Raw genomic sequence first — 115,343 nt, 5'->3', positions numbered from 1 at the left:
TGCGGAACCAGCTCTCCTCGGTCTCGCCCTCCGGGACGGGGAACTTCGGGCTCAGGTCGCGGAACTCGAACATGCCGGTCGGGTCGACCCGCTCGGCGATCAGGAGGGTGTTGCGGCAGCCCTCCTGCCAGGCGTCGGAGGTGTCGATCGACCGCATCTCGTCGGCCGACTTGATGTAGTAGCCGCTGCCGTCGAAGCGGAACCGGTCCGGGTCGGCGAGCTGCTTGCCGACCTGCACGCACAGCAGCGCGTCGTGCGCGGTCGCCTCGGACTCGTGCGTGTAGTGCGAGTCGTTGGTCACGACCGGCTTGATGTTCAGCCGCTTGCCGATCTCCAGCAGGCCGTCGCGGACGCGGTGCTCGATGCTGAGCCCGTGGTCCATCAGCTCCAGGAAGTAGTTCTCCTTGCCGAAGATGTCCTGGAAGGTGGCCGCCGCCTTCAGCGCCTCGTCGAACTGGCCGAGCCGCAGCCGCGTCTGGATCTTGCCGGACGGGCAGCCCGTGGTCGCCATGAGCCCCTCGGAGTGCTCGGCGAGCAGCTCCTCGTCCATGCGCGCGTACTTGAAGACGAACCCCTCCATGTACGCGCGGGAACTCAGCTTGAACAGGTTGTGCAGCCCCTGCTTGTTCCGCGCCCAGATCGTCTTGTGGTTGATCAGCCCGCCGCCCGAGACGTCGTCCCGCTTCTGGGACGGATCACCCCAGGTCACCTTCTTCTTGTGGAACCGGGACTCGGGCGCCATATAGGACTCGATACCGATGACGGGCGTCACGCCGACGGACTGGGCGTGCTTCCAGAAGTCGTAGGCGCCGTGCATGTTGCCGTGGTCGGTCATCGCGATCGCGGGCATCTTCTGCCGCTCGACCTCGGCGAACATCTGCTTCAGGCGCGCGGCGCCGTCCAGCATGGAGTACTCCGTATGGACATGCAGATGCACAAACGAGTCACCCACGACTGACGCGCCTCCTGAGTTGTCGCATGCGACCGCCCGCGTGCGGGGCGGCACGCGTCGGTTCGGTCCTGGCCCGGGGAAGATCGTCGCTCCGGAGACCCTCCGGGACGAAGTGGCTCCAAGAGCCTAACCCCGCCCGCCGACACTCCGGACCCCGACACGCAGACGCCCGGCTCGTCCCGAAGTCGGGTGATCGTCACACCCGTTCGGGGGCCGCGCCCGGCCGGATGCGGTCAGTTCGGGTCCCGGACGCGTCCGGTTCGGTTCCGGCCTCGGGCACGGGTCGGTTCGGTTCCGGGTCAGTTCGGTCCGGAGTCGGGCGAGGGAGGGTCGGTGGCCGTCAGGGTGGCGGTGCGGGGGACGTCCGGGTCGTCGTCGCGCGGGCCGCCGCCGGGGTCCTCGGCCGGGGTCGGCTCCGGTTCGCCCCGCAGAGCGGGCCAGGCGCGGTAGACGACGGCGACGATGGGGACGGCCACGGCCGCGCCCGGGATGCCCGCCAGGACGCCGCCGACGGTGATCGCGATGATCACGGCGAGCGGGTGCAGGCGGACCCAGCGGCCCACCACCATCGGCTGCAGCAGGTGGGACTCCAGCTGGTGCTCGACCAGCAGGATGCCCAGGAAGATCAGGGCCGCCACGCCGCCCTTCGCGCCGAAGGTGACCGCGACCGCCAGGCCGCCGCCGACGAAGATGCCGACGATCGGGATGAAGCTGCCCAGGAAGATCACCACGGCGAGCGGGGCGACCAGCGGGACGCCCATGATGGCGAGGACGATCGCCAGCACGACCGCGTGGATCGCGGCCACCAGGCAGGTGCCGTGGACGTACTGGGACAGCGTCTCCCAGGCGGCGCGGCCCGCGCGGTCGATCCGGTCGCGGTAGCCGCCGGTGCCGCTGATCGTCCAGCGCCAGATGTTCGGGCCGTCCTTGAGCAGGAAGAACGTCACGAAGAGCAGGAACACGATCGCGGCGAGCGCCTCGATCGTCGCGGTGCCCCAGTCCAGCGCGGTGCTGGCGAGCTTGCCGCGCCGCGCCTCGACCCACTTGCTGCCCTGGTCGACGGCGTCGTTCAGCTTGGAGTGCTGGACGTGCAGCGGACCGTTCTCCAGCCAGTGCTGGACGGACTTGGCGGTGTCCTGCACCTCCGAGACGAGCTTGGGGAACTCGTCGTTGGCCTGGATGCCCACGTAGGTGCCGATGCCGCCGAGGACGGCGAGCGCGAACAGCAGCGTCAGCCAGGTCGCGGCCAGCGGCCCCATGCCGATCCGCTGGAACCGGATGGTCAGCGGGCGCAGCAGCGCGGTCAGGAACAGCGCGACCGCGCACGGCAGGAAGACGATCTTGAGGGTGCCGACCACCCAGGTCAGGCCGTAGACGACGATGCCGATCGCGATGAGCCGCCAGGCCCACGCCGCCGCCGAGCTGAGCAGCGGCGGCACCAGTTGCGATCCGCGTCCGCCCGTCGTCCGATCGTTGGCCACTGCGCGCCCCGTCCGTGCATGGTCCCGAAACCGTCAGGCCCAAGGTTATGCGCCTTCGCGGCGCCGTGCGCGTTCGCGCAGGCCGCCGAGGGGACGTCTCAGGAGGTGAGACGTTCGTCCGGGTGATTGGCGCGCGGCCACGGCGTCCCCTAGCATCGCGGTCATGGCACGTCGCTATTTCGGGTTTACGCAGCCGGCTCCGGGTGAGCCGGTCGGCGCGACCTGAGCGACGACCCCGGAGCCGGCGAGAAGGCGGAGCCCGCTGGGCTTCGCCTTCTTTCGTGGAAGCGCGCGGCCCCGGGCGAGCATCACGCGGGGGCCGCCCATCGTGGAGAGGGACCCTGCATGAGCGAGGAGCTGCGGATCGGCCTGCCCGACCCGGCGGAGATCACCGACCTGGCCGAGGCGCGCACCGCGATCGACGCGATCGACGCCGCGCTCGCCGACCTGCTCGCGCGCCGCGCCGAGGTCGCGGCGGTCGTGCAGCGCCTCAAGCCGGTCGGCGGCTTCGCCGGGCGCAACCCCGAGCGCGAGCGGGAGATCGTCGCGGCGATGGCCGAGCGCGCGCCCGCGCTCGGCCCGCGGCGCCTGGCCCGCATCATGAACGCCGTGATCGAGGCGGGCCTGGAGGTCGCCGAGGAGTCGTCCGCCCCGGCGTCCTGACGGCGCGGCTGCCTGACGGCGGCGTCGTGACGGCGCGGCGTCCTGCCAGCGCGGCGTCGTGACGGCGCGGCGGGCGGGAGCGCGGTCAGACCTCGGAGCTCAGCACGCCGCCCGCGCGCCGACGGTTGATCAACTTCCAGCCGGCGAGCAGGAACACCACCAGGAACGGGATCGCCGCGACCGCCCACTTCTGCTCGCCGTCGAAGACCATCAGCACCAGCACGAGCAGGAGGAAGCCCAGGGTCGCCCAGTTGGTGTAGGGCGAGCCGGGCATCCGGTAGTCGGGCCGCCGTACTTCGCCGCGCTCGGCCGCCCGTCGGAACCGGATCTGCGCGTACAGCAGCGTCGCCCAGGTCGTCAGGACGCCGAGGGACGCGACGGACGTGGCGATCTCGAACGCCTTGTGCGGCAGGAACGCGTTCAGCGCCACCCCGGCGACGTAGACCACCGAGGTGAACAGGATCCCGCCGTACGGGACGTGGTGGGAGCTCATCCGTCCGGTGAACGCCGGCGCCTCGCCGCGCTGCGACAGCGACCGCAGGATCCGTCCGGTCGAGTACAGGCCCGAGTTGCACGACGACAGCGCGGCGGTGAGCACGACCAGGTTCATGATGCCGCCGATGCCCGGCACGTTGAGGTAGGTGAACACCGTCACGAACGGGCTCTCCTCGGGCGTGTACACCACCCACGGCAGGACGACGACCAGCAGGAACACCGCGCCGACGTAGAACAGCGCGATCCGCCACACCACGCCGTTGATGGCGCGCGGCATGACCGTGCGCGGCTCCTGCGCCTCCCCGGCCGAGATGCCGACCATCTCGATCGCCGCGTAGGCGAAGATCACGCTCTGCAGGCTGAGCAGCACCGCCCACAGGCCGCGGGGCAGGAACCCGCCGTGGTCCATCAGGTTCGGCAGCTCGGCGTGGTAGGTCGGGCCGACCCCGGCGTGCGTGGCGACCAGCACGATCCCGACGACCAGGAAGGCGAGGATCGCGGCGACCTTGAGCAGCGCGAACCAGAACTCCAGCTCGCCGAACAGCCGCACCGAGACCAGGTTGACGCTCAGCAGGACCGCCAGCGCGAGCAGCGCCGACAGCCACTGCGGGAAGCGCGGCGCCCAGTAGTGCACGTAGATCCCGACGGCGGTGATCTCCGCGACGCCGGTCATGGCCCAGTTCAGCCAGTACATCCAGCCGCTGGCGAACCCGGCCCAGTCGCCGATGAAGTCGCGGGCGTAGGCGACGAAGCTGCCCGCCGTCGGCTTGTAGAGGACGAGCTCGCCGAGCGCCCGCATCACGAAGAACGCGGCGACGCCGGCGACCGCGTACGCCACCACCAGCGCGGGCCCCGCGTTGTGCAGCCGCTGCGAGGTGCCGAGGAACAGGCCGACGCCGATCGCCCCGCCCATGGCGATCATCTGGACGTGCCGGGGCTTCAGCGACTTGTGGTAGCCCTCGTCCTCGTCCTCGAACTCGTCCGGCGGCTCGCGCGGCATGCCGAGCGGCGGGCGGACGGCCCGGGCCGCGTCGAGCGCGAGCCCGGCCTCCTCGCGCGCCGCCTGCGCGATCTCCACGGCCATCTCCCGGGCCGCGTCGGTGGCCCGGTTGAGGCCCCGCCCGCGGTCCCGTTCCCGTTGCCGGTCCCGTTCCTGATCCCGTCGCCGGTCCCGTTCCTGGTACCGGTCCCGTTCCCGGTCCGGCGCGGGCGGAGCGGCGTCCCCGCCCCCACCGGCGCCCCCGCCCCCTCCGGCGTCCGCGCCCCGCCTGATGTCCCGGCCCCGGCCGGCGTCCCGCCCGCTCCCGCTGTCGTCGGTCACGCACTCCCCCGTCGTCTCGTCCGGTATCGGTACTGTGACGCCGGACCTGGAGGAGCGATACCCGACCGCGCCGGGCGGACGGTCAAATCAAGATCAAGACTCGGCGGCGACGATCTCCAGCGCGCGGGCGAGGTCGTCCGGGTAGGGGCTCTCGAACTCGACCCACTCGCCGTGCACGGGGTGCTCGAACCCCAGCCGGACGGCGTGCAGCCACTGCCGCTTCAGCCCGAGCCGCGCGGCCAGCGTCGGGTCGGCGCCGTAGGCCATGTCCCCGACGATGGGGTGCCGGATCGCGGACATGTGCACCCGGATCTGGTGCGTCCGGCCCGTCTCCAGGTCGACGTCCAGCAGCGACGCCGCGCGGAACGCCTCGACGGTGTCGTAGTGCGTCACCGACGGCTTGCCGCCCGCCACGACCGCGAACCGGCCGTCGTGCGAGGGGTGCCGGTCGATCGGGGCGTCCACGGTGCCGCGGAACGGGTCCGGATGGCCCTGGACGAGCGCCTGGTAGCGCTTGTCGATGCGGCGCTCCTTGAACGCGCGCTTCAGCCGCGAGTAGGCGGCCTCGCTCTTCGCGACGACCATCGCGCCGGTGGTGTTGGCGTCCAGCCGGTGCACGATGCCCTGCCGCTCGGACGCGCCGGACGTCGCGACGGTGTGCCCGGCCCCGAGCAGCCCGCCGAGCACGGTCGGGCCCGTCCAGCCGGTCGTCGGGTGCGCGGCGACGCCGACCGGCTTGTTCACCACGACGATGTCGTCGTCCTCGTAGAGGATGCCCATGCCCGGCACCGGCTCGGCGACCGGGGCGGGCGCGGCGGGCGGCGGCGGGAGGGTGACCTCCAGCCACGAGCCGCCGGTCACGCGGTCGGACTTGGCGACCTCCCTGCCGTCGAGCAGGACGTCCCCGGCGGCGATGATGTCGGCGGCGCGCCCGCGCGACAGCCCGAACAGCCGGGCGAGGGCCGCGTCGACGCGCTCGCCCTCCAGGCCGTCCGGCACCGGGAGGCTCCGCACGTCGCTCACGCGGCGCCCTCCTTCTCGTCCGAACCGTCCCGCTTCCCGTCGCTCACGCGCGTGCCGTCCACCTGGAGGCCGCGCGCCGCCAGCAGGACGGCCAGCACGCCGCCGCAGCAGATCGCCGAGTCGGCCAGGTTGAACACCGGCCAGTGCGGCAGCTCGATCCAGTCGACGACGTGCCCCTTGAACAGCCCGGGCGCGCGGAGCACCCGGTCGACCAGGTTGCCCAGCGCCCCGCCGAGCAGCAGCCCGAGGCACAGCGCCCACGGGACGCTGCGCAGGTTCCGCGCCGTCCGGACGATCGCCACGACCACGCCGAGCGCGATGATCGTGAAGATGAAGGTGTAGCCCGTCCCGATCGAGAACGCGGCCCCGCTGTTGCGCGTCTGCCGCAGCGTCAGCAGCCCGCCGAGCATCCGGACGGTGTCGCCGTCGGTCAGCGTCGCCACCACGACGATCTTGGACACGATGTCGGCGGCCAGCGCCGCCGCGGCGACCGCGACGAGCACGCCGATCCGGCGCGGCCGTACGCGCCCGCCGTCCTCCGGGGGGGTGGGGCCGTCGCCCCGCTCGTCACTCAGTGGGGCTCCTCGCGTCTCCGGCGCACCGGCCGGCGGCCTGGCTGGGGTCATTCGGCCATCCTCTCAGGATTCTCCCCCGACCGTTCCGGGGAGCGGCTCCTGGCCCCAGGGGACGCGGACGTTCGGGTACGTGCGCAGGGTATACAACCCCGCGCCCCGCCCGCGCAGGCTCGCGGCCCGCGTCACGGTGCCGTCCGCGCCGGCTCGCGTCTCCTCCCTCATCCGGCCTCGCGGACGGCGATCAGCGCCGCTCCTCGCGTTGCTTGCAGGTCACGCACAGGGTCGCGCGGGGATACGCCTGGAGGCGGGCCTTGCCGATCGGCTTGCCGCAGAACTCGCACACCCCGTACGTGCCGGCGTCCATGCGCTGGATGGCCCGCTCGTTCTGCGCCAGCAGGTCGCGGGAGTTGTAGGTCAGGGAGAGGTCGTGCTCGCGCTCGTAGGTCTTGGCGCCCGCGTCGGCCTGGTCGTCGCCCGCGCCCTCGCCGCCCTCGTCCGCGATGTGCGAGGACAGCTCGGCGATCTCCGCCTCCAGCGCGGCGATGTCGGCGCGCAGGACGGCGCGGACGTCGGCGAGCTCGGCCTCGGTCCAGTTCTCCTCGCCTTGGCGGACGGGGAGTTCCGCGGCCTTCGCCTTGGGTACGGCCGGGGCCTTGACCTTGGCCTTCACCGCCTTCGCAGCGACCTTCGCGGGGGCTTTCGCAGGGATCTTCGCCTTGGCCGCGGGTTTGGCCGCGGGCTTGGGGGCGGGCTTGGCCGGGCGCTTGGCCGGGGCCTTCACCTTGGCGGCGGTCTTCGCCGGGGTCTTCGCCTTGGCGGCGGCCTCGCGCTTGGCCGCGGGACGCTTGGTGGTGCTCCTGGAGGCCGTCCGGGTGGGGCGGGACGCGGCCTCGCCGGTCCCTCTCGCAGCGGTCTTCTCGACGGACGGTGCGGGCAGCATGAGGTCCCCTTTTCCCCTGGTGGTGATGGGTCCGGACGGCGCCGTCCGGCCCGAGTACGACCCGCATATGCCCCGTCCGCCCGCGCGGAGAAACCCCCGGCCCGGCAGCGATGCCCAAGCTTTGCCCGTGTGAGGCGGCTCACATCGACCGCCCGCGGGCGCGGTGGCCGGGAAGAGTTCGGCCCCGCCGTGCGTTACCCTCGGATCCAGCAAGTCACGTCGGCAGGCGGAGATGGGGACACCTGCCGCCGCAGGCAGTCAGGAGCGACCCGGGGACGGTGCGAGCCCGGGGACGAGCGCGGCGGTCTGATCACCCCGGAGCCGCCGGAGGAACGGCCCGCGAGGGCCCAGTAGAACCGGCAGCCGAGCGGCTCAACGAAGCGGACCGCGCTCTCGCGCGCGGTCAAGGAGGGTGGTACCGCGGGGCTCGCGCCTCGTCCCTCCGGAAACGTCTGACACGTCGATCCGGAGGTCCGCCGACCGTGAGCCGTCAGTTCCGGCCCCTGCCCGCGCAGGTCGATCTGCCCGCCCTGGAGCGGGACATGCTCCGCCGCTGGCAGGAGAACAAGATCTTCGAGCGGTCGCTGGAGCGCACCGCCGGCGGCCCCCGCTGGGGCTTCTACGAGGGCCCGCCCACCGCGAACGGCATGCCCGGCGTGCACCACGTCGAGGCCCGCGTCTTCAAGGACGTCTTCCCGCGGTTCAAGACCATGAAGGGCTACCACGTCCCGCGCAAGGCGGGCTGGGACTGCCACGGCCTGCCCGTCGAGGTCGCCGTCGAGAAGGAGCTCGGCCTCACCGGCAAGAAGGACATCGAGGAGTACGGCGTCGCGGCGTTCAACGACCGCTGCCGCGAGTCGGTCCTGCGCCACGTGGACGCCTTCGAGGAGATGACCGAGCGGATGGGCTACTGGGTCGACATGTCCCAGGCCTACCGCACGATGGACCCGTCCTACGTCGAGGCCGTCTGGTGGTCGCTGAAGCAGGTCTTCGACAAGGACCTGCTGTTCCGCGACTTCCGCATCACGCCGTACTGCCCGCGCTGCGGCACCGGCCTGTCCGACCACGAGCTCGGCCAGCCCGGCGGCTACGAGACGATCACCAGCCCCTCGGTCTACGTGCGGATGCCGGTCACCGGCGGACCGCTCGCCGACCTGGACGCCACGCTGCTCATCTGGACGACCACCCCGTGGACGCTGGTGTCGAACACCGCCGTCGCCGTCCACCCGGACGTCACCTACGTCGCCGCCCGTCCGGCCGGCTCCGACGAGGTGCTGGTGGTGGCCGAGCCGCTGCTCGCGCAGGTCCTCGGCGAGGACGCGGAGGTCCTGGCGTCCTTCCGGGGCCGCGAGCTGGAGCGCACGCCGTACAGGCGCCCGTTCGACCTGGTCGAGATCCCGGGCGCGCACTACGTCGTGCTCGGCGACTACGTCACCGTCGAGGACGGCACGGGCCTCGTCCACCAGGCCCCCGCGTTCGGCGCGGACGACATGACCGTCTGCAAGAACTACGGCATGCCGATCGTCAACCCCATCGGCCCCGACGGCCGGTTCCTCGCCGACGTCCCGATGGTCGGCGGGAGGTTCTTCAAGGACGCCGACGAGGAGCTGACCGAGGACCTGCGGATCCGCGGCCTGCTGTTCAAGGGCGGCCACTTCGACCACAGCTACCCGCACTGCTGGCGCTGCCACACGCCGCTGCTGTACTACGCGCTCCCCGCCTGGTACATCCGCACCACCGCCGTCAAGGACCGCCTGCTGGAGGAGAACCAGAAGACCAGCTGGTTCCCCGAGACGGTCAAGGAGGGCCGGTACGGCGAGTGGCTGCGCAACAACGTCGACTGGTCGCTGTCGCGCAGCCGCTACTGGGGCACGCCGCTCCCCCTGTGGATCTGCGAGGACGACGAGGACCACGTCACCTGCGTCGGCTCCCTCAAGGAGCTCGGCGAGCTCGCCGGGCGCGACCTGACCACGCTCGAACCGCACCGCCCGTACGTGGACGACGTCACCTTCGCCTGCCCGGCCTGCGGCGGGACGGCCCGGCGCGTCCCGGACGTGATCGACGCCTGGTACGACTCCGGCTCGATGCCGTTCGCCCAGTGGGGCGCGCCGCACGTCAACCTGGACGAGTTCGAGAAGTCCTACCCGGCGCAGTTCATCTGCGAGGCGCAGGACCAGACGCGCGGCTGGTTCTACTCGATGATGGCCGTCGGCACGCTCGTGTTCGACCGGTCGTCCTACGAGAACGTCCTCTGCCTCGGCCTGATCCTCGCCGAGGACGGCCGCAAGATGAGCAAGCACCTCGGCAACGTGCTCCAGCCGCTCCCGCTGATGGACGACCACGGCGCGGACGCGCTCCGCTGGTTCATGGCGGCCAGCGGCCTGCCGTGGGCGGCCCGCCGGGTCGGCCACAACGCGCTGGAGGAGATCGTCCGCAAGGTGCTCCTCACCTACTGGAACACCGCGTCGTTCTTCGTCCTGTACGCGAACGCGGCGGGCGAGGGCGAGGGCAAGCGCGCCTGGACGCCGGACCGCGCCGCCGAGGCGCCCGCCCCGGCGGACCGTCCGCTGCTGGACCGGTGGGCGCTCGCCGAGCTGCACCGCACGGTCCGGGAGGTGGACGACGCGCTGGAGCAGTTCGACACCGCGCGCGCCGGACGCCGCCTCGCCGAGTTCGTCGACGACCTGTCCAACTGGTACGTGCGCCGGTCCCGGCGGCGGTTCTGGGCGGGCCCGGAGACGGCCGAGGGCGCCTCGGCGTTCGCGACCCTCTACGAGTGCCTGGAGACCCTGACCCGGCTCATGGCCCCGATGGTCCCGTTCATCACCGACCACGTGTGGGACGTGATCCGGCCCGAGGACGCGCCGGAGTCGGTGCACCTGGCCTCCTGGCCCGAGGTCCGCGAGGACCTGCTCGACCCGGCGCTCACCGAGCGGATGGCGCTCGTCCGGCGGCTGGTCGAGCTCGGCCGCGCCGCGCGCGTCGCGTCCGGCGTCCGGACCCGGCAGCCGCTCGGCCGCGCCCTCGCCGGCGCGTCCGGCTGGGCCGACCTGCCGGACGAGCTGCGCGCGCAGATCGCCGACGAGCTGAACGTGCAGTCCGTGCAGGACCTGGCGTCCATCGGCGGCGACCTGGTCGAGTACGAGGTCAAGCCGAACTTCCGCTCGCTCGGCGGCCGGTTCAAGAAGGACGCGCCGAAGGTCGCCAAGGCGGTCACCTCCGCCGACCCGGCCGCGCTGGTCGGCGCGCTGCGCGGGCCGTCCGGCACGGCGAGCGTGGACGCCGAGGGCGTCGGGACGGTCGAGCTGACCGCCGGCGACGTGATCGTCACCGAGCGGCCGAAGTCCGGCTGGGCGGTCGAGTCCGGGCAGGGCGAGACCGTGGCGCTCGACCTGACCGTCACGCCGGAGCTGCGCCGCGCCGGGCTCGTGCGCGAGGTCGTCCGGCTCGTCCAGGACAGCCGCAAGGCCATCGGCCTGGACGTGAGCGACCGCATCGACCTGTGGTGGGACGCCCCCGGCGGCGACCTCGCCGAGGCGCTGCGCGAGCACGCCGACGTCCTGGCGGGCGAGGTGCTCGCGGCCTCGGTCACCGAGGGACGCCCCGACGAGGACCTCCAGGTCTTCAACGACCCCGAGCTCGGCCTCACCTACCGCCTCCGCCGCGCCTGACCCGCCCCTGACCCGCCCCCGGCCCCGCGCGTCGCGAAAGCCGCGCGGGGCCGGGGCGGGCCATCGCTGAGGCGGGACATGGCGACGCCGGGCGTCCCTTTACGGGGGCGCCCGGCGTTCCGCGTGGCCACTTCCGACCGTGTCCGGGTGTTTTCGGTGGCGGGTTTAGACACGACGTATCGCGTTTGCCATGATGTCGGGGTGAACCTTCCCGACTCCCCACCTCCCGCCGAGCCGGAGCGGACCCCGGACGCGGCGCAGGGACCGGAACCGGCCCCGGCGGCACGCCCGGGGGCCGGCGGCATGCGCGCCTCCGACGCGGACCGCGACCGGGTCGCCGACCGGCTCCGCGAGGCGCTCGCCGACGGCCGGATCACCGCGGAGGAGCACGCCGAGCGGATCGACGCCGTCTACAAGGCCAAGACCTACGCCGACCTCGAACCGGTGCTGGCCGACCTGCCCGGCGGAGGCGGCTCGGCGCCGTCCGCGCCGGTGGACCCGGCGGGCCGGAACCCGGCCGCGCCGCCGCGCACCGAGCCCGGCACCGTCGTCGCGATCCTCACCGAGTCCAAGCGCGGCGGTCGCTGGCTCGTCGAGCCGCAGACCCATGCCAACGCCCTGCTCGGCAAGGTGATGCTCGACCTGCGGCAGGCCGTGCTGTCCCAGCGCGAGGTCACGATCAACTGCTCGTGCGTGCTGGGCGAGGTCGAGATCATCGTCCCGCCGGGGGTGCGCGTGCTGAGCTCCGCCACCGCCGTCCTCGGCCAGGTGGACGTCCCGTTCGACGACCCCGAGGACCCCGACCCGCCGACCGTGCGGATCACCGGGTTCACCCTGCTCGGCCAGATCGGCGTGCGGCGCCGGGCGGTCGGGGAGGCCACCCTCTCCGAGCGGGTCAAGCAGCTCACCGAGGAGCACGTGAACGCCCGGCTGCTCGGCCACCAGCGGCACCGGGAGGTCGTCCGCGAGGCGCGGGACCAGCACCGACGCGCGGTCGAGGAGGCCCGCGAGGAGCGGATGCGGATCCGCGACCAGCGCCGCGCGCACCTGCGGGAACTGCGCGACGAACGCCGTCGGCACCGCTACTGAGCCCCGGCCCTCACGCCGCCGAGAACACCTCGAATACGCCGAAACGGCCGTGCCCCTGACGGGGACGGCCGTTTCGGCGGTTCCGGCGGATCAGTCGCGGGCGTGCTCGCGGTCGGGCTGGCAGACCAGGCACGGCGTGCAGCCGCGCTCCTTGGCCTCGCTGCGAGGCAGGGTCTCCAGGTCCTCGGCGTCGTCGCCGATGTCCTCGATCAGCGCGCAGTCGGGACGGTGGTAGCGCTTGGTGCCGCTGAGGATGCGCACCTGCGGCTCGGCTCCACCCTCGGCCTTGCTGGCGGCCTCGGCCTTCGTGGCGGCTTCGCCCACGCCCGTGGACTCGGGGCCAGCGGCCGGCTCGGGCTCGGCGGCGGGTTCGGCGTCCGGCGTCGCCTCCGTTGTCTCGTCGGCCGTCTCGGCGTCCTCGGACGCGGCGGTCGTGTCCTCGACCTCGTCGGTCTTCGCGGGCGCGTCGGGCTCGGCCGCGGGCAGCTCCGCCTCGGCCTCGGCGACCTCGTCCGTCTCGGACGGCTCGTCCCGGTCGGACGACTCGCGCGGGCGCGGCGGGGCGGCGGCCACGGCGGCGGGCTCGGAAGCGGGCTCCTCGGCCGGTTCGGCCGGCGCGGCCTTCGCCTCGGGCTCCTCGCGCTCCCTCGCGGTCTCCTCGACGGGGGCCGCAGCGGCCTTCTCGGCGATCGTGGCGGCTGGAGCCGACTTCTGTTCCGGTTCGGGCGTCTCGTCCGCACTGGAGAGATCTGAGGGCTTCTCGGGGGCTTCGTCCTGCGCCGGGGCGGCGGCCTCGGGATCCGGAGCGGCCTCGGGTTCGGGCTTCGGCTCGGGCGGGCTGACGACCGGGATGTCGGTGAGGGTCGGCGACACCGGCGGCGGGTCGGCGACCGGAATGTCCGGCAGCGTGACGTCGCCGCGCCCAGCAGCGCTCGACGGCGCGGGCGGCGGCGTGGCCGGCGTGCTCGGGGGGCCGCTCGGAACCGGCGTCGGCCAGGCGGACGGCACGGACGGAGAGGCCGCCGGAGAGTCGGACCTCGGGGGCGCGGGCGGCGCGGACGGGGACGCGGCGGACGCCACGGGGCCGGACGAACCGGCGCCGGACGGCGCGTCCTCGCGCTTCGCGGTCTCGGCCGAGGAGCCGCCGCCGACCGACACGGCCGCGCGCGCGGCGAGCGCCGTGTCCGGGAGGCAGGCGGTGCAGGGGCTGAAGCCCTCCTCGCGCGCCTCGGCGTAGGTCAACTCGTCCTTCTCGCGCCCGGCGAGCTGGCGGCAGGTGTCCAGGTGGTAGCGCTTGCGGCCGCGCACGACGTAGACGAGCGCGTCCTCGGGGACGTCCACGGGCTGGGGCGGGATCGCGACCTCGTCGTCCGGGTCGCCGTCACCGCCCGCGGCACCGGGCTGCGCGGCTCCCGCCGCGGCCGGACGGCCCGCGTTCGCGGCCTGCTTGCCCTTCTTGCCCTTGGCGGCCTTGCGGTCGCGGCGGGGCGAGGCCGCGGTACCGCTCCCGAAGATCTCCTTGCGCCGCAGGAACACCCCGATGAGCAGGCAGAGCGCCGACACCAGGCTGACCGCGATGGAGGTGTAGATCACGACGATGGCGTCCACGCCGAAGACCTGCGCGCTGTCGCCGTTGCCCGCGACGATGCCCGCCACCAGCAGGGCGATCGCCACCACCACGAGTACGCCACTCAGGATGATCACAGGGTCTCTCTCTCCCTACTCGCCGCGCTCCGGGCCGGGTCAGGTCCGGTGAGCACCGCCGATGTGCCCGTACGCCGACGCCGCCGGGATGGCCCGTGGCCATCCGCGGCGCGGCGATCGACAAGACACTATCGCCTGCGGACCGGGCGTCAGCGCCTCTCGTGCGGCGGGTTGTCGCCGCCGGAGTGGAACGCCCCGGTCGCCGAGTGCTGCACCTGCTGGGTGTGCTGGGGGGCGTCGGGGGCGCCGAAGGGGGAGGTACCGGTCGGGGAGCCGGCGCCGGACGGCGCGCCGTTGCGCTGGTCGCCGGGGGTGGCGATGGGCTGCGGGCCGGTCTGCGCCGCGCCGGCGGACGGGTTCGGGAACGCGCCGTTCTCGGCGGACCCGGCCTCCAGGTCGCGGAGCTGGCCCTCCAGGTAGACCTTCAGGCGGCTGCGGTACTCGCGCTCGAAGGCGCGCAGGTTGTCCACCTCGCGCTCGAGCTCCTCGCGCTGCTGGACGAGCGAGCCCATGACCTGGCGGTGCCGCTCCTGGGCGTCGCGGTCGAGGGCCTCGGCGCGGGAGCGCGCCTCGGAGACGATCTGGTCGGCCTGGCGGCGCGCCTTGCCGAGGATCTCCTCGGCCTCGCGGCGGGCCCGGCCCAGCGTCTCGTCCGCCTCCCGGCGGGCGTCGGCGATGGCCTGGTCCGCGGTCTGCTGCGCGAGCGCCAGCACGCGGGCCGCGGTGTCCATGTTGTCCTCACCGGACGGCTGCCCCATGCCGAGGCCGCCGAGCTGGCCGCCCAGCTGCCCCCCGCCGAGCTGCGCCGGCTCGGGCTCGGGCTGCTGCTGTACCGGCTCGGGGCGCGGCGGCTCGGGGATCTTGGTGACGTCCGGCTTGGGCTCGACGATGGGCGCGGCCATGGCGGGAACCTTGCCGCGCAGGCACTCGGCCAGCTTGGCGCGCAGTTCCTCGTTCTCCTGGATGAGGCGGTCCAGCTCGGCCTCGACCTCGTCGAGGAAGGCGTCCACCTCCTCCTCGTCGTACCCCGGCCTGAGCCTGGTGGTACTGAACTGCTTGTTCCGCACGTCGGCGGGTGTCAGCGGCATGTTCGTCTCCTTGGCGCGCTTGGAGTCTGTCCGGTAAGGACGGTATCTGATCAGAGCATCTGCACGAAGATGATCAAGACCCAGACCACAAGGAAGAGGAATGTGAAGCTGAGGTCCAATGCCACGTTACCCAGCCGTACGGGTGGGATGAAACGCCGGAGAAGTTTCAGTGGCGGATCGGTGACGGTGTAGACGGTCTCGGCGATGACCAGGACCACCCCCGTCGGCCGCCACTCCCGGGCGAACGACCGCAGGACTTCGAGGACCAGCCTCCCGATGAGGAACAGGAGGAACAGGTACAGGACGTATTGCAGGATCAGTCCAACGATATGCACGGACGCTCTCTCGGTCTCGGCTGCTCAGCTCTGGTTGAAGAACCCTCGTTCCGCCATCCGGGCCTTGTCCTCCGCCGTCACCTCCACGTTGGCGGGCGACAGGAGGAACACCTTGTTCGTAACACGCTCGATGCTCCCGTGCAGGCCGAACACCAGACCTGCCGCGAAGTCGACCAGCCGTTTGGCGTCACTGTCGACCATCTCGGTCAGGTTCATGATGACGGGCGTGCCCTCACGGAAGTGCTCCCCGATGGTCCTGGCTTCGTTATAGGTCCTGGGGTGCAGCGTAGTGATGCGCGCAAGGTCGGCGGTAGCGGAGGACTCGTAGAGCGCCACCGAGCGCCGGTCCGGGGCCGCCGGGACGAGATCGCGTTCCCGGTCCGCCACGTCGTCGGCTCGGGTAGGCTGACCGCCGGGCTCGTCCTCGCGGAGGCCGCCGCGCCGGCCGGGGGCCGGGTCGGTCTCGTCGTCGTAGACCTCGTACTCGTCGTAGTCGTCGTACTTGTCGTACTTGCTGAACTTCTCGTCGTAGCGGTCGTCCTCCACAAGGCCGAGGTAGACCGCCATCTTGCGCATCGCGCTGGCCATACGCCCCTCCGTCGTCCTGTGGCCGCGGCGCCGGCGCCCCCTGCCGGGCCTGACGCCGCCGTCGGACTCTTCCGCCTGCCTGTGGAAACCGCCGTCCTGACGGCCGCCACTGGGGGGACATTACCTGACGATTGCGCTCCGGCCTCCGAGCAACGCCGTACCGACTCGCACGTGTGTCGCGCCACACGCGATCGCGGCCTCCAGGTCGCCGCTCATCCCCGCCGACACGATCGTGGCAGCCGGATGGGCCTCCCGCACCTCATTTGCGAGCCGGGCCAGCCGCTCGAACGCGGGCCGCGGCTCCTCGCCGAGCGGCGCGACGGCCATCACCCCGCCCAGTTCGAGGCCGTCCGCCGCGGCGATCTGGTCGGCGAGGGCGGGCACGTCGGCCGGGGCCGCGCCGCCCCGGCCCTCCTTGTCGTCCAGGGAGACCTGGACCAGGCAGCGCAGCGTGCGGCCCTCGTTCGCGGCGGCCTTCGAGAGCGCCCGCACGAGGCGGGAACGGTCCACCGACTGGACGACGCCGGCGTAGGACGCCACCGACTTGACCTTGTTCGTCTGCAACTGGCCCACGAAATGCCAGGTCAGGCCGAGATCGGCGCACTCGGCCGCCTTCGGGGCGGCCTCCTGGTCGCGGTTCTCGGCGACCTGGCGGAGGCCGAGTCCGGCCAGCAGCCGCACGTCGGACGCCGGGAACGTCTTGGTGACCGCGACGAGCGTCACGTCCCCGGGGTCGCGGCCCGCGGCGGCGCAGGCGGCGGCGATCCGCTCCCGGACCTCCGCGAGGTTGGCCGCCAGCTCGTCCCGGCGGCCCGCCGGCGCGTCAGAGATCCTCGGGGTCATCGCTCTCGTCGTCCTTCAGCCATACGAACCCGGCGAAGCGGCCGGTGGTGCCGTCGCGCCGGTAAGAGAAGAGGTCGGGGGTCTCGATGGTGCAGCGGGGGTCGACCCGGACGCCGGTGACACCGCAGGCGGCGAGCTGCTCGACGATGCCGGCGCGGAGGTCGAGGCCGGGCGTCCCGGCGCGGGTGGTCGCGTGGGCGGCGGGGACCTTGGCGGCGACCTCGGCGCGCATCTCGGCGGGCACCTCGTAGCAGGAGCCGCAGGCGGCCGGGCCGATCGCGGCGGTGACGCGCTCGGGCTCGGCGCCGTGCTCGCGCATCCGCTCGACCAGCGCGGGGACGACCCCGGCGAGGGTTCCGGGGCGTCCGGAATGGGCGCCACCGACGACGCCCGCGACCGGGTCGGCGAGCAGGACGGGCGCGCAGTCGGCGACCAGCACGGCCAGCACCAGGCCGGGGACGGTGGTGACGATGCCGTCGACGGCGCCGTCCGGGCCGGCGGGGGAGCTGACGAACGCGACGTCGGCGCCGTGCACCTGCCGCATCCACACGGTGCGGCCGGGCTCGACGCCGAGTTCGGCGGCGGCGCGCTCGCGGTTGGCGCGCACCGCGGCGGGGTCGTCGCCGACCGCGCCGCCGAGGTTCAGGCCGGCGTACGGCGCGCGGCTCACCCCGCCGGTCCGGCCGGTGAACGCCGCGCCCACCCCGTCGCCGAGGGCGACGCTGGTGATCACTCGGGGGGAGGCGGTCACGGTCACTTCAGGAAGTCGGGCACGTCGAGGTCGTCCTCGTCCTCCTCGAACACGACCCGGCGGTTGCGGGTCGGCGCGGGGGCGTTGCCGGACTCGCCGGCGTGGACGCGGGAGGGGGCGGGCTCGGGCCGGGGCGCGGGCGTGCGCGCGGAGTCGGCCGCGGGGGCGGCCTCGGCGCGGCGGTCGGCGCGGACGGCGGCGTGTGCCCCCGGCCCGGACGGCGCGGGCGCGGGGGGCACCGGCGCGGCCTGCGGCTGGACGGGGGCCGGAGCGGGCCGCTCGGTCTGCGGCGGCACCGGCGCGGGGGCGGGGGCCGGGGCCGGCGCGGCGGCGGCCTGCACCACGGGGGTGTGCGCGTGCGGCTGGCCGGACGGCTGGTGCCGCTCGGCCCGGTCGTGCTGCGGCGCGCCGCCGGACGGCTGCCCGGCGCCGGACGCCGGCTCGGCGGAGCGCCCGACCCGGCTCGGGATCGGGTTCGCGGCCGGCGCCGGGGCGGGCGCGGGCTGCGAGGCGGTCGGGTTGGGGGTGTTCTGCCGGGCCGGAGGAACCCGCCGCGCGTCAGCCTCCGGCGCCGGCCTGGTAGGGCGGCCCTCGTCGAACCCCGCGGCGATCACGGTGACCCGGACCTCGTCGCCCAGCGCGTCGTCGATCACCGCGCCGAAGATGATGTTGGCGTCCGGCGCGGCGGCGTTGGACACCAGCTGCGCGGCCTCGTTGATCTCGAACAGGCCGAGGTCGGAGCCGCCGGAGATGGACAGCAGCACGCCGTGCGCGCCGTCGATGCTGGCCTCCAGCAGCGGGCTGGAGATCGCCATCTCGGCGGCGGCCACGCTGCGGTCGTCGCCGCGCGCCGAGCCGATGCCCATCAGCGCCGAGCCCGCGCCGGACATGACCGACTTGACGTCGGCGAAGTCCAGGTTGATCAGGCCGGGCGTGGTGATCAGGTCGGTGATGCCCTGGACACCGGAGAGCAGCACCTGGTCGGCCGCCTTGAACGCGTCCAGCACGCTGACCTGCCGATCGCTGATCGACAGCAGCCGGTCGTTCGGGATCACGATGAGGGTGTCGACCTCGTCGCGCAGGGTCTCTATACCCGCCTCGGCCTGCATCGCGCGGCGCTTGCCCTCGAACGAGAACGGCCGGGTGACCACGCCGATGGTGAGCGCGCCGAGGGAGCGGGCGATGTTCGCCACGACCGGCGCGCCGCCGGTGCCGGTGCCGCCGCCCTCCCCCGCGGTGACGAAGACCATGTCGGCGCCCTTGAGCACCTCCTCGATCTCCTCGCGGTGGTCCTCGGCGGCCTTGCGGCCGACGTCGGGGTTGGCGCCCGCGCCGAGGCCGCGGGTGAGCTCGCGGCCCACGTCCAGCTTGACGTCGGCGTCACTCATCAGCAGCGCCTGGGCGTCCGTGTTGATCGCGATGAACTCGACGCCCTTGAGTCCCTCCTCGATCATCCGGTTGACGGCGTTGACGCCGCCGCCGCCGATGCCGACGACCTTGATGACCGCGAGGTAGTTCTGCGGTGCTGCCACGACGAGGGGCCTTTCCGCTCGCTATCTAATCGAGTCGCGGGCGGGACCGGGCCGGGCGCAGAGCCCGGCACAAACCCTCACCCTCAACTTGAGGCTTACAGTTATGTCAACCTGATGACTGATACGGACAGTAGGGCGGGCCAACGGCCAGGGTCAACTAACCTCCCGCCCAACCGCCCCGGCGTGTCGCGGTGCGCGGACTTGGCGAGACTTGCCCTGGTTGGTACGGCCGGTCCTGAAGCCCGTCCCCGGTCCGCTCCAAGCTTCCCCCATCGCGCCGTCCGAAGCGCTCCGACACACGGGAACTGTGCGTTCCGGAAGAACGACCCAGCGTGACGGCGGCGAGCGCTCAGTGCGTGGTGACCACTTCGGGCGAGCTGACGTCGATCGTGTTCGCGGCGCGCCCGGCGGCCGAACGGCGCAGCGCGTCCACCAGCCGCAGCTTTTCGGACGTCCGCTCGGCCGAGCCCCAGACGAGGGTCAGGCCGTCCGAAAGGCGCAGGGTGACCGCCTCCGGGGACGCCGCCGACACCTCGGCCAGCTTCTGCCGCAGCGACGCCGGCAGCGCCTCCACCACCCGCAGCGCGGCCAGGCTGGACGGATCGGACGGCCCCGGCGCGGCCACCGTGAGCAGCGGCAGCCCGGCCGGACGCGCCGGGCCGTCGGTCACCGTCACCCCGGACGCGTCGAGCTGGTAGAACCGGCCGTCCCGGCTCACCACCGCGCGTGGCGTCCGCTCGGTGACCTCGATCCGGACGGTCCCGGGCCAGCGGCGCTCGACCTTCGCCGACGCCACCTCCCGCAGCCGCTCCACCCGGCCCCGGATCACGCCGAGGTCGAGCCGCGCCATCGGCGACCCGAGCGAGATCCCCGCCGCCGCCTCGACCCGGTCCCGCGGCGCGAGCCTGCTCCCGCTCACCTCCACGTGCCGGACGACCAGGAGCTTCGACCCGAGCAGGACCCATCCGGCCGTCCCCAGCAGCCCCACGACCAGCAACGCGACGAAAACGACCTTCCACCGATCCGGCCGCCGCCGTCCGGCCGGCCCGTCCCCCGCCCCCCGAGGACGCCGCCGCCCCCGCACCGCCGCAGACTCCGGGCCCGCGCCACGCCCCCGCGCACTCCTCGACTCGCGCACCATCCCGGCCCCCCAATTCCCGCTCGACTCCCCCGCGGCCCTGCCGGGGACACCGTCCCCCCGCGCACGCTCCCGCGCCGCACCGGCCTCACGGCCAGTGCCGCCCCGCGGGCCACTGGAATCGCGCGCCCCGCTGACCTCGCGCGCCGCCCTCAACTTCCCCGCGTCACCGCGCTGCCGCCTAACGCTCGGCTCCTCCACGCTTCCGCGCTGACACCCGGCGCTCAACTTCCCCACGTCACCGCGCTGCCGCCTAACGCTCGGCTCCTCCACGCTTCCGCGCTGACACCCGGCGCTCAACTTCCCCACGTCACCGCGCTGCCGCCTAACGCTCGGCTCCTCCACGCTTCCGCGCTGGCGCCCGGCGCTCGACTTCCCCGCGTCGCCGCGCTGACGCCCGGCGCTCGGCTCTTCCGCGCTTCCGCGCTGACGCCCGGCGCTCGACTTCCCCGCGTTCCCGCGCTGACGCCCGGCGCTCGGCTCCTCCGCGCTTCCGCGCTGACGCCCGGGGCTCGACTTCCCCGCGTTGCCGCGCTGACGCCTAACGCTCGGCTCCTTGGCGGGGGCGGGGTGGTGCGGAGGGTGCGGGGCGCGGTCTCGCGTGGGGGGTGGGGGGCGCCGTTGGCCGGTGCGTGCCGTGGGCCGCCTCGCCCGGGGGTCGGTCATGGTTCCAAGGATGGCCGCCGGACGGGCCGAAGCCACGTCTCCACGCCGCGCCGGCCGCCGGAGCGTTCCCGCGTCCGGGGCCGGCGTGCGGGTCAGCGGGCGGCCAGGCGGTCCAGGATGCGCGGGCCGAGGCGGGTGACGTCGCCCGCGCCGAGCGTGATCACGATGTCGCCGGGGCGGACGAGGCCCGCCACGACGTCCGGGACCTCGTCGAACACCGGGGCGTACACGGTCTCGGTGCCGGACGGGACGCGGGCGGAGATCAGCTCGCCGGTGACGCCGGGCTCCGGGTCCTCCCGCGCGCCGTAGACGTCCAGGACGACCGCGACGTCGGCGAGGCCGAGGGCCGCGCCGAACTCGGCGGCGAAGAACCGGGTGCGGCTGTACAGGTGCGGCTGGAAGACCGCGACGATGCGGCCGTCTCCGTCGCGTCCGTCCAGGTAGTCGCGGGTGGCGGACAGGTCGGCGGTCAGCTCGGTCGGGTGGTGGGCGTAGCTGTCGAACACCTCGGCGCCCGCCGCCTCACCCTTGCGCTCCAGCCGCCGCATCGCGCCGCCGAACCCGCGCAGGCCCTCGCGGACGGCCGCCAGGTCGAGGCCGAGCGCGTGCGCGACGGCGACGACGGCGGCGGCGTTGAGGGAGTTGTGCCGTCCGGGGACGCTGAGCACCACTTCGCCGAGCCCCTCGGCCGCGCCTTCCAGGACGAACCGGGACCCGAGCCCCTGCGGCGTGAAGCCGGTCACGCACAGGTCCGCGTCGGCGGCCTCGCCGTAGGTCAGGACGCGGAGCCCGCGCGAGCGGGCCAGGGCCGCGAGCTCGCGCGCGACCGGGTCGTCCGCCCCGGCGACGACCGCGCCGCCGTCCTCGACCCGGCCCACGAACTTCGCGAACAGCTCCTTGACCTGCTCGAACCCGCCGTAGTTGTCCAGGTGGTCGGCCTCGACGTTGGTGATCACCGCGACGTGCGGGGTGTACATCAGGAACGAGCCGTCGCTCTCGTCGGCCTCGGCGACGAAGACCTCGCCGGTGCCCTCGTCCGCGCCGAGGCCGGTCGTGACGAGCTGCCCGCCGATGCAGTAGGACGGGTCGGCCCCCGCGTGCTGGAGCGCGACCGTCAGCATCGAGGTGGTGGTGGTCTTGCCGTGCGTCCCGGCGACGGCGACCGCGCGGCGGCCGGCCATCAGCGACGCGAGCGCCGCCGACCGGTGCAGGACCCGCAGGCCCCGCGCGCGGGCGGCGGCGAGCTCGGGGTTGCTCTCCCGGATCGCCGAGGACACCACGACGGTCTCGGCGTCCCCCAGATGGGACGCGTCGTGCCCGACGAACACCTTCGCGCCGAGCCCGGCGAGCTGGCCGAGCAGTTCGGAGTCCTTGGCGTCGCTGCCGGACACGGTGATCCCGCGCTTCAGCATGATCCGCGCGATGCCGGACATCCCGGCCCCGCCGATCGCGACGAAGTGGACCCGGCCGAGCTCGTCCGCCGGGACCACGGCGGCCGGGTCGACCAGGCTCATCGGGCCTGTCCCTGCTGGTGCGCGGCCCGGACGACGTCGTAGACCATGCGCGCGAGCGCCACGTCGGCGTCGCGGCGGCCCATCCGCCCGGCCGCCTCGGACATGTGCGCCACCCGCGCGGGGTCGCGCAGGATCGGGATGAGCTGCCCGGCGATCCACTCGGGCGACAGCTCCGCGTCGTCCACGACCAGGCCGCCGCCGTTCTGGACGATCGGGTCGGCGTTGAGGCGCTGCTCGCCGTTGCCGTGCGGGAGCGGTACATACGCGGCGGGCAGCGCGACGGCGGTCAGCTCGGCGCAGGTCATCGCGCCCGCGCGGCACATGGCCATGTCGGCGGCGGCGTAGGCGAGGTCCATCCGGTCGCAGTAGGGGATGGTGACGTACTGCGGGCCGCCGCCGGGCGCCGGGTCGGGGACCTCCTGGTTCTTCGGCCCGACGATGTGCAGGACCTGGATCCCGGCCGCGCGGAACGCGGGCGCGGCGGCGACCGCGGCCCGGTTCAGCGACCGCGCGCCCTGCGACCCGCCGAAGATCAGCAGGGTCGGCAGCTCGGGCAGCAGCCCGAAGTAGGAGCGGGCCTTGTCGCCCATCGCCATCCGGTCCAGGTTGGCGATGTCGCGGCGCAGCGGGATGCCGACGAACCGGGCGTTCGGCAGCGGCGAGTCGTGGTGCGAGACGGCGACGTGGTCGGTGAACCGGGCGCCGAGCTTGTTGGCCAGGCCCGGCTTCGGGTTCGCCTCGTGCACGATGATCGGCACCTTGCGCTTGCGCGCGGCCAGGTAGCCGGGGGTGGCCACGTAGCCGCCGAAGCCGACCAGCACGTCCGCGTGCGCCTGGTCCAGCACGTTCGCCGCCGCGTTGATCGCGCCGCGCAGCCGGCCGGGGACGGTCAGCAGCTGCGGGGTCAGCGCGCGGGGCAGCGGCACCGGGGGGATCAGGGCGAGCTCGTAGCCGCGCTGCGGGACCAGCCGGGTCTCCAGGCCGCGCTCGGTGCCGAGGCAGACGATCCCGGTGTTCGGATCGTGGCGGCGCAGCGCGTCGGCGAGGGCCAGGGCGGGCTCGATGTGTCCGGCGGTGCCGCCGCCGGCCAGGACAACCCTCATGCTCGTTGACAACTCCTCAGCGTGTCCTCAGCGTGTTCGTCCGCGGGTGCGAGCGCCAGTGCGGACGGTTCGACCCCCGGCTCCGTCCGGTCAGGATCCCCGCGGTCCGATTCCCAGCCAGCTTAGGGCCCGTGACAGCGGTCCGGGGCCGCGCGCCGCCAGCGCCTGCCGGGCGCCGGGCTCGCGCTTGGCGAAAGCGAGCAGCATCCCGAGCGCGATCAGCGTCGGGATGAGCGCCGATCCACCATAGGAGACCAGGGGCAGCGGGATGCCTGTGATGGGAAGCACACCGATCACCGCGCCGATGTTCACGATGGCCTGGACGACCAGCCAGGCGGTCGCGCCCGCCGCGGCGAGCCGGGTGAACGGGTCCTTGACGCGGCGGGCGATGCGCAGCCCGGCGTAGGCGAGCAGCCCGAACAGGCCGAGCACGACCAGCGTCCCGACCAGCCCGAACTCCTCGCCGATGATGGCGAAGATGAAGTCGGTCTCGGCGTGCGGGAGGAAGTCCCACTTGGCCCGTCCCTCCCCCAGCCCGGCGCCGAACAGGCCGCCGGACGCCAGCGCCTGCAGGCCCTGGGTGCCCTGGTAGTTGAAGGTGAGCTGGTTGCCGGACTGGTCCAGGAAGCCGGTGAGCCGCTGCATCCGGTACGGCTCGACGAGGATCAGGATCGACACCAGCAGGCCGACGAGCCCGGCGATGCCGACGAACAGCCGGCCGGGCGCGCCGACCACCCACAGCAGCGCCAGGAAGATCGTGAGCAGCACCAGCGTGGTGCCGAGGTCGTTGCCGAGCATGACCAGCAGCACCAGCAGGCCCGCGCCGGGCAGCAGCGGCATCAGCAGCGGCCGCCACTCGGTGAGCTGGCCGAGCCTCTCCTTGCGGGCGAGCAGGTCCGCGCCCCACAGCACCAGGCCGAGCTTGGCGGGCTCGGACGGCTGGATCTGGATCGGTCCGAGGCTGATCCAGCGGGTCGCGCCGCCCGCCGCGCGGCCGAGGCCCGGCACCAGCACCAGGGCGAGCGCCGCGACCGACAGCAGCAGCATCGGGAACGCCAGCGCCCGGAACCCCTTCAGCGGCAGTCGGGACGCCGCCCACATGCCGGGCAGGCCGATCGCCATCCAGATCGCCTGCTTCTGGACCAGCGTGTACGCCGACCCGGTCTCCTGAAGCTGCTTCACGCTGGACGCCGACAGCACCATGGTCAGGCCGAGCGCGAGCAGCATCACCGAGCAGCCGAGCACCAGGTAATACGAGGTGAGCGGGCGGTCCAGCAGCCCGACGGCGGCGGCGACCTGCTCGCGCGGACGGGCCCGCGCGGCGCGCCCGCCGCCGGTCTTCGCCTGGTCCCGCTCCGCCGCGGGGGCCGCGCTCATGCGCGCGCGGACGCCTGCGCTGACGCCTGGGGGAAGAGCCGCCGGACCGCGTCGGCGAACGCGTCGCCGCGCGCCCCGTAGCCGGTGAACATGTCGAAGGAGGCCCCCGCCGGGGCGAGCAGCACGGTGTCGCCGTCCTCGGCGAGTGCGGCGGCGTGCGTCACGACTCGGTCCATCGCCCCAGTGTCGGTGTCCGGAACGTCCACGACGGGGACATCCGGCGCGTGTCGCGCGAGCGCTTCGGCGATCCGGGCCCGGTCGCGGCCGATCAGGATGACCGCGCGGAGCCGGTCCGCGCAGGACGCGACGAGGTCGTCGACGTCCGCGCCCTTCAGCAGGCCGCCCGCGATCCACACCGCGGACCGGCAGGCCGCCAGCGAGGACGCGGCGGCGTGCGGGTTGGTGGCCTTCGAGTCGTCCACGTAGTCGACGCCGTCCACGGTCGCGACGTGCGCGATGCGGTGCGGGTCGGGCACGAACGCCCGCAGGCCCTCCCGGACGGCCTCGGGCGGCACGCCGAAGGCGCGGGCCAGGGCCGCCGCCGCGAGGGCGTTGGCGACGTTGTGCGGCGCGAACGGCTTCACGTCGCGCAGCTCGGCGAGTTCGGCGGCGGACGTCTCCGGGTCGTCCACGAAGGCCCGGTCGACGAGCAGCTCCTCGACGACGCCGAGCTGTCCGGGGGCGGGGACGCCGAGGGTGAACGCCTTGGCGTCCGCCGGGCCGAGGCCGGCCGAGACCGGGTCGTCGGCGTTCACGACCGCCACCGACCCCGGCGCGAAGATCTTGCCCTTGTCGGCGGCGTACGCCTCGAACGAGCCGTGCCAGTCGATGTGGTCGGGCGTGACGTTCAGCACCGCCGAGGCGAGCGGCCGGAGCGTGGACGACCAGTGCAGCTGGTAGCTGGACAGCTCCACGGCCAGCACGTCGTGCTTCTCCAGCACCGCCTCGACGATCGGCGTGCCCACGTTCCCGACCGCGACCGCGTCGTGCCCGGCCGCGACCAGGATCTGCGTCAGCATCCGCACGCAGGTGGTCTTGCCGTTGGTGCCGGTGAGGGCGAGCCAGGGCGCCGCGCCGGCGGGGCGCAGCCGCCACGCGAGCTCGACCTCGCCGTAGATCTCGATCCCGGCGGACGCGGCGGCGGCGAGCAGCGGCACGTCCGGCTTCCAGCCGGGCGAGGTGACGACCAGCTCCGTCCCGGCGGGGAGGGTGTCGCCGTCCCCGAGCCGGACGGCCACGCCGCGGCGTTCGAGATCGGCGGCCTGCTCGCGGGACGCGTCGTCGTCGCGGGCGTCCACGATCGTCACGTGCGCGCCGCGCTCGGCCAGGACCCGCGCGGCGGCCCGTCCCGAGACCCCGAGCCCGGCGACGACGACCCGCCGCCCCTCGTACGACTCACCTTCCGTGGAGGACGGCCCGCCTTCTGCGGAGGGACGCTCCTGCCCGGCTGCGTCGGTCACTTCTTGGGCATCCATTCCAGGTAGAACAGGCCGAGGCCGATCGCGGTGAACAGCGCCGACATCAGCCAGAACCGCACGACGATCGTGGTCTCCGCCCACCCCGACAGCTCGAAGTGGTGCTGGAGCGGGGCCATCTTGAAGACGCGTTTCTTGGTCAGCTTGAACCCGCCGACCTGGATGATCACCGACAGCGTGATCATCACGATCAGGCCGCACAGCACGCCGAGCAGGAACTGGGTGCGGGTCAGGATCGCCAGGCCCACCAGGACGCCGCCGAGGGCGAGCGAGCCGGTGTCGCCCATGAAGACCTTCGCCGGCGGGGCGTTCCACCACAGGAAGCCGAACACGCCGCCGAGCACCGCCGCCGCGACGACCGCGAGGTCGAGCGGGTCGCGCACGTTGTAGCAGTTCGGCGCGAGCGCGAACTCGCAGGAGTTGCGCAGCTGCCAGTTGCCGATCAGCACGTAGGCGGCCAGCACCATCGCGCAGGGGCCGGCGGCGAGGCCGTCCAGCCCGTCGGTGAGGTTCACGCCGTTGGACGTCGCCGCGATCAGCAGCAGCGCCCAGATCACGAACGGGATCGCGCCGATCGCCGGCCCGAAGTCGCGCAGGAACGACAGGTGCGCGTCGGCGGGCGTGACGTCCAGGTGGTTCGGGAAGTTCAGCGACCCGACCGCGAACACCACCCCGACCAGGATGATGCCGATCATCTTGGCGCCGGAGCGCAGGCCGAGGCTGCGCTGCTTGAAGACCTTGATGTAGTCGTCCACGAAGCCGACCGCGCCGAGCCCGGTCATCAGGAACAGCACGAGGCCGCCCGAGACGGTCGGGCTGGTGCCGGTCAGCAGGTGCGCCGCGCCGTACCCGACGAGCGACCCGAGGACGAAGACCGTGCCGCCCATGGTCGGCGTGCCGCGCTTCTTCAGGTGGGCCTCCGGGCCCTCCTGGCGGATCATCTGGCCGTAGCCGAGCCGGTTCACGATCCGGATCCAGACCGGCGTGCCGACCATGCCGAACAGCAGGGCCACCCCGGCGGCGATGATGATGTTGGTCATGCCCGGGCACCCCCCGCCGCGCCGTCCTGCGACCTCGCCGGACCGTCCTGCAGCAGCGCCGCGGCGACCCGCTCCAGGCCCGTGACGCGGGAGCCCTTCACCAGTACGACGTCCCGCGGCCGGAGCCGCCCGCTGAGCGCGGTCACCGCCGCGCCGACGTCATCCACCTGTACCAACTCTCCCGTCCATGCCGCCACCTGCGCGGCCCCTTCGGCCACCGGCGCGGCGGCGCCGCCCACGACCACGAGGCCGGCGACGCCGCTCCGCGCGACATGCTGCCCGATCTTGGCGTGTTCCGCGACCGAGGCGTCACCGAGCTCGGCCATCTCGCCCAGCACCGCGAACGCCCGGCGGCCCCGGGCGACGTGCGCGAGCACGTCCACCGCGGCGCGGGTCGACTCGGGGTTGGCGTTGTACGCGTCGTTGATCACCGTCACGCCGTCCGGGCGCTCGGTGATCTCCATCCGCCACCGGCTGCGCGGCCCGGCCGCCGAGAGCGCCTCGGCGATGTCCGCGACGGGCATGCCCGCGGCGCGCGCCACGGCGGCGGCGGCGAGCGCGTTCGGGACCATGTGCGCGCCCATCAGGCGCAGCGCCACCGGCGCCGAGCCCTCGGGCGTGACCAGGGTGAACCGGCCGCGCCCGGCGTCGTCGAGCGACTCGTCCACGGCCCGGACGGTCGCGTCCGCGCTCCGGCCGAACGTGACGACCCGCGCCACGGTGCGGCTCGCCATCGCCGCGACGATCGGGTCGTCGGCGTTCAGGACGGCCGTGCCGGACGCGTCCAGCGCCTCGACCATCTCGCCCTTCGCCTGCGCGACCGCCTCGCGGCTGCCGAACTCGCCGAGGTGCGCGGACCCGACGTTCAGCACCACGCCGATCGACGGCCGCGCGATGCCGCACAGGTAGGCGATGTGGCCGATGCCGCGGGCGCCCATCTCCAGCACCAGGTTCCGGGTCGCGCCGTCCGCGCGCAGCACGGTCAGCGGCAGCCCGATCTCGTTGTTGAACGACCCGACCGGCGCGATCGTCGGCCCGCACCGCTCGACCACCTGGGCGATCAGGTCCTTGGTGGACGTCTTGCCCGCCGAACCGGTGATCCCGGTCACGGCGACGTCCGGGAGCCGCTCCAGCAGGCCGCGCGCGAGCAGGCCGAGGGCCTCCCGCACGTCCGGCACCACCACGGCGGGCCCGTCCACCGGACGGGCCGCTAGGACCGCGCTCGCGCCTCCGGCGAACGCCGCCGGGGCGAAGTCGTGCCCGTCGGCGCGCTCGCCCGGCAGCGCCGCGAACAGCGCGCCCGGCCCGGCCTCCCGGGAGTCGATCACAACGGGCCCCCGCACCACCGGCTCGGGGCCGTCCGGCGGAAGGCCGGTCACGACGCCGCGGGTCAGCTCGGCGACCGTCGACAGCGGAAGTGGGATCACGCCTGCGTCCCGTCCCCTCTCACGTCCTGCCCGTTCGACGCCCCGGAGGCCGCCGGGGTTCGCCCGGACGCCTCGCCCGGGTCCGCGGTCCGGTCGCGATCGCGCGCGCGGTCCCGCTGGGCCCGGATCGCCGCGCGGACGACCCGCCGGTCGTCGAACGGATGTACCTCACCGGCCACGTACTGGCCCTGCTCGTGGCCCTTGCCCGCGACGACGACCACGTCGCCGCGCCGGGCCCGGCCGATCGCCAGCGCGATGGCGGCCGCGCGGTCGGGCTCGACCACGATGTGCGCGCGCTCGGACTGCGGGACCTTGAGCCCGCCCTCGACCATAGCGGCGAGGATCGCCAGGGGATCCTCCGACCTCGGGTTGTCGTTGGTGAAATACGCCATGTCGGCCAGCCGCGCGGCGGCCTCGCCCATGAGCGGCCGCTTGCCGCGGTCCCGATCGCCGCCGCAGCCGAGCACGATCGTCAGCCGGCCCTCGGTGACCTTCCGCAGCGAGGTCAGGACGGCCTCGACCGCGCCGGGCTTGTGCGAGTAGTCCACCAGCGCGACGTACTCCTGGCCCTCGTCCACGCGCTCCAGGCGGCCGGGGACGCCGGTCAGCGACCCGACGCCGCGCACCGCCACCGGCAGCGTGATCCCGGCCTCCACGAGCGCCACGATCGCGCCGAGCGCGTTCGCCACGTTGAACGGGCCGGGGAGCTGGACGGCCGCGTCGGCCTCGATCCCGCCCGGGCCGAGCACGCGGAACACGCTGCCGTCCGCGCCGATCCGCACGTCCACCGCGCGCCAGTCGGCCGCCGGGTCGCCGGTCGCGGAGAACGTCGTGGTCGGGACGGTCGCGATGCCGAGCAGCTCGCGGCCGTACTCGTCGTCCAGGTTCACCACGCCGACCCGGCTGTAGCCGGGCGTGAACAGCCTCGCCTTGGCGAGGAAGTAGTCCCGCATGGTCGGGTGGTAGTCCAGGTGGTCCTGGGACAGGTTGTTGAAGATCGAGACGTCGTAGCGGGCGCCGCCGACCCGGTGCTGCTCCAGCGCGTGGCTGGACACCTCCATCGCCGCCGCGCCCACCCCGCGCTCGCGCATCATCGCGAACAGCGCGTGCAGGTCGGTCGACTCGGGCGTGGTCAGCTCGCCGGGGACGGTGTCGTCCCCGATCCGGATCTCCACGCCGCCGACCAGGCCGGTCGTGTACCCGGCCGCGCGCAGGCCCGCGTCCAGCAGGAACGTCGTGGTGGTCTTGCCGCTGGTGCCGGTCACGCCGATCAGCGTCAGGTCGCGGACCGGGTCGCCGTACACCCACGAGGCGGCCCGGCCGAGCACGGCGCGCGGGTCGTCCACCACCAGGACGGGCAGCCCGGCCTCCGCGGCCTGCTCCCGCCCGGCCGGATCCGTCAGGATCGCCGTGGCGCCCTTCTCGGCCGCCTGGACGGCGAACCGGGCGCCGTGCACGCGCGCGCCCGGCAGCGCCGCGTACACGTCCCCGGGGAGCACCGCCCGCGAGTCGTGCGTGATCCCCGAGACGGTCACCCCGGACCACTCGTCCGCGGCCGGGAGCCCCAGCGTCGACGCGAGGCCCGTCAGCGGACGGGCCGGGTTGGAGGTCGGGCGCATGGCGTGTCTTTCGGTGCGGGCCGGAGCCGGGTCCTGGCGGATGTGCGGGGTCAACGGTGCGGAGTTCACGGCGGGTTAGGGTACCGGCTGCGCTCAGTCGTCGGCGTAGATCTTGACGGACGGGGCCTTGCTCCCGCTCGGCGGGATCTTCCGCGTCTGGAGCGCGAAGCCCATCACGTCCCGGAACACCGGGGCCGCGACGTCGCCGCCGAAGTAGCTGCCCCGGGTCGGATGCTGCAACACGACCTGCACCACGAGCTGCGGCGCCTCCGCCGGGGCGAACCCGGCGAACGACGCGGTGTAGCCGCCGTCCTCGTAGGTGCCGGTGCTCGGGTTGATGATCTGCGCGGTGCCGGTCTTGCCCGCCACCCGGTAGCCGGGGATCTGCGCCTTCGGCGCGGTGCCGTCCTTGGTGGTGACGCCCTCCAGCATGTCCCGGATCTCCTGCGCGGTCCGCGCGCTGATCACGCGCTTCTGCGCGGGCGCGGCGGCCGGGGTGAACGAGCCGTCCTCGCCGGTGGTCCCCGCGATCAGGTTCGGCGCGACCCGCACCCCGCCGTTGGCGATCGTCGAGTACACGCTCGCCATCTGCAGCGCGTTGACCGACAGCGACTGGCCGAACGCCAGCGGGTACCGGTCGGTGCCCGACCACTGCTTCGGCGGCCTGAGCTGCCCGGCCGTCTCGGCGGGCAGGCCGATGTTCGTCTTCTGCCCGAACCCGAAGTCGCGCAGGAACCCGTACAGCGTGTCCTGGTCGATGTGCTCGCTGGCCAGGATCGTCCCGACGTTGCTGGACTTGGCCAGCACCCCCGCGAACGTCAGCCGCTCGGTCCCGTGCTGCTCGGAGTCGTGGAACGTCCGGTCGTACCGGCGCACGCTGTAGGGCACCTTGAACACCGTCTCGGGCGTGATCCCGCCGCGCTCCAGCACCGCCGCCGCCGTGACGACCTTGCCGGTGCTGCCCGGCTCGTACGCCTGCTGGACGAGCGGACTCCCCCACAGCCGGTGGTCCGACTTGCCGTACTCGTTCGGGTCGTACCCGGGCGCGGACGCCATCGCGAGCAGCTGCCCGTTGCGCGGATCCATCACGATCACGCTGCCGCTGCGCGCGCCGGTCGCCTTCACCTGCGCCTCGATCGCCTGCTGCGCCTTGTACTGGACGTCCCGCATCAGCGTCAGCCGGACGCCCTTGCCCGGCACCGGCGGGCGCTTCTGGTCCTCGCCCATCGGGATGTGCTGGCCGTCCGGGCTGATCTCGATGCGCTGCCAGCCGGCCCGTCCGGCGAGCTGCTTGTTCAGCGCGTACTCCAGGCCCGCCCCGCCGCGTCCCTCGGCGTTCACGAACCCGATCACCCCCGCGCCGAGCGAGTCGTTCGGGTACTCGCGCCGGTACTCGGGGTAGGTGCCGATGCCGAGGAACTTCATCCCCAGCACGAGCCGCGCCTGGTCCGGGCGGACGCCGTGCGCGAGCACCTCGTACCTGCTGCCCGGCTTGGACAGCTGCTTCATGAGCGTGCCGGGATCGAGGCCGAGCATCGGCGCGAGCGCGTTGACGATCTGCTGCCGCTTCGCCGGCTTGATCACCCCGGGGTCGGCGTAGACGAGCCGCGCCTCCACCGTCATCGCGAGCGGGTTGCCCTGCGCGTCGGTGATGTCCCCGCGCACGGCGGGCAGGTCGATCTTGCGCAGCCGCTGCTCCAGCGCCCGCGCCGTGTAGTGCCCCGACTCGATCGTCTGGAGCTGGACGAGCCGTCCGGCGAACAGCGACAGCACGAACGCCACGGCGAGCAGGCCCGCGTTCAGCCGCTTCATCGGATCGCGCCGCCGGAACGGCACCCGGATCCGCCGCCGGGGCGGCCTCCGGGGCGGCCCGCCCCGCCCGCCGGGACGGGGCCGCCGCGCGCCTGCCGGCCGGGTACTGCCTCGTCCCCCGTCCGCCGGCCGCGTCCGGCCGCCTACCTGGCTCCGGCCCCGACCACCTTCCGCCCGACGCCCCTGCGCCCCCGCGCGCGCGTCACTCCGGCGAGCCGCGTCCCCACGCCCTCGCGTGTCACCTCGTCCAGCCCCGTCACCACGCCCCCGCGCGGCACCCCGGCCAGACGCGTCTCCACGCCTGTTCGCGGCGTCCTCACGCCTCTCGCGCGCATCGCTCCGCCCCTGCACGTCACCACGCCTTCGCGCATCGCGACGCCCGGGCGTGTCGCCGCCCGCAAAACCCCCACGCCCCTCAGCCCCACCGCGCCCCATGAAGCCGAGGCGCCCGGTGGAATCGCCGCGTCCTTCGGAGCTGCCGCGTCCCGCGGAGTCGCCGCGTCCGGCTGAGCTGCCGCGGGCCGTGGAATCGCCGCGTCCTGCGGAGTCGCCGCGGCGCTGGGAGCCACCGCGCTCTGTGGCGTCGCCGTGTCCTCGGCCCTTTCCGCGCCGCTGGACGTCACCGCCGCCGTGGCCGTTTCCGCGTCCGGGCGCTTCGGCGCGTCCTTCGGAGTGGTCGCGCCCCTGGGCGTCCCGGGCGTCGGCGCGGGAGTCGGCGGGGTCGGCGCCCTTCTTCGGACGCGGCGGGGGGATCATCCCGTTACGGGACGATCGCCGGGCGGGTGAGCCGCCCGGCGACCGGGGTGGTGTGCTGCCGGTGGGCGGAGTGCCCGAACCGCGTCCCGACGCGCGCGCCCCGCCCGGACCGTTCTTCTCGTCCCGCCCGGCCGAGCCGCGCGGTCCCCGTCCCTGGGGTCCCCGCCCGCGCCCGGACGGCGGACCGGCCGGACGCCTGCTCACCGTGCCTCCCGAGCCGTCCTCACGGCGTCCCCCGACCGCCGGCGCCCGTGCCGGACGCGCTCGGCACGCCCTCACCCGGAATGATCGCGCCCGGCACGCCGAGCACGCCCACCGCTCCAGCCGTGGCGGCGGCGGCGTTCGGCACCGGACGGAAGCCGCGGGTCCCGGTGACCGTGCCGTCCGGCGAGATCCACGCGGGCTGCGTCGGCGGCTTCATGCCGAGCTCCCGGGCCTTCTCGTCCAGCGACGCCGGCGACTCCTCGCGGGCGATGTCGCCCTGCATCTGCTGCCGCTGCTGGTCGAGCAGCTTGTTGTTCTGCTGCAGCCGGGACAGCGTGAACGCGTCCTCGGCGAGCACGGTGTTGAGCAGCAGCAGGCTGGCGAGCGCGCCACCCAGCAAACCCACGATCAGCAGCACGAACGGCGCGCGCGGCGGCGCGGACTGCCGCACCACCCGTCCGGCCCGCCGAGCCGCGCCCTGCGCGACGTCCCGAGACTTCCCGGCCCGGCCGCCGACCGCGGCCTTCCTGCGCGTGGCCACCCGACCACGCGCAACGTCCTCATCCCGCGTAGCCACGCGCCCCCGAGCGGAGCCCGCCTCGCCCCCAGCCACGCGGCCCCGCCCGCCCGCGCCCTCGCGCGCAGGCCCGTTGTCCCGCGTGGACGCGCGTCCACGCCTCGGCGTTTCGCCCGCAGACGCACGCCTCCGCCCAGACACACGCCCACCCGCAGACGCCTCCTCGCGCGCGGTACCGCGCCCACCCGGAGACGCCTCGCTCACGGATGCACGCCCACGCGCGGCTGCGCCCTCGCGCCCACGCGCGTCCTCACGCGAGGCCGCACTCTCACGCGCAGACGCACTCTCACGCGCGGATATGCGTTCACGAGCGGACGCACTCTCACGCGCGGATGTGCGTTTACGTGCGGACGCACTCTCACGTGCGGATGTGCTTCCGCGCGTGGATGTGCGTTTACGTGCGGACGTACTCTCGCGCGTGGATGTGCGTTCGCGCGTGGATGTGCGTTCACGTACGGACGCACTCTCGCGCGCGGATGTGCTTTCGCGCGTGGGTGTGCTTTCGCGCGTGGGTGTGCTTCCGCGCGTGGGTGTGCGTTCGCGTGTGGGTGTGCTTTCGTCCGTGGGAGGGGCTTCGGGCGCGTCCGGGGTACGTCCGGGGGCGGAAGGTGCCGCGCCTCGCGCGGCGGCGCCCTTGCCGCGCCTGGCGGCCTTCGCCCCGCGCCTCTCGGCCTCGCGGCCGCGGGCGGAGGTCTTCACCCCACCTGGTGTCTCGCGCACGTCAGCGTCCCTCCCCGCGCTCGGAAGCCCTCTCCCCGCGCCCCTCAAAGTCACCGTCCCGCGCCGCGCCCCCAAGCACCCGCGCGCCCGCCACCTGCCGCGTATCGGCATTGCCGAAGGGCGGGGAAGTTCCCGCGGCCCGCGCGCCGCCGGCCCGCTGGGCGAACGCCGCCTCGGACGCGTCGGCCTCGCAGGCGGAGGCTCTCCCGTCTCGCGCGGCCTTGGCCCGCTGCGCGGGCGTCACCTCTCGGGCGTCCCGGCGAACCTTCGCGAACAGCGCCTTTCGCGCGTCGCTGCGAGGCGCAACGAGATGCGTCTTACTTGAGCCCTTGTGCGCCTTCGCGACGTGGATGCGCGGGGGTGTCGGGACGCGCGGGGCCGTGCTCATGGCGTGCGGACGGGATTGCGCGTCCGCGGGGGGATCGCTCGGGGGAACGAAGTCGCGGGGGCGGAGGGGCCCGAGGACGTGGGGGGGCGGGTGGGCGGACGTGGTGGGTTGGTCGGGCCGGGGTCGGCGCTCGCGGCCCTGCCTCGCCGCGGACGCGGGCGGGGTCGCGGACACGGGCGGGGTCGCCGACGCGGGCGAGGTCGCGGATGCGGAGGGGGCCGCGGGCGCGGACGAGGTCCCGGACGCGGGCGGGGTCGCGGGCCGGAGCGCGGGGTGGGGCGGGGGCGCGGGGTGCGGGTGGCGGGTCCGTGTGCTCATGTGGCCTCCCGGACCCGCTCGGCGGCGCGCAGCCGCACCGACCCGGCCCGTGGGTTGGTCTCGGTCTCGGACGCGGACGCCACCTCGGCGCCCCGGGTCAGCAGCCGGAAGCGCGGCTGGTGCTCGGGCAGCGGGACGGGCAGGTCCGGCGGGGTGTGGTCGGCGGCGGCCGCGGCGAGGACCTGCTTGGTGATGCGGTCCTCCAGCGACTGGTAGCTGAGCACGGCGACCCGGCCGCCGACCGGGACGGCGTCCAGCGCCGCGGGCAGGGCCCGCCGCCAGATCTCCAGCTCGCCGTTCACCTCGATGCGGAGCGCCTGGAAGGTGCGCTTGGCCGGGTTGCCGCCGGTGCGGCGGGTCGCGGCCGGGATCGCGGCGCGGACGAGTTCGGTGAGCCGCGCGGTCGAGTCGAGCGGCTGCTTGGCCCGTTCCCGGACGATGGCGGACGCGATGCGCTGGGCGAACCGCTCCTCGCCGTACTCGCGCAGGATGCGCGTGAGCTCGCCGGGCGGGTAGGTGTTGACGACCTCGGCGGCGGTGAGGTCCTGGGTGCGGTCCATCCGCATGTCGAGGGGCGCGTCGTAGGAGTAGGCGAAGCCGCGGTCGGCCTCGTCCAGTTGCGGGGAGGAGACGCCGAGGTCGAACAGGAACGCGTCCACCACCGGGACGCCGAGCCGGTCGAGCACCGCGGGGATGTCGTCGTAGACGGCGTGTTCGAGCGAGACCCGGTCGCCGAAGCGCTCCAGCCTGGCGGCGGAGCGCTCCAGCGCGTAGGTGTCCCGGTCGAGGCCGATCAGGCGGAGCGTCGGGTGGGCGGCGAGCATGGCCTCGGCGTGCCCGCCCATGCCGAGCGTCCCGTCCAGGTAGACGGGCGTGCGCCCGGCGTCGGCGGCCGCGCGGACGGCGGGCGCCAGGATCTCGAGAACGCGGTCGAGCAGTACCGGAATGTGACCGGCCTGCGCCGCGTGGTCGCCCACGTCCATGCTCAACCCCCCATGTCAGTGCCACCTCGCTCGCGGAGTCCGTGGCATCGTCCGCCCGGCCCGCCCACGGGCCGTGCGGCCGGTTCGCGTCGGCGCCGGTGCCCTGTGAAACCCCCTGGCGGGCACCCCGGCGGCCTCGCCCGGCCAGGTCCCCATCCGCTGCCCTTGAGGAAGATCACCGCGTCACCGCGGGGGGTCGCCTTCTGGCGCCGGGGAAGCTGCGCCAGAGGGCCTGGAGAGCGGCTGGAGACCTGGCCGAACGCGGGCCAGTGCCGGTCGTCGCGACCGACGCTCAGCAGATCGTCAGAGAATCCCGGGCAACACCTCCTCGGAGATGTCGGCGAACGCCTGCTCCTCCTGCTCGAGGTAGGACTCCCAGGCGCCGCTGTCCCAGATCTCCAGGCGCGAGTTCGCGCCGATGACGGTGCAGTCGCGGGTGAGCCCGGCGTACTTCCGCAGCGGGGGCGGGATCGTGATCCGGCCCTGCTTGTCGGGGACCTCGTCGGAGGCGCTCGCGAAGAAGACCCGGCTGTAGGCCCGCACGGAGCGCTCGGTGACCGGCGCGGCACGAAGCGCCTCGGTGATGCGCTGGAACTCCGCCATGGGGAAGACGTACAGGCAGCGTTCCTGGCCCTTCGTGATCACCAATCCCCCCGACAGCTCCTCGCGGTACTTCGCCGGCAGGAACAGTCGTCCCTTGTCGTCGAGGCGCGGCGTGTGGGTGCCGAGGAACACCGGCCCCACCTCCCGCGCCGCATGGGGCGCTACTGCTCCCCACGGCGCCCCACTCTACTCCACTCTTCCCCACCGTCAACTACGAAAACACCGGCCGCGCGCAGATTTCGCGAACGATTCCGCAGGTCAGGCGGGGTGGTGCGGGGAGGGGGGCGCGGTGGGGCGGGGCGGGCGGCCACTCGTCCGGGGGGACTTGACAGCGCGTCCTGACGCAGCCCGGAGCCCTCCCGGCCGTGCCGCGCCGGCGTCCCGCGGGCACCGGAGGCCCGCCGGATGGGGGAAAGTGGAACGTCCGGCGGGCTGTGGCGCCCGCTCGGGTGGAGCACAATGGGCTCCCGTTCCCCATGACCATCGCGGCCGTCGGCCGGGAGACGTACTGTCGGTGGAGCACCGGCGCTGTCGGTGGAGCACCGGCGCCGTCGGTGGAGCACCGGCGGCCCGCCGGTGCCGGACACCGGCGGCGGCTCCCGCCGAGGGGCGCGGCCGGTGGAGCGGCGGCGGCTCGGCGCGTCCGGAGGCGGACGGGCCGCGCGGTCCGCTGGCGGGGGGCGCACCGCGGCGCCGTCGGGGCGGCGGGACGGCTGAGGAGGGTTGTTGGTGTCAGTAGGGATGCACGGGGATCGTTCGACCGGGGCCGGACGCGCGGCGTCGGTGCCCCGTCCCGCGGGCGGTTCCCGGGGCGGGTTCTCCGGCGGGCTGGACGACCTGGCCCGGGTCAGCGGGCGCATCCGGGACGCCGTGGAGACGGTGGTCGAGGGCAAGCCCCGGGCGGTGCGGCTCGCGCTGACCGTCCTGCTGGCCGAGGGCCACCTGCTGATCGAGGACGTGCCCGGCGTCGGCAAGACGATGCTCGCCAAGGCGCTGGCCCGGTCGGTCGACTGCTCGGTGCGGCGCGTCCAGTTCACGCCCGACCTGCTGCCCAGCGACATCACCGGGGTCAGCGCGTACAACCAGGAGCTGCGCGAGTTCGAGTTCAAGCCGGGACCGGTGTTCGCGAACATCGTCGTCGGCGACGAGATCAACCGCGCCTCCCCCAAGACGCAGTCGGCGCTGCTGGAGTGCATGGAGGAGCGCCAGGTCACGGTGGACGGCACGACGTACCCGCTGGAGCGGCCGTTCATGGTGATCGCCACCCAGAACCCGGTGGAGATGGAGGGCACCTACCCCCTCCCCGAGGCCCAGCGCGACCGGTTCACCGCGCGGATCTCGATGGGGTACCCCGACCCGTCCGCCGAGCTGGAGATGCTCGACGCGCACGGCGAGGCGAACCCCCTGGACGACCTGGAGCCGGTCGCGCACGCGTCCGACGTGCGGGACCTGATCGAGGTCGTCCGGCGGCAGCACGTCGCCGAGTCCGTCCGGCAGTACGCGATCGATCTGGTGACCGCGACCCGCAACCATCCGGAGCTGCGGCTCGGCGCGTCGCCGCGCGCGACGCTCCACCTCGTGCGCGCGGCGCGCGCGTACGCGGCGCTGGACGACCGCGACTACGTCCTGCCCGACGACATCCAGGAGCTGGCCGTCCCGGTGCTGGCGCACCGGCTCCTGCCGACCGCCGAGGCGCAGGTCGAGCGGCGGCGGCCCGAGCACGTGCTGACCGAGCTGGTGCACCGGCTGCCCGTCCCGTCCCCTCGGGGGTGACGCGGTGCGACGGGCCCTGGCGGGGCTGACGACGCGGGGCCGGTCGTTCGTGGCGGCCGGCGCGACCGCGATCGTCTGCGCGTTCGTGCTCGGCGAGCGGGACCTGCTGCGCGCCGGGGTGCTCGTGCTGGCGCTCCCGCTGATCTGCACGTGGGTCGTCTCGCGGACCCGGTACCGGCTGGCGTGCGCGCGCCGCCTCGACCCGCCCAGGCTGCCGGTGGGGCACGAGTCGCGCGCGGAGCTGCGGCTGGAGAACGTGTCCCGGCTGCCGAGCGGGCTGCTGATGATCGAGGACAGGGTGCCCTTCGCGCTCGGCGGGCGGCCCCGGTTCGTCATCGACCGGATCGAGCCGCGCGGGACGCGGGAGCTGAGCTACCGCATCCGGTCGGACGTGCGCGGACGCTTCCGGGTCGGGCCGCTGACCGTCCGGCTCGCCGACCCGTTCGGGATGGTCGAGCTGGTCCGCTCGTTCAGCCTCACCGACACCCTGACCGTGACCCCGGCGATCGTGCCGCTGCCGTCGGGGCGGCTCGCCGGGGCGTGGGCCGGGGGCGGCGACAGCCTCGCCCGGACGGTCTCGACCGCCGGCGAGGACGACATCGCGCCCCGCGAGTACCGGCACGGCGACGATCTGCGGCGCGTCCACTGGCGGTCCACCGCGCGGCGCGGCGAGCTGATGGTGCGGCGCGAGGAGCAGCACTGGCAGAGCCGCGGCGCGCTGTTCCTGGACACCCGGCGGCTGGCGCACCGGGGCGAGGGTCCCGGCGCGACGTTCGAGCAGGCGGTGTCGTCGGTCGCGTCGATCGGGGTCCACCTCGGCCGGATGGGCATGGCGCTTCGGCTGGTCACCGACGCCGGGGAGAGGCTCGCGCCGTCCGCCGACTACGCGGGCGAGTTCGAGGGCCTGCTGCTGGACGCCCTGGCGGTCGCGCGGCCCGGCGACGGCAGCGTCCTGGACGCGGGCCTCGCCGCCCTGCTCGGCGGTTCCGGACGGGACGGCGACGGCCTCGTCGTCGCGGTGTTCGGCCTGCTCACCCCGGACGAGGCGCGCGCGGTCGCGTCCGTCCGGCGGGGCACCACGGCGTGCGTCGCGGTGCTCGTGGACCCGGAGGCGTCGTCCGCCTCGTCCACGGCGCACGTCCCCTCGCCACGACGCTCCGGCGACCACGCGACCGTCGGCTCCGCCGGGACGGCGACGCCCGGCGGCGGCGCTGGGGCCGGCGGAGGCGCGGCGGTGCCGGGAGGCGGCGGGGCGGCGGCGGTGCCCGGGGTGGGGGCGGCGCGGGTGCTGCGGGCTGCGGGGTGGCGCGTGGTCATCGTCCGGACGGCCGCGGAGCTGGCGGCGGCGTGGGCCGTCGCGTCCGAGCCGTCCGACTCCGGCTTCGGCCACCTGGACGGGAACGGCGGCGGAGGCGCGGCATGAGGATTCGCATGACGGTCATGGCCGCGCTGGCCACGCTGGCCGGGTCGGTCGGGCTGTACCCGCTGTTCATGGGCGGGCAGTGGTTCTTCCACGCGCTCGGCGCGGTGGTCGCGGCGGCCGTCGGCGCGGTCGCGGTCCGGCGGCTGCGCGTCCCGGCGGTGTTCGACCCGCTCGGCCCGGCGCTCGCGCTGCTGCTCTACTGCACGCTGGTGTTCGCGCCCGGCACGGCGCTGCTGGGCTTCCTGCCGACGCCGTCGTCCCTGCGCGCGCTGGGGCAGCTCGTCCAGGACGGCTGGTCCGCGGCGAACAAGTACGCGGCGCCCGTCCCGGACGGCCGCGGCCTCCACCTGCTCGTCACGATCGGCGTCGGCGCGGTCGCGACGATCGTGGACCTGCTCGCCGTCCGGCTGCGCCGTGCCGCGCCCGCCGGGCTGCCGCTGCTGGCCATGTACAGCGTCCCCGCCGCGATCCGCGAGCACGGCGTGAACTGGATCGCGTTCGGGCTCGGCGCGGCCGGCTACCTCGCCCTGCTCATGACGGACGCGCGGGAGAGCGTCGGCGGCTGGGGACGGATGGTCTTCTCGCCCCGCTGGCACGAGGAGACGCCCGCCGAACGGGAGCGTCCGGACGTCACGGCGCTCGCCAGCAGCGGACGCCGCATCGGCCTCGCCGCCGTCGCCGTCGCCGTCCTGCTGCCGATGGCGGTTCCGGGCATCCATCCGCGCGGCGTGTTCGGCGGCAAGGGCTCCGGCGGGACCGGGGAGGGCACCCGGACCGTCACCACGCCCGACCCCATGGTCAGCCTCTCCAAGCAGCTCACCAACCCCGACGACGGCGTCGTGCTGACGTACCGCTCCGACGACACCGACCGTCCCGACTACCTGCGGTTGTACGCGCTCGACAAGTTCGACGGCGACCGGTGGACCTACAGCGTCCCCAGCACCGCCAAGGACCGGCTGACCGACGCGCCGCTGCCCGCCCCGCCCGGCCTCACCGTGGTGGCGACCCGCACCGTCAACACCCGGATCAGGTTCAGCAAGGACCTGCGCGACCTCCAGTTCCTGCCGCTCCCCTACGCGCCCGTGCAGGTGCGGATCAAGGGCGACTGGCGGGTCCACGCGCCGTCCCTGATGGTCTACTCGCTGCGGGACGGCGCGGGCGGCAGGACCGTCGACGTCACCAGCCGCCGCGTGCTGCCGACGGCGTCCGACCTGGCGGCGGGCGGCTCCTACACCGACGACCAGCTGACGGAGTTCGCCAGCGTGCCCAAGACCGTCCCGCGGAAGGTGCACGACCTCGCCGTCGAGGTGACCAAGGGCTCGCGCAACGCCTACGAGTCGGCCGTGAAGCTCCAGACCTGGTTCACCGACACCGGCGGCTTCCGCTACGACCTCAGCGTCGGCACGCCCGAGCACGGCTCGGACCTCCTGCACTTCCTCACCGACCGCAAGCGCGGCTACTGCGAGCAGTTCGCCGCCGCGATGGCGGTCATGGCCCGCGAGCTCGGCATCCCGGCGCGCGTCTCGGTCGGGTACACGCCGGGACGCGAGATCCGTCCGGGCGAGTGGGAGGTGCGCGGACGCGACGCGCACGCCTGGCCCGAGCTGTACTTCGACGGCGCCGGCTGGGTCCGGTTCGAGCCGACCCCGACCGGCGACCCGGGCCAGGGCACGGCGAACGAGCCGGGCTACTCGGTGCCGCCCGGCGGCCCCGGATCCAACGGGAACGGCGCGTCCTCGCCGCTGCCGCAGTCGTCCTCCTCGGCGGGCCCGAACGCCCGCACGACGTCCGGGCCGCGCCACCGTAACGACCTGCCGGGCGTCGGCGGCACGCCGACCCCGAGCGCCAAGAAGCACCACGGGGGGCCGGGCTACGCGCCGTGGATCGCGGGCGGCGTCCTGGTGCTCCTGCTGCTGGCCGCCGCCCCGGCCGTCCGGATCCTGACCCGGCGCCGCCGCTGGTCCACGGCCCTCGAACCGCCGCCGGGCCCCGAGACGTCCCGTCCGGGCGGACCGCGCGGCCCGCGCCCCCGGCCGAAGGGCCAGTCCGACGCGGCGCACGCGGCGTGGCGCGAACTCCGCGCGGACGCGATCGACCACGGCGTCTCCTGGCCGTCCAGCGAGACGCCGCGCGCCACGGCCCGCCGCCTGGACGACCTCCTCGCCCTGGACGACACCGCCGCGGGCGCCCTGCGCCGCATCGCCCGCGCCGAGGAACTCGCCCGCTACGCCCCGTCCGACCGCACCCCGCCGTCCGCCGACGTCCTGCGCGCCGACGTCCGGACGATGCGTTCCGCCTTCGCCTCGTCCGCCACGACGACCACCCGCTGGCGCGCCCGCCTCCTGCCCGCCTCCACCGTCGCCGAAGCCCGCGACGCCGCCCGCGCCGCCGGCGAACGCACCGCCCGCGCGACCGGCCGAGCCGAACACGCCCTGTCCCGCGTCCTCGCCCGCCTCCGCGCCCTCCTCCCCACCAAACCCCACTGACCCGCGCCGGCCCCACAGCAGGACGCAGTTGGACGGGCGCGGAGGGAGCACGGACGCAGCGCCCGGCTCGCCTGATGCCGGACGGGCAGACCCGGCGCGAACCGCAGCCGGTCGCGCGCTGAACGGGCGCGGGCCAGGGCATGGCTCGCCTCATGACGCGAGCGAGGGCGCGGCGGCCTCGTGTCGACTGACTCGCACGGGGCCCCGGTTCATCACGCGCGGAACGGACGCAGCGACAGGATGCGACTCGGCTGATACAGCCGCGATTCAAGCGCAGGACGGGGCTTCGCCCCGCGTGGAGCGGAGCCAGGCCGCGAGGCGGCCCCAGCACGGCGGCGGCGCGGGCAGCGGCGGGGCACGACGGGGCACGACGGGCTGGGCAGGGGGCGCGACGGGGGTCGGCGCGGGTGAGGCGGGTCAGGGGCAGGGGGCGGCGTCGGCTCCGGGCGTGTAGGGACGGCTGGGCCGGTTGCGGCGGGACGAGGTGTCCGGAGGCGGGTCAGGGGCAGGGGGCGGCGTCGGCTCCGGGCGTGTAGGGACGGCTGGGCCGGTTGCGGCGGGACGAGGTGACCGGAGGCGGACAGCGGTCGGCCCGCCTCGCGCGGGTGGGGGGACGCGCGGGCGGGCTCGGTGGCGTTGTCAGCGTTCTTCGGTGCGGCGGCGCCAGCGCTCTTCCATGCGCTCCATGAAACCGGCGCGGGCGGGGCGTCCACCGACGGTGCGGCGCCTGCCGCGGGCCGGTTCGGCGACGCCGGTCATGCGCTTCCAGCTGGTGAGCGCCCAGACGCAGCAGGCGACCATGAGCAGGAACCCGGCCACGCTGACCGCGATGGTGACCGCTCCCGCGTTGGCCACCAGTCCGGCCATCAGGGCGCACACGCCGACGGCGAAGCCCAGCGCGGCCTTGATCATTTGGCGCTTGTAGTGCACCTGAGGACTCGTGGAGCGCACCGCATGGGCGAACTTCGGATCCTCGGCGTACAACGCCTGCTCGATCTGGTCGAGCATGCGCTGCTCGTGATCAGAGAGCGGCACGGCGCCTCCCAACGACTGCCCCGCGACGGGCTATCCGATGCAGGACGAGAACCTCAACGGTGATATGCCCAGAATACGAGCCCGGACAGGTCAACGAAAGCGAACGGCCCACCGCGGACCCTTCACCGTTCATCTCCGCATCCGCCTCATCCCCTCCCGTCACCGCTCTCCCGTCCGTCCCGGGCGGCGGGCCGGCCCTCGCCCCGCCGGACCAGCGCGGCCGGACGGACCGCGCCACGCCCGAACCGGTGCGCCACCTGGTCGATCACGCGCTCCGCCTCGCGCCAGCCGGTCTCCGGTTCGTCCAGCGCGAGCTGCCGCGGAGCGTCGTCGGCGGACGTGAGGTTCTCCACACGCACGCCCACCAGCCGGAGTCGTACCCGCTCCCAGCCGGACGCCTCATACAGCTCGCAGGCTGTGACATAGATCACTCTCGCTAGATCGGTGGGCTCGCGCAGGGTCCGGGCGCGGGTGATCGTTTTGAAGTCTCCGTCGCGCAGCTTGACGCTCACCGTCCGCCCCGCGTGACCGCCCGCCCGGAGCCGCGCCCCGACCTTCTCGGAGAGCCGCAGCAGCTCGCGGCGGATCTCGTCCGGGTCGTCCAGGTCGGTGTCGAAGGTCTCCTCCGCGCCGATGCTCTTGTCCACGCTCTCCGGGACGACCGGACGCGGATCGCGTCCCCACGCCAGCTCGTGCAGGTGGCCGCCGAGCGCGTTGCCCAGCTCCCGCTGGAGCGTCGCGAGCGGCACCCGGGCCAGCTGCCCGACCGTCCGCAGACCGAGCCGGGCCAGATGCTGCTCGGTACGCTCCCCCACGCCCCACAGCGCCGCGACGGGCAGCGCGTGCAGGAACTCCTCCACGCCATCCGCCGGGACGACCAGGAGCCCGTTCGGCTTGCACCGCGTGGACGCCAGCTTCGCCACGAACTTGGTCGGCGCGACCCCGACCGAGCAGGTCACCCCCTGCTGCTCGAACACCTTCTCCCGGACGAGCCGCGCGATCTCCGCGGGCCGCCCGTAGAGCTTGCGCGCCCCGGCGACGTCGAGGAACGCCTCGTCCACCGACAGCGGCTCCACCAAGGGCGTCACCGACCGGAAGATCTCGAACACGGCCTTGGACACCGCCGAGTACCGCTCATGCCGCGGCGGCAGCACCACCGCGTGCGGACACAACCGCCGCGCCCGCGTCATGGGCATCGCCGAGTGCACGCCGTACTCCCGCGCCTCGTACGACGCCGCCGACACGACCCCGCGTCCGCCGAGCCCCCCGACGACCACCGGCCGCCCCCGCAGCTCGGGCCGATCGAGCAACTCGACACTCACGAAGAACGCGTCCATGTCGACGTGCAGGATCGAACAGCCCGTGTCGTCCGCGGGCGGACCGGGCTGCGGCCCCGGACGATGCAGCTGCTGCTTGCGGCTCATGCCCCCAACCTAGATCCCCGTTCGGACATTCTCACCAGCCACTCCCGACTGCTCGCAAGAGCGCCGCACGTCCGCGCATTCCTGCGGAGTCGTTGCGGCCTCGCGCGCACGACCGCCCCGCGCGCACGACCGCCCCGCGCGCACGACGATCCCGCACGCACGACGGTCTCGTGCGCACGGCGGCCCCGCGCGCACGGCGGCCCCGCACGCACGACGATCCCGCGCGCACGACGGTCCCGCACGCACGGCGATCCCGCACGCACGGCGATCCCGCACGCACGGCGGTCCCGCGCGCACGCGGGCGCTGGGGCAGGCGGGCGGTCAGGGACGTTCGGCGACCAGGTGGAGCTGGGTGGCCAGCTCGCGGAGGACGGGGTGGACGGAAGCGGCGCGTTCCAAAGCCAGGAGGTCGTCGGTGGCGCCGGTCTCGTCCAGCAGGGCGCTCGGGACGAGATCGGCGAAGATCCGGACGCCGTGCAGCTCGCGCGCGGTGAGGCCCGCGCGGCCCGCCAGCTCGGCGAGGGTCTCGCGGGTGAACCGGCGCGGGACGCGGTCGTGCTCGCCCCAGCGACCGTCCGGGTCGGCGAGGACGCGGCGGGCGTCGTCGAAGCGTCCGGCGGCGGCCCGGTGCAGGGCAGCGGCGATCTGCCCGGAGACCAGGACGCTGACCGCCCCGCCCGGCCGGACGACGCGGGTCAGCGCGGCCATCGCCGCGTCCGGGTCGTCCACGTACTCCAGGACGCTGTGGCAGAGCACCAGGTCGGCGGCGGACTCGCCGAGCAGGGCGGGCAGATCGTTCGCGTCCCCCTGAAGGGCGCGGACGCTCACCCCGGCCTCGGCAGCGCGCCGTTCGAGCGCGGCGAGTGCGTCGGGGCTGGCGTCCACCACGGTCACCCGGTGGCCGAGTTCGGCGAGCGGCACGGCGAACCCGCCGGTCCCCCCGCCGACGTCCACGACGTCACACGGGCCCTGCGGCGCCACGCGGGCGAGCACCTCGCGCAGCACGTCCCAAAGGACGGCGCCGCGCACCCGGCCGCCGCCCCGGTTCCGCCACGTCTGCTGGGCGGGCGCGCCCGCCCCCAACTCACCGCTCATGTCCCCCCACCCTAGGCCCCGGCTCCCGCTCCACGCCGCACCTGACACTCGAACGCGCCCGCGCTCGCATCATCCCGCCGTCCCGCGCCCGGGCCACCTCGCCCGCGACACGCCACCCGCACCCTCCCACGCGCGAACGCGTCCGTCCGCGTCAGACGAAAGCATCACCATCCGAACGCGCCACTGCACCGCACAGCACGGCCACGACACCGCCACGCGCGAACGCGTCACCACGACGGACGCACCCGCTACCAACGCGCTGGCTCCCGATTGGGAGCGTTGCCGTGTCGTGGACGGGCCGTCGCAGAGCAGCGCCGTGAGGCGTGGACGGGACGCCGCACCGGCAAGAGGCGTTGTCGCCGTCTGCCGAGCGGGTCGGCGTGCCGCAAGCGTCGTTCCTGGCGCCGCGAGAAGTCGAAGCCTCACAGCGACGCGTGGCGGGCCAGTGCAACGTCGGCGTCGCCACGCGGCGGACGGGTCATACCGACAGGGACGGTTTGAGTTGCTGGATGCGGGCGAGCAGGCCGTTGACGAAGCGCGGGGACTCGTCGGTGGACAGCTCGGTGGCGAGGGAGACGGCCTCGCTGACCGCGACGCCGTCCGGGACGTCGTCCACCCAGAGCAGTTCGAACAGACCCATCCGGAGGATGTTGCGGTCGACGACCGGCATGCGGTCGAGGGTCCAGCCGGTCGCGTAGGTGGAGATCAGCTCGTCGATGCGCTCGGCGTTGCGCTCGACGCCCTCGATGATCCGCACGGCGTGCGGGTACTCGGCGAGCTCGCCCTGGTTCGGCCGGCCGCGCTGCGCGAGGACCTCGGAGGGCTTCTCCTCGCGCAGCTCGGCGGCGAACAGGACGTCCAGGGCGAGCTTGCGCGCCTTGGTGCGAGCGGCCATCAGGCGCGGCCGAGGTACTCGCCGGAGCGGGTGTCGACCTTGATCTTCTCGCCCGTGGTGATGAACAGCGGGACCTGGACCTGGGCGCCGGTCTCCAGGGTGGCGGGCTTGGAGCCGCCGGTGGAGCGGTCGCCCTGCAGGCCGGGCTCGGTCTCGGAGATCTCCAGCACGACGGCGGCGGGCAGCTCGACGTAGAGGGGGTTCTCCTCGTTGAAGGCGATCACCGCGGTCTGCTCGGGGAGCATGTACTTGGCGGCGTCGCCGACCACGGCGGCGGGGATGCGCGGCTGGTCGTAGGTCTCGGTGTCCATGAAGATGAAGTCCTCACCCTCGCGGTACAGGTACTGCATGTCCCGCTTGTCGACCGAGGCGACCTCCACCTTGCTGCCGGCGTTGAAGGTCTTGTCGATGATCTTGCCCGTGAGCACGTTCTTGATCTTCGTGCGGACGAACGCGGGGCCCTTGCCGGGCTTGACGTGCTGGAACTCCAGAACGGTCCAGAGGTTGCCCTCCAGCCGGAGGGTCATACCGTTCTTCAGGTCGTTCGTCGTCGCCACAGATGCTCTCCCGGTCGCGGACCTCTTCCCGTCCGCCGGTCGGCTAGAGGACGAGCAGGTCCTTGGTGGTCTTGGTGAGGAGTTCCGGCCCGCCCGTCCGCGCCACGAGCGTGTCCTCGATGCGGACACCGCCCCGGCCGGCGAGGTAGACCCCCGGCTCGGCGGTGATCGGAACTCGATCCACCAGCTTACCGGTCGCGCGGGGGCTCATGAGCGGGGCCTCGTGGATCTCCAGGCCGACGCCGTGCCCGAGCCCGTGGGTGAAGTCGTCCGCGAACCCGGCCTCGGCGATGAGGTCGCGCGCGGCGGCGTCGACGTCCCGGTGGTCCGCGCCCGGACGCGCCGCCTCCACGGCGGCGGCCTGCGCGCGTCTGACCAGCTCGTACAGGTCGCGCTGCCAGTCGGCGGGCGGGCCGACCGCGACGGTGCGGGTCATGTCGGCGTGGTAGCCGCCGACGAGCGCGCCGAAGTCGAAGGTCACCAGGTCGCCGGACGCGAGCTCGCGCGCGCCGGGTGAGTGGTGCGGGATCGCGCCGTTCGGCCCGGACGCCACGATGGTGTCGAACGCCAGTCCGTCCGCGCCGAAGTCGATCATGTGCCGGTCCAGCTCGACCGCGAGCGCGCGCTCGGTGACCCCCGGCCGGACGGACGGCAGCAGCGCCTCGAACGCCTCGTCGGTGATCTCGCACGCCCGCCGCAGCAGGTCGATCTCGGCCTCGTCCTTGACCACGCGCAGCTCCTCGACCGGGTGGCCGAGCGGCTTGAACGCGATGCCGCCGTCGAGCGCGACGAGCTCGGCGTGGCGCTCGACGGTCAGGTCGTGCGCCTCGAAGCCGAGCGTCCCGGCGCCGGCGTCGGCGGCGAGTCCGACGAGCGCGCCGTCCGGGTTCCGGTCGATCACGATCTTCAAGTCGGACGCGACCTTTTCGGCCGTCCCGGCGTACCGGCCGTCCGTGCACAGCAGGTCCGGGCCGTCCACGCGGATGAGCGCGGCGGCGTTCGAGCTGTCCAGCCCGGTCAGGTAGCGGACGTTGACCAGCCGGGTGACCAGCAGCGCGTCCGCGCCGGCGGCCTCGACCAGCGCGGCCAGCGCCCGGCGGCGTTCCCGTTGTCTCTCCCCCATGATCGGACTGTAGTTCATCGCGGAACATGAACAACTCTCGACTTCGCTCCGGCGGTGCCCTACGGTGTCCCGCGCACCTGATCATTTCCCCTCTCCGCCGCGTGGCACGGCCGGCCGGACGCGCCGGATCGCGTTCGCCCGGGCCTCCGCCGCCCGGACGGGCGCGGCCCGGCGCGTCCGATGGGACATGTGGCGCGGCCCGTCCCCCCACAGGAGATGCTCATGTCCGCCCTCAGCCGCCGCAGGCTGCTCGGAACCGGCGCGCTCACCGCCGCCGGAGCCGCCGTCGCCACGGCCACCGCCTCCCCCGCGCGCGCAGCCGTCCCCACCGGCGCGACCTCCCCTTCCGGACTTCCGGCGCGCGAGGCGTCCGCTTCGGTGGACGTCGTGGTGGTCGGTGGGGGCCTGTCCGGCCTCACCGCCGCCCGCGACCTGATCGCCGCCGGACGGTCCGTCCTCGTCCTGGAGGCCCGGGACCGTCCCGGCGGACGCGTCTACGGGATGCCCCTCGGCGACGGCACGACCAGCGAAGGCGGCGCCGAGTTCATCGGCCCGACCCAGAACCGGATCGCCGCCCTCGCCAAGGACATGGGCGTCGCGACCTTCCCGACCTATAACTCCGGCAAGAACGTTTACTACCGCGAAGGCAAGCGCTCTCTGTACGCGACGGACGGCCTGCTCGGCGCCGTCCCGCCGGACTGGGGCGTGCTGGACCTGGAACCCGCCCTGCTCTCGCTCGGCGGCATGGCGAAGAAGGTCCCGGTCGGCGAGCCCTGGAAGGCCCCGGACGCCGAGGACTGGGACAGCCAGACCTTCCACACCTGGTCGCGGTCGCATTCGCTGAGCGCCGGCGCGCGCTTCCTTCTCGACGAGTTCGTGTCGAGCACGCTTTCGGTGCGGTCGAAGGAGGTGTCGCTGCTGTACGTCCTCAACTACATCGCGTCGGCGGGCGACGAGTCGAACCCCGGCACCGTGGACCGCCTGATCAACACCAAGGGCGGCGGCCAGGAGACGCGCTTCGTGGGCGGATCGCAGGAAGTGCCGCTCCGGCTGGCCGCCAGGCTCGGCGACCGGATCCGGTACAACGCGCCCGTCCGCTCCATCACCGTGGACGGCTCGACGGTCACGGTCGCCGCCGACGGGATCACGGTCTCCTGCAAGCGCGTCGTGGTCGCGATGTCCCCGGCGATCGCGAACAAGATCGACTACTCCCCGGCGCTGCCCGCCGCCCGCGCCCAGCTCATGCAGCGCTACCCGATGGGCTCGATCGCCAAGTTCGTCGCCGTCTACGACACGCCGTTCTGGCGCGCGGACGGCCTGACCGGCCAGGCCGTCGCCGACAGCGGCGCGATCGACGCGACCTTCGACAACAGCCCGCCGGACGGGTCGCGCGGCATCCTGATGGGCTTCATGAACCAGTCGAACATCCGGAAACTGGACGGCGCGTCGCCCGACGACGTCCGCGCGGCGGGGCTCGCGGCCTTCACGGCGCTGTTCGGCGACAAGGCCACGTCGCCCGTCCGCACGGCCTTCCAGCGCTGGGACAACGAGACGTGGAGCGGCGGCGGTCCGGTCGGCGTCGCCCCGCCCGGCGTCCTCACCGAGTTCGGCCCCGCACTGCGCACGCCGTGCGGCCCGATCCACTGGGCGGGCACCGAGACGTCCACCTTCTGGACGGGCTACATGGACGGCGCGGTCCGCTCCGGCGAACGCGTCGCCGCCGAAGTGACCGCCGCCCTGTGAGGTGAACACTCACCAACCCCACGCCCCGCCCGCACCCGGTAGGTGAGCGCCCACTCACCTCTCCCCGCGGAAAGCCGCTCGCGGCGGGCGAGTGCTCACCCACCGCTCCGCGGAACACCGCCCGCGGCGGGTGAGTGCCCACCCACCTCGCTGCGGAGCGCCGCTCGCGGTGGGTGAGCGTTCACTCACCTCTCGCGGAAGCGGCCCGCGGTGGGTGAGGGTTCACTCACCAACCGCGGGCGGGGCGGCGGCGCGGAAGCGAGGATGCTCAGACCTCGTCGGCCATCTTCTTGATCTTCTCGATCAGGGCGATGCGGCCCTTGTGGTCGCCCGCGATCGGGGTGACGTTCAGCGTGGTGACGCCGGACTCCTTCATCGCGGCGAGGCGCTCGCGGACGTGCCCCTCGGAGCCGATGAGCGACATCTTCTCCAGCAGCTCGTACGGGACCTTGGCGGCGGCCTCGTCCTTCTTGCCCGCGAGGTAGAGGTCCTGGATCTCCTCCGCCTCCTTCTCCCAGCCGTAGCGGCGGCAGAGGTTGTTGTAGAAGTTCTTGCCCTTGGCGCCCATGCCGCCGATGTAGAGGGCGGCCATCGGGCGGCCGAACTCCAGGAAGCCCTGCACGTCGTCGCCGATCGCGAGCGGGGCCTGGCCCACCACGTCCAGCTCGCCGAGGGACGGGTCGCGCTTGGCCCTGCCCGCCGCGAGCGCCTCGCCCCAGACGTCCTTGGCCTTCTCCGGCAGGTAGAAGATCGGCTCCCAGCCGTTGGCGATCTCGGCGGTCATCTCGACGTTCTTCGGGCCGATCGCGGCGATCAGGACCGGGATGTCCGCGCGCACCGGGTGGTTGATGATCTTCAGCGGCTTGCCGAGGCCGGTGCCCTGCCCCTCCGGGAGCGGGATGTTGTAGAACTTCCCCTCGTGCTGGAGGCGCTCGCGCCGCCACACCTTGCGGCAGATGTCCACGATCTCGCGCGTCCGGCCGAGCGGCGCGGTGTACGGGACGCCGTGGAAACCCTCGATCACCTGCGGTCCGGACGCGCCGATGCCGAGGGTGAACCGTCCTTCGGAGACGTAGTCCAGCCCGGCGGCGGTCATCGCCATCAGGGTCGGGGTCCGCGAGTAGATCTGGAGGATGCCGGAGGCGATCTCCAGCCGCTCGGTCTTCGCCGCGATGTAGCCGAGCTGGCTCACCGCGTCGAAGCTGTACGCCTCGGCGACGTAGACGATGTCGAGCCCGGCCTTCTCATAGTCGGCCAGCTCGGCGACGGTCTCCTTGAAGCCGCCCGAATAGTTCAGGGCCATCCCGATGCGCATGCCCGGCATCCTTCCCACTGACGTACCGAATCTGACTTCTGACGCGAATCCGCCCCGCCGCCGAAGCGGATTTTCCGCCCCGGAGGCGAGAGGCCGACCAGGAGAACCGGTGGCCGCCTCGCGCCTCCGGCCGAATCCGGTTCTGCTGGACGTAACGTAGCGGGTGGCGCCTACTCCGGCAGGGCCGGGCCTCGCAGCGCCGCGATGGCCGGCTTGTAGAGGCCCGTGCGGATGGCCTTCACGGTCGCGCCGTCCTTCCCGGCCAGCGACGCGGCCAGCTCGACCGCGGCGGGGAGGACGTCGGCCTCCGCCGCGACGCGCTGGACGATCCCGGCCTCGCGGGCCTGCTCGGCGGTGTAGCGGCGTCCGCTGATCATGGCCTCGTGCGCGACCGGCGCGGTGAGGCGGGACTGGATCAGGGCGCTCATGCCGGGCGTGAAGCTCATCCCGAGGTCCACCTCGGGCAGGCAGAAATATCCGCGATCATCGCGCATGACCGCGAAGTCGTGGGCCAGCGAGAGCATCGCGCCGCCCGCGAAGGCGTGCCCGTTGATCGCGGCGACGGTCGGCGCCGGGAGCTCCAGCAAGCGCGCGTAGAGCGCGTTCACCGACTCCAGGTACGGGACGAACTGCTCCCGGTTCGCGCCGAGCCACTCCAGGTCGAGGCCGTTGGAGTAGAACTTCCCGGCTCCCGTGGTGACGAGCGCCTTGGGCCCCTCGGCCCGCTCGACCTCGGTGAGCGCCTCGCCCGCGGCCGCGAGGAAGTCGGGGTGGAAGCGGTTCTCGCCCGCGTCCATCCGCAGGACGAACACGTCGCCCTCGCGCTTGAGTTCGATCACGATGCTCTCCCGTCCGATGACTGCCATCCGAACCCTACTGCTCAGTAACGGGCGGGAAGACCATGCAGGTGGTCGTGCCGTGCGCGACGAGCCGGCCGCGCTCGTCCACGACGCGGCCCTCGGCCGTCGCGACCCGCCGCCCGACGTGGATGGTCGTCCCCTCGCAGGTCAGCCGCCCGCCCTCGGTCGACACCGCGCGGACGAAGTTGACCTTCAGCTCCAGCGTCGTGTAGCTCGCGCCGTCCGGCAGCGTGGTGTGGACGGCGCAGCCCATCGCCGAGTCCAGCAGCGTGGACAGGATGCCGCCGTGCACCGTCCCGAGCGGATTGGCGAACCGCGCGTCCGGCGTCAGCGCGAACACCACGCGGCCCGGCTCCAGCGTCTCGGCGGTCATGCCGAGCAGCGCGCCGACGCCGATCCCCGTCTCCGCGCCCATGTTGATCGCCTGCTTGAGCTGTTCCAGACCCGCGGTCACCGTCCACCCTCCACCCGGTTGCGACCTCGACGGCTATGACGACCGTCATGCCCCAGCGTCGCTATGACGCTCGTCATGGTCAACCCGCGAAGCTTATGATGAATGTCATAATCGCTGGTATGGGTACCGACAGCCGGGAACGCATGGTGCGCAGCGCCGCCTACCTCTTCCGCGAACGCGGCTACTCCGGGACGGGCTTCCGGGACGTCATCGCGCACAGCGGGGCCCCGCGCGGCTCGATCTACCACCACTTCCCCGGCGGCAAGGTGCAGCTCGCCGAGGAGGCCGTCCAGTACGCGGGCGAGTTCCTCAACGCCGGCATCCAGGCCGCCGTGGAGAGCGGCGACGCCGCCTCGGCCGTGGACGCGTTCGTCGGCTGGTGGCGCGGCGTCCTGCTGAAGAGCGAGTTCCGCGCCGGATGCCCCGTGGTGGCGGTCACCGTCGAGTCCCACGACGACGCCCCGCAGCTGGTCAAGGCCGCCGCGAGCGCCTTCGCCCGCTGGCAGGACACCCTCGCCACCGGCCTGGAGAACGCCGGCGCCTCCCCCGGCCGAGCCGCCCGCCTGGCCACCCTCATCGTCTCCGCCGTCGAGGGCGCCACCATCCTCTGCCGCGCCGAACGCGACCTCCGCCCCCTGGACGCCGTCGTCGCCGAACTGAAGGCCCTCACCCGCACGGCCGTCGAGTAACCCGACACCCCACCCGAAAGACCCCGAGCGCCCCGCCCCGACTCACCCCAACCTCAACCCCGCCCGAACCAGCCCAGCTTCCCCGCCCGACCCCAGCTCCCCCTTAGCGGATGTGCTGACTGGATGCTCCAACGGACACGTGTCCGCGTGAAGCCTCCAAAGGCACACAGATGCTCAATCGAGCGCATGCGCGCAGCGCTGCAACAAAAGCGCAGGACCTGCTCGATAGGACGCCGGGCTGCTCGATAGGACGCTGGGCTGCTCGATCGAACACGTCGCTGAGCGCTTGAGCGGACGGGCGCGTGTTGCTCCGGCGTGACGTATCGCGGGGCGGGGGCTGGGTCAGCCGCGCGGGGGCCGGGTCAGCCGCGGGGGGGCTGGGTCAGCCGCGGGATTCTTCGGCCAAGAGTTCGGCTATCGCCTGGAGGGCCAGGACGTAGGATATGAGGCCGAAGCCCGCGATGGTGCCGGTGGCCACGGCGGCCACGACCGAGGTGTGGCGGAACTCCTCGCGGGCGGCCGGGTTGGAGATGTGCACCTCGACGAGGGGGGCGGTGCGCTGGGCGAGGGCGTCGCGGAGGGCGTAGGAGTAGTGGGTGAAGGCGGCGGGGTTCAGGACGACCGGGAGGCGCTCGTCGGCGGCCTGGTGGATCCAGCCGATCATCTCGGCCTCGTCGTCGGTCTGCCGGACGTCGACGTGGAGGTCGAGGCGGCGGCCGGTCTCGCGGCAGAGGGCGACCAGGTCGTCGAAGGTGTCGGCGCCGTAGACGTCCGGTTCGCGGGTGCCGAGGCGGCGCAGGTTCGGGCCGTTCAGGACGAGGACGGAGTTCACGGGGCGACCCTCCGGTAGGCGGCGGCGAGCAGGTCCTCGGACGGCCCTTCGAGGCGTCCCGGCTCGGCGAGGCCGTCGAGGACGACGAAGCGGAGCGTCGTGCCGCGCGACTTCTTGTCGATGGTCATCGCGGCGCGCAGCACGTCCCACGCGCCGGCGTCGTAGGTGGTCGGCAGGCCGACGGACGCGAGGACGCGCTCGGTGCGGCCGACCAGGTCGGACCGTCCGGCGAGGCGGGCCAGCTCGGCGGCGTAGACCATGCCGATCGCGACGGCGTGACCGTGCCGGAACCGGTAGGCCTCGGCCTTCTCGATCGCGTGCGCGAGGGTGTGGCCGTAGTTGAGGATCTCCCGGAGCCCGCTCTCCTTGAGGTCGGCCGAGACGACGTCGGCCTTGACCTGGACGGCGCGTTCGACGAGTTCGAGCGTGTGCGGGCCGTCCGGGCGGGCGGCGCCGTCGGGGTCGTCCTCGACCAGTTCGAGGATCTTCGGGTCGCGAATGAACCCGGCCTTGATCGTCTCGGCGAGGCCGCTGACGTAGTCGACGCGGTCCATGGAGGCGAGCGTGGACAGCTCGCACAGCACTCCGGCGGGCGGGTGGAACGCGCCGACCAGGTTCTTCCCCTCGGGGATGTCGATGCCGGTCTTGCCGCCGACCGCCGCGTCCACCATCGCGAGCAGCGTGGTCGGGACCTGCACGACCTTCACGCCGCGCAGCCAGGACGCGGCGGCGAACCCGGCGAGGTCGGTGGTCGCGCCGCCGCCGACGCCGACGACCGCGTCCGTCCGGGTCATGCCGAGCCGGGCGAACGACGACCAGAGCCCGGCGAGGACGCCGACGTCCTTGGCCGCCTCGCCGGACGGCACCGCGAGCTCGTGCACCGCGTATCCGGCCGCGTTCAGCGCCGACGACACCGGGCGGACGAGCCGGGGCAGCGCCTCGTCGTGGACGACCGCGACCGTCCGGACCCGCTCGCCGAGCAGCCCCGGCAGCGCGTCGTGGACGCCTTCGCCGATGACGACGTCGTACGGGTCGGCCCCGCCGACGTGCACGCGCCGGGTCACTCGGCCGCCTCCAGCGCCGCGACGATCTCGTCCACGATCTCCTCGGGGGTGCGCTCGTCGGTCTTCACCCGGACGGTGCCGAGCCGCTCGTAGATCGGGAGGCGCTCCTCCAGCAGCTTGCGGAGCTGGCTGCGCGGGTTGAGGACGAGGAGGGGGCGCGCCTGGTTCAGCCCGATGCGCTTGACGGCCTCGGCGAGCCCGACCTCCAGGTAGACGACCGTGTGGCCGTCGGCGAGGAGCTCCTGCGTCTCGGCGGCCAGCACCGCGCCCCCGCCGAGGGCGACCACGCCGTCGTGCTCGGCGACGGCGGTGGCGACGGCGGCGCGTTCCAGCTCGCGGAACCGCTCCTCGCCGTCGTCCACGAAGATCTCGCCGATCGGCTTGCCCGCGGCGGTCTCCACGTCGGCGTCGGTGTCGCGCAGCGGGACGCCGAGGCGGGCCGCGAGAGCGGTGCCGACGGTGGTCTTGCCGGAGCCGGGCGGGCCGATGATCACGGCCTTGGGACGGGCCATCGTTTCCTCTACTTGATCGTGAGGGAGGACAGGTATCCGGTCAGGTTGCGGGTGGTCTCCTCGACCGAGTCCCCGCCGAACTTCTCCAGCGCGGCGTCCGCGAGGACGAGCGCGACCATCGCCTCGGCGACCACGCCGGCGGCCGGGACCGCGGTCACGTCGGACCGCTGGTTGATCGCCTTGGCGGGCTCGCCGGTCGCGACGTCGATGGTGTCGAGGCGGCGCGGGACGGTCGAGATCGGCTTCATCGCGGCGCGCACGCGCAGCGGCTCGCCGGTGGTCATGCCGCCCTCGACGCCGCCCGCCCGGTTCGTCCGCCGCCGGACGCCGTCGCCGGTGTTGTCGATCTCGTCGTGCGCGCGCGAGCCGGGGCGGCGGGCGGTCACGAAGCCGTCGCCGACCGCGACGCCCTTGATCGCCTGGATGCCCATGAGGATCCCGGCGAGGCGGGCGTCGAGACGCCGGTCCCAGTGGACGTGGCTGCCGAGCCCCGGCGGGAGGCCGTAGGCGAGCACCTCGACGACGCCGCCGAGCGTGTCGCCCTGCTTCTTCAGCTCGTCGATGTGCGCGACCATCTTCGCGGACGCGTCGGCGTCGAAGCAGCGGACGGGCGACTCGTCCACTGCGGCGAGGTCGTCCGGACCGGGCGCGACACCTTCCGGTGCGTCGATCTCACCCAGTGAGACGACATGGCTCACGACGTCCACGCCGAGAGCCTGCTTGAGGAACGCCTTGGCGACCGTGCCGAGCGCCACGCGCGCGGCCGTCTCCCGCGCGCTCGCCCGCTCCAGGACGGGCCGCGCGTCGTCGAACCCGTACTTCTGGATGCCGACGAGGTCGGCGTGGCCGGGACGAGGCTGGGTGAGCGGCGCGTTCCGGGCCTGCGCGGCCAGGACGTCCGCGTCCACCGGGTCGGCGGACATCACCGTCTCCCACTTCGGCCACTCGGTGTTGCCGACCTGGATCGCGACCGGTCCGCCGAGCGTGCGGCCGTGCCGGACGCCGCCGAGGATCGACACCTGGTCCTGCTCGAACTTCATCCGGGCGCCCCGCCCATGTCCGAGCCGCCGGCGGCGCAGGTCCTCGGCGATGTCCGCCGAGGTCACGCGCACACCGGCCGGAAGGCCCTCCACGATCGCGGTGAGGGCCGGGCCATGGGACTCCCCCGCGGTCAACCAGCGCAGCATGTCCACGATCCTATTGACTCCCCGGGCTCGCTCGGGCCCGGCGTCCAGCCTGTGAGACCCACCACCTTGCCGGGGCCGCCGCATCCCCGCTCGGTGCGGGGTCCGCATCATGGCGTCCTCTCGTCGATGCGGAGCGCGCACCCTTGGCTGCCGCGCCGGGGACGTCCCGATAAGCGAGGCGGACCGGGTGAGGCCCCCGCACGTCCGAGTGCGAGGGCCTTGTCACTCGGGTCAGTCCTCGTCCATGGACGGGTGGACGGCGAGCTTCGGGGCCGGGGTTCGGAGCCGCTTGGCCGGATCGGCGGGGGCGATGTCGGACGTGTCGACGGCGAAACGGCCGGTGGCCCAGGCCATGCCCGCGCCGAGCTGGCCGAAGATCGTCCGGTTGACGTTCCGCAGGTCGTCGCAGGCGGAGTGGTAGCACCAGTCGAGGGACTGCCCGGCCCGGCCGCCGAACAGCCGCGCCCACTCGGCCGTCTTGATCAGGTTCGAGCCGCTGGTCTCGCCGCCCGCCGGGATCCCGGCGGCGATGAACGGGCCGTAGTCGGAGCGCCCGTCGAAGTCGCGGCCGACGGTCGGCAGGCCGCGCGAGCCGTGGAAGTCGGTGAGGACCTTCTCGATCCGCGCCGAGCCCTCGGGACCCGGGCCCGCGCCCTCGTGGTCGCTGTCGTCGCCGTCGTAGACCATCCGGGCGAAGTTCGGCGAACCGATCATGTCGAAGTTGAGGTAGAGGGCCAGGTCCGCCCTGCCCTGCTCGGACAGGTGCGCCACGTAGTGGCCGGAGCCGAGGTCACCGTGCTCCTCCGCGCCCCACCAGGCGAAACGGACCTTGTTCCGGATCTGCTTGAAGTGCCGGGCGAGCTGGAGCGCGGTCTCCAGCTCCATCGCGCTGGACGAGCCGTTGTCGTTCAGGCCCGGTCCCTCGGTGACGCCGTCCAGGTGGGCGCCGAGCATGACGACGTTGTCGGCGCGTCCGGTCGGCGTCTCGGCGATCACGTTGAACGTGGTCACCGTCTTGGCCTTGCCGCGCAGGTCGACGGTGAGCGTGACCGGCCCGCGCGCGGCGTCGGCGGCCAGCGCCTCGGCCTCGCCGCGTCCGATGGACGCGACGGGGATCTTCACGTCCGCCGCGGTGAGGCGGGTGCGCAGGATCATGTCCGGGTTGGGGTTGTTGGTGTTGATCAGCGCGGCGGCGGCGCCCGCGGCGGCGGCCGCCTTCTGCTTGACCGTGTTGGTGCAGCCGCCCGCGTTGATCAGCGCGATCCGGCCGGTGTAGTCGGCCCCGGCGTAGTCGGACGGCTCGCAGCCGGGCGTGGCGTCCGTCCCGGACGGGACGACGGCGAGCCGCGCGGTCAGCCCGCCGTCCGGCGTGTTCGCCGAGAACCGCGCGACCAGCGGGTGCAGCGTCCGCGCGGACGGCGCGACGACCCGTCCCGCAGAGACGTGGAACTCGTAGTCGTCGTGAGTGAACGGCTGCCGGATCGGGCGGTACCCGGCGGCGCGCAGCCTGCTCTCGACGTACTCGGCGGACGCCACATGGCCCCGCGTTCCGGATGCCCGGATCCCGCCGTTGCGGTCGGCGATCCACTGGAGCGCCCGAAGGTGCCGCCAGGCGTTGTCCGTCTTCACCTCCCGGACGAGCTTGCGAGCGAGCCCGGTGTTCCCGGTCCGTCCCGAATCGGCGTGCGCGGCCGGTGCCATCCCGGCGGCGAGGGCCGCCGCCGCGAGCACCGCGACGGCACTCCTGCGGCGGTGCCGACCTCCGTGTCGGTCCGTGGGCGTCATCGCGCCTCCCTGTTTCACTCCTCGCGGAGCCGTTTCGCTCCTCGCGGAGCCCCCGATCGCGGATGTGAGTGGTCGAAATCGTCCCAATCAAGATCTTTTGGGTCAACGGTGGAGAATGCGGTGCATGACGACCGCGATCCGTGACGCACTGCTCGCCCAGGCCCTGACCTGCGAGCACGGCGGTTCCCCCATGTACGCCGAACTTTTGCGCCGCGCCGCCGACGAACCGGACGGCCCGATCGCCGCCGTCCTCTCGGACGGCCCGGACGCCGGCCGCTGCCTGCGCCTCCTCGGCGCCGTCCACCGGCTCGTCCTGGAAGGCCGCGCGCCCGACCTCGCCGCGCACTACCCGACCGCAGCCACAACGCCCACGAACGCCCTGGCTACAAGCGCGCCCCCACCCACGACAGGGGCCGGCACGACCAGGCACGCGACGGACGTCAGCACGGCCGGGGACGCGGCGAACACGAACGCGGCGATGAGCGGCGCGATCGCGTCCCCGACCACGACGAACACGAACACGAACACGACGAGCGTCAGCGCGGCCAGGGCCGCCACAGGCGCGAACACGACGACGGGCGCGACCACCGCGGGCGCGGCTGGAGGAGGGACGGCTGATCCGCTCGACGCGTGGCCCGCGTTCCGGGCGCTGCTCGCGGAGCGTCCGGACGAGGTGCGCGCCGCGATGGCCGGTGCCCCGCAGACCAACGAGGTCGGACGCGCCGCCCCGCTGGTCGGCGGCCTGCTCTCGATCATGGCGGCGATCGGTGAGCGGCCCGTCCGGCTGCTGGAGGTCGGGGCCAGCGCGGGCCTGAACCTGCGCGCCGACCACTACCGGTACGAGTCGGGCGGCCTGGGGTTCGGCCCGGCGGACTCACCCGTGGTGCTCCGAGACGCATGGCTCGGCTCACCACCGCCGCTGACCGGCGGCCTGTCGATCGTCGAGCGGCGGGGCTGCGACCTCGCGCCGGTGGATCCGGTCGCCGACGCGGTCCGGCTGCTGTCGTTCGTCTGGCCCGACCAGCACGAGCGGGTCGCCCGGCTGCGGGGCGCGCTGGAGATCGCGGCGCGCGTCCCGGCGACGGTCGTGCAGGCGGACGCCGCGACATTCCTCGCCGACCTTGAGCCGCGTCCGGACGTGGTCACGGTCGTCTGGCACTCGCTCATGTGGCAGTACCTGTCGCCCGCCGAACAGGCGCAGGTCACGGCCTCGATCGAGCGCGCCGGATCGCTCGCAACCCCGGACGCGCCGGTCGCCCACCTGTACCTGGAGCAGGCGAACGACGCCGATTTCCACAGCCTCCCCGTGCTGACGCTACGGCTCTGGCCACACCACGGCGGCGAGCGACGCATCCTCGCCGACACCCCGCACCACGGCGTCCCCGCAACTTGGCGTTAGCGCGCCAGCGCCAGTTCGGCACATGCGCATGCCATAGCCGAGCTCAACCACGCTCCGCCTAACAGAGATCAGCTCCGCTGGGTCGCGCCCGGACGCTTTCCGGCGCGCCCCAGCCCGCGCGGTAAAGCCGCCCAATCGCGGCGCGGCCAAACCACGCGTTCCCGCAGCAATTCAGCCGCCCGGACACGGCGCGCACGAGCCGCCCGGACACGGCGCGCACGAGCCGTCCGGACGCAGCCCAGTCGAGCTCCTCGGACGCGGCACAGTCGAACCATCCGATCGCAGTGCGACCGAGCAGTCCGGACACGGCGCGGTCCGCGCCACGCCGTCCACTCGCCGCCCTCAGCCTGGCGAACCCGGCGCCGTCCTCGGCCTCGTCAGTCGGCGGCGAGGTCGGGCTCTACATGCGCACCGCCCGAGGGCACGCCGCCAGAGGACACGCCACCGGAAGGCACACCACCAGTAGGCACGCCGTCCGAGAGGACGCCGCCGGAGAGCAGGCCATCTGCGGACATGTCGAACATCGACGTGGCGTCGATGTTGTACGCCGAGGCCTGGAGGCTGTACAGGTCCGCGTACAGCCCCTTCTGTGTCATCAGTTCGGCGTGCGTGCCGTGTTCGGTGACCTGGCCGTTCTCCAGGACGTAGATCCGGTCGGCGTGCCGGACGCTGGCGAGGCGATGCGTGATCAGCAGGACGGTCCGTCCGTGCTCGGCCGCGTGCGTGCGGATCTGCTCGAACAGCCGATGTTCGGCGCGGGCGTCCAGCGCGGCGGTCGGTTCGTCGCAGATCAGCAGCGGCGCGTCCCGGTAGAAGCCGCGCGCGGCGGCGAGGCGCTGCCACTGCCCGCCGGACAATTCCTGCCCCTGTTCGAAGCGCTTGTCGAGCAGCGTGTCGTATTTGAACGGAAGCGTCTCGATCACCTCGTCCGCGCCCGAGCCGGACGCGGCGTCGTGGACGGCCCGGCGCGCGGCGGGGACGCTGAGGTCGTCGCCCATCGCGATGTTGTCGGCGGCGGTCATGGGCCAGTGCGTGTGGTCCTGGGCGACGACCGCGATGTCCCGGCGCAGCACGTCCGGGTCGAGATGCGTGACGGCGATATCGTCCCAGCGGACGACGCCGTTCTCCGGCGTGTACAGCCCGGCGAGGATCTTCGCGAGCGTCGTCTTGCCCGAACCGTTCTCCCCCACCAGCGCGACGACCTCGCCGCGGCGCAGGTTCACCGAGACGTTCCGCAGCGCCGGTCCGTCCGCGCCCGGATAGGTGAACGTGATGTCCTCGACGCTGATCGTCCGAAAATCGCGCAGCGAGACGCCATCCGTCGTTCGTTCGAGCATCTCGTGTTCACGTTTGATCGAACGCTCGGCCCTCTCGACGTAGCTGAGGTAGTCCGCGAAGTACAGACCGTCCTCATAGGTCCGGTTCAGCGCGTGGACGAGGTTCAGGAGCGACTGCTGACCCGTCCGGATCGCCAGCACGGCCGTCCCCGCGACGGCCAGCGGCATCATCCCCTGCCACAGCAGCACACCGAGCACCCCGTACAGGACGGCCGTCGCGACGCCCCGCAGCACGTCCCCGTACACCTGCGTGAGCGTCCGCCGCCGGGCCACCCCCACCAGGACGCGCCGGACATGGTCGGCGAGCGTCCCGTACTGACGCAGCAGATGCGGCCGCACCGTGAACGACCGGACCTCGGCGGCATGGTCGCGCCCGGTCATCAGGTCCGTCATGATCCAGCTCCGCCGCCGCGCCTCCACCAGCGACAGCTGCGCCAGATACCCCAGGCGCGCCGACCGGACGGCCGCCCACGCCTCCGGCAACGCGGTCAGCACGAGCAGCGGCAGCAGCACCGGATGCAGCACCCCGAGCGCCCCGGCCGCCGCCGCGACCCCGACCACGGCCGTCCCGAGATCCACCGCGTTGTCGACCATGGACGACGCCGAGTCGAGCCCGCGCAACCGCGCCCGGTGCAGCGCGTCCTGATGATCGGCGTCGTCGAACCAGGCCAGGTCGATCGCCGTCGTCGCCTCGTAGAGCCGCTGCTCCACGATCCGCTCGACCTGCGGTCGCAGGCGCGCCTGCGACCACTGCGCGAGCAACGAACACGACGCCCGGACGGTGATCGCCGCACCGACCAGCACGAGCGCCGGCGCCGCCGCGCGCACCCGGTCCGGCGTCGGCCCGGCCGCGAACAGCGCCGTCAGCACCCGCGTCGTCGCGAGCAGCCCGAACGCGGTGAACACCCCGGCGACCGCGTTGAACACGACCGTCACCACGAGATCTCGCCTGCTGGCCCGCCACCCCAGCCGCGCCACCTGCCCGATCAGCCGCGGCAACTGCCGCGTCATGGTGAGCATGTCCGTCCGCGCCATCTGGGCCGCCCGCCCGTACCAGCCGCTGGGCTCCGACAGTTTCGGCCCCAGCAAGGCCCCGCTCTGACCGTTCTCGTGCGGGCTCTGACCGTTCCCTTGCGGGCTCTGACCGTTCTCGTGCGGGCTTTGACCGTCCTCCCCGACGCTCTGACCGCCCTCCTCCGGGCACTGATCGCCCTCGCCGACGTCGACACCGCCGTCAGCCTCACTTCGCGACCGATCGGTCGTCGGACGCGCCCGTCGTCTGATCAGCCTCATCCGGCGTCCCCACCGCCCTCCGCCCCTGCCGAGCCCCGTCGGCGCGGCATCTCCAACGGCGAGTAGGTACCCGGCCGCCCCTCCCCACCTACGCCCGACAAGCGAAAGGTGCCGTGAATGTGACCCCCACCGCCGTCCCCGCCCGCCCCTCCCGCCCCTCCCGACCAGCGGCCACGCCCACCGAACAGGCCAGACATCTCCCCCAACAACCCCGGCATGCAAACCAGATCCTGCGAAGACCGCAGCCCGCAACGCCCCACTACAAAAGCCCGTTAAGCGCCAAGCCCAGACCACCCCCACGAAGCCGCAGCGAGGCCCCGGCTCGGCGCTTCAACCTGCGAGTGCCATCCCGCGCGGCGACTCAACTCCGGAGAAGGGACGCCAACGGCTGCGCACTGCGGACAGGACGTCGTTGCGCCCGGAAACCCATCAGCGAAATCCTCACCACGCGAATCCCGGACACGCCAAAGCTTCAAACCCGCTCAAGCACCGGAACGCCCGAACGCTCCGGATGACAGCTCGACCGGCAACGGCTCACCAGCGCAACCCCGCAGAGACGGGCTCAGCCGGCAAATGCTGCGCGATGCGCGCCGGCCCAGTCGGCGAAAGAGCGGGGCGGACGGCCCAGGACGCGCTCCACATCATCGGTCACCCGCTCGTTGCCGCCGGAGGCGACAAGGCGCGAGCCCTCGACGGCGGTCGTGACGAAAGCCGGGTCAAGCCCCGCCTCGGTAAGGCGCTCACGGTATTCGTCCAGCGACAACGGCACCGTCCGGACGGGACGACCGACGACCGTCCCCAACGTCTCCGCCATCTGCGGGACGCTGATCGCCTCCGGCCCGGTCAGCGTGTAGGTCCGTCCATCGTGCTCGGACGATACGAGCGCCCGCGCGGCGACCTCGGCGACATCGGCCGGATCGACGACGCCCTGCCGCCCGTCGCCCATCGTGTTCGGCACCGGCTGCCCGGCACGGATCGCGTCAGCCCAGCTCAACGTGTTGGACGCGAAGCTGGACGGCCGCAGGATCGTCCAAGCCAGCCCGCTTCCCTTCAGTGCACGCTCCCCGGCCAGATGCCAGTCTCGATCTTCCGGATGGTCACCGGTGCCGATCGCGGACAGCTTCACCACTCTCCTCACCCCCGCGGCCCGCGCCGCCGCCACAACCGCCGCGTCATTCCGTGGAATCCACGGCCCGGGAGCGCTGAGCATGAAGATCGCATCAGCCCCTCTCGCCGCGTCCTTCAGCGTCGCAGGCTCATCGAAGTCCGCCCGGACGGCCTCCACACCGTCCGGGAATGTCGCCTTCGCCAGATCGCGCGTCACCGCGCGGACCTGCTCGCCCCACGCCGCCAACACCCTGACCAGCTCTCGACCGACGGTTCCGGTCGCACCCGTAACGAGAATCACGGCCTCAGCCTCTCGGCCGGACGACCGTCCCCTCTTGGAAAATTCGGCACGTCCGCAACCCTCGTCGCGGCGGGTAGCGTGAGGGCGTGTTGATCGACGCGGTGGAGGAGCTGAGCGCCACGGCCGCAGCCGGGCTCACGCATCTGCCGGACACCGCCACCTCGCTGATCTTCCGCCTCACCACGACAGGACGGGCCGACCTGCTGGTAGCCGGTCCGCGCACCCGCGCCGCCTACTTCTCCGGCAAGGACCTGCCCGTCTGCGTCCGAGCGCGGCTGCGTCCCGGCGTGGCACGCGCCGCCCTGGGCATGCCGATCACCGAACTGGTGGATCGAGTCGTCCCGCTCACCGACGTCTGGCATCCGGCGGACGCATCGCATCTGGAGCACCGCCTCAGCACTCTCGACGGCGATCCGGCACTGATCGCCGAGCAACTCGACGCGGCGTTGCGCGCGAAACTCGTAGCCCAATCGACGCACAGCCCCGACTCCTCGCCGAACGTTCGCTTTTCGAACGACGCACGCCTCGTCCACGCGGCGGCACACGACCTGGCGTCCGCGCGACCGACCCGCTTGCCCGACCTCGCGCATCGCCTGGCCATCAGCGAGCGCCGCCTCCGGAGTCTGTTCACCGAGAACGCAGGACTGCCACCGAAGGTGTTCACCCGCATCAACCGCCTGCGCGCCGCGCTGACCAAGGGCTCCTCCGAACGTCTCGCCCAACTCGCTGCGACCACCGGCTACTACGACCAGTCCCATATGACGGCGGACTTCCGCGCCATGCTCGGCGTCTCCCCCGCCGCCTTCTTCGCGGGCCGGCTCCCCACTCCGTCCACCTGCTGAAGCACCACCGCCCCCGACCGAACGCTCAGACGATCAAAACTCGATCACCGCGAACACCGAACGCCCGAGCGATCACCTTCCGCACCTCCCATGCGCGGAATCCAGGGCGCACGCACACTGCCAAACCTCAGGCGCACCCCCACACCGCAACGCTCATCGAGCATGCACATCCTCAATCAAGATTGCGCACGCACGCCCTGCATCACCGCTCACACGCACTCCGCCCCGCCCACTCCTCACGCGTGGCCCCCATCGCCCACGCACATCCTCGAAGCGCTGGCACGAACTCAATCTCTCGAACCACCGACGCCCACGCACGTCCCCGCACGGCCAATGCAGGCTGAACAGCCCAGGCGTCTTCCCAGTCCGCCGCCAGTGCGCTCGGCGAACAGCGAACGATCGGTGTTCACACACGAACAGCAAACGATCGACGCTCACACATGAACACGACTCGCCCGGCGGCGTCGGCTCGAACATCGCGCCCGAAGCCGCCACCCGGCGCCCGAGGGGCTCGACGCCGCCGAGCGGGTCGCGTCACCGAAGTGTCGCGTCCCCCGAGGTCAGGACTCCCAGAGCATCGCCAAGGGACCCTGGCGAGAACGGAAGGCGTCCACGAACAGGCGGTGGTCGTCGCGGACGATGGCGGCATAGCCGGTGCCGAAGGCGACCATCGCCTCGACGAAGTCGTTCTCGTCCGGGCCGATCGCGGCGGACACGGCCTCCTCGACCTGGAACCCGACCAAGGTGTGGTCGGAGTCGCGGTCGGAAACACAGTGGATCTTGGCGGTGGCGCGACCCAGGTGCTCCAGGACGGGGACCATCTCGTCCGGCTCGGTGAGCGCGGACCAGTCGAGGTCGGCCTCGTACGGAGAGAGTTCCTGGACGACGTAGCCGATGCCGTCCAGTTCGGCGTAGCCGAGCCACGGGTCGGTGGCGGCCTGGAGGGCGCGCCGCGAAACCGCCGTGCGGTGCCCGTGATGCTGGAAGTAGTCGCGGATGACCGGGTCGTCCACCACGCGCGAGGGAGCCGCGACGTTGCCCTGCTTCATCGACAGAACGACATCGTTCTCCAGCGCCTGCGTCTTGCCCTCGACGAGGATCGTGTAGGACGACAGCCCCGCCGAGCCGATCCCGAAGCCGGACGAGCCGACGACGTCCTTCACCGTGTACGTCAGGCTGCCGAAGCGCCGGTCGTGCGGGATCGTGTCCAGGTAGCCCTCGTACGCCTTCTCTACCCGCGCACGTTCGGCGTCGTCGAGCCGCCGCACGCCCGGGCCGTCCGCGAAGCGCCGCTCGTCCCGCTCGACCAGCGTCATCGAGTCCAGAAGCGCGACGCGCGTGGACCTGAGCGCATCGATCAGGACGTCTCGAACGTAACCGTCGGCGGTGTCCAGCGTGATGGCGAACTTCTCATCGCCTTCGTGCGTGGCGAAGTATCGGACCTGGTCCACGTACGCCCGCACGTACGTTTCGATCAGCCGCCGGATGGACGCGTCCGAGATCGCCTTTCCCCACGCCAGCAGCGCCAGGCTGGCCACGAACCGCTTCACGTCCCAGGTGAAGTGCCCGAGATACGCCTCATCGAAATCGTTCACATCGAACACGAACACGCCGTCGGCGCTCATGTACGTGCCGAAGTTCTGCGCGTGCAGATCACCCTGGATCCAGACGCGGGACGTCCGTTCGTCCGCCCAAGGGTCGTCGTCGCGCACGATGTCCGCGTAGAAGAGCGGGGCGCTGCCTCGATAGAACGCGAACGGGTCGGCCGCCATGCGGCGGAACCGGCGCCGGAACTCCGCCGGGCTGCGCCGCATCAGGTCGCGGTACGCCTCCACGAGGACGTCCACGATCCGCTCCTGACGCTCCTCAGGCGTCAGGTCGCGCAGAACCTCGGTGATGCTCGCCATCCGGCACTCCTCCATGCGGGCCTCCGTCCCGCCTCTTCCGGCAGGACAACGCGCCTATTCTGCCGGTCCAGAGTCCCGCAAAACCCCGCAAACACGGGCTATCTCGCACAGTCCGCCCTGCCAGCTCCAGCATCCGGCCGGACGAGCCCGCCGGTCGCCTCGTTCCCACCTCCACCCCATCGAAGGCCAGAAAACCCATCAAACAGCCCCGCTGACGGTTCCTCTCAGCACCGCTCACCGCACTGGCGTCAGTCCCCGTGGGAACAAGCCGCCGAAACGATCGCTCTGCACCATCTCCGAGCGTTCGAACCTCTTTGATCGTTCGCTCAGCGACTTGATGCGGAGAGGTTGTTCCGGGCTTGGAGGGTCACCTCGGCCGGCGCCGCGTTGATGACTCGTTCCAGAAGGGATCGGGAGTTCTCGAGCTCGGTGATGGCCGCCGTGATGCGGTCGCGTTCCCGGCAGAGGTCGGTGACCAGGTCCGGGCAGGTGGGGACGAGATGGTCGGCTTCCTCTCCCAGACAGGGAAGGACGGTCGCGATCGTCGCGGTGTTGAGCCCGGCGGCGAGAAGGCTTCGGATTCGGCGGACGGTGTCGACGTCCGCTTCGGCGTACTCGCGGTAGCCGCTCGGGCGGCGAGCGGGACGAAGAAGTCCCTGCTCCTCGTAGTAGCGAAGCAGCCGTTCGGGCACGCCGGTCCGACGGGCCAATTCTCCGATGCGCATGTGACCTCACTCACCACGACTTGACTCTCACATCTGTGTGAGACTTTAGCGTCCTCAGCATGAGCAGTGAGAAAGTGCGAGCCGTCCAGATCGACCGACACGGCGGACCGGAGGTCCTCGAAGTGCGGCATGTGGCCGCGCCACGGCTCGGCCCGGGCGAGGTCCTGGTGCGCACGGCCGCGAGCAGCCTCAACCCCGTGGACTGGAAGACTCGCGAATGGCAGATCGGCGACCTGCCCGCCACGCTGGGCTGGGACCTCGCCGGAACGGTCGCGGTGAGCGATGACGTTCGCTTCCGTCCGGGTGATCGAGTGATCGCCATGTCCGCACAGATGGCCACCAAGCGCGGCACCTGGGCCGACCTGGTCGCCCTGCCCGGTGACCTGCTCGCCCCCGCCCCGATCAGCGTCCGCTTCACGGAAGCCGCGACACTTCCGCTCGCCGGCCTGACCGCGCTCCAAGCCCTCGAAAAGGCGCAGGCGAACGCAGACGATCGAATACTGATCATCGGAGCCGTGGGCGGCGTCGGCGGGCTGGCAGTCCAGCTGGCCCGCCGCACAGGTGCTCGGGTGGACGGCCTGGTATCGCGTCCTGAACATTTGAACGCCGCCCGCGAGCTGGGCGTAGAGACCGCCGCATCCGATCCGAGCACACTGCCAGATGCCTCCTACCAGGCGGTCCTCCACACCGGTGGCCCGCACGTGACACGAGTCCTGGCACCCGGCGGACGCTATGTATCGATCACAGACGATCCGCTTCCGAGCATCCCCGAGGCGTCCACTTCATACGTCGAGCAGAGCGGTGAACAACTGGCCGAACTCGCCGGCCTCGTGGACCGCGGCGACCTACGCCTGCGCGTGGCCGCCACCTACCCCGTCGAGGACGTCCGCAAGGCCCATGAGATCTTCGAGTCCGGCGGCCACCTCGGCAAGATCGTCATCACCTTCACTCCAGACGACAGGCCACCTGCCTGACGCGCGGGAGCCGAGCCCACCGCCCATCCCCCTGGACACCGTTCGCGAGTTCGACCGCCAGTGGCATAGACGACTCGGAGGGACGGAAACGGGACGAGCTGCCTCTATGCCGCAATCCGTGAACTGTGGCGGTCGCGGGACTCGGCTTTCAGAGGCCGGCGAGGCCTCGACGGATGGCTTGTTCGACGGGGGACGGGCCGTCCACGGACAAGGGGACGGCGGGCTCCAGGCCGGGCTGGGCCATGAACTTCACCGTGTCGCCGGAGTGGCGTTGGGCGGCGTGGACGAGGAAGGGGTGGCACAGGTAGACGTCGCCCGCGCGCCCCGTCGCCAGGGCTACTTCCCGGTACTCAGTCGCGGCTGCGGCCTTTTGCGCGATTTCCATGAAAGCGAGTCCGTCTTCCCCCGCGGGTTCCAGGAGCGGCGGGACGTCCATGTGCGAGCCGACGCGGATGCGGGTCGGAGCGTCGTGTTCGCTCACGTCCGAGAAAAGGAAAAGGACGAGCAGGGCGCGCCCGCGCGAGTTCAGGTTCACGCGGTAGGTCATGTAATCGGACGGGTCGGGTCCGGGGAAGCTCGACTCGATGTGCCAGCCGTCGTCGCCCGGGGCGTCGTCCGAGGGGAAGCGCACGGCGACGCTGCCGCCGACCGTCCGCCTCGGCACCCATCGTCCTTCCCCCACGAGAAGGTCGTAGGCCTCGAGCAGGCGCGGGCTCTGCGCGGCCTCGCGGAACGGTTGCTGTCCCTCGTCGACGAGGCGGATGACCGGTCGAGTCCAGGTCGTCCGATCGTCCGGGTCGCAGCCGGACGCCTGCCAGAGCAGCGCGCGGGCCTCGTCGGCGACGGCGCGCGGGAACGCCTCGGGGAGGTGAACGAAACCTGTGCGAATGAAGCTTTCGATGTCCATCGTCGCGCAGCCTGCCGGAGGGCCCGGCGGCCCGTCCAGCGAATATTCAGGCGTGGAGGAACACCGCGAGCAGCGTGCCGGCCAGCATGAACGGTCCGTAGGGGATCTGGTCCTTGCGTCCTGCGCAGCGGAGCAACATCAGCCCCAAAGCGAACAGACCACCGAGAACGAACATGCCGAACAGGCCCGTGATCCACCCGGCCCGGCCGAGCCAGCCGAGGTAGAGACCCAGGACGGGGGCGAGTTTCACATCGCCGAGTCCGATCGCGTTCGGAACGATGAACCATTGCACGGCGAACACGAGGAAGAGCAGACCCGAGCCCGCGAGCATCCCCACCCAGCGGGAGGGATCGGCGATCACGAGCAGGACGGCCGCGATGGGAAGGGACGGCAGGGTCAACGGATCCGGCAGCCGCTTCAGCGCCACGTCCACGACGCCGAGCAGCACGCACAGGACACCGAGAAACGCGAATGCCGGTAGCGCCGCCCCGAACCCGACGCGAACTGCCAGGACCGAGGCGAGCGCGACACACCCCGCGAGCGTCCACGCGCTGCGCAACGGCTCGGTCCAGTCGGCTCGGACCGACCACACGGGGGGACTCATGGCCTCGCAGCCTAGTGGCGGAAAACGCTCAGCTCGACGCCGCCGACGATACGTCCGCGGAGGACCTCGGCCAGCCGGTCGGACACCCGCTGCGCGGTCACCCGCTCGTCATGACCCGGCGCGACCGCGAACCGAACAGAAAGGTCCGTGTGCTCACCTTTGAACACTCGAACACCCTGAACGCTCGGTTCCGCTCCGAATGCCGCATCGATCGCGGCGAGCACGTCCGGGTCTTCGTGCGGGGGCGGGATGGGCCGTCCCTCGGCGAGCAGGTGCAGGCGCAGACCGTCCACGGCGAACGGGACGGGACCCGCGACGTCCACGACCAGCGCGTGCGCGTTGTCGTCGAGCGCGGCCGCGGCCGCCTGCTGCGCGGTGACCGCGACGGGCCGCGCGTCCGGTCGCCACGCCGCCATCGACTCCATGGACGTGAACCCGAGCACGCCGCGCCGCCCGTCCTCGCCGACGAGCGTGGGCAGGGCCATGTCGCTGGACTTCTCCCGCCGCAGCTCGCCCGGCGCGACGTCCTCCTCCTCGGTGAGGACGGCCACGATCGGCACGAGCAAACGTCTGCCGACGATCTCCTGGAGCACCACGTGACCGCCGACCCGTCCCGCCGCGTAGGCGGCGAGCGCGTCCCGCAGTCGGGGGTCCGCGCTCCCGTCGTCGTCGGGGAACTGGGGTTCGGGAATGGTCAGGTCCGGCACGGCACGAAGGTTACTGCGTCCGGCGGTCACGTTGGGACATGAGCCCGGCACGTCCCGTGATGGACGCTGCGGGCGGCTCGCCGCGAAACGCCGGATGTGATGTAATCCGCAGGTTTCCCGCCGTCCCTGCCGACCTGCCCGGACGCGCTCCGCGTCCGTCCCGTGGATGGCCTTCGCCCTCCTGCTGGGAGCTCCACGTGTCCGATCAGGCCTCTGAGCTGCGCGCTCGCTGGCTCGCGCTCGCCCCTTTCATCCGCCGCGAGATCCTCAGGACCGGCCGCGCCGGGGAGCCTGAAGCGCAGTGGATCGCGGTCAACTTCGCCCGGCTACAACTCCGCCGGGTTCGCGCGCAGATGCGGATCGCGCTCCTGGTCTACGTTGTGATCCTCGGCGGTTCCCTCGGCTTGCTGAAGGCGGCGGGCGCCTTCGGCAACGGAGAGGTCGTGGCGATCGCGATCGTTCTCACCGTGCCCTTCGTGTTCGGTTTGTTCGTCTGGGGGCGCGGACGTGTGATCGCGTTCAGTCGGATCATCACCTTGAACGAGTCCGTTCGAAGCAACACGTCCAGCGGGAGGCGGTTCGAGGCAGGCGACGTCCACCTCGGGACGGCCCCTGAGACACCCGCAGCCGCGGCCGGAGGGGTCGAACGGTTGGAGGTCCGGCTCGCACTGGGCAAGCTCGTCGTCCGCTTCGGCGGAATCGCGCTGGCGCTGGCGATCGCTGCGGCGATGCTGGCGGCGTTCGACCGGAGCATCGCCGCGGTCGCCGTGTGCGGAGTGGGCGCGGTGATCGTCCTCGCTTTGCTCCTCTGGACGCTCATTCGTGCGCGAAGGCACAACCCCATGGTGGTTCTGGCCGAAAACGGTGTTCGTGTTCCTGGATGGAACAAGACCGTCCCTTGGAACAGGGTGACCGGCGTCCGCGTCATCACGGTGAACGAACGACGCGGCGGCTCTCGTGTCCTCGCCCTCGTCGTGGACGATCCGGAAGCGCTCATCGCCGACCTCTCCGGTGCCTATGGGAGAGCGGCGAAGCGCTCGCTGAGCGCATACGGCACCCCTCTGAGCTTCGGCGACCACTACGCCGACACCACGGCCCACACGATCGCCGCCACGGCCTCCGCCTGGACCGGACTGCCCATCCGCTCCAGCTGAAACGTGTTCCGAACGCTCGTCGCGGATCACCCTCGGCCGCGCCTCTGAGAGGCAGGGCGTACCTGAGGCGGCCACATGCACGAAGCAACTGCGGTCTCGGTAATGCGCGCGTCCAGAACTGAGGGTGGTGGGGCGAGCCCGCGCCGCAGGAGCGCCCGATCAAGCCAGGCTGCTCATGTTCGTTTGTTCGTGCGGGGCCCGTTGGCTCGCGCGCTTGGACATTTGGCCAGGTGAGGGGGCGTCCGCTCTGCGGCCGAGTGGGCTGCCTGCCCGAAGATGCTGGTAAGGGCAAGTTGCCGGGAGAGGGAACGACGGGGCCGGGGTAAACGGCGTGAAGCTTCGGCGGGTGAATGTCAAAGGCGTGCGCCCGCCCGCTTGTAGGCGGGTCGGGCGCACGCGTTGTCCTGGTGGGGGCCTCACCAGGAGGTCGTTCGGGCGTATCGCCCCTGGACCGGTTACTTGAGGATCTTGAGGAGGTGGGCCGTGTCCGGGGTGCCGAGGCGGACGAAGAGCGGGACGGTGCGCAGGTCGGCGCGGTATCCGCGCAGGTCACCGCCCTTGATGACGCGGTGCCGGACGACGTCGTACCAGCGGCCCGGTGGCAGGTGCACGTCCCGGGTCGTCCCGGAGGCGAGGACGGGCGCGGCGAGCAGCGAGTCGCCCAGGAGCCACTCGTCCGAGACCGTGTAGGACGCGGCGTCCGCGGGGTGCTGGAAGAACAGCGGCTTCATGATCGGTTCGCCCGTCCGGACGGCGCGGGCCGCCTGGACGCGGATGTACGGCGCGAGCGCGGCGTGCAGCCGGGTCGCGGCGGCGTAGTCGCGGACGACTTCCGGCGGGTAGGTGACCCACTTCTTGTTCACGAAGTCGTAGACCTTGAGCGGCGAGGTCGACGAGTACTCGATCGGCATGACGGCGGCGGCCTGCGCCCAGCGGACGAGGACGTCGGAGGAGGGCGGCGGCATGCTGTCCGAACCGCCGATCATGTCGGTCGTGACGAACGGGTAGCCGATGACCGAAACGGCGAGGTTCTGCTTGACGGCGGCGTTCAGCGAGGCCCAGTCGGTGCCCTTGTCGACGGTGCGGGTGACGAAACCGTATTTCTGCGCACCCGTCCAGTGCACGCGGATGCCGGCGCCCTGGAGGTCGAACTGCTGCGCGAGTTCCGCGCCGAGCTTCCGGTAGGCCGCGGCGTCGAGTCCGTTGGACGCGGCGCAACGCTCATCGAAGAAGCGGGTGTCGAACTTGAAACCGTCCACGCCGTAGTCGCGCTGGAGCTTCTTGAGCTGGTCCTCGTACCACTTGTAGGCGGCGGGGTTGCCGAGGTCGATGAGCCCGGCCTTGCCGTTCCACCAGGTGACGGTGCAGGGCTGGGACGGATCCTGCTTGGACTTCAGAAGGTATCCCTTGTCCTTGGCGACCTGGTAGTCGTCGGCGTCGAGGTTGATCCACTGGGTGATCCAGACGCCGAACCGGTACCCCATGGCGTGGATCTGGTCGGACATGCCCTTGGGGTCGGGGAACTTGCTGTTCCAGGTGTAGTCGCCGTAATGGGTCATCCAGCCGTCGTCCAGCTGCATGGTGTGGCCGGGGACGCCCGCGTCGTGCAGTGAACGCGCGTAGTCGAGGAAGCCCTTCTGGTCGACCGTGGAGTAGAACTGCGCCCACGAGTTCCAGAGCGGCTTCTCGAACTGGGCGGGCGTCGCGCCGATCTTCTGCGGCTTGCCCGCTATGCCGATGTAGTCCTGGTAGACCTCGCGCGGTGTTCGTTCGACGAACACGGTCGTGTCCATGTTCGAAGTGTCGGTGACCTCGAAGTCCGCGACGCCCGGATGAACACGACCGAGCGAAACGTGCATCAGGTTCCCGGTGTTCACGTACAGTCCGGCGGATGTCGCGGTGAACCAGAACGGCTCGATCATCAGGTAGGACGCCGGTCCGAACGCGGTGTCGTTGACCTGCTCCTTGCCGGTCGCGGCGTCCAGCGGCCAGGGCTGCCGCGTGTCGGGTTCGCCCTCGGCGTCGGTCTTGGCCTCGCCGTGTCCGTACCAGTGCTTTCCGGACGCCATGTCCAGATGCATCGCGGCGGCGGTCGCCGTCGCGCCGGTGATTCCGGTCTGCACGCGGTACCGGTCGGCGGACGGCGTGATCTTCACGTTGAGCGTCGCCGCGGCGTCGGACGTCGCGACGTCGAGACTCAGCGTCCCATGCGACCAGCGAGCCTGGCGGACGCTCGTCGGCGTGATGTGCGACCCGTCCGCGCGGGTCACGTCGAACGCACCGCTGGACGCGGTCGCGAGGACGGTCTTACCGCCTCGGCGTGTCGTGATCGAGAAGGGGCTGCGTCCGATGTCGATGCGGTAGGCGCGAGCTCGGATGCTGACCGTTCGAGCGTCCTGGTGAACGGCGACGCGGGCGGCATCCGCGCCCCCGGTCTCGGCGGCGCCGGCGGCCTCGGCTTGGGCGGGCGAAGTTGCGACAACGGTCAGGGGCGCGATGAGCGCAGCCGCAGCGGCGGTGGCTGCTGCGGTGCCTCTTCTCCGGCGGTTTACTGGACGGCTGCGTCGGGTGACACGCGGCACGGGCACCTCACAGGAATGCTCGATAGTGAGCGTTTCTCAAGCATCCCGAGCGTAAGTGCGCAACCACCGGAGATCAATACTCACCACGCCCCCAACCGTCCCTACTGTTCAACCGAAGCACCCTCCACCCATCCGATCTCCGCCCTCACCCAGCGCAACCGATCCGCGCCCTGCCCCGTCCGCAAGACATCGCTCATCCGTCACGTGCGTGCGCACAACTTCGTGCACGACGGCCCCACTCTCCCAACACGGCATCACCCCGTGCACGCCATCCGCGCCGCTCGCCCCAGGCCGTGTGCATGGTTTCTGCGCTCCCCGGCCCTACGCGAAGTGCACCCGCTCATGGCACCGGCCGGCGCGACACCCGCAGGCTCAACACGCCGCCTGATGAACACGCCGCCTGCTCAACGCCCGCAATCTCAGCACGTCAGCGGCTTGCGCCGATCGGGGAGGCGTTCAAGCGTTCAAAGGCACGCTCGAATCGTCAAGTGTGCGAACCTGTTCATTTCCGCTCGGAATAGTTCTGTTGTGCTCGTCCGTGCTCGACCGGTCTCGCTGCGTGCTCGTCCGTACGCTTCCCCGCTTGGAGGAACGAGTCGCGCCTTGCGGCTCGTTGGCAGCGGTTCAGGTCTTCGTCCGCTGCTCGGGGCTTTCAGCGCCGGGGTTAGGGCGCGAGGCGGCGGAGGCGCTCTACCGCCTCGTCGATGACGGCCTCGCGTTTGCAGAAGGCGAAGCGGACGAAGTGGGCGCCGGCCTCGGCGTGGTCGTAGAACACCTGGGTCGGGATCGCGACCACTCCGGCACGTTCGGGAAGAGCGCGGGCCAACTCCAGACCGTCGGTGAAACCGAGCGGGCGGATGTCCGCTTGGACGAAGTAGGTTCCCTGCGGTCGCAGAGTCTCGAATCCGGCCGCGTCCAGCCCGCTGATCAAACGGTCGCGTTTGGACTGCAGAGACTTGCGCAGCTTCTCCACCCAGGCGCCCTCCTCGCGCAGCGCGTAGGCGGTCGCGCGCTGGTAGGGAGCGCTGGCGGTGAACGTGACGAACTGGGCAACCGTCCGGACGGCGTTCACGAACGGCGCGGGCGCGCATACCCAGCCGGTCTTCCAACCCGTCACCGAAAACGTCTTGCCGGTGGACGAGATGACGACCGTCCGCTCGCGCATCCCGTCCAGGGTGGCGAGGCTGATGTGCTCGGCGTCGTCGAAGGTCAGGTATTCGTAGACCTCGTCAGTGATCGCCACGAGGTCGTGTTCGCGACAGACGGCCGCGATCTGCTCGAGCTCTGCGCGATTGAACACCGTCCCGGTCGGGTTGTGCGGTGAGTTCACCATGATCAGCTTTGTGCGCGGAGTGACGGCGGCGCGCAGTTCGTCCGGGTCGAAGGTGAAGCGACCGTGCTCGGGACGCAGCGTGACCGTCCGGCGGACGGCCCCGGCCATCGCGATCATCGCGGCGTACGAGTCGTAGTACGGCTCGAAGACGATCACCTCGTCGCCAGGCTCGGCCAGGCCCAGCAGCGCGGCGGCGATTCCCTCGGTCGCGCCGACGGTCACGAACACCTCGGTCGCCGGGTCGTACTCCAGCCCGTACCTGGCCCGCCGCTGCTCCGCGACCGCCTCCCGCAACTCCGGGACGCCCGGACCGGGTGGGTACTGGTTGTCTCCGGCGAGGATGGCGTCCGCCGCGTGCTCCAGCATCGCGGTGGGGCCCGACTCGTCCGGAAAACCCTGCCCGAGGTTGATCGCGCCGGTCCGCACCGCCAGCGCCGACATCTCCGCGAAGATCGTCTCGCCGAACTCGCGCATCCGGCGGACCAGTGGCTCACTCACCCCGGCACTCTAACCGCCGCACCGCCTTCGCCTCCTCCCCGACCGCGGCCGAACCTGGGGCGCGTGAGCGAACGGGGCGGCGCCGACAGCGCTGAGGCCTTGACGTCGAAGGTGCTTTCGAACTGCCATGCACAAGTCTGGGTACGGGAGCCGGCCTGTGGAATCGGTGCGTTGTTCGACAGCGCGCGGGCCACCGCACGGCCTTTGGTATCAGTTCGAGTTGGACGCGGTCTTCTGGCGTCGTCCGGGGCGCCGAGAGGAAGTGCGAACGGCCGAACTCGGTATTCGTGTGCGATGACGTCCCAGGTGTGACCGTCGGGTGGACGGTTGTGCTCGACATGAGCCGGACAGTGTCTTTCTTTGGCGCGGTGCTGGTCGTGGAGCACGTGGACCGGCGTGTTTGAAACGTGGGGTTGGAATTCCGGAAGCGCCGGGTCCTAGGACGCAGGGACGGAGGAAGCCGAGGTCGCGGGATGCGGGGACGGAGGAAGCGTCGGGGGCGCGGGAGGCGGGGACGCTCTGTTGACGGGGACGCAGGCGGAGGGCCGGCTCGTTAGTGAGGCGTCAGGGTGGTTATTGCGGCGGCGACGGTCGTCGGGTCGGAGACGAAGGTCATGTGTTCGGCGTGGGGAATGAGAGTCGGGGGCGGGGCGCCTATGCGGGCGGCCGTTTCGGCGGGAGTGGATTTACTGAAGACGAAGTCGTCCGCGCCGAAGACGACGGACTTCGGGATGGTCAGGGAGCGGAGTTGTTCGAGGCGCTTGGTCGGGATGCCGACGACGCCGTTGCGCAGCATTTCCCAGACGGCCTTTTCCGCGCCGGGGACCATGAAGGGGCGGCGCCATTGGTCGACGCCTTGTTCGTCCAGGCGGGGGCAGCGGGGACCGCAGGCGCGAGCGTAGGCGGTGCGGACCAGCCAGTCCGAGCGGAGGGCCAGGCGCAGGACGGCCGTCCGGTACGGGTCGATGATCACATAGGCGGCAGGGTTCTTCTGGCCGGCGCCGGTGAGCAGGGCATCGCCGTCCAGGAGCATGAGGCCGCCGATGCCGGACGGACGGCGCAGCGCCGCCTCGGCGACCACGGCCGCGCCGCTGGAGTGTCCGACGATGACGGGCTTGGTCAGGTGCATGGCTGCGATGAACGCATTGACCTGGTCCGCCATGTGCGCGGCGTTGTACGGCGATTTGTGTTCGCTGTAACCGTTGCCGGTGAGGTCGATCGCGTAGACGTGGTGGGTGCGTCCGAGGACTTCGGCGGTGGGCGCCCATGCGTCGGCCGACTCGAACGCGCCGTGAACGAGGACGACCGGACTCCCTCCGCTCCCCCACTCGCGGTACCGCGTGCGGACGTCGCCGGCCTGGACGTACGACAGCCCGGCCGGGACGGCGGCGCGTTGCTCGGTCGTGAGGACGACGACCATGCACGTCGCCGTCACCAGACACCAGAGGGTCACCATGACCAGCAGCGTCCGCCGAGTCCAGCGCCGGAGCCGCGTCTTTCGGACGGGCGCGGCGCTCACGGCCGTCGCGACGTCCGGAGAGGACGCTTTGTGCGGTAGTTGGTCGGTCACGAACCCAAGGTACGGCTCTTGAACTCCCAGACGGTGGTCAGCGGGATGCAGAGTCCGGGCTGGACGACCTCGACGCGCAGGACGCCCGTCGCGCTGTCATAGTCCAAGCCCTCCGTCTCGAAACTGTGCTGAGCGTCCGCCTGGCAGGCGCTGACCAGCGGAATCCTGCCGAGCGCGGTGACCTTCCCGGCGACGTCGCGGCCGTCGGGCTCGTTGGCGAGGTCGATCTGGAGGAGCGGCCGGACGACGCCGCCTACGATGCCGTTCGCGTCGTCCGAGGAGCAGACGAGGCGGGTCGCGGTGGTGAAGACGCAGCCCTGCACGTTTCGGACGGGCTTGTCGAGGACGACGCGTCCGGTGAGCGGAAGGTCCTTCGACGGGTCGGCGGCGGACTTGTTGACCCTCGGCATCGGGGTGATGAGCAGGCGGTTCTCGGTCTCCCACTCACCGGAGACCAGCCACTGACCGTCCCGGCTGACGGCGGCGAAGGAGTTGTTCATCGCCTCCCCGGGGACGAGCTTGTGCACGAAATCGGACGACCGGAAGCCGTGTGCCGTGTCGTACACGCGGAACATCTTCGAGGTCGGCGTCGCGGCGCCGGACTGGTACGGCTCGACGACGTAACCGTGGGAGAAATCGGGATCGCCGACGTGGTTCCAGCCCTTGAGCTGGGCGTCCGGGGCGACGACGTTCCCGGTGTACCAGAGGTGGGAGCCCCCGAGAGCGCGGACGGTCGCGAGGCCCTGGTTCTGGAAGATGCTGCTGACCAGGTACGACCCGGTCGCCTGCCACGGGCCGACGGTCGGAAGCGACGCGGCCTTCGCCGTCGGCGTCCCGAGAACCTGCGCTTTCGGTGTCGCGGCGGTGTTCGACGTCGCGGCTTTCGGTTTCGCATCCGGCGTCGCCGCGGCGGCCGGGATGGACGGGGTGAGGGCGGCGCCCACGGTCAAAGTGCCCGTAGCGGCCAGGATCGCTGTGCGGCGCGGCATGTCGTCTCGTCCTCCCGGTGCCGGAACCGGGACAGAGTACCGACGATCTTCGTCGCGCCTGGGTGGATCCGGTGAAAATGACATGAAGCGGTCGTTCACGTCCTCCGCTGCCCGACTACCGCTCACGGCTCCTCCCGGCCCAGCGACGGGGTCAGGTTCGAGCGGTGTCCGGGGCGTCTGTCGGAGGGGTAGAGGGGCTGATGCGGGAGAGGAGGGAGCGGTAGCGTCTGGAATGTGACTGATGTGGTGGCGCGGACTGATCTGGGCGCGGTGCGCGGGGTTGAGGCGGACGGGCTCGCGGTCTTTCGGGGAGTGCCTTACGCGGCAGCTCCGGAGGGCGAACTGAGGTTTCGGCCGTCCGTTCCGGCGGAGGCTTGGGACGGCGTGCGGGACGCCACGCGATTCGGTACTCCCCCGCCGCAACTTTCGCCGTTGCCCACCACGCCGCCGGTCTGGCATCCCGGGGACGGGCTGGACTGTCTCAGCGTCAATGTGTGGACGCCCGACCTCGGCGGTGGCGGTTTGCCCGTCATGGTGTGGTTCTACGGCGGCGCGTGGCGGGTGGGGGCCAGCGTGATGCCGCATTACGACGCGGCGCGGATCGCCCAGGCGGGTGTGGTCGTCGTGACGTTCAACTACCGCACGGGGTTCGAGGGTTTCGGACACCTTCCCGGTGTTCCGGACAACCGCGGGCTGCATGACCAGATCGCCGCGCTGGAATGGGTGCAGCGCAACATCACGGCGTTCGGCGGCGACCCGGACCGGGTCACGGCGTTCGGGCAGTCGGCCGGGGCGGCGTCGATCACGCTGTTGATGGGCGTGCCCGCCGCGCGTGGCCTGTTCCGCCGGGCCATCGCGCACAGCGTTCCGGAGGGGTACATCGATCCGGACGAGGCGACCGAGATCACCGGGATCATCGCGGCGGCGGCCGGGGTCGAGGCGACGTGGGAGGGGTTCGCGGCGCTGCCGCCCGAGGCCGTCCTCGCCGCGCAGGACGCGGCGGTGGATCCGGTGACGCGGCCGGTCACGGCGTTCGCGCCGGTGATCGACGGTGAGCTGGTGACCGGGCCGCCGTGGGAGCAGGTCGCGGCCGGACGGGACGTCGAGCTGGTCTGCGGGTTCGTCCACGAGGAGTCGCGCGGGTTCCTGCCGTCCCCGGTGCCGCCTGAGCTCACCCCCGAAATGGTTTCGGGGTCGACGAAACTCGGCGCGGCCGGAGCCGGGCGGTATCGGGCCGCGTATCCGCAGGCCGGGGATGTGGAGCTGGCCGTGGGACTCCTCTCGGACGCCATGTTCCGGATGCCGACCACGCTCGTCGCGGAGGCGCACGCCGCGGCCGCCGGACGCACCTGGCTGTTCGACTTCACCTGGCGCAACCCGGCGGGTGGTTCCGGACACTCGATCGACGTGCCCTTCGTGTTCGGAATTCCGGATTCGCGCTTCGCGATTCGGCAACTGGGGTCCCCGGTGCCGGACGGGTTCGAGCCGCTGTCCGAGGCCGTCCGCAAGGCGTGGACGGCCTTCGCCGCGACCGGAGACCCCGGCTGGGCGCGCTATGAGACGTCCTCACGGATCGCCCGCGTGTGGGGCGACGCCATTACGGACGAGCCGCTCCCCGTGGCACCGTCCATCCCGATCTGGAAGGACGCTCTTAATCTCGGCTGACGTCTCGTCCGATCGCGGGGGCCGGGGAAAGACGAGACGGGGACGGGGACGGCGCGAGGTCACCCGACCGTGAGCTGGAGTCCCGAAGCGGCCCCGGCTCGGCCACGGAAGGCAGTCGTATCGCATTCAGATATCGCGGCTCGTGGCGGGTTGGTTGCACATGCTCAGGCTCTGCTGCGTCAACGGCGCTTGAGGGCCATGTCGAGACGCTGCCGGAACGGCTTGTAATCGTGATCCGGGAACCACTTCGGAAACAGCTCGAGCATCGTGCTGAGCCGCGTTGCCGTGCCGTCGTCGTTCCTGAGCGAGGTGCCGGCGAACAGGTACTGCCAGCCGAAGGTGCCCTTGGTGACGCGTAGGGCGTCCAGGTAGCCCCGATAGTCGAGATCCAGCTTGTAATAGCCGTCGCCGGTCTTGTCGAACCAGATCTCGGGCTCGGCGACACCCGCCTGGACTCTGAGGGCGGCGAGGTGTCCGGTGCCCCACTCGGGCGTTCCGTCGATGCCCCGTAGTTCGGACTGGAGTTGCTCTTCTTCAGGTGTCATGTTCGCCCAGAGTTCGAGCGGTCGGCGGTTCAGCACGGTGGTCTCGAGGGGCTCCATGCAGAACTCCCCGGCGATGAAGTGGTCCGCGCCTTCCGCGCTCTGCCAGGCGCTGCCGAGATACTCGAACCGCAGGTGGCAGTCGTAGAAGGACCGTCCCAGCGGCATGTCCGTGACGAACGAGACGGTGCCGACGCTGGTCTCGGCGTCCTCGATCTCGGGATCGATGTCCCGGTACTCGTTGAGGACCTCGATCTCGGGGCAGTTGTTCAGCTCGTCCAGGACGTCGATCCAGGTCTGTTCATAGCTGCTCAGATCGGTCATCGAGCGATGATAGGGGGTGAGGCGGAACGGCGCATCCGAACGCGAGAGGGATGCCGCCGACCGGGTGAGCGGAGTTCAGACGTCCAGAGGAAGGCGAACCGGCCGAACTAAGTGACAGGACACCCGACGGCTTCTTTTAGCGGACCTACTCGGCCGCATAGGCCCGGCGCGCTATTACGAGGTTGATATCGCGGTGTGTCTGGGCGTCCGCGGTCTCGCAGTGGCCCATGCTCAGGCCTCGAATTCGCACGGCGTCGGCTGCGTCATAAACGGACGGGAAGTCGTCCGGAGGTCAGATCCAGCCCATGTCTCGGGCGGCGCGGACGGCGGCCACACGGTTGGGTTCGTTCAGCTTCGTCATCGCCGTGGAGAGGTAGTTGCGGACCGTTCCCTCGGAGAGATGCAGGAGTTCCGCGATGCGTGCCGTCTCGGTGCCCGCGCCGATCAGACGGAGGATCTCGCGCTCGCGATCGGTGAGGGGGTTGTCGCCGGCGGCCATCGCGCTGGCGGCGAGTTCGGCGTCCAGGTAACGGCCGCCGCCGTGGACCTTGCGGATCGCGGCGGCGAGTTCGTCGGTCGGGGCGTCCTTCGCGACGAAGCCGCGCACGCCGGCGGCCATGGCTCGGCGCAGGTAGCCGGGCCGGGCGAAGCTGGTCAGGACGCAGACGGCGGAGCGCGCGCCGTCCTCGTGCAGGCGTTCGGCGACCGTCAGGCCATCCATTCCGGGCATGTCGATATCGAGGACGGTCACGTCCGGATCGTGGGCAGCGACCGCGGCCGCGACCTCGTCGCCCCGGCCGACCTCGGCGACGACTTCCAGGTCGGGTTCCAGTCCCAGCAGCGCCGCGACCGCGCCGCGGATGAGGTGCTCGTCGTCCGCGAGCAGGATCCTGATCACGACGCCCCCTGCGGCGCGCGGACCGATCCGTCCAGCGGAAGGACGGCGCGGAGGAGGAACCGGTCACGGCCGTCCGGTCCGGCGGACAGTTCCCCGCCGAGGACCGCCACGCGCTCGCCGAGCCCCGCCAACCCTGAGCCGGGTACGGGCTCGGCACCGGCCCGGACCCCGGATCCCGACCCGGATCCGGATTCGGGTCCCGACCCAGATCCGGACTCGGTTTCGGGTCCCGGCCCGGAGCCGCGGGAATCCGTGGCTGGTCCGCCCTCGGATGCTCCGCGTACGCCGGTCCTGAATGCTCCGCGGACGCCGTCGTTGGCCAGCTCCAGCACCACCGTGCCACCGTACCGGGTCAGGCCGATCGCGCAGGAGCGCGCGTCGCTGTGCTTGATCACGTTCGTCGCGCCCTCGCGGATCACCCAGGCCAGGACGGCGCGGACCTCGGGCGGCAGGTCGTCCGGAACGGGGCCGACCTCGCACCGGACGCCCGCCGTCTCCAGCACCGCCCGGACCCCGGCGAGCTCGGCGTCCAGCTCGATCGCGCGATACCCGCGGACCGCCGCGCGGACCTCGCGCAGCGCGTCCCGGGCCGTCCGCCGCACATCGGACATCTCGGCGCGGGCGCGCTCGGGATCGGATTCGGTCATCCGCATCGCGAGCTCGCTCTTGACCGCAATCAGCGACAGGCTGTGCCCGAGCAGGTCGTGGAGATCGCGGGAGAACCGGAGCCGCTCCTCCGACACCGCGACCCGCGCGAGCGCCTGCCGGACGGCGTGCGTCTCGACGTGCAGGTCCCAGATGCGGCGCTGGTACCGGTTCACGAACGCGACGACGCCCGCGGACCCGGCGAACGCCACGAAGGCGACGGGCGGCACCCACCAGCGCACCGGACGGTGCTCGGACAGCGACCAGCCCACGGTCGCGAACGCCACCTCGACCGCTCCGATCGCTAGGCAGAGCCAGACGATCGTCCGCAAGCGCATCGGTGACAGCACCACCGCCGCCAACCAGAAGTACGGAATCATGATTCCCAGCGGGTGGGCGACGATCAGCGGCGCCAGCAGCAGCGCCACCGCACCGCCCGCCAGGACGTCCCGGCGTTCGGCCCCGCCGTCCAGCCCGTCCCGGACGATCCGCATGTAGAACCAGAACAGGACGCCGAGCCCCGCGACGCCGAGCAGGAGCAACGGCATCGCGAGCCGGCCATCGCGATTCCCCAGGAACAGGCCGATGACGGTCGGACCGATGATCCCGGCGCCCGCGAGCAGGAATGAACGGTACGTGACCCGCCGATACCGCTCGAACCGCGCGGCAGCGCGTTGTTCCAGCTCAGCTGATGTGGTCACGTCCATGTGCGAAAACCTTACTTGTCGAGCTTTCCGTCAACGACGAACGTTCCGCGCGCCAAACGCTCAGCCCGCGCACGCAACGCTCAGCCCGCGCACGGAACGCTCAGCCCGCGCACGGAACGCTCAGCCTGCGCACGGACGCTCCCAGGGCGGCGCCAGGGCAGGGCCGCGGGGTGGACGGCGGCGGAGTCCCGGTGGCGCGGAGGTCAGGAGCGACGGGGTTCCCAGCGGAAGCGGCGTTCGGCCAGCCAGCGGCCCACGCCCGTCCAGACGGCGAGGATCGCGAAGGACGGAAGGCAGGCGATCCAGCCGCCGCCGATGCCGACGGTGGGCGCGACGCCGTGAGCGGTGAAGTCGCGTCCGAAGTAGCCGGTGCGGACGATCTCGACGACCGGTGTCAGCGGCAGCGCACGCAGGAGCTGCTGCACAATCTGGGGCAATTCACCGAGCGGGAACATCACTCCGGCTCCCGCCATGCAAGCGAACATGACCGGCAGGACGGTCAGCTGCGCCAGTTCGGCGTTCGGGGTGATCCCGGAGACGAGGAACGCGATCAATGCGAACACCACGACGCCCCAGGTCAGCCCGGCGAGCAGGAGAATCGGGTCGGCCGGGATCCGGCCGCCGAGCGCCGTGGCCAGGACGATGGCGAGTACCAGCACCTGCGCCGCGTACAGGACGGTCGCGGTCAAAACGCTCCCGCCGAGGATCTCCGCGTCGCTGAGCGCCGTGCCGCGCAGCCGCTTGAGCGTGCCGTCCTCACGGCGCGTGGTGAACACCGTCGCAAGGTTCATGAACACGGCGAAGAGCAGGAAGAACGCCAGATGGCCGGTGCCCTGGAGGAGCGCGGCGTCCACGCCCTGGATCCGCTGGCCGCGCATCGGGAACAGCATCCCGACGAACAGGAGCGGCAGGCCGATCGTGGTGAACAGGGCGGTCCGGTTCCGCCAGAGCAGGGTCGCGTCGAGACCCGCGACGCGGATCAGATGCTCCCTGCGAATGCCGGGGCGAGGCCACGGAGACCTTGCGAGGCGGCGGTCGCGGCGCGGTCCGGATTCGGTGATCATGACGGTGCTCCCGCCGTGCTGAGGAAGACGTCCTCCAGGGACGCGCTGTCGACGCGCAGGCCGGACAGCGTGAGGCCGCGTTCGTCCGCCCAGCGCAGCAGGCCGTAGACGCCGGCTTGCAGGTCGTCCGGCGGGAGGGTGTAGGTGGCGGTGGCGTGCCCGGCGTCCACCTCGATTCCGGCGGCGACCCCGCGCAGCAGCGGCAGGTCCGCGACCGGAAGCCCGGCCGGGACGCGGAACCGGACCCGGTCGCCGTGCCCTCCGACGACCTCCGCGACGGTGCCGGACGCCACGATCCGCCCCCGGTGCATGATCGCCAGGCGGTCGGCGAGCAGCTCGGCCTCCTCCAGGTAGTGCGTCGTGAGCAGGACGGTCAGGCCGTCCCGGACGAGCTCGGCGACCGTCCGGCGGGTGGCGTGCCGGGCCTCGGGATCCATGCCGGTGGTCGGCTCGTCCAGAAAGAGGATTTCGGGTCGGCCGGCGAGGGCGAGCGCGAGATCGAGGCGGCGCTTCTGCCCGCCGGAGAGCTGCCGTGTCCGCACCCGGGCCTGCTCGCGCAGCCCGGCCAGTTCGAGCAGTTCGTCGCGCGGACGCGGATCCGGGACGAACCCGCGCCAGTGGTCGATGGTCTCGGCCGTCGTCAGGTCGGCGAAGAACCCGCCCTCCTGCAGCATGATCCCGAGCCTCGGCCGGACGTCCCGGCGGTCCCGGTACGGGTCGCGGCCCAGCACCCGCACCTCCCCGGCGTGCGCGGCCCGATGCCCTTCGAGCGTCTCCATCGTGGTGGTCTTCCCGGCGCCGTTCGTGCCGAGCAGCGCGAACAGCTCCCCGTGCGCCACGTCGAACGACACGCCCGCCACGGCCTCGAACTCCCCGTACCGCTGCCGCAGCTCCCGGACGCGGACGGCCACCCCGTCCGCTGCTGTGATCTCCATGTTCCCAGGGTCGCGAGCGGCCGGTCCGGGCCGGTAGGCGCAGCCGTCACCGGTCCCGCGGGCGGACGTCAGGCGATCCGGATGACACGTGTCATATCCGCACGTCACGGAGGTCGCGCGGTTCCTTTCGGGCGGCGAGTCCGGGCCTTGGACTCGCCGGGCGTGGCACGTGACATGTCGGCGTGCGATCCGGGCAGAATGGGGGCATGCGCGTGGCTCTGTGTCAGATCGAAGTCGGGGACGATCCCAAGGAGAACCTGGACCGCGTCCTGGCGGCGATCGCCGAGGCCGCGTCCACACCCGGCGGCTGCGACCTCGCCGTCCTTCCGGAGGCCGCGCAGATCCGCTTCGGCAACGATCTCGCCGAGGCCGCCGAACCTGTGACCGGCCCGTGGGTCAGCGCCGTCCGCGACGCCGCGCGCGAACACCGGGTGAACGTCGTCGTCGGCGTCTTCGAACCCACGTCGGACGGACGCGTCTACAACACCGTCGTCGGCATCTCCGACACGGGCGAGATGGTCGGTTCCTACCGCAAACTGCATCTTTACGACGCATTCGGCGACCGCGAGTCCGAACGCGTCGCGCCCGGTGACCGGCCGGTCGTCATGGACCTGGCCGGCGCGCGCCTCGGCATCATCACCTGCTACGACGTCCGCTTCCCCGAACTGGCCCGGGCCCTGGTGGACGAGGGCGCCGACATCCTCGTCATCCCGGCCGCCTGGGCGCAGGGCGTCTTCAAGGAAGAACACTGGACGACCCTCGTGCGCGCGCGGGCCATCGAGAACACCGCGTGGGTCGTCGCCGTGGACAAAGCCCCCGACCGCACCCGACCCCCGCGCGGCCTCCCCGGCGGCGTCGGCCGAAGCAGCCTGATCGACCCTATGGGCACCGTCCTGGCCGACCTGGGGCCCTTTCCGACCGTCCGCGTCCTCGACCTGGACCCGTCCCTCACGTCCCGAGTCCGCGAGACGCTCCCGTCCCTCTCCCACCGCCGCCGCGACATCCTCTGACCGCCCGCCCCCGAACCTGGGAAAGCTGCCCCCGGCGCACCCGCCCGACATCGGCGAGCGCGCAACCGCCCTCGTCCCCCGACAGACATCCGCCAAGGTGCGCGGCATGGCGCGGGGGGTGCGGGGGTGGGGTGGCGGGTCGGCTAGGACGTTACCCAGGCGACGTGGTGGATGGAGGCGGGGTCGTCGGCCAGGTCGAGCATGGCGTTGGCGAGGTCGGCGCGGCGGATGGTGCGGGCGCGGGGTGGGGTGCGGTCCAGGCCCAGGCGGAAGGTGCCGCGCGGCGGGCCGTCCTGGAGGCGGGGCGGGCGGACGATGGTCCAGTCGATGTCGGTCGCGTTCTCCACCAGGTGGTCGGCCTGGAGCAGGTCCTTGTAGGGCTCGGCGAAGATGCGGCTGACCAGTGGCTTCACGAGGAGGCGGCTCAGCGTGTCGTCGCCGGGGTCGGGGTAGGGCGCGGTGGCGCTGATCACCAGTAGGCGGCGGGTTCCGGCGGCGCGCATGCCCTCGATGATGGACGTCGCGCTGTCGGTGCAGACGGTGGTCGGGGCGCGGCCGGTGCGGGTGCCGAGGCAGGACAGGACGGCGTCGCGGCCCTGGACGGCGGGCTCCACGGCCGCCGGGTCCATGACGTCCGCGACGAGGACGCCGGCACGGTCGCGGAGGTCGTCGGGAAGGCGCGAGGCGTCCCGGACGACGGCGGTGACCTGGTGACCTCGCTTGAGCGCCTCGCGGTAGGCGGCCGTCCCGGTGCCGCCGCTCGCCCCGAAGATCGTGAGCTTCATGTGATTCCCCCTGGGGTTAGTAAACGCTCACTCACCTCTAGAGTGGGTAAGCACTCACTCACCTGTCAAGGGGGTCCCCGAGAATGACGACCGCTCGCGAGCGCCTGCTCGACGCCCTCGCCGAGATCATGCGGACGCGCGGGCTCGCCGAGGCCACGACGAAGGAGATCGCCCGGGTCGCGGGCTGCTCCGAGGCGCTGCTGTACAAGCACTTCCGCGACAAGGAAGAGCTCATGCTGTGCGTCCTGCGCGAGCGGATGCCGCCGTTCACCCATCGACTCACTCCGGGCGACGGCACCGTCCCCGAGAACCTCGTCGCCACCGTGCACGGCGGGCTGCGTTTCTACCGGAGGGCCTTCCCGATGATGGCGGGGATGCTGGCCCAGCCTCGCGTCATGGCCGCGACCCGCGAATCCCTGGCCAAGTACGGCGCGGGTCCGCAGGAGCCGATCGCGCGTGTCGCCGCGTACCTGGACGCGGAGATCAAGCTCGGCCGCGTCCGCGCTGACGCGAACGCCTCGTCCGTCGCCGCGCTCCTCGTCGGCGCGACGTTCCAACAGGGCTTCCTGCTCTTCTTCACCTCCGGGCCGGAAGGCCCCGAACCGGCCGAGGAGGATGCCGCCCGCCTCGTCCGCCCGCTCCTTCCCGCCCTGCTCCCCAAGCCGCCAGGACGGGTCGACTAAGGCGCTTTCCCGCGAGTGGCGCGGCGAGCGCAACGGGTGGACGACTGCTTGAACTTGCTTTCGAAACGCCTGGTCAGAACCTTCGGGCGCGCCGGATGCACATGCGCGCCGGAGGCGGCCGGATCGAACACCGGCCGGCCGATTGCCGCGCATTCTGTCTGCTTAGATCGTCGGACGCTGAAACCAATTACCGAAGGGAGCATTGGGCCGGCGACCGGCGCATATCGGCCCGTCCTCGGAGGACAGCGATTCGCCGCAACCCTACGGCGCGAAGGCCTGTGAGCGGTCGTTACCGGACCCGGGGTTCTCGACGTCGAACCGGACGGTGCCTCGCTCTGCGGATGAGCGCGGGAGGGGCGGGGCGACGGGCTCGGCCGGTATGCGCGCTTGTCGTCCACTACCCGGCCTTGCGGTTACGGTGCGTGAAGGCTTCCGGAGCGTCCGGTACGTTCTTGCTGGTAAGAATGATTCCGTCGATCGAAAAGGGGGTTCGGCGCGACCTCGCTCCGTGACCTCGCTAGCCTCGTGCCGAGGACCGATGCGTCGTCCAGTGGAGGGAACCGGACGGAGATGGAGGCACCGTACGGCGAGTCCGACCGCTCCTCGCCCCCGCCGGGCCGGACGGGTACGCCTCGCAGGCCGACGCCCGACACCGTCCAGAATCCAGCGGTTCCGAAACAGCAGCACGGCTCCCCGAGGACCGACGCCTCGTCCTTCCGGAGGCCTTCGGCCGGTCCCGACAATCCGTCTTTCACGGACGCGCCGGCCCGCGCGGACGGTCCGCTCCCCCCGGTGCCACAGTCCCGGACGGAAGATTCGTCACGGACGGGCACGCCCCACCGAACGCGCAAACAATCGGACACGAACACGCCGACGTTCGAAAGCGCGATCGCTTCTTCGAATGTTCCTTACCCGGTCGCTCCCGCAGAAGCGGAGGCGAAGAGGGAGGCGGAAGGTCGGTCGATGTCGTTTCGGAACGACCTGCTCGTCGTCTGCGGTTTCGTGGCGGGCGAGGCGGCTCGGTACGGCGTGATCGGGAACCGCGCGGCGATGCTGGTGATCGCTGCGGGAGAGGTCGCCGGACGGCTCATCGAGTCTCATCCCGTGCGCTCCGGCGGCTTGGCGTCCGTCCACGTGTGGGCTCGGAACGGCGCGCTCCACTGCCGTTTCGAAGGCCCGAGCGGATGGTGCGCGTCGGAGGCTCCCAAGTCACGGCTCCGCGACCATGTGCAGGTCACCGCCGACGGCCCGACCGTCACGCTCACCCTCCCGCCCGCATCGAGCACCTGATCGAGCTTCGCCGAGCAGCGACGCGCGCCAGCGCACCCCGACGCGGCCGACGCGCGCAGCACGGCCAACGCGACTCGAAATGCCGCGCTCACACTTCACATTTCGTACCGGGCCGTGCCAGAGATCACAGGTTGCCGCCTTTGGTCTGGAGCCGTCTAGGAAAAAGTGTCGTCCTGAGAGTCTTCGCTTTTGCTGTAGCTTTCGCTGCAGGTCGCTCACCTGGTCGAAGCATGAGCGCTCCTGGGGCGCTGAACCACTCAGCGACGCCTCGGTTTCCAGCAGGGACCGACTGCGGAAACCGAGGCGGGAACGACCTGTCACGCGACTCAGCGAGGCAGTTGCGTTTTCACGACCTTGCCCATCGCATTCCGCGGAAGGCTTTCCACCAGATGGACGACGCGAGGGCGTTTGTGCGCAGAAAGATGCTCGGCCACGAAATCGGTCAGGTCCTTCTCGCGGACACCCTCGTCCGCGACGACGAAGGCGGTGACCTGTTCGCCCAAATCCTCGTGGGCGACGCCGATCACGGCGGCCTCACGGACGGACGGGTGCGCCAGCAGCGCGTTCTCCACCTCGCCCGCGCCGATCCGGTAGCCGCCGCTCTTGATCAGATCGGTGGACGCGCGCCCGACGATGCGGTGGCGGCCGTCCGGTGAGATGACCGCTATGTCGCCCGTCCGGAACCAGCCGTCCGCCGTGAACGACTCGGACGTGGCCTCCGGGCGTCCGAGATAGCCGTCGAAGACGGTCGGCGCCGAGACTTCGAGCTCGCCGGGCGTCTCGCCGTCGGACGGCACCGGAGCGCCGTCCTCGCCCACCAGGCGGGTACGGACGCCGGGCAGCGGAAAGCCGACCGAGCCCGGGACGCGCTCACCGTCCGCCCGAGCGCTCACGGTGATCAGGGTTTCGGTCATCCCGTACCGTTCGACCGGACGGTGGCCGGTCGACTCCGCGAGCCGCTCGAAGACGGGAACCGGCAGCGGCGCGCTCCCTGACACCAGGAGCCGCGCGCTGCGCAGGGCCGAAGCGGCCTCGGCGTCGCGGGTGATCCGTGACCACACCGTCGGCACGCCGAAGAACAGCGTTCCCCCGGCCCGTGCCGCGTCCGCGTAGGCCTGTGGCGTCGGACGTCCGGTGTGGACGAGCCGCGACCCGACCCGGAGCGGCCCCAGCACGCCCAGCACCAGTCCGTGCACGTGGAACAGCGGCAGGCCGTGCACGACGACATCGGACGACGTCCACTCCCACGCCTCGGCCAACGCGTCCAGCCCGGCGGCGACCGCCGCACGCGAGATCAGGACGCCCTTGGGCGCGCCGGTCGTCCCGCTCGTGTACAGGATGAACGCCGTCGATCCGGCGTCCGTTCCGGGGAGGGCCGAGGTGCGCTCGGTGCGCGCGACGTCCGCCCGACCAGGCGCTGCCGCGGAGCTGAGGCCCTCGGGATTCCCGGGCGGACGCAGCCGATCGACGGCGACGAGCGGCGGGACATCCGGCCCTTCGATGACGGTGTCGCTCGTGCCCAGCAGGTGCGTCGCGCCCGAATCGCGCAAGATGTGGGCACGCTCGTCCGGCCCGGAGTCCGGCGGCAGCGGCACCACCGGGATCCCGGCCGACAGCCCCGCCACGACCGCGACGATGGTCTCCAGCGAAGCGGTCGCGTGCACGGCGACGGCGCGCGCGTCCCGGATCTCCTCGGCGACGGCGACCGACCAGGCGTACAGCCCCGGGCGGGACAGAGTGCGTCCGGCCACGGTGATCGCCGGCTGTCCCAGTTGGTCCCGTCGAGGTCCGCCGAGCAGATCCAGCGGACGACCTGCACCGACTCGATCCTGCGCATCCGAAGAACGAGCAGCGCCAGACGAATTCGCCGCACTGGCTCGGTCCGGCGTGTCCGGTGGAGGAGTTTCGTTCGACGGTTCCAGCGGACCGCCTTCGGCAGGCGGTTCCGGTGAGTGGGGTTGGCCGGGCGGGTCCAGCGGGCCGTGTCCGCCGGAAAGGGCCTCTTCCGGGTTGCCGAGCGAGTCCTTCGGACGGGGGTCGCCGGGCAGGTCCATCGGGCGCGTCCCTTCGCTTCGGGCCGGGCCGGGAGGACGGGCGGAAGACGCGCGTCGACTCGGTCCGGAGAGGACGGAAACACCCGGCAAAGGGTGTCCCGCGATGCGGGATCATCCGGCATCTGCTGGAAGTATGCCGTCCGTGACGGACGACCCGACGACCTACCCGGCCCTGGCCGCGCGGTTGCGCGCGCTGCCTCCCTCGGCGGGCCCGGTGCGGCTCGTCGCCGTGGACGGGCCGAGCGGGTCCGGAAAGTCCACTTTCGCGCCGAGGCTCGCTGCGGCGCTCGGGGACGGCGTGCCGCTCATCCGGTCGGACGACTTCCGCGTGCCGTGGGACGCCGACCCGCTGACCTGGTGGCCGCCGTTCGAGCGGGACGTCCTCGCGCCGCTCGTCGCAGGAAACCCCGGCCATCTGCGCCGATATGACTGGCACCGCGACGAGTACGGGCCGTCCGAAAAGATCCCGCCCGCCGGGGCGCTGGTCGTCGAGGGCGTCGGCGCGGCCTGGCGCGGCTCGCCCGCCGCGTTCCGGATCTGGGTGGACGCGCCGCGCGACCTGCGTCGGGCCCGCGCCCTCCAGCGCGACGGCCTCGCCTACGCGGACGCCTGGGACGAATGGGCCGAAATCGAATACCGCCACTTCGCGTCCGACCGCACCCGGGATCGCGTCGACCTCTTCGTGGACGGGACGGCCGTCGCGGGTCCGGCCTTCCGCGCCACCGACGCGCCGACCCGGACGTGACGCGTACCGCGAGGCCGGAGGGCCGCAACCGGTGAGATCGGCCTCGACGGGCCACTAGGCTGACCGGGTCCGTATTCACATGAGCAGACGGGTGGAGCCAGCCGATGGCGCTTGAACGTCCCGAGATCGAATTCCCCGAGGGCCAGCCCCCGCAGAACCTGGAGATCACCGACATCAAGGTCGGGGACGGCGCGGAGGCCACGAAGGGCTCGACCGTCTCCGCGCACTACGTCGGCGTGTCCTTCTCGACCGGCGAGGAGTTCGACGCGTCCTGGAACCGCGGCGCCCCGTTCGACTTCCCGCTCGGCAAGGGCCGGGTCATCAAGGGCTGGGACATGGGCATCCAGGGCATGAAGGTCGGCGGCCGGCGCAAGCTGGTCATCCCGCCCCACCTGGCCTACGGCGACCGCAGCCCGTCCCCCGCGATCAAGCCGGGCGAGACCCTGATCTTCGTCGTGGACCTCGTCGGCGTGAGCTAGCCCGCCCCCTGAGGTCGAACGCCCCCCGCACGCCGGGCTAGAACGCCCCTCGGACGTCGAGGCCGGACGCCTTCCGTACGCCGGGGACGTACGTACGTCTCTCGGACGCCGGGAACGGACGCCTCTCGGACGCCGAGTTCGAACGCCCCCGTACGCCGGGGGACGGACGCCTTTCGGACGCCGAGGCCTGAGGCTCCCGGACGCCGGGAGTCCGAAGTTCCGCGCCCGAACCCACGTTAAGGCGGGCCGGAACTCGCGTGCGTGAGGCCGGAACTCAGCGAGCGCATGACCCTGATGCCTGCGCGCGGGGCTCGAACCTCACATCGCCAAGCCTTCCCCGCGCCCGGCGTCCGCGGGGCGCCGAGAGTGAGCCCCATGGATGCGAGGTCCGGAAGCTACGCGCGGGCAGGGGTCCGAAACCCCCTCGACAGGCGTTCCAACGGCGGGCAATCCCGGAGTGAAATCCTGCTTCGGGTGCCCGCCGTCGCCGTTTCCGGCACGGAATGCGTCGGTATCAGCCCTGCATGATCGAGGCCCGGGGGCTGACGAAGCGGTTCGGCGAGAAGACGGCGGTCGACCACGCGACGTTCACGGTGCGCCCCGGGCACGTGACCGGATTCCTCGGGCCGAACGGCGCGGGCAAGTCGACCACGATGCGCATGATCCTCGGCCTCGACCGGCCGTCCGACGGGACGGTCGCGGTCGCGGGCGTCCCCTACTCCGGGCTCGGCGCGCCGCTGCGCGAGGTCGGCGCGCTCCTCGACGCGAAGGCCGTGCACGGCGGGCGCAGCGCCTACAACCACCTGCGCTGCCTCGCGCGCAGCAACGGCATCCCGACCCGCCGCGTGGACGAGGTGCTGGAGCTGGTCGGCCTGCGCGCGGTCGCGAAGAAGCCCGCCAAGGGGTTCTCGCTCGGCATGGGGCAGCGGCTCGGCATCGCGGGCGCGCTGCTCGGCGACCCGGCCGTCCTCATGTTCGACGAGCCGGTGAACGGCCTGGACCCGGAAGGCATCCTGTGGATCCGCACGCTGATGCGGAGCCTGGCCCGGGAGGGCCGGACGGTGTTCGTGTCCAGCCACCTCATGTCGGAGATGGCGCTCACCGCCGACCACCTGGTCGTGATCGGACGCGGCAGGATCCTCGCCGACACGTCCGTCCAGGAGTTCATCGACACCAACGCGACGAGCCACGTGAAGGTCCGCTCCCCGCAGCTCGGCGAGCTCGGGCCGCTGCTCGCGCGGCACGACTGGCGCGTCGAGGTCGATTCGGACGGTTCGCTCCGCGTTCACGGCGCTTCCCCGGCGTCCGTCGGCGACGTCGCCGCCGACAACGGCATCCGCCTGCACGAACTCTCTCCCGTCCAGCCCTCGCTGGAGGAGGCGTTCATGCGCCTCACCGGCGACACCGTCGAGTACCACGCTGGCGGCGCGCCCGGCCATGTCCTCACGGACGCCGCTTCTTCGCCGTCCACCTCGTCCGGCGCCCCAGATCCCGACCCGCTGCCGCCGCCGTTTCCCGCGCCTCCGCCCCCGGACATGCCCTACGACTCCGAATCGGACGGGACGCACGCGTCCGATACGCGATCTGACGAACGTCCAGAATCCGGCCCGCCGCCCGCCGGACCGACCGGAATGTGGAACGGAGGACGACCATGACGGCGACCAGCGGGAAGACGGGCGCCACGCACCGTCCGGCCTCGTTCATCGACGCGGTCGCCGCCGAGTGGATCAAAATCCGCACCGTCCGCTCGACGTTCTGGACGCTGCTCGCCGGGATCGTCGTCACGATCGGGCTGAGCGTCCTGCTGGCCTCGTTCTTCGTGTCCACGTTCGACCGGCTGACCCCGCACGACCGGGCCCAGTTCGACCCGGCCGCCTACGGGCTGGTCGGGATCAACTTCGGGATGGTCGCGTTCGGGGTGCTCGGCGTGCTCGTCGTCACCGGCGAGTACGCGACCGGGATGATCCGGACATCGCTCACGGCCGTTCCGCGCCGTCCCCGCCTGCTGGCCGCGAAGGCGCTGGTGCTCGGCCTGGTGGTGCTCGTGGTCGGCGAGGTCGTGTCGTTCGCCGCGTACTTCCTCTCCCAGCTGATCTTCTCCGGGAAGCACCTCGACGAGGGCCTCGGTCACGACGGCGTGCTGCGCGCGGTGATCGGCGGCGGGCTCTACCTGACCCTCATCGCGCTGCTCGCCCTGGCGGTCGGGACGCTGCTGCGACACACAGCCGGATCGGTCACGACCGTCCTCGGCCTGCTGTTCGTCCTGCCGATCATCGGTTCGTTCCTCCCGGGCGACTTCGGCCGGACGATCCGCAAGCTACTGCCGTCCAACGCCGGCGGCGCCGTGATGGGCACCCGCCCGTCGGCGGACATGCTGTCCCCCTGGACCGGAATCGGCGTGTTCGCGCTGTACACGGTCATCCTGCTGGCCGCCGCTTTCGTGATCTTCCAATGGCGAGACGCCTGACCCTCCCCTTCACGGACCGCCTGGCCGGGGTGCCCCTTCCCCTTTCCGGCCCATGCCACGAAGCGACCATCGTGGTCGTCCGGTCAGGGACGCTTCCTGGGCACCCCTTCGAGTAGCAGCACGGTCCCCAAGGGAACGTCGGTGATCTGCGCCGCCCGCGTCCGTGCCCGTGCCCGTGCCCGTCTCCGTGTCGTTCGCGCATCGGCAGTTGTGTGCGCGAGCGTGTTCGGTCACTGAGCGGACGGCCTGCGGCCTCGGGCCGTAACCGAACGGGCCCCTGCCCTTGCCCAGCCACCGCTTCGAGGTCGGCGAACGTCCTGTTCGACTGCTCACCGCGAACATTTGGACGTGCGATCTCGCGGGCTGCGCGTTTGCGCGACTCCTGCACCTTTGTGCGGGCGAGGAGAGTTCGGACACAGGTGTGCAACGCGGGCGCGCGTCGATGTCTCAGTTGATGGGCGGACGTGATCAGATATGTCCGTTCTTGTTCGTCAGACAGCACGATCACGGGGGACGCGGGATGCGCGGGGGTGTGCCGAAGGGGTACACGGCGGTGGCGGCCGTGCTCGGAATCGCGGTCGGGATCTGGCCCGCCGCCTCGGCGTTGCCGTCCGGGGACGGCGGAGGCGCCGACACGCGAGCCGACCTGACGGCCGCGCTCGCGGATCACCAGTGGGAGCACCCGAAGCCCGGTTCCTGGAATCCGCCGAAGCCGTCCGCCGACGGCCTGCCGCCCGTGATCAGCAAGATCGACACCCAGGACCGCGTCGTGTTCCTGACGATCGACGACGGCTACGAGTACGACCCGGAGTTCGTCAACATCGTCCGGAACGAGAAGGTGCCGATCCTCACCTTCCTGACGACGACGTACGTCCGAGGGCACGGCCAGTACTTCTGGGCCCTGCGCAACGCGGGTTCGCGGATGGAGAACCACACCGTCACGCACCCCGACATGAAGACGCTGTCACCGGACGCCCAGCAGCGGCAGATCTGCCAGTCGTCCGACACCATCGCCACGCAGTACGGACGCCGCCCCGAGATCTTCCGACCGCCGTTCGGGTCGTACAACACCGCAACCAGGCAGGCCGCGAAGGCGTGCGGGATCAAGTCGATCCTCACCTGGACGGCCGAGTTCTACAACGGAACGACCGGCCCCGGCGTCGGTTTCAACGGATTCGCTCGCGGAGACGGCCTCGGCAAGGGCTTCCGCCCCGGCGACATCGTCCTGATGCACTACCGGAAGGGCCTGGCCGGAGAGTTCCGGATGCTCCTCGGATGGATCCGCCAGCAGGGCTTCCGCCCAGCCGCCGTCCAGAACTACATCCCCCGCTCCCTCGGCGGCGAAGCCCCCGACGCCCCCACCTCCTAACTCCCCCGCCACGCCACCTGCACAGGTGCCCGGCCGCGCTGCGTCCGCCTGCGCAGTCCCGAACCACTCCATACCACCTGCGCAGCTGCCTGGCCGCGCTGCGTCCTCCGCAGTGCCCGGCCGCGCTGCGTCCGCCTGGGCGGTTCGGAGCCGCGCCACGTTCTGCCGCGCTGTCCACCTGTGCAGCCTCACCCGCAGCGCTTCCTCGTCCCCTCCGCGGCGCTCCTGCGCCTCTATCGTTTGCTCGCTTCGCTCAACTCACGCGCGTCCGATCGCGTTCGAGCACGGCGTGACCAACTGATCATGACCGATGGACGGTGTCCAACGCGCTGGGGCGGGGCGTCGGGGCGGAGTGGCCGAGCGAGTGAACGCGGCGTTGAACAATGCGCAGGTAGTGCCGCTTATCCGGACGATTCGCGATTGCGCTGAGCGGGTGCGTGGAGGAGCACTAGGGTTCACACGCTGGCGGGGTTGAGGTCCCCCGCTCCCCGAGACAACCCCGCCAGCGCTCAGCTATTCGACGGTCCGGCGGACGTCGCCGCCGATCTCCGTCTCCATCGGGGCGATCAGGCCGCCGCCCGTGTCGGCCGGCGAGCGGCGCTTCACCACCGCGTTCAGCACGTGGTAACCCAGCAGCAGCACGACCGTGCCGAGCGCGATGCCCTGCAGCGGGAAGTCGTCAGTGATCTTCAGCGTCACGTTGCCGATGGCGAGGATCAGTCCGGCGGCGACCGGGACGAGGTTGACCGGGTCGGCGAAGTCCACCCGGTTCTCGACCCAGATCTTCGCGCCGAGCAGGCCGATCATCCCGTACAGGACGACCGTGATGCCGCCGAGCACGCCGCCCGGGATCGCCGCGACCAGCGCGCCGAACTTCGGGACGAACCCGACCGCGATCGCCACGACGGCGGCGACCCAGTAGGCGGCCGTCGAGTAGATGCGCGTCGCGGCCATGACGCCGATGTTCTCCGAGTAGGTCGTCGTCGGCGCGCCGCCGGCCGCCGTCGCGAGGGCGGTGGTGAAGCCGTCGGCGGCGAGGGCGCGGCCGAGGTAGGGGTCCAGGTCGTCCCCGGTCATGGCGGCGACGGCCTTCACATGGCCGGTGTTCTCGGCGATCAGCGCGATCACCACGGGCAGCGCCAGCAGGATCGCGGACATCTTGAAGTTCGGGCCGTGCAGGTGCGGCAGGCCGAGCCAGTCGGCCGACTTCACCGCCGAGAGGTCCACGCGGTCGTGCGGGAAGGCGGTCGCGATGCAGTACGGGCCCTCCTTCGGGCACGGGTGGCCCGCCGCGTCCAGCAGGTGCTTGCCCGACTGGACGGAGGTGACCTTGCCCGCCGTCTTGTCCAGCACCCACGACAGCGCGAACCCGAACACGAGCGCGAGCAGAACGTTGATCCGTGCCCAGAAACCGCGCAGAAGAACAGCACTGAGCACGGCGAACGCCATGGTCGCGACGGCCACCCACTGGTCCTGCGGCCAGTAGGCGTTCGCGACGACGGGCGCGAGGTTGAAACCGATCAGCACGACCACCGCGCCCGTCACCACCGGCGGCAGGACGGCGTGCAGCACGTTCGGCCCGAGGAAGTGGATCACCAGCCCGACCGCGAGCAGCGCCACGCCGACCCAGAGGATCGCGCCCGTGACCGTCCCCGAGTCCCCGCCCGCCGCGCGGATCGCCGCCGCGACCCCGACGAACGACGCGCTCGATCCCAGGTAGGACGGCACCTTCCCGCTCGTGATGAGCAGGAACAGGATGGTGGCGATGCCGGACATCATGATCGCCAGGTTGGGGTCCAGCCCCATGAGCACGGGGAACACGAACGTGGCACCGAACATCGCCACCACGTGCTGGGCCCCGATGCCCGCGGTGCGCGGCCAGGACAGCCGCTCGTCCGGGCGGACGACCTCTCCCGGCGGCGGCGTCTTCCCGTCGCCGTGCACCTTCCAGCCGAACACCATCCAGAACTCCTGAAATTCTCGTTTACGCTACGTGAACGAGAATGCCGCAGCGAGCCCGGCCGCGCACCACCGGGGGTGGCGCAGCGGCCGGGGCCCGCGCGCGGCCGCTAGATTCCCCGCATCCGCAGGACGTGCAGGGCCAGCGTCAGGTTCAGGCGAAGGTGGGCGTCCTCGGTGAACGGTCCGAGCAGCCGCTCCAGCTTTCCGATGCGGTAACGCAGCGTGTTGTAGTGGAAGTGGAGCCGCCGGGCGGTCTCGGCCACGTTGAGGTTGGTCTCCAGGAGCACCTGGAGCGTCCGGCGCAGGTCCACCAGCTCCGGCTCGTCGTCGGCGGCCAGGTCACCGAGCGTCTCACGGACGAACGCGTGCAACTCCTCCGGATCCGGGACGAGGCTGAGCAACCGGTACACCCCGAGCTGGTCGAAGTGCGCCCGCGCGCCGTCGCCGTGCAACTGCCGCCCGACCCGGACGGACTTCAGCGCCTGCTCGTACGCCTCCGGCAGCCGGGACGGCGACATGACCGTCCGGCTGATGCCGGTCGAGAACGTCCGGCGGACGGACGAGTGCTCGGCGAACAGCGCGGTGGCCTCCTTGACCAGGGTGTGGACCGGTCCACCGTCCATGTCCGGGTCGTCCCCGTCCGCGCCGACCACGGCGACCACCTCGTGCGCGAAGCTCGCCACGGCCGCGCCCCGGTCATGCCGCCGCACCGCCGCGGCCCACGCCGCCGCGAGCCGTTCCTGGGCCGCCCGCTCCTCGGCCCCCCGCCCGCCGCGAACCCCGCCGCCGCTGGGCCGACCGGCCCCGCGCGCGCCGGACACCCCTCGACGGCCAGCTCCCTCCGCAGTCCCGCGCCCGGCCGCGCCCATCTCGCCAACACCACGTCCCGAGCCGGCCACCTCGGCCCCGCCCCGGCCCGGGCCGCCCGCATCGCCTGCGCCACGGCCCGAATCACCTGCGCCACGTGCGGGAATGTTCACATCGCCCATGCCGCGGACGGGACCGCCTGCGCCGCTCGCGCCATAGCTCGCGCCACCCGCGTCACCTGGATGTCCAGGATTGTCGGCGTCACTGGGACGTCCTAGAGCGCTTGCTTCGGCGGGGCGGCGGCCTGCGCGTCCTGCGTCGTCGTGCGTGCCATTCGCAGCTCTGCTGGTCTGCGCCGAGGCAGGCGCTTCGGTTGCCTTGTGCGTCGGCTGTCCGGTTTCGATTGCCTCGGCCGAACGAGCAGACGTGTTCGTGTCGTTCGCTCGTCCCTTCGCGGTCCGTCCCGCCAGCTCGGCCGCGCTTTCGTTTGTTTCGGAAGCTGCCGGGATGTTCGTTTCCAGCGCGGTACGAGCGATCGTGTTCGGTTCTTCGTCGGCCCGTCCTCGAACAGTAGATGCGCGCCGCACCGTGCCGCCCGTGACCTCCACGGGGACACGGGTGTCCGATGTGTAGACGGCGGCCGACGCGTCGCTCGCCGAGGTCAGATCGGCGTAGGCGTCCACGCGGGCCATCTCTGAAGCAGCGGGCACCTCGCCAAGAGCCGCGCGCGCGGCGTCGGGTTTTCGGGACGTTCCCGGACGCGGCGTCACGGCGGACGCGAGGTCCGAGTGCAGCTCAGGCTTCGCCGGCGCCGAACGGGCACGCGCGCGCGGATCGCCCGAGACCGGACGCGTCGGACGTCCCTGCGACGCCTGCTCAGGTTCGGCCGGGCGCGGGCGTCCGTCCAGCTCAGCGACGATGACCAGGACCGGACGGTCGAGGTCCCAGCCGAAGCCGGAGCAGTGCGCGATGACGCGGTCGTCGTCTCCGGCGCGTCCGGCCAGGATGTCGCGGAGGAAGTCGGCGCGGTACTTGCTCTCGACGGCGGCGACGGCCTGCTGCTTGGTCAGCACGAGCGCGGCGACGGTCGCGGCGCGTTCCAGTATGCCGAGCGCGCCTTCGCCGAGCGCGCCGTCCGGACGGTGCGCGATCAGTCGGCCGTGGTCGAAGCCGCCCGCGACGACCGGGACGACCACGTGGTCACCCTCGGCGACGATCGCCGCGTCCCCGCGCAGGGCGACCGCGCGGACGGCCCTGACCTGCTCTTCCGTCCCGGAGGCCGCCAGGACGCGGCGCTCGCCGTCCAGGACGGCGACGACCGCGCCGAGGTGCGCGGCGACCTCGTCCACCACCTCGCGCAGTCCACCGCCGCACAGGACGGTCTGCACGAGCGCGCGGTGCACCTCCTCGGTGCGGGCGAGGACGGCGGCCTGCCGGTTCAGGATGTCGGTCAGGACCTGGTTCAGGACGTCGTCGAACGCGACGTCGGCGGGGAGCAGGATCAGCGGGAAGCCGCGCCGGTCGGCCTGCTCGATCATCTCCGGCGGCGGCTCGGCCAGGTAGCGGCCGGGCTTGATCGCGAGCGCCGCGACGCCGCGCTCGTCCAGCCCGCCGACCAGGTCCGGGAGGCCGCCCGGGGTGCCGCGCAGCGGGTACCCGGTGGTCAGCAGCAGCTCGTTCGGCTTGACCCACGGCAGGATGTCGGGGACTTCCATCACGTTCAGCCGCTGGACGACGCGGCCGAGTCCGGCGCGTCCGGCGATGAGCCGCGCGCCGCGCAGAGCGGAGACTTCGAGGACCTCGCCGACCGGCAGGCCACGGGTGAGGGTGCCGGTACTCGCGAAACGGTGGGCCGGTGGGCCCGCCTCCACGCGGATGTCACTCATGCCAGGGGTCACCTCGCCTTTGGTGCGTCGATCGCCGGATGAGGCGCGATCGCTACCGTTTTCGCGATCAACCCTGACAACAAAGACGAACCATGACAAGCAGTCTTGGCAGCTTTTCCCATACGCCCCTCGCGTACGGCGGTCTACGGTCGCCGAGAGGCTCGGCCCGCAACGTCGCGGGCGGGGGACGAATCCCGGGAGGCTGGGTGGGCGTGCCGGTCCGCGAACCGCTGCGGCTGACGGCCAGGCAGGGACCCTCTCCGGCGGGCGCCGCGGCACTCCCGCTGCGCCGGCTGCTGGACGCACCGCGCCGTCCGGCGCGCGTGATCGCGGTGTTCCCGGCAGCGATGTACCTCGAGGTCAGAGGCGTGCCGGAGCCTCGCGTGCTGGCCGTGGTCGCCGAGGGCGCGGTGCGGCTCCCGAACGCGGTGGTGCTGGTCGTCCCGGTGCGGGACCGGCCGTTCGCCCGCGTCCGCGAGGGGGCCGAGGCGTGGATCGGCGAGGGGCGCGTCGAGACCTGCGGGCTCCGCGTCAAGGCCCGCCGCTGGTGGGATCCGACGCCGGTTCTGGCCGGTATGTCCCCTGCGTCCCTGGCGCACGGGATTCGCGGCCTGGAGGTCGCGCTCCGCGACGCCGGACCCGCCGCGGTGGGCGGACTCGCCGGACATCGCGGCCCCGCGGAGCTCGCCGAGGCCTGCGCGGACGGCGACCTCGCCGGCGCGGTCGAGGCGGCCGAACGCATCGTCGGCCTCGGTCCCGGCCTCACTCCGAGCGGCGACGACGTCCTCGCGGGCCTGCTGGTCGCGGCCCGCCTGCTCGGACGGGCCGTCCGCGGCGGCGGGGCCGCCGTGTGGCTCGCCGACTGGCTCGGCGCCGCCGTCGTGGAGGACGCCGACACCCGCACGACCGCGCTCGCCGCGACACTGCTGCACTGCGCGGCGAAAGGACAGGCGGGAGGCGAGGTCGCGGCCGTCCTGCGCGGCGTCGCCGGTCACGAACCGCCCGGCCCGGCCGTCCGGCGCCTGCTCGCCGTCGGCCACACCTCGGGCGCGGACCTCGCCTGGGGCGTCCTGGCGGGCTGCCGCGCCGCCCTCTCCCTCACCACCCGGAACACCACCGCCCACCCGAGCCCCGAACACCTCCCCACCCCCCGCCTCCCCGCCGCCCGCTGACCCCACCTCCGTCCGCGCCCGGCCACTGCCGCCTGCCGCCTGCCACCTGCACCCCCGCTGAGCCACGCCGCCGCGCTCACCGGTGAGCGTGCGCACACCGGTGAGCGTTCGCGCGTCGGTGAGCGATCGCGCGTCGGTGAGCGATCGCGCGTCGGTGAGCGATCGCGCGTCGGTGAGCGATCGCGCGTCGGTGAGCGATCGCGCGTCGGTGAGCGATCGCGCGTCGGCGACCCATTCGCTCATCAGTGACCGCTTGGTCGTCGGTGACCATTTGCGCGTCCGTGACCGCTTGCGCATCCGTGACCGCTTGCACGCTGGCGACCGTTTGCTCGTCGATGACCGCTTGCACGCTGGTGACCGCTTGCACGCTGGTGACCGCTTGCACGCTGGTGACCGCTTGCACGCTGGTGACCGTTTGCTTGTCGGTGATCGCTTGCACGCCGGTGATCACTTGCACGCCGAAGCGAGCGACGATGTTCGGTCGCGCAGCGATCGGCGTGCTTGAGCTCGCTCGATCGCTGGAGGCATCCCGCAGGTCGGGGACGGCGTCGGGGCGGCGGCGGGATAATCTGCCCGGCATGAGTGAGCAGCGTCCGATCACCGGCACCCAGCACCTTCTCACCGCGGGCCCCTACCGGGCGGTGGTGACCCAGGCGGGCGCGGGGCTCCGCAGCCTGACCCGCGACGGGCACGATCTGGTGCTGACGCACGACGCGGACAGGCTCGCTCCGGCCGGCTTCGGCCAGATCCTCGTCCCGTGGCCGAACCGGGTGGACGGCGGCAGGTACTCGTTCGACGGCGAGTCGTACCAGCTGGCGCTCTCCGAGCCGAAGTTCGAGAACGCGATCCACGGCCTGGCCCGGTGGTCGCCGTGGACGGCGGTCGAGCAGGCGGATGATCGCATCACGCTCTCCCTCGACCTGCTGGGCTCGCAGGGCTATCCCTTCCGGCTGGCCTTGACCGTCGAGTACGTCCTGGACGCCGAGAAGGGCCTGACCGTCCGCCTCACCGCGGAGAACACCGGAACGCGGCCGGCGCCGTACGCGCACGGCGCCCACCCGTACCTCACCGTGGGCGTCCCGATCGACGAGTGCACGGTCGAGCTCGATGCCGATCGTTTCCTTCCGGCCGGTGATCGAATGATCCCGCTCGACGCGGCCGTCCCGGTGGACGGAACCGACCGTGACCTGCGCGGTGGCCACGTCATCGGGACGCGGGAGATCGACAACGCGTACACCGGTCTTGTTCGCGACGAACACGGTCGAGCATGGGCGCGCCTCTCCGGAGGCGGACGTTCGGTCGCGCTCTGGGCGGACGAGGCGCACCCCTGGATCGAGGTGTACACGGCCCACACCATCCCGGCCGAGTACCGCCGCCGCGGCCTCGCCGTCGAGCCGATGACCGCCCCGCCGAACGCCTTCGTCACCGGAACGGACCTGATCGAACTCGCGCCGGGTGCCCGAACGGGCGGTTCTTGGGGGATCATGGCGTCGTGAACCTCAGCGTGCCCTCGATCGACGACCTGTCCGCCCGCGTCGCCGCCATCCGGGCGTTGCACGACGAGACCTTCCCCGGCCCGGCCGAGGGACGGCAACCGGTGCACACCGTCTACGTCCCGGCGGACCGCTACACCCAGAACACCGCCGCCGAGTTCGGCGCGGAGGCGTCGCGCCTGCTCAGCGCGCACGCGCCCGGCGCGGGCACGTTCGGCACGGTGTTCGGTCTCGATCCGGGCCTCGCCGGGGTCGTCCACGAGCGCGTCGCCGCCAAGCTCGCCACCGAGCCGGTCGAGGACGTCCGCATCGACTTCGAGGACGGTTACGGCGTCCGACCCGACGCCGAGGAGGACGGCCACGTCGCCCAGGTCGTCGAAGCCGTCGCCGCCGCCTACCAGGCGCGCACCCTGCCGCATTACTGGGGCCTGCGCGTCAAGTCGTTCGCCGACGGCGGCCACGAGCGCTCGATGCGCACCCTCGACGCCTTCCTCACCGCGCTCCGCGACCGCCTCGGCCGCCTGCCCGGCGGGTTCACCATCACCTTCCCGAAGGTCGTGATGGCCGAGCACGTCGCGATCTTCGTGGACTACCTGGAGCGGCTGGAGGGCGCGCTCGGCCTGCCCGCCGGGATCCTCCGCTTCGAGGTCCAGATCGAGACGACCGAGTCGATCGTCGACCAGAACGGCCTGGTCGGGCTGCGCGGCATCGCCGCCGCCGGACGCGGCCGGCTGACCGCCGCGCACTTCGGCGTCTTCGACTACACCGCCGCCTGCGGCCTGCCGCCGGAGCAGCAGCGCCTCGACCACCCGGCCTGCGACTTCGCCCGCAACATCATGCAGGTGACCCTCGCGGGCACCGGCATCCGCCTTTCGGACGGCTCGACCAACCTCGTCCCCCGGGACGACTCCCCCGACGAGGTCCACCACACCTGGACCACGCACGCCGCCCACGTCCGCCACTCCCTCGCGAACGGCTTCTACCAGGGCTGGGACCTCCACCCCTCCCACCTTCCGAGCCGCTACGCCGCCGTCTACGCCTTCCACCTCGCCGGCGTGGACGACGCCCTGGCCCGAGTCCGCGCCTGGCACGACCAGGCCGCCGCCAAGGACGGCGTCCTCGACGAACCGGCGACCATCAAGGCCCTGACCTCCCGCCTCCAGCGCGCCGTCGACTGCGGCGCCCTGGACCCGTCCGCCCTCCCGGCCCAGACCCTGTAACGCCTCCGACCATCCCGGACGGCCCCAGCCGGTCGTCTCCAGCCGCCGGTGGCCTCAGCCGGTTGGCCTCAGCCGGCTGGCCTCAGCTGGCTGGGCCCCAGGCCGGTGGCTTCAACCGGCTGGGCCCCAGGCCGGTGGCTTCAGCCGGCTGGCCTCAGCCGGTAGCTCAAGCCGATTGGCGCCGCCGACCTCGTCCGTAGGACGAGCCGCGCAACCCGCGCAGTTCGTCCTCGGGTAGGCCGATCAAGGCAGACCGCTCACGCGGCCTGCCTTCGGGCGGCCTGCTGATACGGCGTTCGGGGGTGGAGCGGGCGGCTAGAAACCGGTCATTTCTGGTAGGCGGCCAGGTCGGCTGGCGTGTCTATGTCGTCCGGGGACGCGACGTCGTCGCACGCCACGGGTGTGATCAGCTCGGGGTGGGCGCGCAGGAAGGGGCGGGCGCCGACGTCGCCGAGGGCGGACGCGGCGACGGCGGGAAAATGTTCGCGGCTGATCAGGACCGGGTTGCGGGGCCGTCCGCCATAGGTGGCGACGGCGACGCCGGCGCCGTTCTCGTAGGCGGTGAGCAGGCGCGACACGGCGGCGGGCGTGATGCGCGGCTGGTCGACGAGCGCGATGACCGCGGCGGGACACTCGGGCGGGAGGGCGGCGAGGCCCGCGCGCAGGGACGAGCCCATGCCCGTCGCCCAGTCCGGGTTCGGCACCACGACGGCGCCGATCACTTCGACCGTGACCGCTCCGGCGACGACCACGACGGGCGCGCAGCCGCCGTCGCGGAGGGTGCGGACGCCGCGGTCCACGAGCCGTTCGCCGTCCAGTTCCAGCAGTGCCTTCGGCCGTCCGAGCCGGCTGCCGCCGCCGGCGGCGAGCAGCAGCCCGGCGGGTGGTTGCGCTCCGTGCAGGGTCATCCGGGAAGGGTAGCCGTTGGATCAGGCCTCGCCGTGGATACGGCCGTCGGTGTCCGACAGCGGTCGTCCCGATCCGCCCCAGCGCAGTTGGACGAGTTCGGCGGCGATCGACACCGCCGTCTCTTCGGGCGTCCGCGCGCCGAGGTCGAGGCCGATCGGCGAGCGCAGGCGGGACAGTTCCGCGTCGGTGAGGCCGGCTTCGCGCAGGCGCGCGAGGCGGTCCTGGTGGGTGCGGCGGGATCCCATCGCGCCGACGTATCCGGCGGACGTGCGCAGCGCGATCTCGAGCAGCGGGACGTCGAACTTCGGGTCATGCGTGAGGACACAGATGGCTGTTCGTTCGTCCACGTCTGTTTCGTTCAGGAACTTGTGCGGCCAACTGACCACGACCTCGTCCGCGTCGGGGAAGCGCTTGGTCGTGGCGAACACCGGTCGCGCATCGCACACGGTCACGTGGTAGCCCAGGAACTTGCCCACCCGCGCCACGGCGGCGGCGAAATCGATCGCTCCGAACACGAGCAGCCGGGGTGGTGGAGCGAAACTGTGAACGAACACGGTCAGGTCGTCCAGTCGCCGTTCGCCTTGCGGTCCGTAATGGCGCCTGCCGGTGAGTCCCTGCGCGAGCATGCCGCGCGCGTCGTCGTCCACGGCCGCGTCGAGCCGTGCCGCGTGCGGTTCGCCGGGCGCCAGTGATCCGGATGCGTCGTCCGGCCAGATGACGCGGCGCGCGCCGAGCCGGCCGGGCCCGGCGATGACGGTCGCGAGCGCGACGGGACGGTGCGCGCGGATCGCGTCCACGACCGCCTCGAACTCCGGAAAGGACGCGGCGTCGACCGGCTCGACCAGCACGTCCAGAATGCCGCCGCAGGTCAGGCCGACGGCGAACGCGTCGTCGTCGCTGACTCCGTACCGCTGGACGACCGGCTTCCGCGTCGCGGCGACCTCCTGCGCCAGCTCGTACACCGCGCCCTCGACGCAGCCGCCGGACACGCTGCCCGCCGCCTCGCCGTCCGCCGACACCGCCATCGCCGCCCCGGGCGGACGCGGCGCGCTGCGGAACGTCCCGACCACCGTGGCCAGGCCGAACGTCCGTCCGGACGCGTACCAGGAGGCGATGTCGTCGAGCACGTCACGCATGGCCCGGTTCTCCGATCAGTCGAGCGAGCTCCTCCAGGGCGGCGAGGCTGTGCCCGGAGGTGAAGGCGGAAAGGTGCGGGAGCGCGGCGGCCATCCCGGCGGTGAGCGGCTCGTATCCGGGCCTCGCCTTGTGCGGGTTCGCCCAGATCACGCGGTGCGCGAGTCGCGAGAGCCGCGCCATCTGCTCGCCGAGCAGCGCCGCGTCGCCACGCTCCCATCCGTCCGACGCGATGACGACGACCGCGCCGCGCGCGAGCCCGCGCTGCCCGAACCGGTCAAGGAACTCTTTCAGCTCCTCGCCGAGCCGCGTTCCTCCACTCCAGTCCGGAATGGCCGCCGAAGCCGCCCGCATCGCCGCATCAGGATCAGGGTTCCGGAGTTCCGGGGTGAGGCGGGTCAGCCGCGTTCCCACGCTGAACACCTCCACAACGCGTCCCGCCGATCCCGCCGCCGCACGCACTCGCTTCGGAGTTCTCGCCAGTCCCTTGAGGGTTGGAGCGCCGTCCGTCCCTGGCCCCCCTGACGTCGTGCTCGGTGTGCCTGTTCCCGCTGCTTCCTGTTCAGGTGAGCGGCTGATGAGCGGATGCTCGGTCGGACGAACAGTTGCTCGTTTGAGTGGTTGAGCGGGTGAATGTGCGGATGACCGGGTGTGAGCGTTGGACGCTCGGATGGCCGCATGAGCGAAGCGAAGCAGCGTGTCCGCGTAAGGGGACATCGAACCGGAAACGTCCACCAGAAGCACAAGGCGGCGCGGTCGGGTCCGGTGGGTCCGGCGGCGGAGGACGGCGGGTTCGCCGCCTCGGCGAAGGGCTTCGCGGATCGTCCGGGCGGGGTCCAAGCGTCCGCTCGATGAAGGGGCGAGTCTGCGGGAACGGCGTGCTTCGGTCGACGCGCCGAGCAGGGCGACCAGGCGGTTGACCTCGGCACGCTCATCCGGTGTCAGCGCGGATACATCACGATGCCGCAACACCTCCGCCGCGCTCGCGCTCACGACCTGGGCGTTGTCCGAAACGTCCTCCTCGTCGCCGGACGGCGGATCTGGGACGGGCGGAGCCACCCGGACCGTTCGGACGACGGGCACCGACGGCGTGCGACTCCGAGCCGGCCGAGCCGTCCTGCCGGAAAAGTAGGCGGCGAAGCAACGGTCGTAGCGCGAAAGGTCTTCAGGGTCGGCGCAGAGAGTGAGACGTCCGGCCCAGTAGACGTCGCGCGGCGCCAGAACGTCCAGGTGGTCGAGGGCGGCGAGCATCGCCTGCACGCGTTCGGAATCGGCGCGTCCGCCCGCGGCCCTGAGCGTTCGCGCAAATCCGATCACGGTCTCAACCACGTCCCGCATGCCCTTCGACGCCTGCGGCTCGTGTCCGGTTGATGCCCGAACCCCACGTTCTGACGATCCCCGAAACCCGCGTTCAGATGATCCCCGAAGCGCGTGATCGGTTGATGGTTGGGGGCCGCGTTCGGACGATTCCCGGGGCGCGTATTCGGCTGTTGCCTGGGAGTCGCGTTCAGTCGATGCCCCGAGGACGGGTTCGGCCGATGCTCGAGGCTTGTTTTCGGGGGTTCTGTCGTCCGACATGCTGGTTTCATCCCCCGTTGAACAGGGCGGCCAGCCCGCGCTCGCGATCCTCGCGGTACTTGAGGACGGCTCCGAGGGTGAGAGCGGCGGTGTCCGGATCCAGGTCGCGGACGCCGAGCGCGACGAGCGCCTCGGTCCAGTCGATGGTCTCCGCGACTCCCGGCGGTTTCAGCAGGTCGGCCGAGCGCAGCGCGGCGGCGGCGCGGGCGACCTGCCCGGCGAGCCGGTCGGCGGCGTCCGGGAGGCGGCGGCGGATGATCGCGACCTCCCGGTCGAACGACGGATGCTCCAGCCAGTGGTAGAGGCAGCGGCGTTTGAGCGCATCGTGCACCTCGCGTGTTCGATTGGACGTCACGACCACCACGGGCGGCGTCTCGGCGCGGATCGTCCCGAGCTCCGGTACCGAGATCGTGAAATCGCTCAGGACTTCCAGCAGGAACGCCTCGAACTCGTCGTCCGCGCGGTCGACCTCGTCCACCAGGAGGACGGACGGGCTCGTCTCCAGTGCCCGCAACAGGGGCCTGGCCAGCAAGAACCGCCGATCGTACAGCTCGCCCTCCAGCTGCGCGGCGTCGGTGATGCCGGCGGCCTCGGCCGCGCGCAGGTGGAGGATCTGCCGGGGAAAGTCCCAGTCGTAGAGCGCTTGCGTCGCGTCCAGTCCCTCGTAGCACTGCAGGCGGATCAGCGGCGCGGCGAGCACCCGCGCGAGCGTTTTGGCCAGCTCGGTCTTCCCGACTCCGGCCTCGCCTTCCAGGAACAGTGGCCGTCCCATCCGCAGCGCGAGGAAGCACGCCGTGGCGAGTCCGTCGTCACACAGGTAGGCGTGCTGGTCGAGCAGCTCCGCGAGCGCGCCGGGCGACGCTGGGAACGATCCCGGCGGACGCGGCGAAGGCGGGGTGGTGTGCGCCACGCCACACAGCCTACCGAGAGAGAAACAGATTAATTCAGTAGGGAAAGTTGACTTCCGGCAGCCCGCTCAGCAGCATCGATGCCATGGATCCCGATCTCACCGCCGAGACGCCTCCCGCCCAGCCCCACACCCCTTCCGACGCCCCGGCACGAGAGTCCGGAAACACTCCCCCAGCGCCGTCCATCCGCGACACGACCGCGCGGCCCCGTAGGCACGCGCCAGGCGAAACGAACGTCCATAGCCACCCGGAGCCCAACAAGACGCCCCTTTCCCGCCCTCGCACCGACGCGCCTCGCCCCGGCGACGCGCCCGGACGTGATGCCACCAAGGCGAGCGGAGACAGGCACCTGGACACACGCGAAGACGCAGACGCGCGCCGACGCACAAGCACGTCCGAGAGCCCGGGCATGTCCGAAAGCGCGGCCGTGTCCAGGAGCACGAGCACTTCCGGAGACATGGGCACGCGCCGAGGCGCAAGCACGCCCGGAAGCTCACTTACACCCGAGGCCGCAGCGACGACCGAAAGCAAAGCCCCGGCAGAGGGCTCGGGCGCCTCCAGGGGGACGAGCCCGTCCGGCAGTGCAGGCACCTCCGAGAGCGCAACCACGACCGGCGGCAAAGCCACCGCGGGGAGCACGAGCGCCTCCAGGGGGACGAGCCCATCCGGGAGCGCAGGCGACTCCGACGACGCAGGTACAGCTGGGAGCGCGGCCGTACTCAGGAGTGCGGGCACCTCCCGAAGCGCGGATACGCCCGGAAGCGCCGGTGCACTCGGGAACGCACGCACGGCCGAGAGTGCAGGCAACTCTGCGAACGCGGACACGCATGGGAGCGCAGGCCCGGGCGCAAGCGCATGGGTGGCCGAGCGCGCAAACAACTCCGGAAGCGCTACGCATGCGAGCGCAGACACGCGCGGGTACGTGAACACGCACGGGAACGCAGACACGCGCGGGTACGTGAACACGCACGGGAACGCAGGCGCGCTTGGGGCCGTGGGCGGGATCGCAGGCGCGGACGCGGACGCAGGCGCGGACGCGGTTGCAGGCGCGGACAGGGTTGGGAGCGTGGACTTGGTTGCAGGCGCGGGCGCGGTTGGCGGCGTGGGGGGAAATGAGGGGTCGGGCGCCGGGGAGGGTTTGGAGGGGTTTGGGGAGCGGCAGGTTCTGACGGGGCAGGGGGCGAGGCGGCGGGGGGTTTCTCGGCGGGGGGTGTTGCGGCTTTCGGCGGGGGCGGTCGCGGGTAGTGTCGTTGGGGCGGCGGCTGTCGCTTCGGGTGGCGTGGCCTTCGCGTCGGCCGTGGGGTCCAGAGGGCGCGGCGGGACGTTGGCTCGGGGGTTCGAGGATCCTTTGCGCACTCTTGCGGACGTTCCGGCGGGCGGGATCGTCAAGCCGCTGCCGCCGGAGTTGTTCATTCCGCGTGGCACGAACGCCGAGATGCGTTGGGAGGCCATGCGCGAGGAGGGCGTGCTCACTCCGATCGATCGTTTCTTCGTTCGGAATCACGTCGCCACGCCTCGGATCGACGCGCGGACGTGGCGGCTCAAGCTGTGGGGCACCGGCCTGCACGGCTCGCCTACCGAGGAGCGTCCCTTCGAGCTCACATATGGGCAGTTGCTCACAATGCGCGCTCGTACGATCACGACGGCGATCGAATGTACAGGTAATGGTCGTTCGTTCTATACGACACAACAGAACGAGAAGGTGAGCGGAACGCCATGGACGCTCGGAGGCGTGGGCGTCGCGCGCTGGCGGGGTGTGCCGCTCGCTGACGTCCTGCACCGGGCGGGGCTCTCCCCCACCGCCGTGGACGTCATGCCGCGCGGGCTCGACGCCGACTTCGTGGACGGCGGGGAGAACATGGGGCGCGTCCGGCGTCCGCTGCCGATCGCGAAGGCTTTGAAGGACGTCCTGGTCGCGTACGAGATGAACGGCGCACCGCTGCCGCCCGACCACGGCTTCCCGGTGCGGCTGGTCGTCCCGCACTGGGTCGGCATCGCGTCCATCAAGTGGCTCGGCGACATTCAGGTCGCCGACCACGAGCTCGCCTCTCCCTGGAACACCCGCTACTACCGGATGTTCGGGCCGGACTTCCCGACCGAGGGCAGTGCGCCCTTGACCACGATGAACGTTAAAAGCGCATTCGAGCTTCCGTTCCCCGCCACGATCGATTCGGGGACCGGACGCGCAATAACGCTCACCGGACGATCGTGGTCGGGCACCGGCAGCGTCCGGCAGGTCGAGGTGAGTACGGACGGCGGCGCGCACTGGCGGCGCGCGCGGCTTCACGGCCGGTCCGATGCGTGGGTCCGCTGGTCACTGCGCTGGCGTCCGCCGGGGCCCGGACGGTACGACCTGCTCGCCCGCGCCACGGACGACACCGGCCACACCCAGCCGGAAACCGCGACCTACAACACGCTCGGATATCTGTTCGGCGCCGTCGTCCGCCATCCCGTCACCGTCTCCTGAACCCTCGTCGCGCCACCAGGCGCGGCACCCATCCCGTCACCGTCTCCTGAACCCTCGTCGCGCCACCAGGCGCGGCGCCCACCCTGTCACCGTCTCCTAACCCTCGTCGCGCCACCGGGCGCGGCGGCGGCCTTCCGCGCGCTAAGCGCCGCGATGGCCTCAAACGGACCTTGGACAACGTGATCAGCCGAGTAAGGATCAGAGAACGCCACTGAGGAGACCCCCTATGGCCTTGTGGAAGCCCGATCCGACCTTCTACGCCTCCCCGCGCGACGCCGTCGCCGCGCCTCCCGAGAAACTCGCCTACGTGGCGGCGTTCGATCCGTCCTCCCAGAGGCCGGACGCCGTCCTGGTCGTCGACGTCGATCCGGACTCCGTCGCCTACGGGACGGTCGTCGGGCGCACGGCGCTGCCGAACACCGGCGACGAGTTGCACCACATGGGCTGGAACGCATGCAGCAGTGCGCTTTGCCCGTACGCACCGCATCCGCACGTCGAACGCCGGTATCTGGTCGTTCCCGGGCTCCGCTCGTCCCGGATCTACTTCCTGGACGTCAAGGAGAACCCGACCGCTCCGCAGATCGCCAAGATCCTCGAACCGGATGAGCTGGCCAAACGCGCCGGATACTCGCGTCCGCACACCGTCCACTGCGGGCCTGAGGGGTTGTACGTTTCTTCGCTCGGCGGAGCGAACGGACACGACGGGCCGGGCGGGATCGCGCTGCTCGACCACGACTCGTTCGACGTGCTCGGACGCTGGGAGGTCGATCGCGGGCCGCAGCACCTCGCCTACGACGCCTGGTGGCACATCGCGCACGACGTGCTCGTGACGTCCGAATGGGGCACACCGTCCATGATCGAGGACGGCGTGGTCGGCGAGCTGCTGCTCGGCCGCCGGTACGGGCACTCGCTGCACTTCTGGGACCTGCGCAAACGCCGTCACGTCCAGCAGGTGGACCTCGGCGACCAGCATCAGATGGCGCTCGAACTGCGCCCCGCGCACGATCCGACACGGCAGTGGGGCTTCGTGAACGTCGTCGTCAGCGTCGAGGACCTGTCGGCGTCCATCTGGCTCTGGCACCGCGAGGACGGCTCGAAGGACGGGCCGTGGACGGCCACGAAGGTCATCACCATCCCGGCCGAGCCCGCGCCCGCCGAGGCGCTGCCGCCGGTGATCCAGCCGTTCGGGGCCGTCCCGCCGCTGGTCACCGACATCGACCTGTCCGTGGACGATCGCTGGCTGTACGTGTCGTGCTGGGGAACGGGAGAGCTGAAGCGTTACGACGTCACGGACCCGTTCCACCCCGTCGAGGCCGGATCGGTGCGGATCGGCGGGATCGTGAACCGCACGCCGCATCCGTCCGCGCCGGACCGTCCGCTCGCCGGCGGCCCGCAGATGGTCGAGGTCAGCCGCGACGGCCGCCGCGTCTACGTGACGAACTCGCTGTACCGCGCATGGGACGACCAGTTCTACCCGGACGGCGTCGGCGCGTGGATGGCCAAACTCGACTCGTCCGGGCTCGACTCGTCCGCCGCGGGGTTCGGCTTCGATCCGCGCTTCTTCCCGCACGGGGACGAGTTCGGCGGGCTGCGCGTCCACCAGACGCGGTTGCAGGGAGGCGACGCCTCGTCCGACTCCTACTGCTACCCCTGAGCCGGTGACGGACGGATCGCTGGCGGCCCTGGTCGTCCTCGGGGCGTTCCACGGCCTCAACCCCGCGATGGGCTGGCTGTTCGCCGTGGCGCGCGGCCTCCAGGAACGCAGCCGGACCCGCGTCCTGGAGGCCCTCCCGGCCATAGCCGCCGGACACGCCGCCTCGGTCGGGGCCGTCGCGCTGCTGGTCACCCTCACCCGCTCGGTCGTGGCCGCGCAGATCGTCGCGGTGGCCGGCGGCGTGGCGCTGGTCGTGTTCGGACTGTGGCGGTTGCTGTCGAAACGCCACTTCCGCTGGGTGGGCATGCGCTTGTCGTTGCCGCAGCTCGCCGGCTGGTCGTTCCTGATGTCGTCGGCCCATGGCGCCGGGCTGATGCTGCTGCCGGTGATAGCCGCGTCCGGGACGTCAGGCTCGTCTGGGACGTCCGGGGCCTCGGCGTCCGGCCATGCCCTGACGCATGCGCACGGACTCGTCCACGCGCACGCGCACGGGCTGGGTCACGCCGCGGGCAGCGCCGTCTCCGCCGCGATCTTCGTGACCGGCGTCCACACCCTGGCCATGTTCGTCACGGCCGGGATCATCGCGCTGCTCGTCTACGACGTCCTCGGCCTGACGGTCCTCCGCCACACCTGGCTCAACCTGGACCGCGTCTGGGCCGTGGCCCTCGTGGGCGCCGGCGCCTTCGCCCTGGCCACCGCCTAACCTCGCCGACTCCCTGTCATGTCACCTAACCCGTGTCACGTCCGCAAGCGCCTGAGATCGCGGCCACGGGCGCGCGGACGGGCGTCCCAGGAGCGGAGGGGCGTTCTAGAACGGGTGGGTTGGCACTGGCGGAGGCGGCCGGGTTGTCATCCGGGGACGAGAGGGCGTTGTCATGCGCGGATGAGAAACGGGGCCGGGTTGAGGTCGTTCGCTCAGTTGAGCTTGATCAATTGCGACGGGCAGGCGGGGATGGCAGTCTCCTAGCGGACCCATGGGACATCAGTGACACATGGGGCAATTCGCGAACGGGGATGCCATGAAGGCTTCTGCACGACTCGCCGTGCGCTGCACGGTCGCGGCCCTCACCGCCGCGCCGCTGCTCACCGTCGCCGGGACCGCGGCCGACGCGGCTCCGGCCCCGGGCCCGGACACCTGGGCGGCCGGCGCACCGAGCGGGGTGGCGGCGAAGTCCGCCTATCTGTACGACGTGTCCGCGAAGAAGGCCCGCTGGGCCCGGGCGGACAAGACCAGGCGCC

The 115,343-nt window shown here is 72.2% G+C and carries 92 protein-coding genes (2 of these 92 cut by a window edge); 28 read left to right on the top strand and 64 right to left on the bottom strand.

Annotated elements, in window-relative coordinates; translation table 11 throughout:
* Window positions 1-952 carry the 5' end (the start) of a DNA polymerase III subunit alpha gene (dnaE, locus tag ACFPCY_RS11445; RefSeq protein ID WP_378254129.1) on the bottom strand. It extends 2,579 nt beyond the left edge of the window, so only the first 952 of its 3,531 coding nucleotides appear in the window; the start codon lies at window positions 950-952; the stop codon falls past the left edge of the window.
* A 299-nt stretch (window positions 953-1,251) separates the two neighbouring features.
* The gene (locus ACFPCY_RS11440; RefSeq protein ID WP_378254127.1) at window positions 1,252-2,433 is read right to left on the bottom strand and encodes an AI-2E family transporter; all 1,182 of its coding nucleotides are present in this window, start codon (window positions 2,431-2,433) and stop codon (window positions 1,252-1,254) included.
* Between the two features lie 345 nt (window positions 2,434-2,778).
* Here ACFPCY_RS11440 and ACFPCY_RS11435 point away from each other — a divergent pair, with 345 nt between their 5' ends.
* Window positions 2,779-3,096: a chorismate mutase gene (locus tag ACFPCY_RS11435; RefSeq protein WP_378254125.1), complete on the top strand. Its 318-nt coding sequence runs from the start codon at window positions 2,779-2,781 to the stop codon at window positions 3,094-3,096.
* An 85-nt stretch (window positions 3,097-3,181) separates the two neighbouring features.
* Here ACFPCY_RS11435 and ACFPCY_RS11430 read toward each other — a convergent pair whose 3' ends face one another.
* The 4 genes from ACFPCY_RS11430 to ACFPCY_RS11415 form a co-directional block, all read right to left on the bottom strand.
* Window positions 3,182-4,669 (bottom strand): amino acid permease, encoded by a 1,488-nt coding sequence (locus ACFPCY_RS11430; protein ID WP_378254123.1) that lies wholly within the window; start codon window positions 4,667-4,669, stop codon window positions 3,182-3,184.
* A 336-nt stretch (window positions 4,670-5,005) separates the two neighbouring features.
* The gene (locus tag ACFPCY_RS11425; RefSeq protein ID WP_378254121.1) at window positions 5,006-5,935 is read right to left on the bottom strand and encodes an RluA family pseudouridine synthase; all 930 of its coding nucleotides are present in this window, start codon (window positions 5,933-5,935) and stop codon (window positions 5,006-5,008) included.
* Complete coding sequence (gene lspA, locus ACFPCY_RS11420) at window positions 5,932-6,561, bottom strand: signal peptidase II (RefSeq protein ID WP_378254119.1); 630 nt, start codon at window positions 6,559-6,561, stop codon at window positions 5,932-5,934. Before lspA ends, ACFPCY_RS11425 begins: the two co-directional genes overlap by 4 nt.
* 190 nt (window positions 6,562-6,751) lie before the next feature.
* The gene (locus ACFPCY_RS11415; RefSeq protein ID WP_378255122.1) at window positions 6,752-7,180 is read right to left on the bottom strand and encodes a TraR/DksA family transcriptional regulator; all 429 of its coding nucleotides are present in this window, start codon (window positions 7,178-7,180) and stop codon (window positions 6,752-6,754) included.
* A 752-nt stretch (window positions 7,181-7,932) separates the two neighbouring features.
* On the opposite strand from ACFPCY_RS11415, the gene ileS reads away from it, so the two are divergent.
* Together ileS and ACFPCY_RS11405 are read left to right on the top strand one after the other, a co-directional pair.
* Window positions 7,933-11,121, top strand: a complete 3,189-nt coding sequence (gene ileS / locus ACFPCY_RS11410) for an isoleucine--tRNA ligase (protein WP_378254118.1) — start codon at window positions 7,933-7,935, stop codon at window positions 11,119-11,121.
* Between the two features lie 201 nt (window positions 11,122-11,322).
* Window positions 11,323-12,210 carry a DUF1707 SHOCT-like domain-containing protein gene (locus ACFPCY_RS11405; protein ID WP_378254116.1) on the top strand — a complete coding sequence of 296 codons (888 nt, stop codon included), beginning with the start codon at window positions 11,323-11,325 and terminating at the stop codon, window positions 12,208-12,210.
* 90 nt (window positions 12,211-12,300) lie between these two features.
* On the opposite strand, the gene ACFPCY_RS11400 is transcribed toward ACFPCY_RS11405, so the two are convergent.
* The 19 genes from ACFPCY_RS11400 to mraZ form a co-directional block, all read right to left on the bottom strand.
* Complete coding sequence (locus tag ACFPCY_RS11400; protein WP_378254114.1) at window positions 12,301-13,914, bottom strand: hypothetical protein; 1,614 nt, start codon at window positions 13,912-13,914, stop codon at window positions 12,301-12,303.
* 149 nt (window positions 13,915-14,063) lie between these two features.
* Complete coding sequence (locus ACFPCY_RS11395; RefSeq protein WP_378254113.1) at window positions 14,064-15,002, bottom strand: DivIVA domain-containing protein; 939 nt, start codon at window positions 15,000-15,002, stop codon at window positions 14,064-14,066.
* A 50-nt stretch (window positions 15,003-15,052) separates the two neighbouring features.
* Window positions 15,053-15,337 carry a YggT family protein gene (locus ACFPCY_RS11390; RefSeq protein WP_122199692.1) on the bottom strand — a complete coding sequence of 95 codons (285 nt, stop codon included), beginning with the start codon at window positions 15,335-15,337 and terminating at the stop codon, window positions 15,053-15,055.
* 24 nt (window positions 15,338-15,361) lie between these two features.
* On the bottom strand, window positions 15,362-15,925 hold the full coding sequence (locus tag ACFPCY_RS11385) for a cell division protein SepF (protein ID WP_378254111.1): 564 nt from the start codon (window positions 15,923-15,925) through the stop codon (window positions 15,362-15,364).
* A 120-nt stretch (window positions 15,926-16,045) separates the two neighbouring features.
* Window positions 16,046-16,768, bottom strand: a complete 723-nt coding sequence (locus tag ACFPCY_RS11380) for a YggS family pyridoxal phosphate-dependent enzyme (RefSeq protein ID WP_378254109.1) — start codon at window positions 16,766-16,768, stop codon at window positions 16,046-16,048.
* Window positions 16,749-17,501 carry a peptidoglycan editing factor PgeF gene (gene pgeF / locus ACFPCY_RS11375; protein ID WP_378255120.1) on the bottom strand — a complete coding sequence of 251 codons (753 nt, stop codon included), beginning with the start codon at window positions 17,499-17,501 and terminating at the stop codon, window positions 16,749-16,751. Before pgeF ends, ACFPCY_RS11380 begins: the two co-directional genes overlap by 20 nt.
* Window positions 17,502-17,521: 20 nt before the next feature.
* Window positions 17,522-19,051, bottom strand: a complete 1,530-nt coding sequence (gene ftsZ / locus ACFPCY_RS11370) for a cell division protein FtsZ (protein WP_378254107.1) — start codon at window positions 19,049-19,051, stop codon at window positions 17,522-17,524.
* A 349-nt stretch (window positions 19,052-19,400) separates the two neighbouring features.
* Window positions 19,401-20,039 carry a cell division protein FtsQ/DivIB gene (locus ACFPCY_RS11365; protein ID WP_378255119.1) on the bottom strand — a complete coding sequence of 213 codons (639 nt, stop codon included), beginning with the start codon at window positions 20,037-20,039 and terminating at the stop codon, window positions 19,401-19,403.
* A 908-nt stretch (window positions 20,040-20,947) separates the two neighbouring features.
* Window positions 20,948-22,369: a UDP-N-acetylmuramate--L-alanine ligase gene (gene murC / locus ACFPCY_RS11360; RefSeq protein ID WP_378254105.1), complete on the bottom strand. Its 1,422-nt coding sequence runs from the start codon at window positions 22,367-22,369 to the stop codon at window positions 20,948-20,950.
* Window positions 22,366-23,472, bottom strand: a complete 1,107-nt coding sequence (murG, locus tag ACFPCY_RS11355; protein ID WP_378254103.1) for an undecaprenyldiphospho-muramoylpentapeptide beta-N-acetylglucosaminyltransferase — start codon at window positions 23,470-23,472, stop codon at window positions 22,366-22,368. Before murG ends, murC begins: the two co-directional genes overlap by 4 nt.
* 90 nt (window positions 23,473-23,562) lie before the next feature.
* Window positions 23,563-24,849, bottom strand: a complete 1,287-nt coding sequence (gene ftsW, locus ACFPCY_RS11350; RefSeq protein WP_378254101.1) for a putative lipid II flippase FtsW — start codon at window positions 24,847-24,849, stop codon at window positions 23,563-23,565.
* Window positions 24,846-26,309: a UDP-N-acetylmuramoyl-L-alanine--D-glutamate ligase gene (murD, locus tag ACFPCY_RS11345; RefSeq protein ID WP_378254099.1), complete on the bottom strand. Its 1,464-nt coding sequence runs from the start codon at window positions 26,307-26,309 to the stop codon at window positions 24,846-24,848. Before murD ends, ftsW begins: the two co-directional genes overlap by 4 nt.
* The gene (gene mraY / locus ACFPCY_RS11340) at window positions 26,306-27,364 is read right to left on the bottom strand and encodes a phospho-N-acetylmuramoyl-pentapeptide-transferase (RefSeq protein WP_378254097.1); all 1,059 of its coding nucleotides are present in this window, start codon (window positions 27,362-27,364) and stop codon (window positions 26,306-26,308) included. Before mraY ends, murD begins: the two co-directional genes overlap by 4 nt.
* Complete coding sequence (locus ACFPCY_RS11335) at window positions 27,361-28,791, bottom strand: UDP-N-acetylmuramoyl-tripeptide--D-alanyl-D-alanine ligase (RefSeq protein ID WP_378254095.1); 1,431 nt, start codon at window positions 28,789-28,791, stop codon at window positions 27,361-27,363. Before ACFPCY_RS11335 ends, mraY begins: the two co-directional genes overlap by 4 nt.
* Entirely contained in the window at window positions 28,788-30,410 is a 1,623-nt protein-coding gene (locus tag ACFPCY_RS11330) for a UDP-N-acetylmuramoyl-L-alanyl-D-glutamate--2,6-diaminopimelate ligase (RefSeq protein ID WP_378254093.1), read from the bottom strand. The genes ACFPCY_RS11335 and ACFPCY_RS11330 overlap by 4 nt, the downstream gene beginning before the upstream one ends.
* A gap of 93 nt (window positions 30,411-30,503) precedes the next feature.
* Window positions 30,504-32,222 (bottom strand): peptidoglycan D,D-transpeptidase FtsI family protein, encoded by a 1,719-nt coding sequence (locus ACFPCY_RS11325; protein WP_378254091.1) that lies wholly within the window; start codon window positions 32,220-32,222, stop codon window positions 30,504-30,506.
* A 979-nt stretch (window positions 32,223-33,201) separates the two neighbouring features.
* Window positions 33,202-33,723, bottom strand: a complete 522-nt coding sequence (gene ftsL / locus ACFPCY_RS11320; protein ID WP_378254090.1) for a cell division protein FtsL — start codon at window positions 33,721-33,723, stop codon at window positions 33,202-33,204.
* Between the two features lie 1,458 nt (window positions 33,724-35,181).
* Window positions 35,182-36,168 carry a 16S rRNA (cytosine(1402)-N(4))-methyltransferase RsmH gene (rsmH, locus tag ACFPCY_RS11315; protein ID WP_378255117.1) on the bottom strand — a complete coding sequence of 329 codons (987 nt, stop codon included), beginning with the start codon at window positions 36,166-36,168 and terminating at the stop codon, window positions 35,182-35,184.
* 303 nt (window positions 36,169-36,471) lie between these two features.
* Window positions 36,472-36,903 (bottom strand): division/cell wall cluster transcriptional repressor MraZ, encoded by a 432-nt coding sequence (gene mraZ / locus ACFPCY_RS11310; RefSeq protein WP_378254088.1) that lies wholly within the window; start codon window positions 36,901-36,903, stop codon window positions 36,472-36,474.
* A 597-nt stretch (window positions 36,904-37,500) separates the two neighbouring features.
* Between mraZ and ACFPCY_RS11305 the strand changes: the two genes are divergently transcribed.
* The 3 genes from ACFPCY_RS11305 to ACFPCY_RS11295 are packed head-to-tail and all read left to right on the top strand — an operon-like array spanning window position 37,501 to window position 42,453.
* Window positions 37,501-38,544: an AAA family ATPase gene (locus ACFPCY_RS11305; protein ID WP_378254087.1), complete on the top strand. Its 1,044-nt coding sequence runs from the start codon at window positions 37,501-37,503 to the stop codon at window positions 38,542-38,544.
* A gap of 4 nt (window positions 38,545-38,548) precedes the next feature.
* On the top strand, window positions 38,549-39,967 hold the full coding sequence (locus ACFPCY_RS11300) for a DUF58 domain-containing protein (RefSeq protein WP_378254085.1): 1,419 nt from the start codon (window positions 38,549-38,551) through the stop codon (window positions 39,965-39,967).
* On the top strand, window positions 39,964-42,453 hold the full coding sequence (locus tag ACFPCY_RS11295; RefSeq protein WP_378254084.1) for a transglutaminase TgpA family protein: 2,490 nt from the start codon (window positions 39,964-39,966) through the stop codon (window positions 42,451-42,453). Before ACFPCY_RS11300 ends, ACFPCY_RS11295 begins: the two co-directional genes overlap by 4 nt.
* A 639-nt stretch (window positions 42,454-43,092) precedes the next feature.
* Here ACFPCY_RS11295 and ACFPCY_RS11290 read toward each other — a convergent pair.
* The 6 genes from ACFPCY_RS11290 to ACFPCY_RS11265 form a co-directional block, all read right to left on the bottom strand.
* Complete coding sequence (locus ACFPCY_RS11290; protein WP_378254081.1) at window positions 43,093-43,488, bottom strand: DUF3040 domain-containing protein; 396 nt, start codon at window positions 43,486-43,488, stop codon at window positions 43,093-43,095.
* Window positions 43,489-43,634: 146 nt separating this feature from the next.
* Entirely contained in the window at window positions 43,635-44,912 is a 1,278-nt protein-coding gene (locus ACFPCY_RS11285) for a DNA polymerase IV (protein WP_378254080.1), read from the bottom strand.
* A gap of 321 nt (window positions 44,913-45,233) precedes the next feature.
* On the bottom strand, window positions 45,234-46,007 hold the full coding sequence (locus ACFPCY_RS11280; RefSeq protein WP_378254078.1) for a methyltransferase domain-containing protein: 774 nt from the start codon (window positions 46,005-46,007) through the stop codon (window positions 45,234-45,236).
* A 478-nt stretch (window positions 46,008-46,485) separates the two neighbouring features.
* Window positions 46,486-46,902 (bottom strand): transcription antitermination factor NusB, encoded by a 417-nt coding sequence (gene nusB / locus ACFPCY_RS11275; RefSeq protein WP_378254076.1) that lies wholly within the window; start codon window positions 46,900-46,902, stop codon window positions 46,486-46,488.
* Complete coding sequence (efp, locus tag ACFPCY_RS11270) at window positions 46,902-47,459, bottom strand: elongation factor P (protein ID WP_378254074.1); 558 nt, start codon at window positions 47,457-47,459, stop codon at window positions 46,902-46,904. Before efp ends, nusB begins: the two co-directional genes overlap by 1 nt.
* Before the next feature lie 43 nt (window positions 47,460-47,502).
* Window positions 47,503-48,582 (bottom strand): M24 family metallopeptidase, encoded by a 1,080-nt coding sequence (locus ACFPCY_RS11265; RefSeq protein ID WP_378254072.1) that lies wholly within the window; start codon window positions 48,580-48,582, stop codon window positions 47,503-47,505.
* Window positions 48,583-48,804: 222 nt separating this feature from the next.
* Here ACFPCY_RS11265 and ACFPCY_RS11260 point away from each other — a divergent pair, with 222 nt between their 5' ends.
* A complete protein-coding gene (locus ACFPCY_RS11260; protein ID WP_378254070.1) occupies window positions 48,805-50,325 on the top strand; it encodes a flavin monoamine oxidase family protein in 1,521 nt (506 codons plus the stop codon).
* Window positions 50,326-50,593: 268 nt separating this feature from the next.
* Here ACFPCY_RS11260 and ACFPCY_RS11255 read toward each other — a convergent pair whose 3' ends face one another.
* The 3 genes from ACFPCY_RS11255 to ACFPCY_RS11245 form a co-directional block, all read right to left on the bottom strand.
* Window positions 50,594-51,640 (bottom strand): LLM class F420-dependent oxidoreductase, encoded by a 1,047-nt coding sequence (locus ACFPCY_RS11255; protein ID WP_378254068.1) that lies wholly within the window; start codon window positions 51,638-51,640, stop codon window positions 50,594-50,596.
* 170 nt (window positions 51,641-51,810) lie between these two features.
* A complete protein-coding gene (locus tag ACFPCY_RS11250) occupies window positions 51,811-52,479 on the bottom strand; it encodes an enoyl-CoA hydratase/isomerase family protein (protein ID WP_378255115.1) in 669 nt (222 codons plus the stop codon).
* Window positions 52,480-52,513: 34 nt separating this feature from the next.
* Entirely contained in the window at window positions 52,514-52,954 is a 441-nt protein-coding gene (locus ACFPCY_RS11245; protein WP_378254066.1) for a PaaI family thioesterase, read from the bottom strand.
* A gap of 119 nt (window positions 52,955-53,073) precedes the next feature.
* Between ACFPCY_RS11245 and ACFPCY_RS11240 the strand changes: the two genes are divergently transcribed.
* On the top strand, window positions 53,074-53,643 hold the full coding sequence (locus tag ACFPCY_RS11240) for a TetR/AcrR family transcriptional regulator (RefSeq protein WP_378254065.1): 570 nt from the start codon (window positions 53,074-53,076) through the stop codon (window positions 53,641-53,643).
* Window positions 53,644-54,025: 382 nt separating this feature from the next.
* On the opposite strand, the gene aroQ is transcribed toward ACFPCY_RS11240, so the two are convergent.
* From aroQ to ACFPCY_RS11215, 5 genes are all read right to left on the bottom strand, one after another.
* Window positions 54,026-54,475 carry a type II 3-dehydroquinate dehydratase gene (aroQ, locus tag ACFPCY_RS11235; RefSeq protein WP_378254062.1) on the bottom strand — a complete coding sequence of 150 codons (450 nt, stop codon included), beginning with the start codon at window positions 54,473-54,475 and terminating at the stop codon, window positions 54,026-54,028.
* Entirely contained in the window at window positions 54,472-55,539 is a 1,068-nt protein-coding gene (gene aroB / locus ACFPCY_RS11230; RefSeq protein WP_378254060.1) for a 3-dehydroquinate synthase, read from the bottom strand. The genes aroQ and aroB overlap by 4 nt, the downstream gene beginning before the upstream one ends.
* A complete protein-coding gene (locus ACFPCY_RS11225; protein ID WP_378254058.1) occupies window positions 55,536-56,051 on the bottom strand; it encodes a shikimate kinase in 516 nt (171 codons plus the stop codon). The genes aroB and ACFPCY_RS11225 overlap by 4 nt, the downstream gene beginning before the upstream one ends.
* 8 nt (window positions 56,052-56,059) lie before the next feature.
* On the bottom strand, window positions 56,060-57,238 hold the full coding sequence (aroC, locus tag ACFPCY_RS11220) for a chorismate synthase (RefSeq protein ID WP_378254056.1): 1,179 nt from the start codon (window positions 57,236-57,238) through the stop codon (window positions 56,060-56,062).
* A 231-nt stretch (window positions 57,239-57,469) separates the two neighbouring features.
* Window positions 57,470-59,023, bottom strand: a complete 1,554-nt coding sequence (locus ACFPCY_RS11215) for a M28 family peptidase (RefSeq protein WP_378254054.1) — start codon at window positions 59,021-59,023, stop codon at window positions 57,470-57,472.
* 124 nt (window positions 59,024-59,147) lie between these two features.
* On the opposite strand from ACFPCY_RS11215, the gene ACFPCY_RS11210 reads away from it, so the two are divergent.
* A complete protein-coding gene (locus tag ACFPCY_RS11210; RefSeq protein WP_378254052.1) occupies window positions 59,148-60,422 on the top strand; it encodes a DUF2332 domain-containing protein in 1,275 nt (424 codons plus the stop codon).
* 377 nt (window positions 60,423-60,799) lie between these two features.
* On the opposite strand, the gene ACFPCY_RS11205 is transcribed toward ACFPCY_RS11210, so the two are convergent.
* On the bottom strand, window positions 60,800-62,848 hold the full coding sequence (locus ACFPCY_RS11205; protein ID WP_378254050.1) for an ABC transporter ATP-binding protein: 2,049 nt from the start codon (window positions 62,846-62,848) through the stop codon (window positions 60,800-60,802).
* Window positions 62,849-63,614: 766 nt separating this feature from the next.
* Window positions 63,615-64,460: an NAD(P)H-binding protein gene (locus tag ACFPCY_RS11200; RefSeq protein ID WP_378254048.1), complete on the bottom strand. Its 846-nt coding sequence runs from the start codon at window positions 64,458-64,460 to the stop codon at window positions 63,615-63,617.
* Window positions 64,461-64,546: 86 nt separating this feature from the next.
* Here ACFPCY_RS11200 and ACFPCY_RS11195 point away from each other — a divergent pair, with 86 nt between their 5' ends.
* The gene (locus tag ACFPCY_RS11195; protein WP_378254046.1) at window positions 64,547-65,302 is read left to right on the top strand and encodes a helix-turn-helix domain-containing protein; all 756 of its coding nucleotides are present in this window, start codon (window positions 64,547-64,549) and stop codon (window positions 65,300-65,302) included.
* Between the two features lie 560 nt (window positions 65,303-65,862).
* On the opposite strand, the gene ACFPCY_RS11190 is transcribed toward ACFPCY_RS11195, so the two are convergent.
* Window positions 65,863-67,209 carry a DUF2252 domain-containing protein gene (locus ACFPCY_RS11190; protein WP_378254044.1) on the bottom strand — a complete coding sequence of 449 codons (1,347 nt, stop codon included), beginning with the start codon at window positions 67,207-67,209 and terminating at the stop codon, window positions 65,863-65,865.
* Between the two features lie 326 nt (window positions 67,210-67,535).
* The gene (locus tag ACFPCY_RS11185) at window positions 67,536-67,934 is read right to left on the bottom strand and encodes a MerR family transcriptional regulator (RefSeq protein WP_378254042.1); all 399 of its coding nucleotides are present in this window, start codon (window positions 67,932-67,934) and stop codon (window positions 67,536-67,538) included.
* 59 nt (window positions 67,935-67,993) lie between these two features.
* Between ACFPCY_RS11185 and ACFPCY_RS11180 the strand changes: the two genes are divergently transcribed.
* Window positions 67,994-68,908: an NADP-dependent oxidoreductase gene (locus ACFPCY_RS11180; RefSeq protein WP_378254040.1), complete on the top strand. Its 915-nt coding sequence runs from the start codon at window positions 67,994-67,996 to the stop codon at window positions 68,906-68,908.
* Between the two features lie 148 nt (window positions 68,909-69,056).
* Here the strand turns inward: ACFPCY_RS11180 and ACFPCY_RS11175 are convergent, their stop codons facing one another.
* The 3 genes from ACFPCY_RS11175 to ACFPCY_RS11165 are packed head-to-tail and all read right to left on the bottom strand — an operon-like array spanning window position 69,057 to window position 71,126.
* Window positions 69,057-69,815: a phytanoyl-CoA dioxygenase family protein gene (locus tag ACFPCY_RS11175; protein ID WP_378254039.1), complete on the bottom strand. Its 759-nt coding sequence runs from the start codon at window positions 69,813-69,815 to the stop codon at window positions 69,057-69,059.
* Between the two features lie 46 nt (window positions 69,816-69,861).
* Window positions 69,862-70,419 carry a prepilin peptidase gene (locus tag ACFPCY_RS11170; RefSeq protein WP_378254037.1) on the bottom strand — a complete coding sequence of 186 codons (558 nt, stop codon included), beginning with the start codon at window positions 70,417-70,419 and terminating at the stop codon, window positions 69,862-69,864.
* A gap of 11 nt (window positions 70,420-70,430) precedes the next feature.
* Window positions 70,431-71,126, bottom strand: a complete 696-nt coding sequence (locus ACFPCY_RS11165; protein WP_378254035.1) for an SseB family protein — start codon at window positions 71,124-71,126, stop codon at window positions 70,431-70,433.
* Window positions 71,127-71,323: 197 nt separating this feature from the next.
* On the opposite strand from ACFPCY_RS11165, the gene ACFPCY_RS11160 reads away from it, so the two are divergent.
* Window positions 71,324-72,280: an STM3941 family protein gene (locus ACFPCY_RS11160; protein WP_378254033.1), complete on the top strand. Its 957-nt coding sequence runs from the start codon at window positions 71,324-71,326 to the stop codon at window positions 72,278-72,280.
* A 455-nt stretch (window positions 72,281-72,735) separates the two neighbouring features.
* Here ACFPCY_RS11160 and ACFPCY_RS11155 read toward each other — a convergent pair whose 3' ends face one another.
* The 4 genes from ACFPCY_RS11155 to ACFPCY_RS11140 form a co-directional block, all read right to left on the bottom strand.
* The gene (locus ACFPCY_RS11155; RefSeq protein WP_378254031.1) at window positions 72,736-74,550 is read right to left on the bottom strand and encodes a glycoside hydrolase family 31 protein; all 1,815 of its coding nucleotides are present in this window, start codon (window positions 74,548-74,550) and stop codon (window positions 72,736-72,738) included.
* Between the two features lie 976 nt (window positions 74,551-75,526).
* Complete coding sequence (locus ACFPCY_RS11150; protein WP_378254029.1) at window positions 75,527-76,693, bottom strand: pyridoxal phosphate-dependent aminotransferase; 1,167 nt, start codon at window positions 76,691-76,693, stop codon at window positions 75,527-75,529.
* Between the two features lie 553 nt (window positions 76,694-77,246).
* Window positions 77,247-78,263: an alpha/beta fold hydrolase gene (locus tag ACFPCY_RS11145; protein ID WP_378254028.1), complete on the bottom strand. Its 1,017-nt coding sequence runs from the start codon at window positions 78,261-78,263 to the stop codon at window positions 77,247-77,249.
* On the bottom strand, window positions 78,260-79,252 hold the full coding sequence (locus ACFPCY_RS11140; protein WP_378254026.1) for a hypothetical protein: 993 nt from the start codon (window positions 79,250-79,252) through the stop codon (window positions 78,260-78,262). The genes ACFPCY_RS11145 and ACFPCY_RS11140 overlap by 4 nt, the downstream gene beginning before the upstream one ends.
* Before the next feature lie 234 nt (window positions 79,253-79,486).
* Here ACFPCY_RS11140 and ACFPCY_RS11135 point away from each other — a divergent pair, with 234 nt between their 5' ends.
* Window positions 79,487-80,917, top strand: coding sequence for a carboxylesterase/lipase family protein (locus ACFPCY_RS11135; RefSeq protein WP_378254024.1), 1,431 nt, complete (start codon window positions 79,487-79,489; stop codon window positions 80,915-80,917).
* A 179-nt stretch (window positions 80,918-81,096) separates the two neighbouring features.
* On the opposite strand, the gene ACFPCY_RS11130 is transcribed toward ACFPCY_RS11135, so the two are convergent.
* From ACFPCY_RS11130 to ACFPCY_RS11110, 5 genes are all read right to left on the bottom strand, one after another.
* On the bottom strand, window positions 81,097-81,783 hold the full coding sequence (locus ACFPCY_RS11130; protein WP_378254022.1) for a hypothetical protein: 687 nt from the start codon (window positions 81,781-81,783) through the stop codon (window positions 81,097-81,099).
* A 292-nt stretch (window positions 81,784-82,075) separates the two neighbouring features.
* Window positions 82,076-82,681: a response regulator transcription factor gene (locus ACFPCY_RS11125; protein ID WP_378254020.1), complete on the bottom strand. Its 606-nt coding sequence runs from the start codon at window positions 82,679-82,681 to the stop codon at window positions 82,076-82,078.
* On the bottom strand, window positions 82,678-84,027 hold the full coding sequence (locus tag ACFPCY_RS11120; protein WP_378254018.1) for a sensor histidine kinase: 1,350 nt from the start codon (window positions 84,025-84,027) through the stop codon (window positions 82,678-82,680). The genes ACFPCY_RS11125 and ACFPCY_RS11120 overlap by 4 nt, the downstream gene beginning before the upstream one ends.
* A 209-nt stretch (window positions 84,028-84,236) precedes the next feature.
* Window positions 84,237-85,097 (bottom strand): ABC transporter permease, encoded by an 861-nt coding sequence (locus ACFPCY_RS11115; protein ID WP_378254016.1) that lies wholly within the window; start codon window positions 85,095-85,097, stop codon window positions 84,237-84,239.
* The gene (locus ACFPCY_RS11110; RefSeq protein WP_378254014.1) at window positions 85,094-86,032 is read right to left on the bottom strand and encodes an ABC transporter ATP-binding protein; all 939 of its coding nucleotides are present in this window, start codon (window positions 86,030-86,032) and stop codon (window positions 85,094-85,096) included. The genes ACFPCY_RS11115 and ACFPCY_RS11110 overlap by 4 nt, the downstream gene beginning before the upstream one ends.
* A 206-nt stretch (window positions 86,033-86,238) precedes the next feature.
* Here ACFPCY_RS11110 and ACFPCY_RS11105 point away from each other — a divergent pair, with 206 nt between their 5' ends.
* A complete protein-coding gene (locus tag ACFPCY_RS11105) occupies window positions 86,239-87,042 on the top strand; it encodes a carbon-nitrogen hydrolase family protein (RefSeq protein WP_378254012.1) in 804 nt (267 codons plus the stop codon).
* Window positions 87,043-87,185: 143 nt separating this feature from the next.
* Here the strand turns inward: ACFPCY_RS11105 and ACFPCY_RS11100 are convergent, their stop codons facing one another.
* Entirely contained in the window at window positions 87,186-87,827 is a 642-nt protein-coding gene (locus tag ACFPCY_RS11100; protein WP_378254011.1) for an NAD(P)-dependent oxidoreductase, read from the bottom strand.
* An 83-nt stretch (window positions 87,828-87,910) separates the two neighbouring features.
* Between ACFPCY_RS11100 and ACFPCY_RS11095 the strand changes: the two genes are divergently transcribed.
* Together ACFPCY_RS11095 and ACFPCY_RS11090 are read left to right on the top strand one after the other, a co-directional pair.
* On the top strand, window positions 87,911-88,510 hold the full coding sequence (locus ACFPCY_RS11095; RefSeq protein ID WP_378254009.1) for a TetR/AcrR family transcriptional regulator: 600 nt from the start codon (window positions 87,911-87,913) through the stop codon (window positions 88,508-88,510).
* A 963-nt stretch (window positions 88,511-89,473) separates the two neighbouring features.
* Window positions 89,474-89,800 carry a hypothetical protein gene (locus ACFPCY_RS11090; protein ID WP_378254007.1) on the top strand — a complete coding sequence of 109 codons (327 nt, stop codon included), beginning with the start codon at window positions 89,474-89,476 and terminating at the stop codon, window positions 89,798-89,800.
* Window positions 89,801-90,126: 326 nt separating this feature from the next.
* Here ACFPCY_RS11090 and ACFPCY_RS11085 read toward each other — a convergent pair whose 3' ends face one another.
* Window positions 90,127-91,599 carry an acyl-CoA synthetase gene (locus ACFPCY_RS11085; protein ID WP_417281563.1) on the bottom strand — a complete coding sequence of 491 codons (1,473 nt, stop codon included), beginning with the start codon at window positions 91,597-91,599 and terminating at the stop codon, window positions 90,127-90,129.
* A gap of 388 nt (window positions 91,600-91,987) precedes the next feature.
* Between ACFPCY_RS11085 and ACFPCY_RS11080 the strand changes: the two genes are divergently transcribed.
* From ACFPCY_RS11080 to ACFPCY_RS11060, 5 genes are all read left to right on the top strand, one after another.
* Window positions 91,988-92,599, top strand: coding sequence for a uridine kinase family protein (locus ACFPCY_RS11080; RefSeq protein ID WP_378254005.1), 612 nt, complete (start codon window positions 91,988-91,990; stop codon window positions 92,597-92,599).
* 104 nt (window positions 92,600-92,703) lie between these two features.
* A complete protein-coding gene (locus ACFPCY_RS11075; RefSeq protein WP_378254003.1) occupies window positions 92,704-93,078 on the top strand; it encodes an FKBP-type peptidyl-prolyl cis-trans isomerase in 375 nt (124 codons plus the stop codon).
* 524 nt (window positions 93,079-93,602) lie between these two features.
* On the top strand, window positions 93,603-94,733 hold the full coding sequence (locus tag ACFPCY_RS11070; protein WP_465251218.1) for an ABC transporter ATP-binding protein: 1,131 nt from the start codon (window positions 93,603-93,605) through the stop codon (window positions 94,731-94,733).
* Window positions 94,730-95,545 carry an ABC transporter permease gene (locus ACFPCY_RS11065; protein ID WP_378254001.1) on the top strand — a complete coding sequence of 272 codons (816 nt, stop codon included), beginning with the start codon at window positions 94,730-94,732 and terminating at the stop codon, window positions 95,543-95,545. The genes ACFPCY_RS11070 and ACFPCY_RS11065 overlap by 4 nt, the downstream gene beginning before the upstream one ends.
* Window positions 95,546-96,065: 520 nt before the next feature.
* Window positions 96,066-96,914, top strand: coding sequence for a polysaccharide deacetylase family protein (locus tag ACFPCY_RS11060; protein ID WP_378253999.1), 849 nt, complete (start codon window positions 96,066-96,068; stop codon window positions 96,912-96,914).
* A 513-nt stretch (window positions 96,915-97,427) separates the two neighbouring features.
* Here ACFPCY_RS11060 and ACFPCY_RS11055 read toward each other — a convergent pair.
* Both ACFPCY_RS11055 and ACFPCY_RS43095 read right to left on the bottom strand, forming a co-directional pair.
* Complete coding sequence (locus tag ACFPCY_RS11055; RefSeq protein ID WP_378253997.1) at window positions 97,428-98,876, bottom strand: uracil-xanthine permease family protein; 1,449 nt, start codon at window positions 98,874-98,876, stop codon at window positions 97,428-97,430.
* A 107-nt stretch (window positions 98,877-98,983) separates the two neighbouring features.
* The gene (locus ACFPCY_RS43095) at window positions 98,984-101,569 is read right to left on the bottom strand and encodes a PucR family transcriptional regulator ligand-binding domain-containing protein (RefSeq protein WP_417281562.1); all 2,586 of its coding nucleotides are present in this window, start codon (window positions 101,567-101,569) and stop codon (window positions 98,984-98,986) included.
* Window positions 101,570-101,775: 206 nt separating this feature from the next.
* Between ACFPCY_RS43095 and ACFPCY_RS11040 the strand changes: the two genes are divergently transcribed.
* A complete protein-coding gene (locus ACFPCY_RS11040; RefSeq protein ID WP_378253995.1) occupies window positions 101,776-102,741 on the top strand; it encodes an oxamate carbamoyltransferase subunit AllH family protein in 966 nt (321 codons plus the stop codon).
* 76 nt (window positions 102,742-102,817) lie between these two features.
* Here the strand turns inward: ACFPCY_RS11040 and ACFPCY_RS11035 are convergent, their stop codons facing one another.
* A complete protein-coding gene (locus tag ACFPCY_RS11035) occupies window positions 102,818-103,348 on the bottom strand; it encodes a hypothetical protein (protein WP_378253993.1) in 531 nt (176 codons plus the stop codon).
* On the opposite strand from ACFPCY_RS11035, the gene ACFPCY_RS11030 reads away from it, so the two are divergent.
* Together ACFPCY_RS11030 and ACFPCY_RS11025 are read left to right on the top strand one after the other, a co-directional pair.
* Complete coding sequence (locus ACFPCY_RS11030) at window positions 103,320-104,237, top strand: aldose 1-epimerase family protein (RefSeq protein WP_378253991.1); 918 nt, start codon at window positions 103,320-103,322, stop codon at window positions 104,235-104,237. The genes ACFPCY_RS11035 and ACFPCY_RS11030 overlap by 29 nt on opposite strands.
* Window positions 104,234-105,454: a DUF6986 family protein gene (locus tag ACFPCY_RS11025; RefSeq protein WP_378253989.1), complete on the top strand. Its 1,221-nt coding sequence runs from the start codon at window positions 104,234-104,236 to the stop codon at window positions 105,452-105,454. Before ACFPCY_RS11030 ends, ACFPCY_RS11025 begins: the two co-directional genes overlap by 4 nt.
* A gap of 326 nt (window positions 105,455-105,780) precedes the next feature.
* Here ACFPCY_RS11025 and ACFPCY_RS11020 read toward each other — a convergent pair whose 3' ends face one another.
* From ACFPCY_RS11020 to ACFPCY_RS11005, 4 genes are all read right to left on the bottom strand, one after another.
* Window positions 105,781-106,362 (bottom strand): nucleotidyltransferase family protein, encoded by a 582-nt coding sequence (locus ACFPCY_RS11020; RefSeq protein WP_378253987.1) that lies wholly within the window; start codon window positions 106,360-106,362, stop codon window positions 105,781-105,783.
* A gap of 21 nt (window positions 106,363-106,383) precedes the next feature.
* Entirely contained in the window at window positions 106,384-107,499 is a 1,116-nt protein-coding gene (locus ACFPCY_RS11015; RefSeq protein WP_378253985.1) for an XdhC family protein, read from the bottom strand.
* Window positions 107,492-108,748 (bottom strand): vWA domain-containing protein, encoded by a 1,257-nt coding sequence (locus tag ACFPCY_RS11010; protein ID WP_378255111.1) that lies wholly within the window; start codon window positions 108,746-108,748, stop codon window positions 107,492-107,494. Before ACFPCY_RS11010 ends, ACFPCY_RS11015 begins: the two co-directional genes overlap by 8 nt.
* Window positions 108,749-109,082: 334 nt before the next feature.
* Entirely contained in the window at window positions 109,083-109,985 is a 903-nt protein-coding gene (locus tag ACFPCY_RS11005; RefSeq protein WP_378253983.1) for an AAA family ATPase, read from the bottom strand.
* 1,346 nt (window positions 109,986-111,331) lie between these two features.
* Between ACFPCY_RS11005 and ACFPCY_RS11000 the strand changes: the two genes are divergently transcribed.
* From ACFPCY_RS11000 to ACFPCY_RS10985, 4 genes are all read left to right on the top strand, one after another.
* A complete protein-coding gene (locus ACFPCY_RS11000) occupies window positions 111,332-112,450 on the top strand; it encodes a sulfite oxidase (protein WP_378253981.1) in 1,119 nt (372 codons plus the stop codon).
* Between the two features lie 226 nt (window positions 112,451-112,676).
* On the top strand, window positions 112,677-114,104 hold the full coding sequence (locus tag ACFPCY_RS10995) for a selenium-binding protein SBP56-related protein (protein WP_378253979.1): 1,428 nt from the start codon (window positions 112,677-112,679) through the stop codon (window positions 114,102-114,104).
* 4 nt (window positions 114,105-114,108) lie between these two features.
* Window positions 114,109-114,807, top strand: coding sequence for a hypothetical protein (locus tag ACFPCY_RS10990; RefSeq protein WP_378253977.1), 699 nt, complete (start codon window positions 114,109-114,111; stop codon window positions 114,805-114,807).
* A 316-nt stretch (window positions 114,808-115,123) separates the two neighbouring features.
* On the top strand, window positions 115,124-115,343 hold the 5' end (the start) of the coding sequence (locus tag ACFPCY_RS10985; RefSeq protein ID WP_378253975.1) for a D-alanyl-D-alanine carboxypeptidase family protein. 749 nt of this gene lie beyond the right edge of the window; 220 of the gene's 969 nt are visible here — the first part of the coding sequence; the start codon lies at window positions 115,124-115,126; its stop codon lies beyond the right edge, outside the window.

This window comes from Actinomadura gamaensis, assembly GCF_042652125.1.
GTDB lineage: Bacteria > Actinomycetota > Actinomycetes > Streptosporangiales > Streptosporangiaceae > Spirillospora > Spirillospora gamaensis.
The sequence above is the reverse complement of the archived record's forward strand: the minus strand, read 5'-3'. Positions and strand labels throughout refer to the sequence as shown.

What these genes read in the sequence shown, in the direction of transcription:
- ACFPCY_RS11435 (WP_378254125.1), top strand. Translation starts at nt 2,779, where the DNA reads ATGAGCGAGGAGCTGCGGATCGGCCTGCCCGACCCGGCGGAGATCACC.
- lspA (WP_378254119.1), bottom strand. Translation starts at nt 6,561, where the DNA reads ATGACCCCAGCCAGGCCGCCGGCCGGTGCGCCGGAGACGCGAGGAGCC.
- ACFPCY_RS11395 (WP_378254113.1), bottom strand. Translation starts at nt 15,002, where the DNA reads ATGCCGCTGACACCCGCCGACGTGCGGAACAAGCAGTTCAGTACCACC.
- ACFPCY_RS11385 (WP_378254111.1), bottom strand. Translation starts at nt 15,925, where the DNA reads ATGGCCAGCGCGATGCGCAAGATGGCGGTCTACCTCGGCCTTGTGGAG.
- ACFPCY_RS11380 (WP_378254109.1), bottom strand. Translation starts at nt 16,768, where the DNA reads ATGACCCCGAGGATCTCTGACGCGCCGGCGGGCCGCCGGGACGAGCTG.
- murC (WP_378254105.1), bottom strand. Translation starts at nt 22,369, where the DNA reads ATGAGCCTGGTCGACCCGGCCGCCGTGGTCCCGGCGGACGAGCTCGGC.
- murG (WP_378254103.1), bottom strand. Translation starts at nt 23,472, where the DNA reads ATGAGGGTTGTCCTGGCCGGCGGCGGCACCGCCGGACACATCGAGCCC.
- ftsW (WP_378254101.1), bottom strand. Translation starts at nt 24,849, where the DNA reads ATGAGCGCGGCCCCCGCGGCGGAGCGGGACCAGGCGAAGACCGGCGGC.
- mraY (WP_378254097.1), bottom strand. Translation starts at nt 27,364, where the DNA reads ATGACCAACATCATCATCGCCGCCGGGGTGGCCCTGCTGTTCGGCATG.
- ACFPCY_RS11330 (WP_378254093.1), bottom strand. Translation starts at nt 30,410, where the DNA reads ATGCGCCCGACCTCCAACCCGGCCCGTCCGCTGACGGGCCTCGCGTCG.
- ACFPCY_RS11325 (WP_378254091.1), bottom strand. Translation starts at nt 32,222, where the DNA reads ATGAAGCGGCTGAACGCGGGCCTGCTCGCCGTGGCGTTCGTGCTGTCG.
- rsmH (WP_378255117.1), bottom strand. Translation starts at nt 36,168, where the DNA reads ATGGACGTGGGCGACCACGCGGCGCAGGCCGGTCACATTCCGGTACTG.
- ACFPCY_RS11295 (WP_378254084.1), top strand. Translation starts at nt 39,964, where the DNA reads ATGAGGATTCGCATGACGGTCATGGCCGCGCTGGCCACGCTGGCCGGG.
- ACFPCY_RS11285 (WP_378254080.1), bottom strand. Translation starts at nt 44,912, where the DNA reads ATGAGCCGCAAGCAGCAGCTGCATCGTCCGGGGCCGCAGCCCGGTCCG.
- ACFPCY_RS11280 (WP_378254078.1), bottom strand. Translation starts at nt 46,007, where the DNA reads ATGAGCGGTGAGTTGGGGGCGGGCGCGCCCGCCCAGCAGACGTGGCGG.
- nusB (WP_378254076.1), bottom strand. Translation starts at nt 46,902, where the DNA reads ATGGCCGCTCGCACCAAGGCGCGCAAGCTCGCCCTGGACGTCCTGTTC.
- ACFPCY_RS11265 (WP_378254072.1), bottom strand. Translation starts at nt 48,582, where the DNA reads ATGGGGGAGAGACAACGGGAACGCCGCCGGGCGCTGGCCGCGCTGGTC.
- ACFPCY_RS11260 (WP_378254070.1), top strand. Translation starts at nt 48,805, where the DNA reads ATGTCCGCCCTCAGCCGCCGCAGGCTGCTCGGAACCGGCGCGCTCACC.
- ACFPCY_RS11255 (WP_378254068.1), bottom strand. Translation starts at nt 51,640, where the DNA reads ATGCGCATCGGGATGGCCCTGAACTATTCGGGCGGCTTCAAGGAGACC.
- ACFPCY_RS11240 (WP_378254065.1), top strand. Translation starts at nt 53,074, where the DNA reads ATGGGTACCGACAGCCGGGAACGCATGGTGCGCAGCGCCGCCTACCTC.
- ACFPCY_RS11225 (WP_378254058.1), bottom strand. Translation starts at nt 56,051, where the DNA reads ATGGCCCGTCCCAAGGCCGTGATCATCGGCCCGCCCGGCTCCGGCAAG.
- aroC (WP_378254056.1), bottom strand. Translation starts at nt 57,238, where the DNA reads ATGCTGCGCTGGTTGACCGCGGGGGAGTCCCATGGCCCGGCCCTCACC.
- ACFPCY_RS11215 (WP_378254054.1), bottom strand. Translation starts at nt 59,023, where the DNA reads ATGACGCCCACGGACCGACACGGAGGTCGGCACCGCCGCAGGAGTGCC.
- ACFPCY_RS11210 (WP_378254052.1), top strand. Translation starts at nt 59,148, where the DNA reads ATGACGACCGCGATCCGTGACGCACTGCTCGCCCAGGCCCTGACCTGC.
- ACFPCY_RS11190 (WP_378254044.1), bottom strand. Translation starts at nt 67,209, where the DNA reads ATGGCGAGCATCACCGAGGTTCTGCGCGACCTGACGCCTGAGGAGCGT.
- ACFPCY_RS11185 (WP_378254042.1), bottom strand. Translation starts at nt 67,934, where the DNA reads ATGCGCATCGGAGAATTGGCCCGTCGGACCGGCGTGCCCGAACGGCTG.
- ACFPCY_RS11180 (WP_378254040.1), top strand. Translation starts at nt 67,994, where the DNA reads ATGAGCAGTGAGAAAGTGCGAGCCGTCCAGATCGACCGACACGGCGGA.
- ACFPCY_RS11175 (WP_378254039.1), bottom strand. Translation starts at nt 69,815, where the DNA reads ATGGACATCGAAAGCTTCATTCGCACAGGTTTCGTTCACCTCCCCGAG.
- ACFPCY_RS11170 (WP_378254037.1), bottom strand. Translation starts at nt 70,419, where the DNA reads ATGAGTCCCCCCGTGTGGTCGGTCCGAGCCGACTGGACCGAGCCGTTG.
- ACFPCY_RS11140 (WP_378254026.1), bottom strand. Translation starts at nt 79,252, where the DNA reads ATGCCGCGCCGCACAGCGATCCTGGCCGCTACGGGCACTTTGACCGTG.
- ACFPCY_RS11130 (WP_378254022.1), bottom strand. Translation starts at nt 81,783, where the DNA reads ATGACCGATCTGAGCAGCTATGAACAGACCTGGATCGACGTCCTGGAC.
- ACFPCY_RS11115 (WP_378254016.1), bottom strand. Translation starts at nt 85,097, where the DNA reads ATGATCACCGAATCCGGACCGCGCCGCGACCGCCGCCTCGCAAGGTCT.
- ACFPCY_RS11110 (WP_378254014.1), bottom strand. Translation starts at nt 86,032, where the DNA reads ATGGAGATCACAGCAGCGGACGGGGTGGCCGTCCGCGTCCGGGAGCTG.
- ACFPCY_RS11105 (WP_378254012.1), top strand. Translation starts at nt 86,239, where the DNA reads ATGCGCGTGGCTCTGTGTCAGATCGAAGTCGGGGACGATCCCAAGGAG.
- ACFPCY_RS11100 (WP_378254011.1), bottom strand. Translation starts at nt 87,827, where the DNA reads ATGAAGCTCACGATCTTCGGGGCGAGCGGCGGCACCGGGACGGCCGCC.
- ACFPCY_RS11095 (WP_378254009.1), top strand. Translation starts at nt 87,911, where the DNA reads ATGACGACCGCTCGCGAGCGCCTGCTCGACGCCCTCGCCGAGATCATG.
- ACFPCY_RS11090 (WP_378254007.1), top strand. Translation starts at nt 89,474, where the DNA reads ATGTCGTTTCGGAACGACCTGCTCGTCGTCTGCGGTTTCGTGGCGGGC.
- ACFPCY_RS11080 (WP_378254005.1), top strand. Translation starts at nt 91,988, where the DNA reads ATGCCGTCCGTGACGGACGACCCGACGACCTACCCGGCCCTGGCCGCG.
- ACFPCY_RS11075 (WP_378254003.1), top strand. Translation starts at nt 92,704, where the DNA reads ATGGCGCTTGAACGTCCCGAGATCGAATTCCCCGAGGGCCAGCCCCCG.
- ACFPCY_RS11070 (WP_465251218.1), top strand. Translation starts at nt 93,603, where the DNA reads ATGATCGAGGCCCGGGGGCTGACGAAGCGGTTCGGCGAGAAGACGGCG.
- ACFPCY_RS11065 (WP_378254001.1), top strand. Translation starts at nt 94,730, where the DNA reads ATGACGGCGACCAGCGGGAAGACGGGCGCCACGCACCGTCCGGCCTCG.
- ACFPCY_RS11060 (WP_378253999.1), top strand. Translation starts at nt 96,066, where the DNA reads ATGCGCGGGGGTGTGCCGAAGGGGTACACGGCGGTGGCGGCCGTGCTC.
- ACFPCY_RS11055 (WP_378253997.1), bottom strand. Translation starts at nt 98,876, where the DNA reads ATGGTGTTCGGCTGGAAGGTGCACGGCGACGGGAAGACGCCGCCGCCG.
- ACFPCY_RS43095 (WP_417281562.1), bottom strand. Translation starts at nt 101,569, where the DNA reads ATGAGTGACATCCGCGTGGAGGCGGGCCCACCGGCCCACCGTTTCGCG.
- ACFPCY_RS11030 (WP_378253991.1), top strand. Translation starts at nt 103,320, where the DNA reads ATGAGTGAGCAGCGTCCGATCACCGGCACCCAGCACCTTCTCACCGCG.
- ACFPCY_RS11020 (WP_378253987.1), bottom strand. Translation starts at nt 106,362, where the DNA reads ATGACCCTGCACGGAGCGCAACCACCCGCCGGGCTGCTGCTCGCCGCC.
- ACFPCY_RS11015 (WP_378253985.1), bottom strand. Translation starts at nt 107,499, where the DNA reads ATGCGTGACGTGCTCGACGACATCGCCTCCTGGTACGCGTCCGGACGG.
- ACFPCY_RS11010 (WP_378255111.1), bottom strand. Translation starts at nt 108,748, where the DNA reads ATGCTCGCCGCCCTCGACCACCTGGACGTTCTGGCGCCGCGCGACGTC.
- ACFPCY_RS10995 (WP_378253979.1), top strand. Translation starts at nt 112,677, where the DNA reads ATGGCCTTGTGGAAGCCCGATCCGACCTTCTACGCCTCCCCGCGCGAC.